This window comes from Streptococcus pacificus (assembly GCF_016481305.1).
Classification (GTDB): domain Bacteria; phylum Bacillota; class Bacilli; order Lactobacillales; family Streptococcaceae; genus Streptococcus; species Streptococcus pacificus.
In genome coordinates, this window is record NZ_JAENBO010000001.1 from 1 (window position 1) to 115,343 (window position 115,343).

Here is a 115,343-nt window from a genome sequence, read left to right on the forward strand (position 1 = left end):
ACTATGTTGTGGTGATGAAAGAAGTCATTATTGATGTGCCAGTTGGCCCAAGCAACCCATCCCAACCTGTTGGTCCAGAAAACCCAATTGTGCCAAGAAATCCAGAAGGTAATCCGATTAAACCGGGCGATCCGATAGATCCTAATAATCCAGATGGCCCAACTTGGACAGACGACCAATTGGAAGAAGTGACGAAGGAGATTTCTAAGGGGATTACTCGCACGATTACTTATGTGAATGATCAAGGGGCAACTGTTTCAGAAACAGTCACAGATAAAGTGACCTTTACCCGTCCATTCAAGATTAATGTGGTGACGAAGGCAGTGACATATGGGGAGTGGAGTGCACTTAATGGTGATGATACCTTTGATGCGGTGACTTCACCAGTCATTACTGGCTACATTGCGTCACAAGGGGTTGTCGCAGTACAAACGGTAACGGTAGATGAGGATGATATTGCGGTTGAGGTTGTTTATCGCCCATTAGGCAGCTATGTGCCACATGTGCCAGCAGGCTTTGAACCAGACCCAGAAAACCCAATTCCTTCTATCCCATACCCTAATGACCCAGCAGACCCAACTAAACCAGGTAAGCCTGTGACACCAATTCCATTTGTCCCAGGGACTACACCAGAAGGGCCAGATGGTCAACCGCTTCAACCGGTTGATCCAACAGACCCAAGTAAAGGCTATGTGCCACCAGTCATCCCAGAAGATCCAAGTGAGGATATACTAATTCCTTATGTGCCTGTTCCTTCTGATTCAGATGATGGTAATGATAATAGCATTCCAATTAAGCCAATGACTACACAAAAACGTCCTCAATTACCTTTAACAGGTGATGAACAATCTTCAGCAGCTTTGATTGGTATTGCAACACTTATTTCAGCTTTAGCACTTGTGAGTGCACGTCGTCGTAAAAAACACTAAAAAGTTGATATAAGTTTATCTAAAAAAACGAGAGGTTATTGTCCTCTCGTTTTTTAAATTATCGCTTCCTAGTCAAAAGTTAAATAAGACAAAAGTCAAGTGCCTTTTGTTTCTTTCTCTTTTCTAGATTTTTTGTCTTAAAATCTTAAATTATGAAAATGACTTTTTCTCGTTTTTTATATCTACCCAGTATGTTGACTTTACCACTTAGGGTCTTGTCAATCATAAAAAGAGCTAACTAGTTAGCTCTTTTTTTCTTGTTTTATTTTTTGATAAGTTTGCCACATTTTCTTTTGCGGTGTTGCAAAGGGATAATTGGAAAATTCTTTTTCTGGCAACCAAATAAGCACTTTCTCGGATGACAGTTCATCTGATAATGCCTTACCTTCTATCAATTCCACTTCCCATTTTTGATGGCTAAAAACATGCTTAACAAGGGGGAACGTTTGCTCACTCCAAGCTATTTGTAAAGGATATTCCTTAAGAAAAGTCTCTTTTTGCGATTTAAAAGCTACCGTTTTAGAGTTTTCCACATCAAATAAGTCAAGTTGTGTGTCAAGGACTTCTTGTTCAAGGATTGGAAAAGACCAAAACCCTCCTAGCAATTTGTCTTGAGTATTTTTTTCAAGAAGGTAGTCTCCTTTTTGGTTTTGAATAATAAAAGCTTGCAAATGAATGGGACGTGGTTTCTTCTTAGGTTTTTTAATGGGATATTTGTCCATCGTTCCATGGAGGTAGGCACCACTAAAAAAACGAATAGGGCTCTCTTCTGGGCGCGGATTTTTTGCTGACTCGATATCAGTCCCTAAATCCATAAAAGCTTGATTGAAATCACCAGGTCGTTCATGATCTATCAATTGAGCCATTATAGCTTGGAATAGTTTAATGTTTTTGGGATCGCCGATATCGTAATTGACTTCAAAAAGGCGGGCCAAGACACGCATGACATTACCATCAACAGCAGGGGTTGGTTTATTAAAGGCAATACTTGCAATAGCACCAGCTGTGTATGGGCCAATTCCTTTCAAACTAAGAATGTCTTGATAGCGACTGGGAAACTGACCAGAAAAATCTGCCTCGATTTGTTGGGCAGCTTTCTGCATATTTTTTACTCGTGAATAATAGCCAAGTCCTTCCCAAGCTTTCAAAATTTTTTCTTCTGGCGCCTTAGCTAAATCTGAAATGGTCGGAAACCATTCTAAAAATCTTGTGTAATAAGGAATGACAGTGACGACTTGTGTTTGCTGAAGCATAATTTCTGACACCCAAATATGATAGGGGTTATCAGTTCTACGCCATGGTAAATCACGCTTGTTTTCATCATACCAAGCTAAAAGTGTTCTTCTAAAAGAAGCTATTTTGGCATCATCCCACATTGTGATGCCATAATCATTTAAATCTAACATAATTTTATTGTAACAAAACCTTTCATTTTTGAAAATTCTGGATTAATACTTAATAAAAAAAGATGATCTGATCATCTTTTTCAGTATTTAAAAGTCAAAATCAGAAAAATAACTTTTTTCCTTGTGACCTAGAATGTGTTTGAAAAATTTAAATGGTAGGAGATTGATGGTGTTATTATAAGACTCTATCGTTTCATTATAAGAAACTTTATAGCGGTAAAGTTTATCCGTCACGTCTTCTAACGCCTCTTTGTCACCTTCTTTTTTTAGCAATCGAATCTGGTCTTCTGTCATCATAATATTGCTATTGTAGGATGCCAATTTTTGCTCAAGTTGAGTGATAGCACCTGCTTGTTCAAAAATAGATAAAATCACTGGTGTTGGTAACGCTAATAAGACACTAAAGGTTTCAGAAAAATTTTCTAGAGTCTCAAAATTGTCTAGTAGCATTTCAAAAAGGATATTAAAAATCAAATAGGCAGCAAAAAATTGCCAAATGTAAGTGATTATATCCAATCGTTTTACTTTTCTTTTTTTATCAGTCATGGCTATCAAATCTTTCCTTTGTTTTGAAACTATTATAACATTTTTCTAAGGAAAGGACTATATTTTACTTGCAAAACAAGCCATTATCATGTATAATAGTGTCTTGTGAGAATCCCTCACTTACTCATGACAAGATCATGAGTCATTAGACCAAAAGGAGGAAAATATCAATGACTAAATACGAAATTCTTTATATCATTCGTCCAAACATTGAAGAAGAAGCAAAAAATGCTTTGGTAGCACGTTTTGACGCTATCTTGACTGACAACGGTGCAACTGTTGTTGAATCAAAAGATTGGGAAAAACGTCGTCTTGCCTACGAAATCCAAGATTTCCGTGAAGGACTTTACCACATTGTTACTGTTGAAGCAGACAACGATGTTGCTATCAAAGAGTTTGACCGTCTTTCAAAAATCAATGGTGACATTCTTCGTCACATGATTGTTAAACTTGAAGCGTAAGAAGGTAGTTTATGATTAATAATGTAGTACTAGTAGGTCGTATGACCAGAGATGCAGAACTTCGATACACACCAAGTAATCAAGCCGTCGCAACATTTACTTTAGCTGTAAACCGTAATTTTAAAAATCAAAATGGTGAGCGTGACGCTGATTTTATCAATGTTGTGATTTGGCGCCAACAAGCTGAAAATTTGGCTAACTGGGCTAAAAAAGGAACGTTACTAGGTGTTACCGGTCGTATTCAAACACGTAACTATGAAAATCAACAAGGTCAACGTGTGTATGTGACTGAAGTTGTCGCTGACAATTTCCAAATCTTGGAAAGTCGTGCTACACGTGAAGGTGCAAGCACTGGTGGTTACAATCCATCACCAGCAAATCCACAACCGACTTCACAAGCTCAAACACCTAACTTTGCAAGAGATGACAATCCGTTTGGTAATGCCAATCCGATTGAAATTTCTGATGATGATTTACCATTCTAAGAGGATGATTAAAAGTATATAAGGAGAAAAATATGGCTCAACAACGTCGTGGCGGTTTCAAACGCCGTAAAAAAGTTGATTATATCGCAGCTAACAAAATTGAATATGTTGATTACAAAGATACTGAACTACTTAGCCGTTTCGTTTCTGAGCGTGGAAAAATTCTTCCACGTCGTGTGACTGGAACATCAGCTAAAAATCAACGTAAAGTAACAACTGCAATTAAACGTGCACGTGTTATGGCTCTTATGCCTTTCGTTACTGAAGATTAATAATAACAAGAGGTGGCTTTATGCCATCTCTTTTTTATGTTATCATTATCTTAAAAAAGTTATACTGCTAATGTTAAAAATTGTTAAGAAAGGTAAGTAGTTTATGAAAGCAAGCCAAAGGCGCGACCAGATTATAAGCATCTTAAAAGAGAGTAGCACACCTATCTCAGCAACTAAACTAGCAAAAGAATTAGGCGTTAGTAGACAAGTCATTGTTGGTGATATTGCCTTATTAAGGGCTAGTAGTATAGATGTTATGGCAACTCATAGAGGCTATCTATTGGTTGATAATCTTCCCAAGCCAAAGCCTCAGTATATTAAAAAAATAGCCTGCCAGCATTCAGAAGAAGAAGTGGCAAAAGAATTAGACATCATTGTCAGTGGTCGTGGACAAGTTTTGGATGTAGAGATTGAACACCCGCTTTATGGCATTCTAACAGCGACATTAAATATTGCCACAAAAGATGATATAAAATACTTTACCCAACAAGTCAAAGAACATCAAGGTGCTTTATTAAGCCATTTGACACACGGCATTCACAACCATACCATTGCTTGTCCGTCAAAAGAAGACTGTGATAAGATTCTTGAACAACTAAAGAAAGAAGGCATTTTATTAATATAGTTGACAGGTGTCAAGACACATGATAAAATACTTGTGATCAACCAAAAGGAGATGACAAGTGAATCGTTCAAGAACTCAAAAAATGGCTCTAAGTGCCTTGTTAACAGCTTTTGCCATTGCTATTCCTATCGTTATGCCAGCCAAAATCATTATTGGTCCAGCGTCATTTACTCTTGCTAGCCATGTGCCGATCTTTATCGCCATGTTCATCTCTCCCAGCATTGCAATTTTCGTCTCACTGGGCAGTACGCTAGGTTTTTTTATGGCAGGTTTTCCCATAGTGATAGTTTTTAGAGCGCTGTCACATGTTATCTTTGCAAGTATAGGGGCAATTTTAATCAAAAAACGCATAGTCATATTTGCCAAACCCTTCACAACTTTCCTGTTTGCCATAATCATTAACCTTATCCATGGCTTAGCAGAATTTTTAGTCGTTATCGTGATGACAACAGGCTCCCAAGTTGAAACCAATTACTGGTTTACCATGCTCTGGTTAGTTGGTTTTGGAACACTCATCCATGGAACGATAGATTTTTACCTGGCAAGAATTTGTTGGCACTTTATGACAAAGAAAAAGATATAAAAAATAGCACCGTATTAAACGGTGCTTTTTTAATTTTATTTAAGATATTACACTTAAAAGGTTATTGAAAATTTCTTCTACTATATTACTATCTTAAAAGAAAAATGAATAGCTTTTGATGATAAATTTTATTTTAATGCTATAATGATATTAGTAGATAACCTAATAATTTTAATAAAGACTATTAAAATTATCTTCATTAGAGAAAAAGAGAAATTGCTTTGTTTAAAAGATTAAAAAGATAAACATCAGAGAAATGGTAGGTGAAACATGATGAAGCTGGGTGAAAAAGCAATTCTAGTAGTTGCATTATTTGGAGCGCTATTAGTCTCAGTGAGTATGTATCTGATTCCTATCATTAAACCAAATGATCAGTTTTTAGAATTGGTTCTGTTTATTTTAGGAGCAGTTTTAATAATCTTTTCAGTGATAAGAATGAAAAAGTTTTAATTTGAGCATCTAAAGAATTTGCTACTAACAAATAGGAGAATTTTTATGACAATTATTCTAGTCTCAATCATTCTTTTATTTATCTATTATAAACTTTCAGAACGTATTCAAAACAGCTATTTTGATTTGGCAGTTTTCCTATCGTTGATTCTTACTCATATGATTTGGAATTATTATTTTTTGCCAATTGAGTTAATAATTGCAGTAAGTGGTGTTAATCTACTATCAATTGTTTGGAAGAAATTACAAAAGAATTAGGTTTTTTAATGATACTATCATGGAGGTATTGGTATAATAGAAGGATACTTTTATAACTATCTTTGACTAAGAAATTGAATGTTACTAACTTTATTATTAGTACGTTTAATAAATAAAGTAATAAGGAGGTTATTTTTATATGAAACATTTTTTTGCTGGAATTGGTGAAATTCATTTTTTGTTATTTTTATTATATCTAATAATGTCTACTAGTCCAATTATTGGACTAGTGATTGGACTTACTAAAATAAATCCAATAAATTCTATTATTATGGCTCTTGGTATGCTATGGGCATTAACTTTGGTATTATCAAGAGTGTATAGAAAATATTTTTATAAAGAATAAAGTGTATTTATTTTTTATTAAAACAAATGAGTATCAAATACTTAAACTAGGTCAAAAGAGTTCATCAAAAAGTATTTTGTCTCATTAATTTTGGAGGTTTCAATGGATTATATCCACTATATTAGAGAAAAAGTAGGACACGACAAGATTATCTTAACCTTTGCTGGCGGTATTTTAGCTGATAGTCATGGTCGAGTTCTTTTGCAACTGCGTGCTGATAAAAAGACATGGGCTATTCCAGGCGGTGCTCAAGAACTTGGTGAGGATACCGTCACAACTTGTAAGCGTGAATTTTTAGAGGAAACAGGCATTATTGTTGAGCCCACACGTTTACTCAATGTCTATACAAACTTTGAAGAGGTTTATCCGAATGGTGACAAAGTTCAAACGGTTGTCTTTTTGTATGCTTTAAGAAGCCTCTCAGAGCCAGATATCACTCATTTTCATAATGAAGAAACTTTATTGCTTCGCTATTTTTCAAAAGACGAAATAATGGCACTTGATTCATTGTCAGCTAAGCACAGATTAATGTTGGATGAGTATTTTAACAATCGTTTTGATATGGGACATTGAGGTTTACCAGATAAACCAAATAAACCATTTTAAATTTAATCAACCAGCACCGTATTAAACGGTGCTTCTTTTGATAATTGATTTAAAAAAATTTCAAAAACGTGCTATAATAAAAACACTACATTTAATGGAGAATACTATGGTATATTACAATCACAAGGCTATTGAAAAGAAATGGCAAGCCTACTGGGCTGAAAATCACACATTTAAAACGGGAACAGATAAAAATAAACCTAGTTTTTATGCTTTAGATATGTTTCCATACCCAAGTGGTGCGGGGCTCCATGTCGGACATCCCGAAGGCTACACGGCTACTGATATTTTGAGCCGTTATAAGAGAGCACAAGGCTATAATGTCTTACACCCAATGGGTTGGGATGCTTTTGGTCTGCCTGCTGAACAATATGCCATCGATACAGGCAATGATCCAGCTGAATTTACAGCAAGAAATATTGCCAATTTCAAACGTCAAATCAACGCTCTTGGTTTTTCTTATGACTGGGATCGTGAAGTTAACACGACTGACCCTAACTACTATAAATGGACGCAGTGGATTTTTACCAAACTCTATGAAAAAGGTTTGGCCTATGAAGCAGAAGTACCTGTTAACTGGGTAGAAGAGCTTGGAACTGCTATTGCCAATGAAGAAGTTTTGCCTGATGGGACTTCAGAGCGTGGTGGTTATCCTGTTGTTCGTAAACCAATGCGTCAATGGATGCTTAAAATTACTGCCTACGCAGAACGTCTCCTTAACGATTTGGATGACCTTGATTGGCCTGAATCGATTAAAGACATGCAACGAAACTGGATTGGTAAATCAACAGGTGCCAATGTTACCTTTAAAGTTAAAGATACTGAGCAAGAATTTACCGTCTTTACTACTCGTCCTGATACCTTGTTTGGTGCCACTTATGCGGTTTTAGCCCCTGAACATGACTTGGTTGATCAGATTACTACTAAAGAACAAAAAGAAGCTGTTCAAGCTTACCAAAAGCAAGCAAGTTTGAAATCGGATTTGGCTAGAACGGATTTGGCTAAAGAAAAAACAGGTGTTTGGACTGGAAGCTACGCTATCAATCCTGTCAACGGGAAAGAAATGCCTGTCTGGATTGCCGATTATGTCCTAAAAAGTTATGGCACAGGTGCTATTATGGCTGTGCCTGCTCACGATCAACGCGACTGGGAGTTCGCCAAACAGTTTGACTTAGACATTATTCCTGTTCTTGAAGGTGGGGATATCACCAAAGAAGCCTTTACAGAAGATGGGCCTCATATCAATTCTGACTTCCTTGACGGTCTTGCTAAAGAAGAGGCTATCACAAAGATGGTGGCTTGGCTTGAAGACAAGAAGATTGGTACTCAAAAAATCAGTTATCGCTTGCGTGACTGGCTCTTTAGCCGTCAACGTTACTGGGGCGAGCCGATTCCAATCATCCACTGGGAAGATGGTACAAGTACTGCTATTCCTGAAAAGGATTTACCCCTTGTTCTCCCTAAAACCAGTGATATTAAACCTAGTGGTACTGGAGAAAGCCCACTTGCCAACTTGACTGATTGGCTCACTGTCACACGTGAAGATGGTGTCAAAGGACGTCGTGAAACCAATACCATGCCACAATGGGCAGGCTCAAGCTGGTATTATCTCCGTTATATTGATCCGCATAATGATAACAAGCTAGCTGATGAAGACTTGTTGAAACAATGGCTACCTGTTGATGTTTATATTGGCGGAGCAGAACATGCTGTGCTCCATCTCCTTTATGCCCGATTCTGGCATAAGTTCCTTTATGATATTGGAGTTGTCCCAACTAAGGAACCCTTCCAAAAACTGTTTAACCAAGGAATGATTTTAGGAACAAGCTATCGAGATAGCAGAGGCGCCCTTGTTGCGACGGATAAGATAGAAGAAAGAGATGGACTTTTCTACCATCTAGAAACAGGAGAAGAACTCGAACAAGGTCCAGCGAAAATGTCGAAGTCACTTAAAAATGTTATCAATCCTGATGATGTGGTTGAAAAATATGGTGCTGACACACTTAGAGTTTATGAGATGTTTATGGGACCACTTGATGCTAGCATTGCTTGGTCAGAAGATGGTCTTGAAGGAAGTCGTAAATTCCTAGACCGTGTTTACCGCTTGTTGACGTCAAAAGAAACAACAACAGAGAACAACGGCCATTTGACCAAGGTTTACCATGAAACCGTTAAAGCAGTAACAGAACAGATTGAGAGTCTGAAATTTAATACTGCTATTGCCCAATTGATGGTCTTTGTCAATGCTGCCAACAAAGAAGAAAAATTCTTCATTGATGATGCGAAAGGCTTTATTCAGCTTCTTGCCCCTTTTGCTCCTCATTTGGCTGAAGAATTATGGCAAAAGATTAACCCAACCGGTCAATCGATTTCTTATGAATCATGGCCAACCTATGACGAAAAACAATTGGTTGAAGATGAGATTGAAATTGTTGTTCAAATCAACGGTAAGGTTCGTTCTAAATTAGTAATTGCTAAAGATACCAGTCGTGAAGAACTGGAATCTCTCGCTAAATCTGATGAAAAAATTGCTGAGTTGATAACAGGTAAAACAATTGTGAAAGTGATTGCTGTTCCAAATAAACTGGTCAACATTGTTGTCAAATAAGATTCAAAAGTCTAATCTATAGGGGTTAGACTTTTTTTAAAAAGGTCTATGCAAGCGCTTGCCTAAACCTTATCAAAAGAGTATACTAATAGGTGTATCACAAAACACATAAAAAGGAGGAAAGACATAATGCCTAATACTTCTAAGCAAGGTAAAACCTACCCTTCTGATAAAAAACAGGTGTTTTCTATCAGAAGTTTAAAAGTTGGAGTTGCTTCAATAGCGATTGCTTCTAGTTTTTTTGTTACTGGAATGGTAAGCAACACACTTGTTTTAGCTGAGGATAAAACAGAAAACACACAGCTAGTGACAACGGAAGTTACTGATAAAACTGATTTACCGGTCAGTGAGGAAGATTTGTCTGTTGACGATCAAGTAAATAAAGACATAGCTGTTTCGGATAATTTGCTTGAGTCAACGACTAGTTTACCATCAAATGATAGTCAAGCACTGCTTGAAGATGGTTCCGATATTATTTCAAAAGATAGCGTTGAAGTCGCTAATCAAGAGGCTGCTGTTCAGGAAAACCGTCTCGACGATACTATCTTACCAGTAGCCGTCGCTCAGACAGAATCTCAAGCGACACCAGCCATTGAAGCAGGACATGTTCGTCTTCATTTTGAAGGACTTGAAGCTGATAATGTTGAACAAAATGCCCTCTGGTTGTGGGGAAGTGTTGAGAAACCTTCAGAAAACTGGCCAAATGGTGCCACTTCATTTTCAGCCAATCAGGTAGATGACTTTGGACACTATGTCGATCTTAAGACATCTGATAATCCGTCAACCATTGGTTATCTCCTTTTAAAAAATGGTGAGAAGGTTGTTGATGCCGACCAAAAAGTTGAATTGTTGACCCCGAATATGACTGAGGCTTGGATAACCAAAAACTTAGACGTTTATCCCTATCAACCTTTAGCTGATGAGAATACCTTGAGAATTAATTATTATCGTAAGGATAATAACTATGATGGCTGGGGTGTTTGGCTATGGGGGGACACAGAAGCTTCCAGCGATTGGCCAAATGGTGCTTTAGATTTTAAAGACACTGGCTCATACGGTCGCTATCTTGATATTCCACTATCAAAAGGCTTATCCTCTCAGATTGGATTTTTATTAGTCAATCAAAATAATCCAGAATTGCCTGGCAATAAAACCAAGGATTTTGCCTTTTCAAATAGAGAAAAACATAGTCAGTTATTCTTAAATGATGCGTCTAGCGATGTTTATACCAATCCCTATTTTATTGCCGATAAACCAATGTTAGACACTGAAAAGGCTGTTCCTGGGACTGCTAACATCACTGTTCAAGCAACAGTGAATCGTTCTTTTAATTACAATGAAAATGCTATAGTTAGTTTAACGGTTACTAACCCAGACCAAGTTGAGATTGCTAAAATGGAAATCGATACCAGCCTTATTGGTGGTAAAAAAATACCAATTTCAACAGAGTTAAACAAAGTAACGATTACTGCTACTAGTGACATCACACCGGGAAATTATGATTTACCAATTAGAGTTTATGATAAAGATAATGGCTATTATGACACAACAGTTTCAGTTGAAGTGACTAAAAGAAATAAGGCAGCCAATGAAAAAGACTGGGATGAGCAAATTATCTATTTCATGCTGACCGACCGTTTCTATAATGGTGATAAAACCAATGATAATCCTAATCAAATTGATACCACTTCTGTCAAAAATCAAGCAGGTCTCTATCAAGGTGGTGATTTTAAAGGGATTACTGAGAAATTAGACTACCTGAAAGATTTAGGAGTTTCTTCTATCTGGATAACACCGATTGTCGAAAATATTGAAACGGATGCTGGCACAAAAGAAGATGGTGAATACTATGCTTATCATGGCTATTGGGCTTCTCGTTTTGAAGCTTTAAATCCTCATCTTGGATCATTAGCAGACTTTCATGAATTAATTGACAAGGCTGCAGAAAAAAATATCAACATTATTGTTGATGTGGTTTTAAATCATGCGGGTTATGGGGCACAGGACAATTTCAAGGGATTGATTCGTAGCCCAGAAGAAACAAAAGACGGTGATGATGAAAGAGGTTCACTCGCAGGACTACCTGATTTTAAAACAGAAGACATGGCTGTTCGTGACCAATTGGTGTCATGGCAATCTTCTTGGTTAGATCGTTCAACAACAGCAAAAGGAAATAGTATTTATGCCTTTCGTGTGGATACCGTTAAACATGTGGATGATACGACTTGGCAACACTTTAAAAATGCTCTTGCTCAAAAAGACGTTGATTTCCATTTGATTGGAGAGAGCTGGGGTGCCAACTATCAGGACACTAAAGGTGATCTTGGTGTAGGAACAATGGATAGCCTCTTAGATTTTGGTTTTAAAGATATTGCTAAATTTTTGGTCAATGGTCATCTAAAAGCGGCCAATAAAGAATTGATGCAAAGAAATGCTACCTTAACTAGTTCTGCCACTCTTGGACAATTTTTAGGAAGCCATGATGAAGATGGTTTCTTATATAGTGTTGGTGGCGACACCAACAAATTAAAATTAGCTGCTACTATGTTGATAACAGCTAAAGGGCAACCTGTCATCTATTACGGTGAAGAATTAGGACAATCAGGTGCTAATAATTGGCCCATTTATGATAACCGTTACCTGTTTGATTGGGAAAACACTAAAAATAATGATGTTTTAGCTCACTATAAAAAAGTGTTAGCCTTTCGAAATGCACACTCAGAAACACTCTCAAGAGGAACAAATGAAGAGTTAGGTGGAAGTGATAGCCAACAATGGCTCTTAACCAAGCGATCTTATAAGGATGATAGTGTCTATGTACTTTATGCAACAGGAGCAGACAATAAAGAGATTAAGCTAGAGGTTTCTGCTGCAGATACTATGATCACCGATGACTACAGTGGTAAAACGCATTCTAGTCTTGCTGAGGATGGCAAATTCTTTGTTTATGTGACAATCCCTTCACTAAAAGAGGGTGGTACCATGCTATTAAGAACAGATAATGGTGAGATTCTATCCTCAAGTGCAGTTACTAAAACACAAGAACCTATTGAGGAAGGTTATTTCAGAGTACATTTTAAAAAATTACCATCAGATAATCTTTCAAGTCTTGGCTTATGGATTTGGGATGATGTGGAAACACCATCAAGTGATAATGGTGCTTGGCCAACAGGAGCTATTAATTTTAGCACTGCAAAAGAAGATGACTATGGCTATTATTTAGACTTGAAAATGAGTTCAGGCAACAGAAATAAAATTAGTCTTTTAATCAATAATACAGCTGGTGATAACATTACAGGTGATAAAACAATTGAACTCATTGCCTCAAAAATGAATGAAGCGTGGTTTGATGATGATTACAATTATCAACTGTATGAACCACTTCAAGAAGGCTATTTACGTATTAATTATTTCCGAACTGACGGCCAATATGATCAAAAATCTCTTTGGATTTGGGGTGATGTCGAAACAAAACCGGGAGAAATTACACAATGGCCTGATGGTATTGATTTTGAACAAACAGGCAATTATGGTAGATATATTGATATCAAATTAACTGATTTACCTAAAGAACTAGGATTCTTGTTGATTGATGAGAGTAAATCGGGTGATGATGTTAAAATTCAACCAAATGATTACAAATTATCATTAATGAAAGGGCAAACGCAGATTTTTGTAAAAGATAGTGACCCTACCATTTACACAAATCCTTATTTTGTAAATAATACTCGTATGATTGGAGCACAACACACAGGCTTAAACACCATTGAAACCATTTTTAACACTTTAGATGGTGTGACAAAAGAAGATTTAATGAAAGACATTACCGTTTCAGATGCGTCAAATCAAACGGTATCATTGTCAGATATTCTGATTGATGAAAAGACAAAAATTGTGACCTTGATGGGAGAATTTCCACAAACAAGCGCACCTTATACCATTCATTTTGGTGATGATGATTTTAAAACAGCAATGAACTGGCAATTAAAAGATAGTATTTATCGCTATGATGGGCCTCTAGGTGCACAAGTTAAGGAAGACGGACGAGTTATTGAAATGACTTTCTGGTCACCAAGTGCTGATGCAGTTGATGTGGTGGTCTATGATAAGGACAATCAAGCCAAAATAGTCGGAAAAGTGGCTATGACTAAGGGGGATCTTGGTCAGTGGCATACACAGCTAAAAGCAGACACAGAACTTAATATTAGTGATTATCGTGGCTACTATTACCACTATGAAATCACTAGAGGACAAGAGAAAGTTCTAGTGCTTGACCCTTATGCCAAGTCATTGGCGGCTTGGAATAGTGAGTTAGCAGACACAGATCCATCTTATAGAGTGGCGAAAGCTGCCTTTGTTGATCCTTCTCAAGTAGGACCAAAGGAATTGACGTTTGCTCAAATTGATGGCTTCAAAACAAGAGAAGATGCTATCATTTATGAAGCGCATGTCCGTGATTTCACTTCTGATGAGTCAATTGCCAAAGGATTAAAGCATCAATTTGGAACCTTCTCAGCCTTTATTGAAAAATTAGACTACCTTAAAGATCTTGGTGTTACTCATGTCCAACTATTACCTGTTATGAGCTATTATTTCGCTAATGAATCAGAAAATGGGAAACGTTTAACAAACTATGCCTCAAGTGATACCAACTATAATTGGGGTTATGACCCACAAAGCTATTTTGCTTTGACAGGTATGTATTCAGAAACACCAACTAATCCACTTGCTAGAATTGCTGAATTTAAAGAACTCGTCAATGAAATTCACAAGCGTGGCATGGGCGTGATTTTAGATGTGGTTTATAACCATACGGCTAAAATCTTTATTTTTGAAGATTTAGAACCAAATTATTATCACTTCATGGATGCTAATGGCACACCTAGAACTAGCTTTGGTGGTGGACGTTTAGGAACGACTCACCATATGAGCCAACGTGTATTGGTAGATTCTATCAAATACCTCGTTGATGAGTTTAAGATAGATGGTTTCCGTTTTGATATGATGGGTGACCATGATGCAGAGTCTATTGAAAAAGCTTATTTGGAAGCTAAGAAAATAAATCCTAATATTATCATGTTGGGAGAGGGCTGGTTGACTTTTGTTGGTGATGAAAACAAAGCTCAGCAAGCAGCTGACCAAACTTGGATGAATCAAACAGATACAGTGGCAGTCTTTTCAGATGATATCAGAAATCTCTTGAAATCTGGTTTCCCAAGTGAAGGACAACCTGCCTTTATCACAAATGGTGCTAAAAATATTGAACAACTCTTTAACAATATCAAAGCACTACCAGGTAATTTCACAGCAGATTCACCAGGAGATGTCATTCAATACATTGCTGCCCATGATAATTTAACCTTATTTGATATTATTGCCCAATCTATTAAGAAAGACCCAGCTATTGCAGAGAATTTACAAGAAATCCATAAACGTTTGCGTATTGGAAATCTTTTGGTACTAACCTCACAAGGAACACCATTTATTCACTCTGGTCAAGAATATGGTCGTACGAAACAATTCTTAGGAGTAGGATATGAAAAACCAGTAGCAGATGATAAGGTACCAAGTAAAGCCCATCTCTTAGTGGATGAGCAGGGTAATCCTTTCAAATACCCTTATTTCATTCATGATTCTTATGATTCAACAGATGCCATTAATCGATTTGATTGGCAAAAAGCAACTGATAAAGAGGCTTATCCTGAACACACACTGAGCCAAGCCTATACCAAAGGATTAATTGCTCTAAGACGTTCAACGGATGCCTTTAATCTCAAAACCATGGCTGAAATCAACAAAAATGTCAGCCTCATCTCTCAACCTAATCAAAATGGAATCAACACAGATGATTTGGTTATTGCTTATCAAACCATTGCTTCAAACGGTGAAGTTTATGCGGTCTTTATCAATGCAGATACAAAAGAGCGCCAGTTTGTCTTATCAGATGCCTATAAGCCTTTACTAGAAGCTGATATTATTGTGGATGGTCAAATGGCAGGTATTACGCCAATTAGTCAACCATTTGGTGTCAATAAAACAGCTGATGCCGTTCATTTGGCACCACTAACAGCTACTGTATTTAGACTAAAAGCGACTCCTCAAGCTGAACAAGAGTTGACGATCGAATTGACTTATGAAGATGGCACACCTTTTGTCAAAGAACTTATCAAAGGGCGATCTCATAGTCCGATTGAAAAAAGAGTTTATGAGGCACCAACTGGTTATCATTTTGACAATGTTTTTGTTGATCCAGTAGAGTATCACCTCTCTCTCGATAAAAAAGTATTGACGGTTTATGGTAGCTTTGATGCTAATGATTTAGCAGGAGGCGTTGATAATGAGCCACAATTATTGAGAGCTAACTTGGTGAAAGACGAAATGGTTACGATGCCAAACAATCAAACTAAAGAAGTACCAGCTAGTCAATCCAGTCACCAAGAAAAAACAGATAAGACAGTTCAAACTAAGGCACACCACCAATTGCCTAATACAGGTGAAAACCATTCTCTATTAGGTTTAGTGGGTCTAGGTTTACTTGCAATTGCTTCTAAATTTGGTTATTCACGTCAAAAAAGATTAAATGACGAATAGTTTTTTAGTCAAACCATCAGACCCCACCCTAGCTTTCTAGAGTGGGGTTTTTAGCGAAAGGATAAGAAAACGTTTACTTTTAATATATTAAGTTGTAAAATAAGAATAGTTAAATTGTTTGAAGGAGATTACTATGGAAATTCTAACAAAAGTGATTGAAACAATCGCTGATAAAGAGGTCACTCAAATTCGTCTTATTAATGATAATGGGATTGAAGCTCATCTGATAACATTAGGAGCTACTTGGCAAGCTTTTTTAGTACCTCAAGCAGATGGTTCTAAGAAAAATATTGTTTTAGGATTTGACACACCAAGTCATTACAACCAAAACGGTATAGCTGCCGGCCAGTCTATTGGTCGTGTGGCAGGACGTATTCATAAAGGTCAATTTACAATTTCAGGAAAAGACTATCAGGTGGCACAAAACAATAATGGCAATGCTTTACATGGTGGTCCAAATGGTTTTAATCGCCAGCACTGGGATTATGAGTTAGTTCAAAACAATGATACAATTGGGGTCAAATTTACCTACCATGCCAAGGAAACCGTTGATGGCTTTCCAGGGGACATGACAGTCACTGCTTTTTATCAATTAGACAATAAAAATAAATTAACAGTTTCTTACACAGCGTCAGACGTCACTAAAGATACCCTCTTTAATCCAACAAACCATGTTTATTTCAACCTTAGTGATAAGCAAGATTTATCAAGTCATGAATTACAAATCCAGGCAGACCAAGTCCTAGAATCAGATGACACTCTCATTCCAACAGGGATCAAAAAAGAAGTGGTAAACACACCTTATGATTTTAGAAACTTTAAGCCAATCATTCCGGCCATTGAAGCAACAGGTGGGATAGATGATGCCTTTCTTGTCAGCTCAAAAGACAATCAGCCGATTGCTGTTTTAAGAGATAAAGAAAGCCGTGACACCGTCTCTATTTATTCAGATAGAAACGCTCTTGTTGTTTATACCTTTAACTTCCCTGAGGATAATGTTTATTTTGCCAGAGATAATGGTCTTGAAAATAAAAAACATGAGGGTGTCGCAATGGAAGCACAAACACTTCCTGATGCCATTAATCATCCAGACTTTGGTGATACTATTATCAAAAAAGGAGATACACAGACACATACGATAACATTTGCGTACACAAAAGCGTAATTTAAAAACCACGATTTTATTATCGTGGTTTTTTATTAGAGGCAACTATCTCTGATGGTTAACTTTGTGGCCAATCTAACCATTGAAGCAATTTTTGGAGGATTAGGAGATAATAGTTGTGTCATCAAATCCACTGCAATTTTCCCCATTTCTTCAGTATAGACAGTGACACTTGATAAAGTAGGATAAACTTGTTTAGTAATTGGTGTGTCATTAAAAGCAATAAGACTCACTCTTTCAGGGACAGGAATTTTAGCTTCTTGCAATGCTTTTAAAGCCCCAACTGCTAAGGTATCATTAGCAATGAAGAAGGCTTTGGGAAGTTCCTTGCCTAATTCTTTAATAGCTTTTTGCATCAATTCATAGCCTGATTGGGTTGAAAATGGTCCTACATAAACTGATTTTGCTTTGTAGATGCCTAATTCACTCATGTAATTTTTGAAGGTTCGAAAACGTTGATCAATCAAATGGTCTAAACCATCACTTGTAGATTCTTCACCAGCTATCATTCCGATATCAGATAGATTTTGATTTAAAAAATAATCAATGGTATTGATGACTGAACTATCAAAATCCGTTGTCACACAAGAATAGCCACTATTAAGCGTATCACTATCAACAAAAATGAGTGTTGAAGTGATTTTTTCCAGTTTTTTAATCTGTTTTTGACTGAATTTACCGATGGCAATAATCCCTGTAATGTCAGTATCAATCGAAAAAATAGCATTGTTGAAAAAGCGTAGGATATCATATCCTAGCTCTTGAGCTCTCTTTTCAATACCAATCCGAATGGCGTAGTAGTAGAGGTCGTTTAGCTCTTCTTGTTCACTGTACCATTGCAAAATGGCTATTGTTTTTTTGGGACCAACTTTTTTGGTATTTTTTTGATGTTTGGTGTAGTTGAGTCTTTCGGCAGCACTGATTATTTTTTTTCTGGTCTCAGGACTGACTGAAAGGGTGTCATCTTGGCTGAGAACCCTTGATACTGTTGCTATTGAAACATTTGCTGACTTAGCAATATCTTTAATTGTTGCCATAACCATTCTCCTTTAATCGTTTTTATTATATCATAACAATTAAAAAATTAGTAAAATTTTACTAAAATAATTGACTTTAGTTTTTCTAAAGCGTAAAATAATAGTGAAACATTATCAAATAGTTTAAAAGGAGATTCTCATGGAGATTCAAGAATTACAACAAGCTTTTTCAGCGATTTTTAATGCTGACGCCGACGCTACTTTCTTCTCGCCAGGACGTATTAATTTGATAGGTGAGCATACCGACTATAATGGTGGTCATGTCTTTCCAGCAGCTATCACCATTGGAACATATGGAGCAGCAAGAAAACGTGACGATCAAACCTTACGTTTTTATTCAGCCAACTTTGAAGAGTTAGGTATTATCGAAGTGGATTTGAATAATCTTGTGTTTGATAAGAAAGACAATTGGACAAACTATGCTAAAGGTGTTCTTAAATTCTTGCAAGAAGCAGGTCATACTATTGACAAGGGTATGGATATCTATGTTTATGGTAATATTCCAAATGGTGCTGGGTTATCATCATCAGCATCATTAGAACTGTTGATTGGTATTATTGCAGAAGAATTATTTGATCTTAAATTAGAACGTCTTGACCTTGTCAAAATTGGTAAACAAACTGAAAATAATTTTATCGGGGTTAACTCAGGCATTATGGATCAGTTTGCTATTGGTATGGGAGCAGATAATCGTGCTATCTACCTGGATACTAATACCTTAGAGTATGATTTAGTACCGCTTGACTTGGGCAATAACGTTATTGTGATTATGAATACCAACAAACGCCGTGAATTGGCAGATTCAAAATATAATGAACGTCGCAGTGAATGTGAAATGGCTGTTGAAGAATTAAACGCTGTTTTAACTATTAAAACGCTTGGTGAGTTGGATGCCAAAACCTTTGATGAGTACGCTTATCTCATCAAGGATGAAAATCGTATCAAACGCGCTCGTCATGCTGTCCTTGAAAATCAAAGAACTTTAGAAGCGCGTGAAGCTTTAGCAGCTGGTGACTTGGAAAAATTCGGTCGCTTGGTTAATGCTTCTCACGTGTCTTTAGAGCATGACTATGAAGTAACAGGTATTGAACTTGATACCTTAGCACACACTGCTTGGGAACAAGAAGGCGTGCTTGGTGCACGTATGACAGGTGCTGGATTTGGTGGCTGTGGTATCGCCATTGTCGCTAAAGACAAAGTTGAGCAATTCACCAAAAACGTTGGCGACATCTACACAGAAAAAATCGGCTATGCCCCAGACTTCTACATTGCTGAAGTAGCAGGTGGTTCACGTGTCCTATCAAGAAAATAAAACTATGAAAACAATAATAGACGTCTTTGTTGAAAAAGTGATTGAGAATTCTCACTACACGGCTTTAGATGCCATTTATCTCAGAAATCGTATTTTAGCTTTAGTGGGTGAAGAGAATAGCCAAAAAGAAACAGACCTTAATGAGTTGATTGCTTTGAAAGATGAACTGGTTGAATTAGCTGTTTTAAATGGTAAAGTTGGTTCTCTCCAAGAAGAAAAAGATACCTTGGGAGCAGAATTGATGAATTTTATCACTCCAACTCCTAGCCAGCTTAATCATGACTTTTGGCAAACGTACGATAAGGATAAACAAAAAGCCATTGCTGATTTTTACCAACTTAGTCAAAAAAATGACTACATCAAATTAAAAGCGATTGCTAAAAATATTTATTACCAAGTAGCCACTGATTATGGCAATTTAGAGATTACGATTAATCTGTCTAAGCCTGAAAAAGATCCTAAGTCGATTGCTATGGCTAAGCAAATGAAAAGCACTAGCTACCCTATGTGCCAACTTTGTGTTGAAAACGAAGGCTATCAAGGTAGGATTAATCATCCTGCTAGAGCCAATCATCGCATTATTAGACTTGATTTAGGGGATGAAAAATGGGGGTTCCAATATTCACCTTATGCCTACTTTAATGAGCATAGTATTGTGTTAAACACTGAACATGTTCCCATGGTGATTAGTCAAAAAACCTTTGAACAGTTACTAGACATCGTTGATATTTTTCCAACCTATTTTGTTGGTAGCAATGCCGATTTACCAATCGTTGGTGGCTCTATTTTGACACATAATCATTACCAAGCAGGGAAACATACCTTTCCTATGGAAGTGGCTCCACTTGATACAACCTTTACTTTTAAAGGCTATGAGACTATACAAGCGGGAATTGTGAAATGGCCAATGTCTGTTCTGCGCCTAAGAAGTGACAATAAAAAAGAGTTGATTGATTTGGCAGAAAAAATTCGGCTAGCTTGGAAAGATTATTCTGATCAGAGCCAAGATATTATTGCTAAAACTGGTAGTGAAGAACACCATACAGTGACTCCTATTGCTAGAAAAAATAATGGCTCATATGAGCTTGATCTTGTTTTAAGAGATAATCATACGTCGGAAGAATTTCCAGATGGGATTTATCATCCACATCCAGATGTGCAACACATCAAAAAAGAAAATATTGGCCTCATTGAAGTGATGGGACTGGCTATTTTACCTCCTCGTCTGAAAGATGAGCTTTTAGAAGTTGAACATTATTTGTTGGAAGAAGAAAATGAATTAAAAGACTATCATAAGGACTGGGCAGATGCCATCAAGGCCAAGTATGGTCAGTTTGACCGAGACACGGTATCAACTATCGTCAAACAAGAGATGGGCCTTGTTTTTGCTCGCGTGCTTGAGGATGCCGGTGTCTACAAACGCACACAAGCAGGTCAAGACGCCTTTATGGCTTTTGTTAGAAGTGTTGGGATTAAAGAAGGAGAATAAAATGACTGTTTTAGTACTTGGTGGAGCAGGTTATATAGGCTCACACATGGTTGATCGTTTGATTGAAAAAGGTGATGAACAAGTAGTCGTGGTAGACAATTTGGTGACAGGTCACCGTTCTTCTGTCCATTCTGATGCTGTTTTTTATGAAGGCGACTTGGCAGATAAACCTTTCATGCGACAAGTTTTTACAAAACATCCTGATATTGATGCAGTGATTCATTTTGCAGCCTTCTCACTGGTGGCAGAGTCTATGAGTGATCCTTTAAAGTATTTTGATAACAATACTTCTGGAATGATTTCATTACTTGAGGTGATGAGAGAGTTTGAAATCAAAAACATTGTTTTTTCATCAACAGCAGCAACTTATGGTATTCCAGAAAAAATGCCAATTCAAGAAGAAGATAAACAAAACCCAATCAATCCATATGGTGAAAGTAAACTGATGATGGAAAAAATTATGAGATGGGCTGATAGTGCTTATGGATTAAAATCTGTGGCATTGCGTTATTTTAATGTCGCAGGTGCTAAACCAGATGGTTCTATTGGTGAAGATCACGGTCCTGAAACCCACATTTTACCAATTATCTTACAAGTCGTTCAAGGTAAGCGTGATAAAATGATGATTTTTGGTGATGATTACAACACACCAGATGGAACTAATATCAGAGACTATGTCCATCCATTTGATTTGGCTGATGCTCATATTTTGGCGGTCGATTATTTACGAAAAGGTCATCCATCAACAGCCTTCAATTTAGGCTCATCAACTGGTTTTTCCAATTTAGAAATTTTAGAAGCAGCAAGAGAAGTAACAGGCCATCCTATTCCATCAGAGATTGGCGAGAGAAGACCTGGAGATCCTGATACACTCATTGCTGACTCAACAAAAGCAAGAGAAATTTTAGGCTGGAAACCTCAGTTTGATAACATTAAAAAAATCATTGAGACAGCTTGGGCTTGGCATTCTAGTCATCCTAAGGGTTACGATGATAGAGATTAGACCTTTTTCATAAGATTTAAAATAATATGCTTGTCTGTCTTATTTTTGACAGCAGGCATTTTTTGTAAGTTTAGATATAGTTAAAAACTATAACAAATCCTATCAAATAACAATTTGATTCTTATAATGACTTATGAGAGAATAAGACCAGTTATTTATTAAAAGAAAAAGAGGAATTACTATGTCATTAAAAAAAATAGTTTCATTACTGACGATTACATTATTAGCAGGCTTTATTTTAGCAGCATGCGGTGCTAAGAGTGACGACGATGATGCTAAAACATTAAAAATCGGTGTGATGTCAATGACAGAGTCTGATGAAGCACGTTGGGATAAAATTGAAGACTTATTAGAGTCTGAAGATATCGATCTTGATTTTGTAGAATTCACTGAGTACTCTCAACCAAACAAAGCTTTGGCAAACGGTGAAGTGGATATTAATGCTTTTCAACATTACAACTTTTTAAACAATTGGAATGATGAAAATAATGGTGATTTAGTAACTATCGCTGAAACCTATATCAGTCCAGTTCATCTCTTTTCAGGCACGGATACTTCTGGTAAAGCCAAATATAAAACTGTTTCTGAATTACCAGATGGCGCTCAAATTGCAGTGCCAAATGATGCCACAAATGAAAGTCGTGCACTTTATGTTTTACAAACAGCTGGTTTGATTGAGTTAGACGTTTCAGGTGATGAACTTGCAACCATTGCTAATATCAAATCAAATCCTAAAAACTTAGACATTAAAGAACTTGAAGCTAGTCAAACAGCTCGTTCACTCATTTCAGCAGATGCAGCTATCGTTAACAACAGTTATGCTGTGCCAGCAGATATTGATTATGAAACATCACTCTTTAAAGAAGAGATTAATGATGATTCAAAACAATGGATTAACATTATTGTCGGTCAAAAAGATTGGGAAAAATCTAAAAAAGCAGACTTGATTAAAAAAGTTGTAGAAGCTTATCAAACAGATGATGTTAAGAAAATCATCGAAGAGACTTCAGATGGCATTGACTTACCAGTTTGGTAATTTAAAGACAATTAAGCGTGTGAATAACACGCTTAATTGTCTTATAGGCTCTAACCAATTACTATTAAAAGGAAAAAAGAAAGGGAACAACTATGGCTCAAACCATTATCTCCTTAGACAACATTGACATTACCTTTCGTCAAAAAAATAAAATGATTGAAGCCGTTAAAAATGTTAGTCTAACAATTGATAAGGGACAAATTTACGGTATTGTAGGCTACTCAGGAGCAGGAAAATCAACACTCGTGCGCGTGATAAATCTTTTACAAGTGCCAACAGCAGGAAAAATTATTGTTGATGGTGACGTGATGTTCGATCAAGATAAGGTTCAAATTAGCACTAAGGAGCTGCGTGAAAAACGTCGTGATATCGGGATGATTTTCCAGCATTTCAATCTAATGGCACAAAAAACAGCAAGAGAAAATATTGCCTTTGCCTTAAAACATTCGCCACTTAGTAAAGAAGAAAAGGAAGAAAAAGTCCAAGAGTTACTAGATTTGGTAGGATTGGCTGATCGCTCCGAAAGCTATCCAGCTCAGTTGTCTGGTGGTCAAAAGCAACGTGTAGCGATTGCTCGTGCTCTAGCCAATGACCCTAAAATTTTAATTTCCGATGAATCAACTTCTGCCCTGGACCCAAAAACAACGCAACAAATTTTAGCTCTGCTACAAGAACTTAATCAAAAATTAGGCTTAACCATTGTTCTCATTACTCACGAGATGCAAATCGTAAAAGACATTTGTCACCGTGTTGCGGTCATGCAAAATGGTCAATTAATTGAAGAGGGTTCTATTTTAGAGATATTTTCACATCCAAAAGAAGCTTTAACAAAAGACTTTATCAATGTGGCAACGGGTATTGATGAGGCGTTACCAAAAATAGAAAGACAAGAAATCGTCCAACAATTACCTGAAAATGCGGTCTTAGTAAAATTAAATTATGTCGGTTCATCAACAGATGAGCCTATCCTTAATCGCATTTATAAGCAATTTAACATTAGTGCTAATATTTTATACGGTAATATTGAAATTTTGGATAATACACCTGTTGGTGAAATGATTGCTATTTTAGAAGGCAACGAGGAGAGTCTCGAAAAAGCTCTAGTAGCTATCAATGCCTCCAACGTCACCGTAGATATTTTAAAGAGAGGACGTTAAATGATTGAGTTAATTCAAACCTATTTACCCAATGTTTATCAGCTAGGTTGGTCTGGTGATAATGGATGGGGAACTGCAATTTATTACACACTCTACATGACCATTATTCCCTTTATTGTGGGAGGTAGTGCTGGCTTGGGTATTGGTTTATTATTAGTCATGACAGGTCCTCAAGGTGTTCTAGAAAACAAATATATCCACTGGATTCTTGATAAAATCATCTCTATTTTTAGGGCTATCCCTTTTATCATCTTACTTGCAATTATGTATCCTTTAGCCTTATTATTAGTGAATTCCGTGATTGGGCCAGATGTTGCTAATATATCGCTTTCAGTGGCGGTCTTTGCCTTTTTTGTTAGACAAGTCCAAGTGGTCATGTCAGAATTGGATAAAGGCGTCATTGAAGCTGCAAAAGCCTCGGGAGCCACAACTTGGGACATTGCCGTCATCTATATTACAGAAGGCCTACCTGATATCATTCGTGTGGCAACTGTCACCATCATCTCTTTGGTTGGTGAAACAGCAATGGCCGGTGCCATTGGTGCAGGAGGACTTGGGCATGTGGCCATATCTTACGGTTATAACCGATATAATAATGATGTTACCTGGGTTGCTACTCTTTGTATTCTTCTTATTATCTTTGGCGTTCAATTTTTGGGAGATTTTCTCACTAAAAAAATAAGTCATAAATAAAATAAGTATCACTAGGTATGTTTATATCAACAAAAAACGTCTTCTTACAACTGTAAGAAGACGTTTTTTTATATTATTTGATCGAATTACAATGATTGTGCTTTTCTTTTGATAAAGGAAATAATAAAGCCAATAACAAACCCAACGACTGCAAAACTAATCCATCCCATTGAATATTGTCCAAGAGGAATTGTAATAGTAAAGAAATCTGTTAATGCCTGAGGAACAGAAAAGAAATCTGTCATTACACCTAATGTTGAAATCGCATCATATAGTGCTGGGATAAGTGTGAAACCTGTTGTTATCTGATAAACCAGACGATCCCCTTTAAACCATCCTTTTGTGAGTGATAGAAAAATCAAGGTAATGGTTAGAGGGTAAAGTAAAAAGAGCACAGGCACTGACCAATTGATTATTTCAGCAAGACCACCAAAATAGAACATTGTTGCAATGATTGTAAACAACGTTACCCAAATAAAGTAAGAAACTTTAGGGACCAATTCATTGAAGTATTCTGCACAGGAAGTAATCAGACCAGTTGAAGTGGTTAAACAGGCCAGAAAGATAATGACTGATAAAATGATTTGACCAATTTGACCTAAGTAGAAGTTTGCTGATTGAGATAAGATATGCCCACCATCAATGGCAGAGTTATCCATCATGAATTGCCCATCAGTAAAGGTAAAGAGTCCTTGGGAAGTAGCTCCAATGCGTGTAATAAAAATATAGATGAGAGCTAGTAAAACTGTTGCAATCACACCAGAAGACATCGTTGTTTTAGCCAGTTCTTTGTTTGACTTGTCGCCAAAACTTTTGGCTGCATTAATAACCAAGATAGAAAAAGCTAATGATGCCAAAGCATCCATCGTTCCGTAACCTTGAATGATTCCAGCAACAAAAGGTAGCCTAGAAAAAGCTTCATTGACATTTGAACCAATATCAATTGGTGTTCCTAAGCTGCCAGCCGGTTTGATAAATGAAAAGATAACCAAGATAGCAATGACAACTAAAAGAGAAGGTGTTAAGTACTTACCAATACGTTCAGCAATTTTATTCGGTTTAATCGCTAGCCAGTATGAAATCCCAAAAAAGACAAGAGCATAGAGCGCCTTTGTTAATAAACTATCGCCAAAGATTGGAGCGATACCAACAGAGTAAGAAGTGGCACCTGTTCTTGGAATGGCAAAAAAAGGACCAATAGAAAGATAAAGTGCTACTGAAAAAAAGATAGCATAGGGCTTAGCAATTGGTCTTGCTAATTCTTCAGGGTTAGAGGCTCCTGTATAGGAAATGGCAATAACACCAAGGAGAGGGAGTGTGACCGCAGTTAAGAGAAAACCAATCACGGCTGGCCAAATGTTACTACCAGAATAAATGCCTAAAAAGGCGGGGAAAATTAAGTTACCTGCTCCAAAAAAGAGAGCAAATAGCATAAAACCAATGATGAGAAATTTATTTTTTTGTGACGTTTGATTCAATAGACAGCCCTTTCTGTGATGACAATGGTAATAGCTAACTATTACAGGAAAAAAGTATATTATTAGGATTATATTATAATGCTAGAGGTCTGTCAATATGACTTTTGAATAATCCTTTAGTTAAAATAGCCCAAATAATCGTATTTTTCAAAGGTTCTTGAATTAGCAATGGCAACGATAATAGCATTTTCATCAAAGGGTTCATTAACAGGAATAGAGGTATCAAGTGGTGATGATTTGCTAATTCTTGTACCAATCAAGTTGAGGTCATATTTACGACGAACATCTAATTCTTGTACTGTTTTTCCTATCCATTCTTTAGGTAGTTTAAACTCAACAATAGAAACATCTCCTTCAAAATGGTAGATTCCAGCGATGGTATGTCTTAAAATATCGGAAGCAACAACTTTACCAGACTCTCTTTCAGGAGAAATGACTAAATCGGCTCCAATTTCATAAAGCACTTCTTCATAGTGGCTACTTCTTGCTTTAGCAATAATTCTTGGAACTCCTAGTTTTTTACAGTGCATAACTGCTAAAACGGAACTTTCCAAGTTGTTTCCTGTTGCAATAATAACGACATCGCATTGATCAATCCCTGTATTCTTTAAGATTTCGATATCAGAAATATCACCAATAGCTGCCTTGCTAACAATATCTGCCACTTCTTGGATATGTTGTTCTTTACTATCAATGGCAATAACTTCTTGACCAAACTCACTGAGTTCAGTAGCGATAGTGCGTCCAAAAATACCCAATCCTAATACACCTACAATTTTTTGTTTCATATTTGTTTTCCTTTTCTATCCAATAAAGACGTCTGTTTTGGCATAATGTATCGTTTTTTCATGGCGTTGTCTTAGACTCAGTAAGACAGTTACCGGCCCTACACGACCAATAAACATTAAAGACATAATGATTAATCTACCAATATCTGACAATTCTGGGGTCAAATTCATGGATACCCCAACCGTTGCTAAGGCACTTATTGTCTCAAATAAGAGTGCAAAAGGGCTAAGCGATTTTTCAAATTCTAAGAGCAAGAGATAACCTGTGATTAAAACGATTAAATAGAAGATTAAAACGGTTAATGTTTGCTTGATTAAACGCTGTGAGAAACTCCTATGATGAAAAGTAACTTCACTTCTTCCTCTTAATTCTGCCTTAAATAAGAGGAATAAAATAGCGGCTATGGTTATCTTAACCCCACCGGCAGTTCCACCTGGGGCACCGCCAATAATCATTTGTATCATATAGACGAAATCTGTTGCAAAATTAGTTTGTGTGAAATCGATTGTAGAAAAACCAGCGGTACGCATGGTAACAGTTTGAAAAAAGCTAACCATGATTTGTTGGAAAAGATTATAATTGCCAATGGTTGCAGGGTTATCATGCTCAAACAACCAAGACAAAAATGTTCCAAGGGTTAAAATGATAATGGTTGCTGACAGAACTAATTTGGTTTGAATACTTAATTTTCTAATGGTCAATTTAATATTTCTTGGTCGATTAAAAAGAAATTGTTGTAAGCGATGAATAATATCTCGCCAATTACCAAATCCTAAACCCCCAGAAATGATTAAAAACGCAACCGCAAAGTTAACAATAGGATTAAGGGTAAACGTTCCTAAACTATTTGAGCCGAGATTATCAAAGCCAGCATTACAAAAAGCTGAAACAGCTAAGAAGATACTATTAAAAATACCATTTTTAAGTCCATAGTGTGGAATAAATTCAATCATTAAAATGAGAGCAAAAACGGCTTCTACAAAAAAAGTTAATTTATAAACTGAGTAGAGGTAGCGTTTTAAATCCTTAGAGGAATCCTTACTTAAAGAGGATTGCAGAATGGTTTGATCAGTGATGGATATTTTTTTCCTCAAGGTATAGTAGCTAAAAGCAATCAAGGAAACCAATCCTAAACCACCAATTTGCATTAAAATAATGGCAATGGTTTGTCCTAAGCCATTATAGACATCACCAATAGGAAAGACGGCTAAACCTGTCACAGAAACCATAGATGCAGAAGTGAACAGGTGTTCGAGATAAGTGGTTTTAGGGGCATTAGGATAATGCATGATTGGCAAAGATAATAAAAAACTACCAATCATAATAACGATGAGAAAACTAGCGCTTAATCGTTGTGTGATAGATAAAGGGGCTAGTTTGAAAAATTTTTTCATTGAGTGATTCTCCTATAAGAGTTATCAAAAGTCATTAGCACTCTTAAGTTAGAGTGGTTTTTTGTTTGGGACACCTGCTTTTCTTGGGAACTTGTTAGGTGTTTCTTTTGTTTTAGTTAAAACGGTAATATTTCTTGGGTCACCGTTTGGTAATTGGTAATCAAATGATTCTGTTACTTTTGCAAAAAGTGTTGTTAACGCTTTTTTAGCATCGTCTAATTCTTCTTCAATAGCACTGGCTTTTAAAGCAATGACTTGCCCATTGATTTTCAAAAATGGTAAGGTCAACTCGGATAAGACTGACATGCGAGCCACTGCACGAGCAGTCACAACATCAAACTGTCCTCGAAAAGCTTTGTCTTGACCAAAATCTTCTGCGCGGCCATGATAGAAGGCAACATCAGATAAGCCTAGTTTTTCAGCTAATAACGTTAAGAATTGAATTCTTTTATTTAAAGAGTCAATAATTGTTACCTGAATATTAGGGAAAAGAATTTTGATAGGAAGGCTAGGAAACCCTGCTCCCGCACCAATATCAAGCAATCTTATTGGTTTGTTTGAAAGAAAATCAAAAAGAATGGGAGCAATTGAATCAAAAAAATGCTTTAGATAGACATCTTCTTTGTCAGTAATGGTGGTTAAATTGATTTTTTCATTCCATTCTATTAAAAAGTGAAAATAATCCTCAAATTGTTGTTTTTGAAACTGAGAAAGAGTAATATTCTTTTCTGCCAAAGCCTCATAAAATTCTTCAGGTGTCATTAGTTATTCCTTACTAAAATAATGTTCGTCTATCATTTTAACATAAAATAACCGTTTATGATAGAAGAGAAAGCGTCTCTTTATAAAGAAAAAACTGGAGATTATAAACAGATTTTTAATTAATAATTTGTTATAATGGTCTAAAAGAATTAAAGGAGACTTATATGTTTTTTATTATATTAGGAATCGTCATTGTTCTAGTCTTGTATGTTATCAGTGTCTATAATGGACTAATCAAAGCTAGAATGCAGACTCAAGAATCGTGGAGTCAAATTGATGTTCAACTTAAACGTCGTAACGATCTTATCCCTAACCTCATTGAAACGGTTAAAGGATATAGTCAATATGAAGGTAAAACCTTAGAAAAAGTGACGGAACTTCGCTCTCGTGTGGCTGCTGCTAAAACACCAGGAGAGGCAATGAAAGCAAGTGATGCACTGACACGTCAGGTGGCAAGCATTTTTGCTGTTGCTGAAAACTATCCTGATCTAAAAGCTAATGCTAATTTTTTGAAATTGCAAGAAGAATTGACCAATACTGAAAATAAAATTTCTTATTCACGTCAGCTTTACAATACAACAACGGCTAATTACAATGTTAGATTAGAAACCTTCCCTACCAACTTTATTGCAGGCCTTTTTGGTTTTAAACCAAAAGAATTTCTTGAAGTTCCTGAGTCAGAAAAATCAGTTCCTCAAGTTAAATTTGACTTTTAAGGTAGGAGAAGATTATGCTATTTGATCAAATTGCCAGTAATAAAAGACGAACAATAGTATTATTATTGGTCTTTTTTGCCCTTCTTGGTATTATTGGTGCTGCTATTGGCTATCTGATGTTTGATAACTATTTGGGTGGTCTTGCGATTGCTTTTGTGATTGGTTTTATCTATGCTTTTAGCATGATTTTTCAATCAACTAACGTTGTCATGTCAATGAATAATGCAAGGGAAGTTACTGCTCAAGAAGCACCAGATCTTTACCATGTGGTGGAAGATATGGCAATGGTTGGACAAATTCCAATGCCCCGTGTTTTTATTATTGACGATCCTGCCTTAAATGCTTTTGCAACAGGCTCTAAACCGGAAAATGCTGCAGTCGCAGCGACAACAGGTCTTTTAGCAGTCATGAATCGTGAGGAATTAGAAGCGGTAATGGGGCATGAAGTTAGTCATATTAGAAACTATGACATTAGAATTTCGACTATTGCAGTGGCTTTAGCCAGTGCCATTACCATGCTATCTTCCATGGGCAGTCGCATGTTGTTTTATGGTGGTGGTAGAAGACGAAGCAATAAAAATAGTGGTGGCGCGCAAATAATCATTTTGATTTTTGCACTGGTTGCTCTTTTATTAGCGCCTCTAGCTGCAACTCTGGTACAATTGGCGATCTCTAGACAAAGAGAATTTCTAGCAGATGCAAGTAGCGTCGAGTTGACCAGAAACCCACAAGGCATGATTAATGCGTTACAAAAGCTTGATCAATCAGCACCAATGTCTCAACCAGTTGATAGTGCTAGTGCTGCTTTATACATCAATGATCCAAAGAAAAAAGGTGGCATTAAATCACTCTTTTATACCCACCCCCCAATTGCTGAGCGAATTGCTCGCTTAAGAAAGATGTAACCGTATTACAAAAAGAAAAAACACCAAAGGCTTTGATTAATCAAGGCCTTTAGTGTTTTTAGTGCAACCATTTATTCGACAGATTTTAAGGCTGTTAACATATCAATTTTTCTAATATGTTTATTCATGATCAACATGACAATTAATGTAAAACTTAAGACAGCACCTGTTGCAATAGCAATATTATGCCAGGTTAGTCCTTGAATAGCTAGGAGTCTAGCAGGAGGTAAGACAGTCATGACAAAACGGTGGAGAACATAGCCAAGACCAATTCCAAATAAAATCCCAATAAGCGTTAGTAAAATAGTTTCTTTAAAAATATAGAAAAGAACTTCTTTTTGATAAAATCCCAATACTTTAATCGTCGCTAATTCTTTCTCCCGTTCTGAAATGTTAATGCTTGTTAAGGTAAATAAGACAATTAACACAAGAAGCATAGAAATGGCGACAATAATCATAAGAATACCGTCTAAACCTTTTAGAAAGTCTTTAACGTTTTGCTTTAAGACCTGATTTTGAATGATGCCGACACTAGCTTCATATTGAGATATTTTCTTTAAAAAAGGATCGAAAGCTTTTTGGCTTTTAATGAGATAAGCATTTTCTTGATAAGCTTCGTTAAAAACACTCTCATAGTAATCAGGTGTCATGTAAATCATGTGACCAACATGATTATTAGTTGTGCCAATAACTGTTAGTGTTTTTGAATACCCTTCAAGGTCTCTAACGCTAAGACTGTCACCATTTTTTAAACCAAGAGAAGTAGCTAATTTTTGAGTCACTACAACCCCTTTTTCAGTTGGTTTCTTATCAAGAGTAATAAAATTAGTCAAGTCGTTAGCGACCAATAGTTGAACCGATTGTGGCTCTAAAAAATTATTATCATGAATACTTAGATTTTTAAAAAGAATCTTCTTTTTTTGGTTAGCATAGTCAGCTATTGTTTTTTGGTAATCTTCTAAATCAAGAGAGTGAGGATTGAAGATTGTCATCATATCATAGGTGGTAATTTCCTGGTATTGAGTGGGGACTAAAAGGGATAAACTGTCTTTAATACCGATTCCAAGAATGAGAAGACTGGTTGATAACATAACTCCTAAGATTGTCATCAAAAGTCTTGACTTATACCGAAAGCTATTTCTTAGTGTCAACTTATTTGAAAAAGAAATGGCACGCCATACTCTTGGGAAAGATTCTAAGAAAATAGAGTTCTTTTTTTGTGGCGCTTTTGTGTGCATTAATTGACTCGGAAATTCTTTCAATTCTTTTTTTGCGGCAAAATAAACAGCTAATAAAGTACTAAAAAACGATAGGATAAAAGAGAGACTAATTAAGGGCCATTGATAAACAACTATCATGTCATCTAAGATATAACTACCATTTGAAAAAATATTGAAAATCATTTTAGGAAGGAGAAAAATACCTAAACTAGTGCCAATTAAGCTCCCTAAGAGAGCTGTTATACCACTAAAGATAATGAATTCCCTCATCACTTCATTTTTAGTGAAACCGAGTGATCGTAAGGCCCCCATTTCAATTCGTTTTTCGGTTACCATCCGTTTCATGGTAGTGATACTAACCATGAGTGAAATGATAAAGAAAATGACAGGTAATATGGTGGCTAGAATATCAATTCTAGTTGCGGTATTACCGTAGTCGGAATAACCAACCGAGAATTCTGTTCGATTGTCAACAGTAAGCATTAAAAAACTAAGCTGTTTTTTCTTATTTTCTAAAGTCATTTTCTGCTCGTTTAGTTTGTTTTCCTGTTTTTTAATCTCTTCTAAGTGGGCGAGTAGTTGTTTTTTTTCTTGCTGAAATTGTTCGTCAGTTCCAGCAACATTACTATCTCCAGTTTCAAATTGTTCAATGGTTGCTATTTGCTTTTCAATGGCTTCTTTACTACTTATTAATTGGTCACTGGCAAGTTCAATGTTTTCCAGTGCCTTATTAATTTCTTCTAAAGCTAGTTCTCTATGTTTGCTGGTTAAGCGTTGCGTTATCTTTTCGAGTGAGGCGATGTTTTCTTCAACAGCATCATTGTATGTCTTGCTATAAACTTCTTTGTTCTCAGTGTCTTTAAAGATAATTTTCGCTATATTATCAGCTTTTTGAAAGGTGTTTTTTGTTAAAACACCAAAATAGTGAATGGTCCCATCCCCTAAAGACGTTACTCCCAAGCTTCTTTTGGACATAAATTCTGAAGATTTTACAATGCCAACTACTTTAAAATGGCTCGAAGTTAAGTCATTTGAAGTGATTGTTATCGTATCACCAACTTTATGCTGAGATTGCTCGCCTATAGCAATTTCATCTTCTTTTTTTGGCAAACGTCCTTGTGTGAGGTCAAGTTTTGAAATTTTTTCAGGTAAGCTAATGAGACGAATCACCTTATCATTTAATTTGGCGTCAATGACAGTCTGATATTCAATTGCTTTAATAAAAGGTGCTTTTGAGAGTTCAGTCTTATCATCCTCACTAATCAAATCTGTTGAGACGATGTGTGCATCTGCTAAGTTTTCTCTTTGATAAGTTTTTGCAATAGTCTCTCTCATATTAGGACCTGTGCTAAATAACCCAATCAAAACAAAATTGGATAAAGCGATTAAAATAGTGATTGATAAGAGTCGTGTCCAATTTCTTTTTATGGTTCTAAGACTGTTAAGCGCTAGTTTTTTCATTTTTACCACTCCAAATCAAAAACATCAAGAGGCTCTTTATTATAATAATCTTGCCTAATACGTCCGTCAGAAAGTTCAATAACGTGATCTGCCATCGCTTTTAAGGCTGAATTATGGGTGACAATAATCACATTTTTCCCAGTTTTCTTAGGATAATCTTGAAAAAGTTTTAAAATTAGCTTACTTGTTTTATAATCAAGTGCCCCAGTAGGCTCGTCAGCCAGTAATAATTTTGGGTTTTTAACCATTGCTCTAGCAATTGCAACCCGTTGTTGCTCACCACCAGAGAGTTGACCAGGAAAATGATTGCTTCTATTTTTAAGTCCAACATCGAGTAACATTTGCTTAGGGTCAAGAGGTTTCTTAACGATTTCACTTGCCAATTCAACATTTTCAAGAGCTGTCAGATTTGGGATAAGGTTGTAAAATTGAAAAACAAAACCAATATCTTGTCTACGATAACTGGTGAGCATTTTTTCGGAAAAATCAGAAGTTTTCTCATCATCAACGATTATTTCCCCTGAACTAATTTGATCCATTCCTCCAAGAATATTTAGAAGCGTTGATTTACCAGCACCACTATTTCCTAAAATAATTGTTAATTCTCCTTTTTTTAAGGTTAAACTAATATCATCAATGGCTCTGACTTCATCACCTTGTCCCTCATGATAAATTTTTTGGATATTTTTCAATTGGATAATATTTGACATAGCTTTCTCCTTTGTGGTACCTTATACTTATATTATACTACATAATTGACTGATAACGATGGACACAAAAAAGACAATGTGTTCATTTGGTTTGAGAGGAAGAAAATGTCAGAATATGATACTAAAAAAGAACAAACGAAAGTCTATTTGACAAATGCCTTTATTTCTCTACTTAAAACAACCCCTATTCATAGAATTAATGTGTCTCAATTGACTAAGAAAGCTGGCATCTCTCGCGGAACTTTTTATTTACACTATATAGATATGGATGATTTCATTAAAACAACGAGAGAAAATTTGATAGGACATATCAAAAATCAATTATCCCAGGAGTTACTGACTTCGCCGATTAATGATAAGACTGTTCAACTTATCTACTATGTTGAAGAGCATTTTGAGTTGTTTCAATCATTGTTAGGGTATCATGGAGATAGACAATTTGAGGCTGAATTAACCAACCTCATTAGAAATTTTATTTTCGACCATCAAAAAGATAAACTAGAAAAAGCTAGTATACCCAATAGCTATATTGTTAATTTAACGGTTGGGAGTGTTTTAGACATCTTTTTAACATGGTTGAATGAGAAAAAACCACGCTCTAGTGACGAAATTATTGATATTTCATTTAAAATACGCCACGCTACCCCTTTTGAATTAATAAACGGAGAAGTTTAATGTTTCATATTACAGAAATTAAGAAAAATCAATCCCCTATTACTTTTGATAAAAAATTAGACATTAAAGAATTATTGTTAAACAGAGACGACAGTATTATTGATGTTAAAGATGTCAGAGCTAAAGGACAAATTAGCTATGAAGATAACTTGTTCCTACTGAACTACGATTTAGACTATCTCATAGTTCTACCATCAAGTCGTTCGATGGAACCTGTTGAATTGACAGAACATATTTTAGTCTCAGAAGTCTTTTCAGAAGATAAGGAAGTATCTTCTGACGAAGCCATTTCTGAAGAATTGGTACTACCAATAGAATCTGATACTATAAGCCTAGAAGACAGTGTAGTTGATAACATCCTCTTAAACATCCCTTTAAAAGTTTTAACTAAAAAAGAAGAAGAAACAGATGAATTGCCAAGTGGAGAGAGCTGGTCAGTTTTGACTGAAGAACAGTATCAATCTCAAAAACTACAAAAAAAGAAAGACACCAATCCTTTCAATGCTCTTGAAGGTTTATTTGACGACAATTAATGATGGGTTGTCTTTTAAAAATAAGTAGGCACATAGAAAATCTGTGTGCTTTTGTTATTGTCTAAAATATGGTAAAATGAAGTATTAAATAGTTATTAAAGTATTAAGAGATGAGGTGATTTTGTGCGTTGTCCAAAATGTCATTATACTAAGTCCAGTGTTGTTGATAGTCGTCAGGCTGAAGAAGGCAATACTATTCGTCGACGTCGTGAATGTGAACAGTGTCAAAACCGATTTACAACATTTGAAAGAATTGAAGAATCACCGCTTTTGGTGGTTAAAAAAGATGGTACTAGAGAACAGTTTTCTCGTGATAAGATTTTTAAAGGCATCGTTCATAGTGCTCAAAAACGTCCCGTATCCAGTTCGTCAATTGAAAAAATTGTGAGTGATATAGAGCAACAATTACGTAGTGAATATGATAGTGAAGTGGCAAGTTCCGTCATAGGAAACTTGGTAATGGATAGATTAGCAGAATTAGATGAAATTACCTATATTCGTTTTGCTAGTGTTTATCGTAGCTTTAAAGATGTTGACGAAATTGAAGCTTTATTAAAACAAATCACAAAACGAGTGAGAAGCAATAAGAAAAGTAAGATAACAGATGAAACCAATTGAACCATTTTATTTTCTCAAGCATAATAATGTTACCTATAATGCAACTAGTTTAATGCAATCTTATTTTCCTATCATTGGAAGTGACGCCCTTGCTGTTTATGATTATTTTGTTGCTTTTTATGATAATGGTCAAAAACAGCATAAGTTTAGCGATATTTTAAATCATTTACAGTTTGGCATGCATCGTCTTGAGGTTGCCTTAGACATTTTAACTGCGCTTGATTTAATTGTTTTCTACGAAACTGACAGTGCCTACTTGATCAAACTTCATTCCGCTTTACCAACAGAACTGTTTTTGGAAAATCCTGTTTATCGTAAATTATTGGAGAAAAAAATTGGTGAAGTGGCTGTAGAACAACTAATTTGTCAACTTCCCTTCAATGCTAAGAATATCTCTAAATCATTTTCAGAGGTCTTTTCTGAAGTAGGAGAGCTTAAAAAAACGCCAAAAAAAGCCAAAAACTTTTTTGACCTTGCTAATTTTAAACAATTAATGTCAAAAGATGGTCTCAGTTTTAACAACGAGACAGATGATGTTATTGGTCTTTATCATTTTGCAGAGCAGTTTGGATATAACTGGTTTGAAACTTATCAAATAGCCAAAGAAACGGCTGTCAACTATAAGATTTCTTTGAAACGCATGCAGACTAAAAAGCAGTCATCACCAAAAGTGGAGAATAAACCAGACTTTTCAAAAGAGGAGCAGGTTGTCATAAAAGAAGCCAAGGCAGATAATGCAGAAGTCTTTTTAGCCAAGATTAAGAAAATGCGACATGCAACTATCACAGCAACTGAAAGAAAGATTTTATCAGAACTCGCTGACATGGGCTTTTTAGATGAAGTGATTAACGTCATGGTTCTTTATACCATGTCAAAAACAAATTCTGCTAATCTTAATAAGACTTATATCATGATGATTGCTAATGATTTTTCCTATCAGAACATTTCGTCGGTTGAACAAGCTGTTATTAAAATGCGTTCTTTTGCCGAGAAGAAAAATCATACCCAAAAAGAAAAAACAAAACAACAAAAGAGCAATGTTCCAAAGTGGAGCAATGATAGCTATAAAAATGAAACCACTGAGGATGAGCAAGCTAAGTTGGAAGAAATGAAGCGTCGTCACTTAGAGAAATTGAGAAAGAAGGAAGATTAGATGGAAAAAGTTGGACAAACGATGAAAAACAGTCATCATCAAAGCCATATGGTATCTGATGAGTTGATAAAGACCATTTTGACAAATCCCGTCATTTCAGATTTCATTACTTCTCATCAATTGAGTCAAGAGATGATTAAATTGAGTTTACCTAAATTCAACCAATTTTTAATTGAAAAAGAAAAATTTGAAACTAAAGATTCTAGCTATATTGCTAAAGGGTATGAGCCTATTTTAATCATGAATGAGGGTTATGCAGATGTTTCATACAAAGAAACACGTGCTTTAAAAGAAAGACAACAGCAAAACGAGATTACTAATCGTATTAATGTTGTTAGCTTGCCAAAGTCATACAAAAATATTAATTTTGATGATATCATTTTGGATGATGTCAAACGCCTACCAATTTTTGAAGCTGTTGTTGATTTTGTAACAAACTACCCAAATATTAATCAAAAAGGTCTTTATCTCTATGGCGATATGGGTGTTGGTAAATCCTATCTCATGGCTGCCATGGCAAGAGAACTATCCGAACAAAAGCAAGTGTCAACCACATTGATTCACTTTCCAAGCTTTACCATTGATGTTAAAAATGCAATTAACACAGGGACCGTTAAAGAGGAAATTGACACCGTTAAAAAAGCTGAAGTGCTTATCCTTGATGATATTGGAGCTGAACAAAGCACCTCTTGGATAAGAGATGAAGTCTTACAAGTGATTTTGCAGTACCGGATGTTAGAAGAATTACCCACTTTTTTCACCTCAAACTATAGTTTAGAAGATTTAGAAAAGAAATTAGCTAAAATGAAAACGGGGGATGAAACTTGGCAGGCTAAAAGAGTGATGGAGAGAATTCGCTTTCTCGCCAAAGAAGTTCATCTTGAAGGTGAAAACAGACGTTAAGAAATAAAGGAGAATGAATGGCTTTACCAACAGTTGCTATTGTCGGGCGACCGAATGTAGGAAAATCGACACTATTTAACCGTATTGCTGGGGAAAGAATTTCCATCGTTGAAGATGTGGAAGGTGTAACACGTGATCGTATCTACACTAATGCAGAATGGCTAAATCGCAAATTCAGTATTATTGATACAGGTGGAATTGATGATGTTGATGCCCCATTCATGGAACAAATCAAACACCAAGCAGAAATTGCCATGACCGAGGCTGATGTGATTGTTTTTGTGGTTAGTGGGAAAGAAGGTGTCACAGATGCTGATGAGTATGTGTCAAAAATGTTATACCGAACCCACAAACCAGTTATTCTTGCTGTCAACAAGGTAGATAATCCTGAGATGAGAAATGATATCTATGATTTTTATTCATTGGGATTAGGGGACCCTTATCCTGTTTCTTCTGTCCATGGGATTGGTACGGGTGATATTCTTGATGCTATTGTTGAAAACCTTCCTGAAGAGCTTGGTGAAGAAAATCCAAACATTATTCGCTTTAGTTTAATTGGTCGACCAAATGTCGGTAAGTCTAGTTTAATCAATGCTATTCTTGGAGAGGAGCGCGTGATAGCAAGTCCTATAGCTGGAACAACGCGTGATGCTATTGATACTCATTTTGTTGATAGTGATGGTCAAGAATTTACAATGATTGATACGGCAGGAATGAGAAAATCAGGCAAGGTCTACGAAAATACTGAAAAATATTCTGTCATGCGAGCCATGCGTGCCATTGATCGCAGTGATGTTGTTTTAATGGTTATTAATGCTGAAGAAGGCATTAGAGAGTATGACAAACGGATTGCTGGTTTTGCTCATGAAGCAGGAAAAGGCATTATTATCGTTGTTAATAAATGGGATACTATTAAAAAAGACAATCATACTGTTTCAAAATGGGAAGATGATATTAGAAATCATTTTCAATACTTGTCCTATGCCCCTATTATTTTTGTCTCAGCTGTTAGCAAACAAAGGCTGAATAAATTACCTAATATGATTAAATCTATCTCACAAAGTCAAAATACACGTATCCCTTCGGCTGTTTTAAATGATGTAATTATGGATGCTATTGCGATTAATCCAACACCAACTGACAAAGGAAAACGATTGAAGATTTTTTATGCGACACAAGTAGCTGTTAAACCTCCAACTTTTGTTGTCTTTGTTAATGAAGAAGAATTAATGCATTTTTCTTACCTACGATTCTTGGAAAATCAAATTCGTCAAGCCTTTGTCTTTGAAGGCACTCCAATCCATCTTATCGCTAGAAAACGCAAATAAAAAGTAGAAAGTTTTTCTTTCTACTTTTTTAATTTCATCTAGTTTGGTTTGATAATGTCGATATTTCCCATGTAAGGTTGTAATACTTTAGGAATGGTGACTGACCCATCTTCATTTTGATAATTTTCCAGAATAGCAGCAACGGTACGACCAACAGCTAGTCCAGAGCCATTAAGCGTATGAAGCAGTTTGACTTTGCCATCTGTTTCATCACGGTAGCGTATTTGCGCACGACGGGCTTGGAAATCTTCTGTGTTTGAGCAACTGGAGATTTCACGATAGGTATTTTGAGCAGGAATCCATACTTCTAAGTCATAAGTTTTGGCTGCTGAAAAGCCCATATCTCCTGTACAGAGAGCTAAAACACGGTAAGGTAATTCTAATTTTTGCAGAATATTTTCGGCATTTGCAGTCATTTTTTCTAATTCTTCATAAGATTGCTCTGGCGTTGCAAATTTAACCATTTCAACCTTATGGAATTGATGTAAGCGAATCAATCCACGAGTGTCACGGCCTGCAGATCCAGCTTCTGAACGAAAAGAAGGGCTCATCGCCGTAAAGTTGATAGGTAACTCTTTCTCATCAATAATTTCATTGCGATAAAAATTGGTTAATGGGACTTCAGCAGTAGGAATCAGAACATAAGGGCTATCAGACAACTCAAAGGTGTCCTCTTTAAATTTTGGGTACTGACCAGTCCCAAACATTGAGTCATGGTTTACCATATAAGGTGTAATCATTTCCTCATAGCCTTCTTTAATGTGTTCATCTAACATAAAATTGTAGATGGCACGCTCGAGTCTTGCACCAAGTTTTTTGTAAAATAGGAAGCGAGCGCCGGTAACTTTAGCGCCACGTTCCCAATCAAGAATATCAAGTTCTTCTCCTAAGTCCCAATGAGCTTTGGGTTCAAAAGTGAATTCTCTAGGAGTCCCCCAACGTCTAATTTCAACATTATCATTTTCATCGGCACCAATAGGAACAGAGTCATGAGGAAGATTTGGTAATCTTGTTAGAATAACATTTAATTTTTCATCAATTTCTGCTAGTTTTGCATCAGTAGCCTTGATTTCTTGAGATAATGTTTGCATGGCACTAATTTGTTCACTAGCATCTTCTTTGAGGCGTTTCGCTTTTGCGATAGCTGCAGAAGAAACATTACGTTCTGCTTTTAACTCTTCTGTCCTCACTAGAAGTTCGCGACGTTTAACGTCAAGGTCTTTCAATTCTATGAGTGTTTCTTTTTCGACTCCCCGGTTAGCTAGCTTTTCAGCGACTAAATCAAAGTCTGTCCGAATACGTTTTAGATCTAACATAATTTCCTCCAATAAAAAACACAAAATATGACTACTGGAGCGACTTTATCGCGGTTCCATCCAGCTTCACACTTTGTGCCTTAATTTTTTTATTTAATTGATAAGAACGGTAGAATTTCACATTAACTTAATATCTACTCACAACAAACGTAGACTCTCTGGAAATAAATTAATCTTACTTATCCGTTTTAGCTATTATACTAATTTTTCTTCTTTTTCGCAAATAGAGATCCCATTTTTTGTAATAATGTTGGTAGCTTAACTATCTTATCATTACCAATTTGTTCTCTTGCTAATTTTAAAATTTTACCTGAATCCTTAGAAGCAAAGAGAAATTTCCCCTTATCTGTAAAGATTTCAAAGTGACGACTTATTTTCTTCCCTGAAACATTAGCCCCAATTGTTTCAATGTTTTCCCAAGGAATTTGGATATAATCAGCAACATTGTTGTCATTGTAAAATTCAATAGCCTTATCACCGATAAGAAACTTTCCAACTTTGCCACCGAGTCCTAGGTAAGAAACCCCTGTGCTTTTTAAAAAAACAGTTTTATTTAACGATTGTACCATTTGTTAGTCCTTTATTTCTAATATTACTTTAACTTTATTATATCACAAGATAAAAAGAAGTGGTTTCCCACTTCTTTTTTATCAGTAATAGTGAAATAAATTACATTAATCCTGCTAAGTGAGCTAAAATACCAACCGCGAATAATCCAAGAATCATAACGATAGGTGATACTTTTTTCTTAAGTAACCACATACAGATAAGTGTTAAGATAAGACCCATAAATCCAGGAATAAGTGAATCTAAGTTTTGTTGGAAACTTGTTACTTTTTCAGGAGATTGTGACAATCCTTGACCTACTTGAGCAAAGGCTTCTTTGATACCTTCACTACCTTCTGGTAATTGATCCCAGTGGATATAAGCTTTTTCATCTAATTGCACTTTAGCAACATCAAAGGCAAACTTAATTGATACCCAACGTTGAACAAGTACAGCTAGGATGAACATCCCTAAGATAGATGCCCCTTTAGTAATATCTTGAAGGATACCACCTGACATATCTTTTGTAATTTCTGAACCAGCTTTGTAGCCCATTTCTTGTGTGTACCATAAGAATCCCATACGAATAGCATTCCAAGCAACGAAGAAAATGATTGGTCCCATAAGGTTACCAGAGACAGCTAATGAAGCACCAAGTGCTCCTAAAATTGGACGAACAGTAAACCAGAAGACTGGGTCACCAATACCTGCAAGAGGTCCCATCATACCAATTTTAACCCCTTGAATAGCAGCATCATCGATAGGTGCACCATTTGCTTTTTCTTCTTCAAGCGCAAGTGTCACACCAATAATTGGAGCTGCAACATAAGGATGGGTGTTAAAGAATTCCAAATGACGCTCAAGAGCAGCAGATTGATCTTCTTTATTAGGATATAGTTTTTTAATAGCTGGAATTAATGAATATGCCCAACCTAAGTTTTGCATACGTTCATAGTTCCATGAACCTTGAAGGAAAGTCGAGCGCCACCAAACTTTCTGACGGTCTAATTTTGAAAGTTGTAATTTTTCTGACATGTTAGTTCTCCCTTCTCTTAGTAATTTTCTAGAATGTCGCCGATTGGGTCATTTGAGCCAGCACCGCCATTTGAGTTACCACCTTTTTTAGAAAGGTTAAGGTAAATAAGAGCGATAGCAACACCGATAACACCAAGTGCGATAAGAGTAAGGTTACTAATGGCAGCAAAAGCAAAACCAAGAGCGAAGAATGGCCAAACTTCACGAGTAGCCATCATGTTGATAACCATAGCATAACCTACGGCAACAACCATACCACCACCGATAGCCATACCATCTTTCAACCAATCAGGCATTGCTGCAAGCACAGCTTGAACAGATTCTGTTGGGATTGCAAGAAGTAGGGCAGCTGGAACAGCAATACGTAACCCTTGAAGAACAAGAGCAAATAAGTGATAACGCTCTACAGACCCGATATTGCCTTTTTTAGCGGCAGCATCAGCACCATGGACGAGACCAACTGAGATAGTACGTACAATCATAGTTAAGAATAAACCAGCAACGGCCAAAGGAATAGCAGTCGTTTGTGCTACTGAAATAGCTTGACTTGAGAAATCGCCACCTTTAACAAGGATGATAGCTGCAGCTACAGAAGCAAGAGCAGCATCCGGTGCTACAGCAGCACCAATGTTAGCCCAGCCAAGTGCGATAAGTTGAAGTGAACCACCAAGCATAACACCTGCAGTGAGGTGACCAGTTACAAGACCGATTAAAGTACAGGCAACAATTGGTTGATGGAATTGAAATTGGTCGAGGATACCTTCAAGACCAGCTAGGAAGGCAACGACGACAACTAAAATAATAGAAATAATTGACATCTTATAAATCCTTTCGTTTTATAAATAAGATTATTGAACGTTTGCTTTATTGATTAAGTCAAACAAGTTCTTTTTAGAATCATTTGGAACCTTACGAACGTCGAAGTCAACGCCTAATTGACGTAATTTTTCAAATGTGGCAACATCTTCTTTATCCATTGATAAAACGTTGTTAATCATTGTTTTACCGGTTGAGTGAGCCATAGAACCAATGTTTAATTCTTTGATTTCTACACCACCTTCAATCGCTTTCAAAGCATCTTGAGGTGTTTCAAATAAGATAAGTGCTTGAGTGTTTCCAAAACGTGGATCTTTAGCAACCTCAATCAATTTACTAATTGGAACAACGTTAGCTTTTACACCACCAGGAGCAGCTTGTTTAATAAGTTGTTTACGAAGATCATCTTTAGCAACTGCATCTGAAGCTACGATAATACGATTAGCTTTTGATTCAGGTGTCCAAGCTGTGGCAACTTGACCATGTAGAAGACGAGTGTCAATACGGGCAAGGTTAATTTTTAATTTACCATCTCCAATAACTGTTCCTTCTGGGATAGCTCCTTGTGCTACCGCTGTAGCAGCAGGTGTAGTTGTTTCTTGAGGTTGAAGTTCCTCAGGTAAAACTCTTACGCCTTCTTTTGCTTCCTTAATAATATTTGCTGCAACTTCTTCCACCCCTGCACTTGCATTCATCATGCGTTCTGTGTAGGCTTGGATAAGCATTGGCAAGTTGAGACCAGTGATAATAGCAAATTTACGATCTGGGTTTTCCCCCATGATACGACTAGCTTGATTAAATGGAGACCCACTCCACAAGTCAGCTAAAACAAGCACTTCATCATTAGTATCAAATTTTGCGATAGCATTGCTGAAATGATTGTATAAATCATCAGGTCCTTCATTTGGCATAAAAGTAACAACTTGAACGTTTTCTTGTTCACCAAATATCATTGCACCTGACTGATGTATGCCTTCAGCAAATTTGCCATGACTGGCAATAATAATACCGATACCCATTCTTGACTTTCCTCCTTTTTTTATATTTTTCATTGAGATGAATAAGAGTAATCTCCGATCTAAATAAATAGAAGGCGACTCTTATTTATCCCAAAGAAATTCAAGAACATATACATTGTAAAACGTTTACAACTAAAAAGCAAGAGACTTGAATTGGCAAAAAGAAGCGTATTTTATAAGTTATCAAATACAATCAAAATAAAAGCAAAACGAACAGAAATATCTATTTTCATTATTTTCATAGCCATAAATGCTGTTCTATAAAGGTTTATATAAAAAAAGCAGTTCCACAAAAAAATAAACTTTTAGAATAATTATTAAAAATATGACGATTTCCATGGAAATTTCAGAATTGAAAGGATAATGAAATGGTTGAAATTGGTTTAAAATGTTTTTAATCGTTTAGAAAAGAACTTTTAGAAACATTTTTGATAAAGTTAGCAAAATAAAAAAGTATCTGTCAATAAAGGCTACAGATACTTTTATGGTGCTAGTCAACTATAGGAATAGTTTTGCTAATTGTTTAGCAACACCATCTTCATCATTAGTTACACTCAACTGCTCACCAGCATAAGGTAAAAGCAGATGAGATGCATTTTTCATAGCATAGCTTGTTGGTGCAAATTTTAACATTTCAATATCATTGTGTTCATCTCCAAAAGCAATGAGGTGTTCCTTAGAGATATTTAAAACACTGAGCAGATATTTTAAAGCATAAGCTTTATTAATCCCTTTTGGAGCAAATTCAAGAATCTGATAGGAACCTCCCCAAGAATCTACTTCTAATTCATCGTTGAAATATTGTTTAATGTCTTTTGCCAATTGAAAACGGTCTTTTACACGAGTTTGCATCAAAAGAGCATTGGGATCTTTGGTTATTTTATCAGGTTTCAACAGCATTTGTTCTGAAAATTCTTTAACACCAAAGAGTTCCGGATTAACATTTTTATCATTATTTAGTGAAATATAGAAGTTTTTACGATATTGACTAGCAATAAAATCGGCTTCAAAGTCATCTTGACAGTTTAAAACATCTAAAAGATATTTTTTATCAAGGCGAATGATGTGTTCATATTCCCATTTTTGATTAGGAATATAAGTCATAGAACCATTGAAATTAATCATTGGAGTGTCTAGTTCTAATAATCGATAGTAGTCAATAGACATAAATGAAGGTCTTCCTGTTGTAATCACAACATAGTGACCCAACGCTTTAATTTTTTGAATGACTTGGATGGTATATTCAGAGATAGTATTGTCACTACGTAAAAGGGTACCATCCAAATCTATAGCAATTACTTTTTTAATCATGTGAGTATTATACCAAATAAATATTAGAATAGGAAGAATGAGCTTTATGATTTAAAGATGTTCAGTTTGTGCATTGAAGAAGAAGTTATTGAAATAATTTTGAAAAAGTATTGAAAAATGAACTATTTTATTATATTATATATCTATCGTTCGTAAATAAAGGAGATTTTACAAAAAATGGAAAAGTTTTTTAAGCTAAAAGAGAACAATACTACTGTACGCACAGAGATTGTTGCTGGTTTAACAACCTTCTTTGCAATGAGTTATATTTTATTTGTCAATCCAGCAATGCTTAGCCAAACAGGGATGCCTGCTCAAGGGGTGTTTCTTGCAACTATTATTGGAGCTGTTGCAGGAACCTTAATGATGGCTCTTTATGCCAACCTACCATATGCTCAAGCGCCTGGTATGGGATTAAATGCCTTTTTTACCTATACAATTGTTTTTTCACTAGGCTATTCTTGGCAAGAAGCTTTGGCCATGGTATTTCTTTGTGGGATTATCTCAGTCATCATTACTCTAACTAAAATTAGAAAAGCTATTATTAATTCTATCCCTCAAAGCTTAAAATATGCGATTTCTGGGGGGATTGGTATCTTTTTAGCTTACGTGGGTATTAAAAATGCTGGTTTATTAACTTTTACAACTGATCCAGGGAACTACATCGCTATTGGTGAAGGCGCACAAGAAGGTGGTGCGACTATTGTTTCAAATTCTTCAATTGTTCCAAGTTTAGTTTTATTTACTGATCCTAAAGTTATTGTTGCAATCATTGGTGTTTTTATTACAGCCTTTTTCGTCATTAAAAACGTTAAAGGTGGTGTTATGCTATCTATTATCTTAACAACTATCATTGCTATCTTTGCAGGTGTTGTTGATCTTTCACATGTAGACTTTGCTTCAAATAACATCGGAGCTGCTTTTGCTGACCTTAAAGTTGTTTTTGGTTCTGCGCTAGGTAGCCAAGGGTTGGGATCACTTTTTGCAGATGCTGCAAGAATTCCTGAAGTACTTTTAGCGATCTTAGCCTTCTCATTAACAGATATTTTTGATACAATTGGTACTCTTATTGGAACTGGTGAAAAAGTGGGTATTGTTGTTTCTGATGATGAAGCTGGTGTGACTCATGAATTAGATAAAGCCCTCTTTTCAGACCTTGTTGGTACAACCGTTGGTGCCATTGCAGGTACTTCAAATGTAACCACTTATATTGAAAGCGCAGCAGGTATTGGTGCAGGTGGTCGTACTGGTCTTACCGCTTTGGTTGTAGCTGTTTTGTTTAGTATTTCAAGTTTATTTAGCCCATTACTAGCGATTGTTCCTTCAGCTGCGACAGCACCAATTTTAATTATTGTTGGGATTATGATGCTTGCTAGCATGAAAAAAATTAAATGGGATGATATGAGTGAAGCTATTCCAGCATTCTTCACCTCAATTTTTATGGGCTTTACTTACAGTATCACTCAAGGGATTGCTGCTGGATTCATCTTTTATACTGTCGCTAAAATTTTTAAAGGTCAAGCTAAAGATGTTCATCTAATCATTTGGATTTTAGATTTCCTCTTTATTTTAAACTTCATCAGTTTGACTATATTATAGAAGAAAGTAGTAAAAGCATTTACTTTTCAACTTTGGTTGATGAGTAAATGCTTTTTATATGTGATAAAATCACAAGTGCTGATATTCTTTTTTAGATCGATTAATTTTCTTTTGTATTAAGGATGGTTGTTCTTTTAAAATTTTGATATAATGTCTTTATGTTTGATACAAAAAATGAAGAAGAACTAATTGCTATTGGTCAACAAATTGGCCAACAACTGCAAAAAAATGACTTGATAATCTTAACAGGTGATCTAGGTGCTGGTAAAACAACTTTAACAAAAGGAATTGCAAAGGGTCTAGGGATTACCCAAATGATTAAAAGTCCGACCTACACTATTGTTAGAGAATATGAGGGTCGCCTTACTTTATATCACCTTGATGTCTATCGTATTGGCGGTGATTCTGAATCCATTGATTTAGATGATTTTGTTTATGGAGATGGCGTTACCGTTATTGAGTGGGGAGAGCTGATTTTAGAAGATTTACCCAGTGATTACTTAACCATTACAATTAGAAAAACAAAAGAAGGTAGACACTTAGAGTTAATTCCTAATGGACCTATAGCCAATAAGCGATTGGAGGCCATTTTAAATGCCAGCAGTTGAGATTGATTTTTCTGTTGCAGAAATAACTGATGGTCCCTCACTCATTGCTTTTTTAAATAGTGTTGGTAAGCAAACTGACTATATGACACTCGATGAGACAGGCATTAAGATGTCCTTGTCTGAAATGACTACCTTTATTGAGGAGAGTCAGGCTGCTCAAAATAGATTGTATTTACTAGCTAAAGCTAATCAAGATGTTGTTGGACTATTGAATATTAGCAATGATTCTCATGACAGGGTTGCTCATATTGGCGAATTGTTCATAGTGGTTGACAAAGATTACCAGGGTTATGGATTAGGTCAACTTTTAATGGCAGAAGCCATGGATTGGGCTAAAAATGACAGTCAACTGAGAAGGTTAGAATTAACTGTTCAAAAAAGAAATCTAGTTGCAATTCATTTGTATCAAAAATATGGTTTTATAATAGAAGGCACCAAACAAAGAGGTGCTAAAACAAAGAATGGAGAATTTCTTGATGTTTATCTGATGGGTAAACTAATAGATTAAACAATACAATGACAATTGGAAAAAAAATCTTTTTAATGCTAAGTGCTATTATCGTAACGAGTGTGATTGCGATTGGTGTTTATACGACTTCAGCTTTTAATTTTTCAACAGATGCCTTATCAAAAACCTTTAAACAATATAAAACTTCTGAAGAAACTAGCCAAGCCATAAAGCAAACAAAACCCTTTTCTATCTTGCTAATGGGAGTAGATACAGGTTCTGCCAGTCGTACCTCTAAATGGGAAGGAAATAGTGATACCATGATTCTCGTCACTGTTAATCCTAATACCAATAAAACAACCATTACCAGTTTAGAACGTGATATTCTTATTGCACTTAGTGGCCCAGAAGACAACCCTCAAACAGGTGTTGAGGCTAAATTAAATGCTGCCTACGCTTCAGGGGAAGCTCCTATGGCCATTATGACAGTACAAGACATGCTTGGTATTACAATTGATAATTATATGCAAATTAATATGGAGGGTCTTGTTCAATTGGTTGATGTTGTTGATGGAATTACGGTCACCAACTCATTTGATTTTCCTATTTCGATTGAAGAACAAGAACCTGAGTTCACCTCATCTGTTGAACCAGGCACACACAAGATAAATGGCGATCAAGCGCTTGTTTATGCGAGAATGCGTTACGATGATCCAGAAGGTGACTATGGTCGACAAAAACGACAAAGAGAAGTGATTCAAAAGGTAATCAAAAAAATACTAGCCTTAGATGGTATTAGTAGTTATCGTAAAATCTTGTCTGCCGTTAGTGATAATGTCCAAACAGATATAGAAATTAGTCCTAGCACAATCCCTAGTCTTCTTGGTTACAAAGATGCTATTAAAAACATTGAGACCTATCAGTTACGCGGAGAAGATGCCATGATAAATGGGATTAGTTACCAGATTGTAACTGCTGATCACTTGCTTGAAATTCAAAATAACATAAGAAGAGAGCTAGAGTTAGACGAGGTAACAGAATTAAACACGACAGCTGTATTGTATGAAAATATAAATCAATTTGATACTGGAGCTGTCTATGGGAATGAAGATTATGCACCAGCATATGATGAAACGCTTCCTGTAGAAAGTTATTAAGGCTAGCTAAAAAACCGACAGAAATGTCGGTTTTTATAATCTCTTCTGTTTTATATCCTCAATATGTGTTTCAGCCTCTTGTTTGAAGTTATCTATTTTATGTTTTAAGTCTTGAGTAACCTTATTTAGTTGGTCTTTTTCAACTATTACTGAGTCAATTTGGTGTTTGATTTTTTCAAGACTTTTTTCACCATTTGACCATAACTCTTCCATTTCGTTAGCTTCTTGTTTGATTTGATCACGATTTTGATAGACAGTGTAGGCATAAAATCCAAGAGCTGCACTCATTAAAAATGTTCTTATTTTCATTTGTTTACCTCTTTTTGAATGGTTTTGGCTAATTCTGCTAATTTAGCAAAATCAGGTTCATGTTGGACAAATTGAAAGTCGAATTCGTCTCCTTCTTGATAACGTGGTAGAAGGTGGATGTGGGCATGAAAAACTGTCTGTCCGGCGGCTTTTTCATTGTTATTAATAATATTTAAGCCTTGAGCACCCATTGCTGTTTTGATGGCACGTGCTAATTTAGGAACCCTAGAAAAAACGGTCTCAGCAGTTTCTTCGTCCATTTCAAGTACATTTCTAACATGTTTTTTAGGAATTACTAATGTGTGGCCATCTGTTGCTTGAGTGATGTCTAAAAAAGCAAGCACGTCATCATCTTCATAAACTTTACTTGAAGGAATGTCTCCAGAAACAATTTTACAAAAAATACAATCTTCCATATCATATCTCCTAATAATAGAATTTACTAATAGTATACCAAAATTTTTCTAAAATCATGATGATTAAGATTATAATGAAAGGTTTAAATAAGCAATGGGTTATAACCCATTGCTTTATTTTTAGTCATAAATACCTTGAAGGTCTTGCTGTTTTAATTCACGTTCAATTTTTAAGCGTTGTACTTTCATCGTTGCAGTACGAGGGATATCTTCAAAAGCCATGAAAATGGGTTTGTTTAACAAAGGAAGGTCGTTGACTGCTTGCCACCAAGCATCCCAATCCATCTCTTCGTTAACAGCAAGCGCTAAAATAGGTTGAGGGCGGTTTTCTTTATCTCGCACAATAATGACCTCATCTAAAAAAGAGAGTTGGTCTAATAGAAAATCTTCAATGGCTAGATTACTGTCAATTGTTTTGATAAGGTCAACTTGACGATCTTTTAATAATAAAGTACCTTCAGGGGTTAAGCAGCCATAATCACCACTGTCCCACCAATCCCCATAAACATTTTCTTTAAAGCGGTCATCTTCTTTGTAGTAAGTGAGAGCACGACCTTTAGAATTCAACTGAATGTGCCCATTTTCTCCTTGAGGTAGGACATTGCCTTTTTCGTCAGTAATACGAGCAGAAGTATACCCCTCTAGCCCAATGCCCATATCACGACCATTTGTGTGGTGAATGGTTTCTAGTCTATGGTATCTTAAAATCATTGGACCACATTCACTTTGTCCATAGACTTGCATGAAGACAGGATTTTGTGAGTGTGAAGCTTCTAAAAAGGTCTCCAAAGTCCCTAGATTAATCGCGTCAAATGTTGAATGATAGTAACGGATAGAACTAAAGAGTTCGGGCTCTTTTTTAGCAAGTCTAGCCCATTGGATGAAATTGTTGGGATGTGTTTCCAATGCCATCGGTTGATATTTTTTTAACATCACACTAATACTATCTGTTTTAGCGCGGGATAACGGCATAACAGGAAAACCTAATTCCATGGCTGAGCTAAAACCAATGTTATATCTTGAATGAACAGGTGAAATGTGAAAGGCCAAAAGATTTCTTTTAGCCATTTTTTCAAAAATGGTTTCTTGCCAAGCGACACGCCACCCCATCGATTGTCCAGAGTGACAAATTAATTTTGGCACACCAGTCGTACCAGAAGTGTGTGTGATGTATTGAATGACATCCTCAGCTAAAAGTTTTGCTGGAATAGGATCGCTAGATGCTAACACTAACTCTTTAGTTGATAACTTATGAACAGGAGCTGTTGTGATCATTTCAAAAACACGTTCTTTAGTATCATCATCGTATAATAACCATGACTTTTCAAGACGTTCAGCAAAAACATCAAGGACTTTTGCGGATAAATGATGAGAGACCATGACAGGAATTGCACCAAGATAGGTTGCTGCTACAGCCAAAAAATAGGTATCTACAGCAGAACTTTTATAAATAATGATGAAATCTTCTTTTTTGAACCCTAACTGTCCTAGTTGATAGGCACGTTTTAAAATTGCTTCATGAACAGACTTGTAGGTGTTTTCTTCGGTTAATTCAGGAAAACTATCAAAAGATTTATCCAAAATGATAGGAACATCAGGTGTTTTATCTGCTGCATTTTTAAATTGAGTGTATAGGTTTAAAGGATGATAAGTAATAGTAGAGGCCATTAGATACTCACTTTCTTTCTTTTTTATTTTTAGTATATCAAAATGCTGAAGAGAAAGAGTGATATTTATAACAAATATAAACATTATTATAAACTAAAAAATGATTTAAACTATTGCCATTTATTATATAATTTAATATAATAAATTATATTGTTTTTATTGTCACAATATAATGAGGAGAGGAAATAATGAAATTTTTAGGTAAATTTATAGCCAATAAATTATTAACTATTGCAATTGTACTCGTATTAGTAGGAGGATTATTCTTTGCATTTAGAAATTCTATAATGAATATGTTCAAAGGAACAAGTAACGCTGAATATGAATTTGTTATTGAACGTTTTTCAAGACAAACAAAATTAGTTGTCGCTGATGCTGATGTCAAAACGACTAGAAATCAAAAATTTGAAAATGATAATTTAAAAGATTGGCCAGATTGGACTAAACCAATTACGAAAGTATTTGTCGGTAGAAATTTGGTTGTTGATGTTCCTGTCAAAACAGAATTTAAAATTGACTTGAATAATGTTACTTCTAGTAATATCAACATTGAAAATAATGAATTAACCTTCAATAAAAAATTGGTTATTGAAGTGGATTCTCAACAAGAGGGTGATATTACAATTTCTAAACAGAGTAATGGTGTGGTAGATAAAGTTGTAGATGCCTTTACATCAGGTACAAAAGCTCAAGAATTCCTAAGTGAAAAAACTAAAGAGACTGTTTATAAAACTTCTGAATATGTACTAGATGAAAAGAAAAAAAATGTAATAGAGCATGCTGAAGAGTCTTTAGAACAAGTTATTAATTTAGACTCTGAACGAAATATTGATGTTGTTTTAAATGAAGATGATATTGAATTCAAAATAGTTGATAAAGAATAATATCTATGTTGATGATCAATTATGCCATCTATAAAGAGGGTCCATAGGAAAGAATTCTTTCCTATGGGGACTATTTTCTTTAAAATCACCCCCTATTGAATTTCTTCAATAGGGGGTGATTATTTACAACTTATCGTTTTTTTCTATGTTATAATAAATAAGATAGTAATCTTTTATATTAAAGTGTCATACTTGATCGGATAAAAGCAAAAATATTAGAATGGAAAAACTTATGTTAAAGGTTGAAAATGTCACTGGTGGTTATTTAAACTTGCCAGTATTAAAACAAATCAGTTTTGAAGTGAATGATGGTGAAATGGTAGGCTTGATTGGTTTAAACGGGGCTGGGAAATCAACAACTATTAATGAGATAATTGGATTTTTAAGACCTTATGAGGGCACGATTAGTATTGATGGCCTAACCCTAGCCAAGGATCAAAAAAATTATCGTCAAAAAATAGGATTCATTCCTGAGACACCAAGCTTGTATGAGGAATTAACCTTAAAAGAACATATTGAAACAGTTGCCATGGCTTATGATATCGAGCTTGATCTTGCCTTTAAGCGTGCAGAAAAATTATTAAAACAGTTTCGACTAAAGGATAAATTAGACTGGTTTCCAACCAATTTTTCTAAAGGGATGAAACAAAAAGTCATGATTATTTGTGCCTTTATTGTTGACCCTAGCCTCTTTATTATCGATGAACCCTTTTTAGGTCTTGACCCTCAAGCAATTGAAGATTTAACGCAACTAATGGCTGAAGAAAAGGCTAAAGGGAAAGCTATTTTAATGACAACCCATGTCTTAGATGCGGCTGAGAAAATGTGTGATCGTTTTGTGATTTTGCATCAAGGGAAAGTTCATGCCTTTGGCAGTTTGATTGATTTACAAGAACAATTTGCCATGCCAAATGCACACCTAAACGATATTTATATGGCTCTTACTAAAGAGGGATAATATGGAACAATTATTTAACAACCGTCGAAAAGACTTTTTAGAAAAAACTAGTAAATATCTTCGTTACGTCTTAAATGATCATTTTGTGTTGGTGCTTCTTGTTTTATTGGGGTTTATGCTGGTACAATACCGCTACTTGCTTGATCATTTTCCGGACAATCCAATCGGTATTTGGATAGTAGTTGCTCTTATTCTTAGTTTAACGCTTGGACTAGGCAGTATTGCAAGTTATGTGGAGCCCGCAGACAAACACTTTTTAATTGTAAAAGAAGAAGAAATAAGACTTATCATTCATCAAGCAACCACTCGGGCATTTATTTTTTGGGGAGTAATTCAACTACTAGTTCTTTTTCTTTTGTTGCCTATTTTTCTAGCTTTAGGGCTTACATACCTTCACCTTGGGATAATAGGACTTGGCTTACTAGGTATTAAATATGTCATTTTTCAGAAAAAAGCCTCTCAGTTTTTTAAACAAGGACAACTAGATTGGGACCAATTGATCACTTATGAATTAAAACGTAAACAAAGTATTTTGAAGTTTTATTCCTTATTTACTACGGTTAAAGGACTAACCACAAGTGTGAAACGCCGTGCTTATCTTGATGTCTTGCTCAACAAGCTATCAAAACATCACAAGAAGGTTTGGTTCCATTTAATGGTGAGAGCTTTTTTAAGAAGTGGCGATTATTTTGGTTTAACTGTACGACTCGTTGTTTTGAGTTTGATGAGTCTTTTATTTGTTTCTAATCCAACTATTGGTGTTGGGTTAGCGATATTATTTAATTATCTACTATTATTTCAATTATTGACACTTTTTCATCATTTTGATTATCATTATCTCACGAAGATTTATCCGGTTGAGAGTTCTTTGAAAGCTCAAAACATGATTGTCTTTTTAAGAAGGCTTTCCCTTATTATACTAGTGATCGAACTACCGTTTTCATCTACTCTTTTGGGAGCTTCTTTACTAATTGGTAGCAGTTTGTTGATTAGTGAGTTATATTTACGTTACAAAGTCAAACAGATGATTGACTAAGCGTCTTAAAACAAGTAAAATAGTAAAGACAATGACATTAAAGGAGGGGGAAAAGTGACTTCAATAGATAAAGAGTTAACGTTAAAACCTTTATTAGGAAAAAGCGGACAAGCTTTTTTAGGGATTTATCCAAATGGCGATCGCATTTTTGTTAAAAAAAATACTACCCCTATTTTGGCGGCACTTGCTAAGGAACAAATTACACCACCATTACTTTGGGCTAAACGTTTAAGTAATGGTGATATGATGAGTGCTCAGGAATGGTTAAATGGTAGATTACTGACGAAAAAAGACATGACCAGTAAACAGGTTTGTCAAATTTTGCAAAGAATGCACCGTTCAAAACCTTTGGTTAATCAATTATTACAATTGAATTTTCAAATTGAAAATCCCTATGATTTATTAATAGATTGGGAAAAGCAAGCACCGCTTCAATTACAGAAAAACACTTATTTAAAATCGGTTGTTGAAGAGTTGAAACAACATTTGCCAGAATTTCGTGCAGAAGTAGCAACGATTGTCCACGGGGATGTCAGACATAGCAACTGGGTCATCACAACAAGTGGTTTAATTTACCTTGTTGATTGGGATTCTGTGCGTTTAACCGATCGCATGTATGATGTTGCTCATGTGCTAAGTCATTATGTTCCTAGAGTTCGTTGGCAAGAATGGCTAACTTATTATGGGTATAAGTATAATGAAAAAGTCTTGAGCAAGATTAAATGGTATGGGCAGTATGCTTTCTTATCACAAATTTTGAAGTTTTTCAATATGAGAGATATGGAACATGTCAATCAAGAAATTTACGAACTTCGTAATTTTCAAGCATTGTTTTAGAAAGGTCACATGAGAGTCAGAAGAAGAAAAGGGGCACAAGAACATTTAGAAAACCACCCCAACTATGTAGTTTTAAAGCCTGAAGATAGTAAAGGCCAGTGGGCAAAGGTTTTTGGCAATAATAATCCCATTCATGTTGAGGTTGGTAGTGGTAAAGGCCGTTTCATTACAGGAATGGCTGAGAAGAATCCAGATATCAACTATATCGGCATTGATATTCAAATGTCTGTTTTAAGTTATGCACTTGATAAGGTGTTGGCATCACAGTTACCCAATATTAAACTATTGTGGGTGGATGGCTCTGAGTTGACCAATTATTTTAATAAAGGTGAGATTTCACTCCTTTATCTTAATTTTAGTGATCCTTGGCCTAAAACTAGACATGAAAAGCGTCGCCTGACTTACAAATCTTTTTTAAAAACGTATGAGATGATTCTGCCAGAGCATGGTGAAATTCATTTTAAAACAGATAATCGAGGTTTGTTCGAGTATAGTTTAGCTAGTTTTTCACAGTATGGAATGATTTTGAAACAGGTTTGGTTAGATTTACATGCCAGTGATTATGAGCAAAACGTGATGACCGAATACGAAGAAAAATTTTCTAATAAAGGTCAAGTGATCTACCGGGTTGAGGCTCAATTTTAGTTAGTTATTAATTGGTGGGAAAACCACCTTATGGAGAGGTCGCATAGTGGCTGAGTGCGCTGGCTTGGAAAGCCAGTAGTGTCTGTATGGGCACTCGTGGGTTCGAATCCCATTCTCTCCTTATAAAGTGTTGATATGACAGGGTTTTGGGGCTATTCACCCACCAAACACCCACCAATAACATTATTCTTGAAATTGTCTTTTGTTTTACAAAAAATAGATAAGAGATTAGAGACATTTATTGGATTAACTTGGTTAAAGGCTTTAATCCTTGCAATTTCTAAGGATTGGTGTTATAATGAACTAAATAATACAAGAAGGGGCGAGGGTAGAACTTCGCCTCTTATCTGTGTAAGGAGGTAAATAACATCGCAACTATTGTTGAATTGGTAACAGACGTTATCAGCCCTGCTATTAAAGAACCTTTTGAATTAGTTGATGTTGAATATGAGAAGATGAGAACAGACTATGTTCTTCGCATTTTAATTGATAAACCTGGAGGGATTACGGTTGAGGATACCTCTCTTTTATCAGAAATGATTAGTCCACTTCTTGATGAGATAAAGCCTGATCCTTTTCCAGCTCAGTATATGCTTGAAGTATCAAGTCCTGGATTAGAACGCCCTTTGAAAACTAAGGACAGTCTTTCAAAAGCCATTGATCACTATATTAATGTTAGTTTGTACCAAGCTATCGATAAAATGAAGGTCATAGAGGGTGTTTTGACAGCTTTTGATGGAGAAACACTAACATTAACCTACATGGATAAGACGCGCGAAAAAACAATAACTATCCCTTACAAGGCAGTTGCTAAAGCACGCCTTGCCGTAAAACTTTAAGAAAGGAATTCTCTTTGCCTGGCAAAGAAAAAATAGATATGAGCAAAGAAATGCTAGAAGCTTTCCGAATTTTGGAAGAAGAAAAACATATTAACAAAGAAGACATCATTGACGCTGTTAAGGAATCCTTAAAAGCAGCCTATCGTCGTCGTTATGGTCAATCAGAAAGTGCTGTCATTGAATTTAATGAAAAAACAGGAGATTTTAACGTCTTTACTGTTCGTGAGGTTGTTGAAGAAGTCTTTGATAGCCGCTTAGAAATTAGCTTAAAAGATGCTTTAGCCATTAATTCAGCCTATGAATTAGGTGATAAGATTCGTTTTGAAGAATCACCAAAAGAGTTTGGTCGTGTGGCTGCCCAAAACGCTAAACAAACCATCATGGAAAAGATGCGTTATCAGTTTAGAGAAGTGACTTATAATGAATTTAAGCAACATGAAAATGAAATCATGACAGGGACAGTTGAGCGATTTGACAATCGTTTCATCTATGTTAATTTGGGTAGTATTGAGGCACAACTATCAAAACAAGACCAAATTCCTGGGGAAACCTTTAAATCACATGATCGTATTGAAGTCTTTGTCTACAAAGTTGAAAACAATCCAAAAGGGGTTAATGTTTTTGTAAGTAGAAGTCACCCAGAATTCATTAAACGTATTATGGAACAAGAAATTCCAGAAGTGTTTGATGGAACAGTTGAGATTATGAGTGTAGCGCGTGAAGCGGGTGACAGAACTAAGGTTGCTGTTAGAAGCCATAATCCTAATGTTGATGCGATTGGAACAATTGTTGGTCGAAAAGGAGCCAATATTCAAAAAGTCATCAGTAAATTCCATCCTAAGCGTCTTGATAATCGAACAGGTGCAGTTGTGCCAGTAGAAGAAAATATTGATGTTATTCAATGGGTTGATGATCCAGCAGAATTTATCTATAATGCTATTGCTCCGGCAGAAGTTGACCAAGTTATTTTTGATGAAGTTGATCCTAGACGTGCTTTAGTTGTCGTTCCAGATGACAAGTTATCACTTGCTATTGGACGTCGTGGTCAAAACGTTCGTCTGGCTGCACATTTAACAGGCTACCGTATTGATATCAAATCTGCTAGTGAATTTGAAGCACTAGAAGCAGAAGGATTAATCAACAATGAGGAGTTGGATTTACCAGAAACTCCTCTTGAAGAGACTGAGTAAAAGAAACGAGGTGTCTCATGCCAAAAACTAAGAAAGTACCTTTAAGAAAATCAGTTGTTTCCGGTGAAGTTATCGATAAAAGAAACTTGCTTAGAATTGTTAAAACGAAAGAGGGCGAGATAGCAATTGATCCAACCGGTAAAAAAAATGGTAGAGGGGCCTATATTAAACTAGATAACCAAGAAGCCTTGGTTGCAAAGAAAAAGAAGATTTTCAACCATAGCTTTTCAATGGAAGTCCCAGAAAGCTTTTATGATGAACTAATCGCTTATGTTGATCACAAAGTTAAAAGAAGAGAGTTAGGTCTTGAATAATAACAAACAAATATCCAACTTGTTAGGCTTGGCACAAAGAGCGGGAAAACTTATTTCAGGAGAAGAATTAGTGATTGGTGCTATTCAATCACAAAAAGCCTCTCTTATTTTTCTTGCAAATGACGCTGCTACAAATTTGGTGAAGAAAATAAATGATAAAAGTCATTATTACAACGTAGAAGTCTCCACAGTGTTTTCAACACTGGAATTAAGCGCTGCAATCGGTAAACCAAGGAAGGTTATTGCTGTTTGTGACGCTGGATTTTCAAAGAAAATGAGGACTCTTATGAGATAAAGGATAGGAGGACAAGATTTGTCTAAGAAAAGATTACATGAAATTGCAAAAGAGATAGGGAAAACAAGCAAAGAAGTTGTTGAACAAGCCAAATCACTTGGTTTTGCAGTCAAAACACACTCAAGTACCCTTGATGAAACAGATGTTAAAACCTTGGTAGCAAGTTTTTCTAAATCATCTGATAAACCATCAGCTAAAAAAGAAGCAGCGACTTCAGAAACAAAACAAAAAGCAAATGAAGGACAACCAGTAAAAGCTAAAGAAACAGATAAAACGGTTGCTAAAGAAACAACTGGTCAAGATCAAAATGCTGATAAAAAGGAAGTTGTGCAACCAGAAGCAACTCAAATAAAGCCTAAAAGCAGGAACTTCAAAGCTGAACGTGAAGCAAAGGCTAAGGCTGAAGCTGAACGTCGTCGTAAAGCAAAAGAAAATGCTACCTCCTCAGACTCTGTTAATGTGTCTAATCGTCCGAAAGAAAGAACGCAAAATAAAGCTAAATCTAATAATAGACGTTTTGATAATCAACGTCCTGGACGAAAAGATAATTATCAGAAAAAACAAGACACAAGAGTTGAAAAAGCACCAACTCCTAAGATTGATTTTAAAGCACGTGCTGCTGCTTTAAAAGCTGAACAAAATGCCGAATATTCTCGTCAAAGTGAAAGTCGTTTTAGACAAGAACAACAATCAAAAATTGAGAAAACAAAGCGTGAAAAAGAAGCAAGAGAGAAACGTTTAAACGCTGTCAAAACGGAAGCTAAAAAGGTCCAAGAAGTAGAACCCGTGATAGAGGCAAAAAGCATTGTAGGAGATGTTGTTGCACCTCCAAAACAAAGTGTTGATACTAGACGTAAAAAACAAGCTCGTCAAGAAAAACTTCGTCATGAAGCCGCTAACCTTGAAGATGGACCAAAACAAGGTAAAAATAAGAAAAATTGGAATAATCATAATCAAGTGAGAAATCAAAGAAATAGTAACTGGAATACGAAAAAGAAATCTAAAAAAGGTAGAAATAACAAAGATGTTACTCCAAAACCAGTAACAGAGCGTAAATTTCATGAATTACCTAAAGAATTTGAATATACTGCAGGAATGACAATTGTTGACATTGCTAAGAGAATTAAACGTGAACCTGCTGAAATTGTTAAAAAACTCTTTATGATGGGGGTTATGGCAACTCAAAATCAATCTCTTGATGCTGATACCATTGAATTATTGATGGTTGACTATGGTATTGAAGCCCATCAAAAAATTGAAGTTGACAATGCAGATATAGAGCGTTTCTTCACAGAAGAGGGCTATCTTAACCCTGAAAACATGGTTGAAAGAGCACCTGTTGTTACGATTATGGGTCACGTTGACCATGGTAAAACAACCCTCTTAGATACTCTACGTCATTCGAGAGTAGCAACTGGTGAGGCCGGAGGAATCACTCAACATATTGGTGCCTATCAAATTGAAGAAAATGGCAAGAAAATTACCTTCCTTGATACACCAGGACATGCTGCTTTTACTAGTATGCGCGCACGTGGTGCCTCTGTTACCGACATCACTATCTTAATTGTTGCTGCTGATGATGGCGTTATGCCACAAACGATTGAAGCTATTAATCACTCAAAAGCTGCTGGGGTTCCAATTATTGTTGCTATCAATAAAATTGATAAACCAGATGCTAATCCAGAACGTGTTATTGGTGAATTAGCCGAACATGGAGTAATGTCAACGGCTTGGGGTGGTGATTCTGAATTTGTTGAAATCTCAGCAAAATTTGGTAAAAATCTTGATGAACTTTTAGAAACAGTTTTACTTGTTGCTGAAATTCAAGAATTAAAAGCTGACCCTAAAGTTCGTGCCATTGGTACAGTTATTGAAGCTCGTCTTGACAAAGGAAAAGGGGCGATTGCAACTTTACTTGTGCAACAAGGAACACTTCACGTGCAAGACCCAATTGTTGTTGGTAATACTTTTGGACGTGTGCGTGCCATGACAAACGATCTAGGTCGTCGTGTGAAAATTGCTCCACCTTCAACACCTGTTTCCATTACTGGTCTCAATGAGACACCAATGGCTGGTGATCACTTTGCTGTTTATGAAGATGAAAAAGCAGCGCGTGCAGCTGGTGAAGAACGTGCCAAACGTGCATTGATGAAACAACGTCAAAATACTCACCGTGTCAGTCTTGAAAATCTTTTTGATACACTTAAAGAAGGCCAAGTGAAATCAGTCAATGTTATCATAAAAGCTGATGTCCAAGGTTCTGTTGAGGCCCTTGCTGCATCTCTTGTCAAAATTGATGTAGAAGGTGTTAAAGTAACAGTTGTTCATGCTGCTGTTGGTGCCATCAATGAATCAGATATCACGCTTGCAGCTGCAAGTAATGCTTTAATCATTGGCTTTAACGTTCGTCCAACCCCACAAGCGCGTCAACAAGCAGAAACTGATGAAGTGGATATTCGTCTTCACAGTATTATCTACAAAGTCATTGAAGAAGTTGAAGATGCCATGAAAGGGATGCTTGATCCAGAATACAAAGAAAAAATTGTTGGAGAAGCTGTCATCCGTGAAACCTTTGCAGTTTCTAAAGTTGGTACCATTGGAGGCTTCATGGTGACAAGTGGTAAGATTACTAGAGATTCTAGTGTTCGTGTTATCCGTGACAATGTTGTTGTTTATGATGGTCAATTAGCTAGTTTGAAACACTTCAAAGACGATGTGAAAGAAGTGACAAATGGTCGTGAAGGTGGTCTTATGATTGAAAAATATAATGACTTAAAAGTAGACGACTTAATTGAAGCATATGTGATGGAAGAGATTAAACGTTAATAGAATAGAAACGAGGTCATAAATGGGAAAATCATTTCGTATTGATCGAGTAGGAATGGAAGTAAAACGTGAGATTAATGACATTCTTCAAAAGAAGGTTCGCGATCCACGTGTTAATGGCGTTACCATTACCGATGTAAAAATGCTTGGGGACTTATCTGTTGCCAAAGTATATTACACCATTTTATCTAGTTTAGCGTCTGATAATCAAAAAGCTCAAGAAGGATTAACAAAGGCTAAAGGAACCATTAAACGTGAGTTGGGTCATAAACTCACTATGTACAAAATTCCTGATTTAGTTTTTATTAAAGACGAATCCATTGAATATGGTAATAAAATTGATCAGATGCTTAGAGAACTTGATCAAAAAGATTAGAAGAACTGTTATAAACAGTTCTTTTTTTATTGACATTAGCGAACAATTCACTTATAATATCTACAGATGTAGACAAACAAGGAGTAAACTATGAAATCTATTTCAGATGCTGAATGGGAAGTCATGCGTGTTATTTGGACTTTTAAGGAAACAACGAGTAAGGAAATTATTGCTGTCTTAAGTCCCAAAAAAGAATGGTCAACGTCCACCATTAAAACGCTTCTGGCACGATTAGTGGAAAAAGGACTTGTTACAAGCTACCGTCAGGGCAAACACTATATTTATTCTCCTCTTATTTCTGAAGAAGAAGCACAGTATAGTGAGTTAAAAAAATCATTTGCTCGTATTTGCCAAAAAAAACATGCAGGTTTATTATTGCAATTGCTTGATGAGACCTTAATGACAAATGATGATCTCCAAACATTTAGTAAAAAATTAGCTCAAAAAAAACAAAATACTGTCGAAGAAGTTTATTGCAATTGTGTTCCCGGGCAATGTTTATGCATGCATCATAGAAAGGAAAGCTAATGGCAAAAGATGTTTTTTTAATTGATGGGATGACTTGTGCATCGTGTGTGGCTAATGTTGAAAATAGTATTAAAAAAATAGAATCTGTAGATAATGTTGTTGTCAATTTAACCACTGAAAAAATGACTGTTAATTATAATGAAACAGAATTATCTAAAGATGACATTATTAGTGCTGTTCAAAGAGCAGGGTATGATGCTAAACTTTTTAGTGGTGATAAGAGTGACTCTCTAGAAAATAGAGAAGAAAACAAGTTACAAGCCATGAAAAAAAGACTCATAGGCTCTACTATTTTCACAATCCCATTATTTTATCTCTCAATGGGAAGTATGATAGGCATGCCAGTTCCTGCCATTTTATCCCCTGAAACAAACACTTTAGTCTTCTCAGTTGTTTTATTACTCTTAACTCTTCCTGTCATTTTTTTAAACTATCATTTTTATGCTAATGGTTACAAAGCGCTTTTTGCTCTAAGAGCCAACATGGATTCTTTGGTTGCTTTAGCGACAACCGCAGCATTTTTATATAGTCTATATAGCACTATCGCTATTTATCAAGGCCATAGTCATAGTCATCTTTATTATGAATCTGTTGCTGTTATTTTAACCTTGATTACTCTAGGAAAATATCTTGAGTTACTCTCTCGGGGTAAAACCTCTCAAGCGATTAAAAAGTTATTGGCTTTATCTGCTAAAGAAGCTACTATTTTACAAGATGGTAAAGAAATAAAACTGGCTGTTGATGATGTCTTTGTCGGTCAACAAGTCATTGTTAAACCAGGGGAGCGAATTCCTCTTGATGGTGTTATTGTTAAGGGTCACTCCACTATAGATGAGTCAATGCTGACTGGCGAGAGTTTACCGATTGAAAAAGCACAAGGCCATAAGGTTTATGCTGGTACTATGAATGGCAAAGGGAGACTCATTTATCAGGTTGAAAAAGTATCAAAAGATAGTTTTCTTTCTCAAATCATTAAACTGGTTGAAGATGCGCAACAAACCAAAGCGCCGATTGCTAAAATTGCCGATCAAGTGTCAGGCATTTTTGTTCCAGTAGTCATTGCTCTTGCTCTTATCAGTGGTTTCTTTTGGTTCTTTGTTATTGGAGAAAGTTTTCAATTTGCAATGACTGTCGCTGTTAGTGTTCTAGTAATTGCTTGTCCTTGTGCTCTGGGCCTTGCAACCCCTACAGCTATTATGGTTGGTACAGGAATGGCTGCTGAAAAAGGCATTTTATTTAAAAGAGGAGATGCTTTAGAGCTAGCTCATCAAGCTGATACTATTGTTTTTGATAAGACAGGCACTATTACCCAAGGAAAACCAGAAGTGACTAGTCTTTTTGCCTATGAATTAGAAGAAAAAGAGTTGCTTCGCTATCTCGCTTCTTTTGAAGCTATGTCAGAACACCCATTAGCTCAAGCAATTGTTAAAAAAGCAGAAAAAGAACAACTGACGTTATTAGAAGTTGACCATTTTGAATCTCTAACCGGATTTGGTATTAAGGGGAAGATTGACTCTTCAGAATTTTTAATTGGAAATGACAGCTTAATGGCAATGGAAGGTATTTCTCTAGAACAAGCAAAATTAGATTTTGAAGCGATGACATCATCTGGTCAGACCCCTATTTTTATTAGTAAAGATAATCAACTTATTGGACTAGTTGGTGTGGCTGATAAGATTAAAAAAGATAGCAAAGAAACCATTGAGCGTTTGCAGAAAATGGGAAAAGAGGTTGTGATGCTTACTGGTGATCACCATCAAACAGCACAAGCTATTGCTAAAGAATTGAATATCAAAACAATCTTTAGTCAAGTGTTACCAAATGAAAAACAAGAAGTTGTGTTGACTTTAAAAGAAAAGGGTAAAAAAGTCGCAATGGTTGGTGATGGTATTAATGATGCACCAGCGCTTGTTACGGCAGATATTGGCATTGCCTTAGGTTCTGGGACTGATATTGCGATTGAATCTGCTGATATCATTTTAGTACGTCCTGATATGCTTGACTTAATCACTTTATTAAGTATTAGTCGGTTGACAATTAAGACAATTAAAGAAAATCTTTTTTGGGCTTTTATCTATAATGTTTTAATGATTCCAATAGCTATGGGGATTCTTTATGGTATAAATGGTCTTTTGTTAGATCCCATGTTAGCAGGATTAGCAATGAGCTTTAGTTCAGTATCAGTTGTTTTAAATGCTTTAAGGTTAAAAAGAAGAAAACTATAATTATTATTAATAAAGGAGATTAGAATAATGGAAAAAACGTATGAAATGACTGGATTAAAATGTCAAGGCTGTGTTGATACAGTTACAGAAAAATTATCAGCTTTAAAAAGTGTAGAAAATGTTTCTGTCAATCTAGATGCTAAGGAAGTGACCATTACTGGAAGTCCTTTAAAATGGTCTTTACAACGTGCACTCAAAGGCACAAAGTTTGAAATTGGTAAAGAAGTTAAAAAATAATCAGAGTTTATAAATCAAAAAAAGTATAACAAAAGGTACCTGTTTTCCTCAATTCATGGTAAACTAGTAAGGACAAATGAGTTAGGTGACGGTATGGAAAATACAATTTGGGATATCTTAAATATTATCGGAACGGTGGCATTTGCTTTTTCAGGTGCCATCGTTGCTATGGAAGAGGATTTTGACATTCTAGGCGTTTTTATCCTTGGTTTTTTAACAGCGTTTGGTGGTGGGACCATTAGAAATCTAATGATCGGTCTACCAATGAGTGCCTTATGGAGTCAGGGAACTGCTTTTAACTATGCCTTAGGTGCCATTATTCTCATTCTTTTTTTCCCAAATCTTATTTCAATGCACTGGAAGAGAGCTGGTGTTTTCACCGATGCCGTTGGCTTAGCAGCCTTTAGTATTCAAGGGGCTTTATTTGCTAAAGATTTAGGACAACCACTTAGCGCTGTCATTGTTGCGGCTGTTTTAACAGGGGCCGGTGGTGGGGTTGTTCGCGATGTCTTAGCAGGTAGAAAACCTGGTGTACTAAGAAGTGAAATTTATGCTGGTTGGTCTATTTTAGCAGCCGTTATGATTCATTTTAAGATTGTTAATAATGATTCAGGTTACTATGCATTAGTGCTACTAATTATTATTTTAAGAATGGTTGGGTACAAGAAAAACTGGCATCTACCAAAAGTGAATTGGAATAATACAAAGGAGTAAGAAAGATGATTAAACTAATCGCTATCGATTTGGATGGCACGTTATTAACAGATGATCATGAGATACCAAAAGAAAACATTGAAGCGATTCATGCAGCTGTCAAAAAAGGGGTTAAAATTGTTATTTCAACAGGGAGACCAATGTCTGGGGTTCGTCCTATTTTTGAAAAATTACAGTTAAGTGAAAAAGAATTTGTTATCATTAATAACGGGTCTTCAACCTATGAAACAAGTCGGTGGCAATTGATTGACTATTTTAATTTGACAGATAAAGACGTGACTTCTCTTTACCAATTAGTTGAAAAAGAAACAGATATTCAATTAACGATTTTTGATGAAGATGGTTATTATTTTGTTTTGGCTGAAAATCCTTTACCGGTCGTAACGTTTGATGCAAATATCGTCTTTGTTAAGCCGACACCGATTACTTTGGAGCAATTATTAGAGCGTCATAAAATTAATTTTCAAGGGATGTATTTGGCGGAACCTGCTGTATTAGATAATTTCCAAAAAAAATATGAAGCTGAGTTATCGTCTCGCTATAGTACCGTTAGAAGTCAAAATTATATTTTTGAAACCTTACCAAAAGGAGCTACAAAAGCCTCAGCTTTAATGAAACTGATTGAGGAATTAAATATTTCTAAAGAAGAAGTGATGGCTATTGGTGATGGCAATAACGATATTGAAATGCTTGAAATGGCAGGAATCAGTGTCGCCATGGGTAATGCTGGTGAAGCGGTTAAAAAGGCTGCTAAATACCAAACAGATTCAAATAATAATAACGGTTTAGCTAAAGCAATTAATAAGTATATTTTGAAGTAAACATGTCTGTGTTTACTTTTTTAATTTAAAAACCTATTTGACAATATTGTCAAATAGGTTGAAAATGTTTTAGAAATTATGGCATTAAAGGCAGGCCAATAGCAGCCATTTCTTCTACAGGGGTAATCATACCATCGTTAATCCAGTTAGCTAGAACGGAAATGATGGCTGTGCTAAAAAAAGAAGTTGAATAAGTCGAGATTTTTTTACGACGATATTTTTGATACGCTCGAAAACGTCTAGCAACTAAATCTGTTAAAAAAGAATGTAGGTGGTGTTTTAAAGCAATTTTTAAGACGTAAGCTTCTTTTTTTGCTTCAGTAAATAGATAGAGCCAAGCTTGATAGGTTTGTGTTTTTAGATTAAATGATTTTATACCACGAAAAATTTTTCGAACAGTTCGTGTAATGAGATTTTTTAAAATATCTTCTTTTGAGTTGAAATGTCGATAAAAAGCATTTCTAGAAACGCCCGCTTTTGCTACTAACTCAGAAATAGTAATTTGTTTGATGGTTTTGTTTTCAAGAAGAGTAAGTAAAGCGATCTCAATTGACTCTTTAGTGATTTTTTTAGATTCTTGGTTGGCTATTTCTAAATTTTTAATAGAAATGGGAGAAACCTCTTTTTTTGCCATAACAACTCCTTTTAAAATGTGACATCTGATAAAAAAACAGTCCTATTATTACCGCTTTCATGTTATAATTTTATGTGAAGATAGGTATTTTGTCAACTAACTAAATACAATGATGACTGGAGAAATGATATGACTTGGAAAATTGTAACAGACTCAGGAAGTGATTTTAGAAGCTTACCAGATCTTGCCGAAGGCACTAGTTTTGAACTAGTCCCATTAAGTATAACAATAGGAGACCGTGTTTTTGTTGACTCAGAAGACCTTGATATTAATGAGATGATGACAACCATGTATTCTGAAAATTCAGCAGCAAGGTCAGCTTGTCCAAGTCCAGAAGCCTTTAAAAATTCTTATGAGGGGTCTGATAATATCATAGTCATTACATTGACAGGTACTCTCTCAGGTAGCAACAATAGTGCTCAAGTGGCAAAAAAAATGTTGTTAGAAGAAAATCCTAATGCTAATATCCATGTTTTTGATTCTTTATCTGCTGGTGGTGAAATGGATTTGTTTTTGCTTGAAGCTAATAGACTAATAAAAGAAGGTTTGTCATTTGAAGATGTTATTAGCCAATTAGAGACATATCTTTCAAAAACTCGCCTATTGTTTATCCTATCTAAAGTAGATAATTTAGTGAAAAATGGTCGTCTTAGTAAATTAATCGGAACAGTGGTTGGCTTGTTGAATATTCGAATGGTTGGTAAAGCCAGTGAGGAAGGCAAACTAGAATTGCTACACAAATCTAGAGGTCAAAAAAAAGCCATAACTGCTGCCTTTGAAGAAATGCTGAAGTCAGGTTATAATGGTGGCCGTGTCATGATTGCTCACGCTAACAATTTAAAAATCTGTCAACAATTGGAAGAAAAAATTAAAAATAAGTTTCCTCAAGCAGATATTAATACCATTCCAACGTCTGGTTTGTGTAGTTTTTATGCAGAAGAAGGCGGTATTTTGTTGGGTTATGAACTAGCATAAAAAAGTTCTCTCTCTTTGATGAACTAAAGAGAGAGAACTTTTTTATTGTTCTGTTGCAGCAGGTGTATTTAACGATTGATTATAGGCATTAATATTAGCGATTACAATATCTAATCGCGCTTGCAATTCAGCTTTTTTGGTAGGATCTGTTAAGGCATTAATAGCATTTTGTGCTATATCAACATTAGATTGCACTTGATACCCTTCAGCATTAACAAGAGCGGTTTCAGCGTTGGCCTGATTGTTAAGTTCATTAGTGATGGCATCAATACTAGTCTGTAATTCTTGTTTTTTGGTGTCATCGTTTATCATATCAATGGCTATTTGAGCAGTATTTCTTGTATCATCAGTTGGATTTTGTTGGTAGTTAGTTATCCTTGACTGAGCAATTGCAATTAGTTCATCATCTTTATTTACTTCAGTTGTTGTGGTTTCAGTACTTGTTTCCACCTGAACAGTTTTACTGTTATTAGTACTTGCAACTGAATGAGTTTTACCAAAGACTACATAAATAAAACCAGCAAAAGCAATGACAATAATACTAAGAATCAAATAAACCAATTCACTTTTCGATGTTTTCATAATTTATCCTTCTAAAATCAATATATCTATTCTATTATAGTTCAATTTTTATAAAAAACCAAGTGTTTTCAACATATTTCTGCTAAATTAAAAAAAAATAAAAAAGACTTGTTTGTTTGCTAACATTGTTTTAAAATGGAAGTATCGGTTATTCGATAATTTATAGTTAATGAGGACAAACATGTGTCAGTAAATTGGCAAACTATTGCATTTGATTTTTTTGGAGGATTAGGGCTATTCCTATTTAGCATTAAATACATGGGAGATGGTCTGCAACAAGCTGCGGGAGATAGACTTCGTGATTATATTGATAGATACACTAGTAATCCATTTTTAGGTGTTTTAATCGGTATTGTGTTCACAGGTCTTATCCAATCGAGTTCTGGTGTTACTGCCATTACAGTAGGTCTAGTTTCTGCAGGTCTATTAACGCTCAGACAAGCTATTGGTATTGTTATGGGTGCTAATATTGGAACAACTGTTACCTCCTTTTTAATAGGTTTTAAACTAGGAGATTATGGGCTACCAATTTTATTTGTTGGAGCTGTTTTATTCTTATTTATTAAAAATCGTAAAATCAATAATCTTGGGAAAATTCTCTTTGGTTTGGGTGGCTTATTCTTTGCTCTTCACTTGATGGGCGATGCTATGACACCATTGAGAGAAATCCAAGCCTTTCGTGATTATATGGTGACTTTAGGAAACAATCCATTTCAAGGGGTTCTTTTAGGAACAGGTCTAACTGTTTTAATCCAATCATCATCAGCGACCATTGGTATCTTACAAAGCCTTTATGCCGGAGGCCTATTAGACTTGAGTGGGGCATTACCTATTTTATTTGGTGATAATATTGGGACAACAATCACTGCTGTTTTAGCAGCCTTAGGTGGCAATATATCAGCTAAACGTGTGGCTGGAGCACATGTTATGTTTAATGTGATAGGAACTCTGGTCTGTGTGATGTTACTAGCACCATTCACTTCTCTTGTCGAATGGTTTCAATCAAGCCTTCATTTAACACCTGAGATGACTATCGCTTTCGCTCATGGAACCTTTAACATTACAAACACTGTCGTTCAATTTCCTTTCATTGGTTTACTAGCCTATGTCGTGACTAAAATTATTCCAGGTGAAGATGAAACGATTCGGTATGAGGCTATCTATCTTGATAAGCTATTAATTACGCAATCACCTTCTATTGCATTAGGAAATGCTAGAAAAGAATTGGTGCACTTGAGTGCTTATGCTATTCAATCTTTTGAAGCAGCTTTTAGATATATAATGACGGCAGATGAAAAATTTGTTGAAAAAGTTAATAAGTATGAGACAGTTGTTAATGCTATTGATGAAGAATTGACGCATTATTTGATTCAACTGTCAAATGAAACCTTAAGTGAAAATGAAAATGAAATTTTAGCAAGTATTCTGGATTCGTCGAGAGATTTAGAAAGAATTGGAGACCATGCGGTCAACCTAACCAATTTATCTAGCTACAATTTTTCAAAACATATTGTCTTTTCAGCAGAAGCGATTCAAGAATTAGAAGATCTTTATAAAATGACACATCGCATGATTTTGGATGCCTCTCGTGTGATTGCTGATCATGATGTGGAACTAGCAAAAGAGCTTCAAGAACGTCATAAGGAAGTCCAACGTTTTGAACGTCAAATTAGAAAAGCGCATGTTAAACGAATGAATAAGGGGATATGTACACCTTTAGCAGGCATTAATTTTATTGATTTAATCACACCATGTACTAGAATTACGGATCATGCTTTAAACCTTTCTGATAAAGTGTTAGAAAATCAATTGTAATCATATTAAAAAGAAGGGAGACCTTCTTTTTTTGTGAAATAAATCGTTTTTTTGGTATATACCGTTTACAAAAATCATAAGAAGGAGTATAATGTAAGCAAAGAAGGAAAGGTGATTTTAAAATGACAAAATATTTTAAGGCAGATAGTTTCTTTTACCCTTATGAGGAAAAAAAAGGAGGCTATTTGACGATTGTTGATGGCAAATTTGGTGATTGGGTAGCTGATGTTCCTGCTAATGCAGAAGTGGTTGATTATTCAGGCTATAGCATCGCTCCAGGACTTTTTGATTCTCATGTTCATGGTTATCACGGTTCAGATGTGATGGATAATACTCCTGAAAGCATTGAAACCATTAGTAAAGGGTTGTTATCAACTGGTGTGACAAGCTTTTTACCAACTACATTAACAGCCTCTTTTGAAGAATTAGATGATGTGTGTAAAACCATCGCTTCTGTTAAAAATAAGGTTTCAGGTAGTAAAATTAGAGGGATTTATTTTGAAGGGCCTTTCTTTACTGAAAAATTCAAAGGCGCTCAAAACCCATCTTATATGAGAGACCCTAAAATCGAAGAATTTGATCAATGGTATGAAAGTTCAGAAGGTCTCTTACATAAAATTGCGATTGCACCAGAAAGAGATGGTGTTGAGGAGTTTGTTTCCCATGTTGTTTCAAAAGGAGCTATTGTTTCTTTAGGGCATTCTGATGCTACTTATGAAGATGCGCTTCACGCTGTTCAAGCAGGTGCTAGCGTTTGGGTTCATGCTTACAATGGTATGAGAGCTTTAAATCATCGTGAACCTGGTATGGTAGGTGCAGTTTATGGTATTCCAAATACTTATGCTGAGCTAATCTGTGATGGTTATCATGTCTCTCCAGAAGCTTGTCGTATTTTACTAGACCAAAAGGGTCCTGATCACGTTGCACTTATAACAGATTGTATGCGTGCTGGTGGTATGCCTGATGGTGACTATGTTTTGGGTGAATTCCCAGTTATTGTTGAAAATGGAACAGCAAGATTAAAAGATAGTGGTAGTCTAGCTGGTTCAATTTTGAAACTTGATGATGGTGTCAAAAATGTTGTGGATTGGGGTCTCGCTAACCGTTTAGAAGCCATTCGTATGGCAACCTTTATTCCAGCTGTGTCATGTCATCTAGAAGACAAATGTGGTCAAATCAAAAAAGGTCATGATGCTGACTTTATCATTTTAAATCAAGACATGACTTTAAAAGCAACTTTCCTTGATGGTGAAAAAGTATTTGAAAACTAAGAAGAGAATGCAATCCTCTTAAAGTCCTTTAAAGGATAGACAAGCCTAGGGAATTGTGTTAAAATGAGCATTAGAGAAAGCAAATACCAAGTTCTTTTTCAAGCGAATCTGGGAGGGTGTAAGCCAGATAAAAAGTAATGGTTGAGGCACTTTCTTGTTAAATACAGCTAAAATATATTAATGAAGTCAAAAATAGGGTGGAACCGCGTTTCTAACGCCCCTTTACAGTAATGTAAGGGATTAGAAAAGTGGTTTTGCTCTATTTTTATAATATAAAGGAGAAAAGATGGTCAAAAAATTAACATTTCAAGAAATTATTTTAACACTACAACAGTTCTGGCATCAACAAGGGTGTCTATTAATGCAAGCTTATGATAATGAAAAGGGTGCTGGAACCATGAGTCCGTATACTTTTTTACGTGCCATTGGTCCGGAGCCTTGGAATGCTGCTTATGTAGAACCAAGTAGACGCCCTGCTGATGGTCGTTATGGTGAAAATCCCAATCGTCTTTATCAACATCATCAATTTCAAGTGGTTATGAAACCAAGCCCAAGTAATATTCAAGAACTATACCTTCAAAGTTTAGAACTTTTAGGGATTAATCCTCTTGAACATGATATTCGTTTTGTTGAGGATAACTGGGAAAACCCATCAACTGGTTCAGCTGGACTTGGTTGGGAAGTTTGGTTAGATGGGATGGAAATCACTCAGTTTACTTATTTCCAACAAGTCGGTGGATTAGCTACCAATCCTGTGACAGCTGAAGTCACCTATGGTTTAGAACGTTTAGCGTCATATATCCAGGAAGTCACTTCTGTCTATGATATTGAGTGGGCTGATGGGGTTAAATACGGCGAAATTTTCAAACAACCAGAATATGAACACTCAAAATATAGTTTTGAAGTGAGTGATCAAGACCTACTGCTTACAAACTTTGATAAATTTGAAAGAGAAGCTAAACGTTGTATAGCAGATTCTTTAGTTCATCCTGCTTATGATTATGTTTTAAAATGTTCTCATACGTTTAATCTCTTAGATGCTAGAGGAGCAGTTTCTGTTACTGAGAGAGCTGGCTATATTGCACGTATCAGAAATTTAGCGCGTGAAGTAGCAAAAGCATTTGTTGCAGAGCGTAAGCGTCTAGGTTACCCTCTTTTAGATGATGAAACAAGACAGGAATTACTTGAAAAGGAGGATAAATAAGGATGACTAAAAATCTATTAATTGAACTAGGGTTAGAAGAAATGCCCGCTTATGTTGTCACACCAAGTATGAAACAACTTCGAGATAAAATGGGGCAATTCTTAAAAGAAGAACGCTTAAGTTTTGATAAAATTGAAATGTTTTCAACGCCAAGACGTTTAGCGATTAGAGTGGTTAATCTGGCAGACCAACAAACGGATTTGGTAGAGGAATTTAAAGGGCCTGCTAAACGAATTGCACTGGATGACAATGGTGAATTTACTAAAGCGGCACAAGGTTTTGTCAAAGGAAAAGGTTTGACCGTTGATGATATTACATTTCGCGACATTAAAGGCACTGAATATGTTTATGTCACCAAAAAAGAAGAGGGAAAACCAGTCAAAGAGGTTTTAAAAGCTATTCCAGACCTTCTTAAAAGCTTAACTTTTCCAGTGAGCATGCATTGGGCAGCTAACCGTTTTGAATTTATTCGTCCTGTTCATACCTTGATTGTCTTATTAAATGATGACATGCTAGAGATGGATTTTCTTGATATTACAAGTGACAGAATTAGTCGAGGACATCGTTTTCTTGGTAAAGAAGTGGCCATTACATCAGCAAACAGTTATGAAGATGATTTAAGAAACGAATTTGTGATAACCAACAGCGTTGAACGTGAAAGCATGATTGTTGAGCAAATCAGAGCGATTGAAAACGAAAAAAATGTTGTGGTTGAGATTGATGAAAAATTACTCAATGAAGTTCTTAATCTGGTAGAATACCCAACGGCTTTTATGGGAAGCTTTGATGAAAAATACCTTGATATCCCTGAAGAAGTACTGATCACTTCAATGAAATCTCATCAACGTTATTTTGTTGTGAGAAATCAAGAGGGACAATTACTACCTCACTTCATCTCGGTTCGTAACGGTAATGACAAGGGCCTTCAAAATGTTATTCAAGGAAATGAAAAAGTCTTGTTAGCACGTTTAGAAGATGGTGAGTTTTTCTGGCGTGAAGACCAAAAATTAAAGATTGATGACTTGGTGGAAAAATTAAAACAAGTGACCTTCCATGAAAAAATTGGTTCTCTTTATGATCACATGCAAAGAGTTGAGAAAATTTCGCAATTGATTGGAGAGCAATTAAATCTGACAAGTGATGACTTAAAAGAACTTAATCGTGCTAGCAAAATCTACAAGTTTGACCTACTAACAGGCATGGTTGGTGAATTTGATGAATTACAAGGTATTATGGGTGAAAAGTATGCCCTTCTTGCTGGTGAAAGCCCAGTTGTGGCAACAGCCATTAGAGAACACTATATGCCAATTAGTGCAGAAGGTGAATTGCCTGATAGCGTAGTAGGGGCAGTTCTTGCTATTGCTGATAAACTAGATACTCTTTTATCCTTTTTCAGTGTTGGACTTATTCCAAGTGGTTCTAACGATCCCTACGCTCTTAGACGAGCAACGCAAGGTATCGTTCGTATCTTAGATAAATTTGGTTGGTCTATCTCAGTAGAAGACTTGATAGCAAGCCTTTATCGTTTGGATATGACATCTCTTACTTATGACAATCAATCAGAAGTTATGACTTTTATCTCTGCTAGAATTGAGAAAATGATGGGGTCTGATATTTCTAAGGATATCATAGAGGCAGTTTTATCAAGCTCTAACTCAGTGGTACGTACACTTCTAGAAACTAGTCTTGCTCTTTCTGAAAAAGCAAGAGAAGATAATTTTAAAGCATCAGTCGAAAGTTTGACTCGTGTCTTTAATCTAGCAGATAAGGCTAAGACTGATCAGGTTGATGAATCCTTATTTGAAAATCCTTTTGAAGAAACATTATATCAAGCAACACAAACACTAGATTTAGCCAGTGAGGTGTCAGATAATTTGGATAGTTTATTTGCTTTAAGTCCAGTGATTGATGCTTTCTTTGATAACACTATGGTTATGGTAGATAATCAAGCATTAAAAGCAAATCGTTTGGCTATTTTAGCTCAATTAAGAAATAAAGCCAATCAGGTAGCAGCCTTCAATAAAATTAATACCAAATAAGGAGGTCTTATGAAACAAGAAAAAATTAACCGTATCAATGAATTGGCAAAAAAGAAAAAAACACAAGGCTTAACTCCAGAAGAAAAAGTAGAACAAGCCGATCTTAGAAAAGAGTACATTGAAGGGTATCGTCGCTCGATTAGACATCATATTGAGGGTTTAAAATTAGTTGATGAACAAGGAAATGACGTGACACCAGAAAAGCTAAAAGCTATTCAACGAAAAAAAGGCTTACATGGCCGGAAGTAAGATGGATATGAATGATTGAAAGCCACTAAAATAAGTGGCTTTTTATTATTAACTTAAATGATAGATTTATGCTATAATGTAAGTGATTAAAAAAAAGAGAGGTCACAACATGACATTTGACAATATCGATCAGTTAGCAGTGAATACGATTCGTACCCTATCAATTGACGCTATCCAAAAAGCTAACTCTGGTCATCCAGGTCTTCCAATGGGAGCAGCTCCGATGGCTTATGTGCTTTGGAATCATTTTTTAAAGGTTAATCCTAAAACTAGTCGCAAATGGACAAACCGAGATCGTTTTGTTTTATCTGCAGGCCATGGCAGTGCTTTATTATACAGCTTGTTACATTTGGCCGGCTATCAATTGAGCATTGACGATCTTAAAAACTTCCGTCAATGGGGCTCAAAAACGCCAGGACATCCAGAAGTTACTCACACTGATGGTGTTGAAGCAACAACTGGTCCACTAGGACAAGGTATTGCAAATGCTGTTGGGATGGCGATGGCAGAAGCTCACTTAGCTGCTAAATTCAATAGACCAGGGTTTGATATTGTTGATCACTATACCTATGCTCTTAACGGAGATGGTGATTTGATGGAAGGTGTCAGCCAAGAAGCAGCTAGTTTAGCTGGACACTTAAAATTAGGAAAACTAATTCTTTTATACGATTCAAATGATATCTCCCTTGATGGACCAACTTCTAAAGCATTTACAGAGGATGTTAAAGGACGCTTTGAAGCTTATGGTTGGCAACATCTGCTTGTCACAGATGGTAATGATATGAAAGCTATCAGTGAAGCCATTAAGATGGCACAAGCTGAAACCGATAAACCAACTATCATTGAAGTGAAAACAGTGATTGGTTATGGGGCTCAAAAACAAGGGACAAGCGCTGTTCATGGTGCTCCTCTTGGTAAAGATGGTGTCAGTTATGCAAAATCAACTTACGAGTGGGAATATCCAGAATTTACAGTTCCTGAAGAAGTAACAGAACGTTTCCAAACTGGTTTAGGACAAAGAGGAGAAGACGCAGAAACCTCATGGAATGATCTTTTTGCACGTTATGAAAAAGAATACCCAGAATTGGCTAAAGAATATGAAAAAGCCTTTTCAGATGAACCAATTGACATCTCTTTAGAAGATTATGATTTAGAGACTAACCTTGCTAGTCGTGTCACTAGCCAAAAAGCTATTCAACAGATTGCTGAACAAGTGCCGTCATTATGGGGCGGTTCTGCTGACCTGTCAGCGTCTAATAACACAATGATTGCTAATGACACAGACTTCCAAGCAGGTAACTATCAAGGACGCAACATTTGGTTTGGTGTTCGTGAATTTGCCATGGCAGCAGCTATGAACGGAATCGCTCTTCATGGTGGAACACGTGTTTATGGCGGTACTTTCTTTGTTTTTGCTAACTACCTTCTACCGGCAGTTCGTATGGCTGCTTTACAAGAATTACCAACTGTTTATGTGATGACTCATGATTCTATAGCTGTTGGTGAAGACGGACCAACACACGAACCTATTGAGCAGTTGGCAAGTGTTCGTTCAACGCCTAATCTTAATGTTATTCGTCCAGCTGATGGTAATGAAGTCAATGCTGCATGGGCGCGTGCTTTAACAGAAACGAAGCGTCCAACAATGCTTGTTTTGACACGTCAAAATTTACCGACGCTTGAAGGTACAAAAGAATTGGCGAAAGCTGGTGTTGATAAAGGTGCTTATATCTTATCTAAGGAAAAAGGCGATCTTGATGGTATTTTAATTGCAACTGGTAGTGAAGTGGCTTTAGCACTTGCTGCTCAAAAAGAACTAGAAGAAAAAGGTACCTATGTTCGAGTGGTTTCAATGCCATCGCAAAATATTTTTGACGAGCAAGACAAAGACTATCAAGAAAGTGTTTTACCAGCACATATTACTAAACGCTTAGCTATTGAAGCTGCAACCAGCTATGGTTGGGGCAAATATGTTGGATTATCAGGAAAAACATTGACCATTGATACCTGGGGAGCTTCCGCACCAGGAAATCTCGTCTTGGAAGAATATGGCTTTACTGTTGAGAATGTTTTAAATCATTATCATAGCTTGTAAAATTAATAAAAACACTAAAACCTTCATTATTTTCAATAGAAATGGTGAAGGTTTTTACATTTTTAATGACTAGTAAAAAGCGCTTTATAATCGATTCGCTACAAATGGCTGGTTTTTTCTGTTATAATCAAGCATATGAAAAGAAATTTTAAACATGTTAGGCGGCTCGTTATTAAAATAGGGACAAGCTCTCTCGTTTTATCTAACGGTAGTATTGATTTGCAAAAAATAGATGAATTGGCATTTGTGATTTCCTCTTTGATGGCAAAAAAAATGGAAGTTATTCTCGTTTCTTCTGGTGCAATGGGATTTGGTTTAGATGTTTTAAAAATGTCTAAAAGACCAAGTGATATTGCTAAACAACAAGCAATATCAAGCATAGGTCAAGTAGCGATGATGAGTCTTTATTCGCAAATATTTTCGCACTATCAAAATAAGGTGTCCCAAATTCTTCTTACCAGAGATGTTATTGAGTACCCTGAGAGTCTTTTAAATGTAACAAATGCTTTTGAGAGTTTATTACAGTTGAATATCTTGCCTATTGTTAATGAAAATGATGCTATCAGTGTTGAAGAAATGGATCACAGTACAAAATTTGGTGATAATGATCGCTTGTCTGCAACTGTTGCTTCGATTACTAAGGCAGATTTGTTAATTATGCTCTCAGATGTTGATGGTCTTTTTGACAAAAATCCAACGATTTATGAAGATGCCATTTTAAGGAAAAAAGTCACTGCCATTACAAAAGATATTTTAAAAACAGCTGGAGGTGTTGGGAGCAAATTTGGAACTGGTGGTATGTTAAGTAAACTTCAAAGTGCAGAAATGATTTTTGAAGAAAATAGGCAAATGGTTTTAATGAACGGTAAAAATCCAAGAGATATTTTACGTGTGTTGGAAGGGGAAGTTATTGGTACCCTTTTTAGTAAGGAGTAGTTATGTCAGTTATTGATACTTTAGGAAAAAAAGCAAAGATGGCCGAAAGAGATTTATTACGACTATCAACCAGTGATAAAAATAAAGCTCTTTCTCAAATTGCTGATTCTCTCATATCACAAGCCTCTTTTTTATTATCAGAGAATTTAAAAGATGTCGAAAATGCTAAAATAAATGGTGTTTCAGACATCATGATTGATAGGCTTTCACTTAATATTGACAGTCTTAAAGCCATCTCAGATGGTGTGAGACAGGTCATTCATTTAGCAGATCCGATAGGCCAAGTGGTCAAGGGTTACACAAATAAAGATGGCTTGAAAATCATGCAAAAACGTGTCCCATTGGGCGTTATCGGAATGATTTTTGAAAGTCGCCCCAATGTTACCGTAGATGCTTTTTGCCTTGCTTTTAAAACAAATAATGCCATTATTCTACGTGGTGGTAAAGAGGCCATTCATTCTAACAAAGCCTTGGTTAAAGTCATTCAAAATAGTTTAGAAGCCATTGGTGTTAATAAGTATGTTCTACAACTAGTGGAAGATACTAGTCATGAAGTTGCAAAAGAAATGATGCAAGCTTCTGGTATTTTAGATGTCTTAATTCCTAGAGGTGGTGCTGGTCTAATCAATCGTGTCAAAGAACTAGCCAGAGTACCAGTGATTGAAACAGGTGTTGGTAATGTTCATATTTACGTTGATGATTCTGCTGACATTGATATGGCGATTAATATCGTTAGTAATGCTAAAACACAAAGGCCAAGTGTATGTAATGCTGCTGAGAGTTTAGTCGTTCATAAAGATATTGCCTCAGAGTTTTTGCCACGATTAGAAAAAGCTATTCACAAGATTCATCCAGTGGAATTTAGAAGTGATACTGTTGCTCATCAAATATTAGACAACTCAGTTCTTGCAACAAACGATGACTATGGAAAAGAATTTTTAGATTATATCCTATCAGTTAAAGTAGTGTCTTCCATAGAAGAGGCAGTTGACTGGATTAATACCTATTCAACGCATCATTCTGAAAGCATCATTACTCAAAGTTTAGCTCATGCTGAGTATTTTCAAGAGACCGTAGATGCTGCTGCTGTTTATGTTAATGCTTCAACTCGATTCACCGATGGTTTTGTTTTTGGTTTAGGAGCAGAGATAGGTATTTCAACACAAAAGATGCATGTGAGAGGACCGATGGGATTAGAGGCGCTAACCAGTACTAAATATTACATTAATGGTTCAGGTCAGATTAGACAATAACAAAGATTTTAGGAATTGTTTAAGCTTTATTGGCTAGTCTAGATAGTAAGCAGACTCTTAATGAAAAACTGTTTATAAAAGAGTAAAAATATGTTAAAATAAAGGTTATGACTAATGATTTTAATCACACAACGGTTCTTTTAGAAGAAACTGTTGATATGTTACATATTAAACCAGATGGCATCTATGTTGATGCTACTTTGGGTGGTGCTGGGCATAGCAAGTACTTGCTAAAAAAGCTTAGCCTTAAGGGACATTTGTACTGTTTTGACCAAGATCAAACAGCTATTGATAATGCTCAAAAAGAGCTTCAACCTTTTATTCAAAATGGTCAAGTGACCTTCATTAAGGATAATTTTAGAAATTTAAAACAGGCCTTAGCTGCCTACCATGTCACAGAAATAGACGGTATTCTCTATGATTTAGGAGTATCAAGTCCTCAACTTGATCAGCGTGAACGTGGTTTTTCTTACAAAAAAGATGCTCCTCTTGATATGCGAATGAATCAAGAGGCTAAGTTAACTGCTTATCATGTGATCAATCATTATGATTATCATGACCTAGTTCGTCTTTTTTTTAAATATGGTGAGGATAAATTTTCTAAACAAGTGGCTAGAAATATTGAAAAGATGAGACAAATTCAGCCGATTAAAACAACTACTGAATTAGTCGATATCATTAAAGCCAGTAAACCTGCTAAAGAATTAAAGAAAAAAGGTCATCCAGCCAAACAACTTTTTCAAGCGATTCGTATCGAAGTTAATGATGAGTTAGGAGCAGCGGATGAATCTCTCCAACAAGCCATGGAAATGTTAGCTGTTGATGGTTATATTTCTGTTATTACCTTTCATTCTTTAGAGGATCGATTAGTCAAACAATTATTTAAGGAAGCAAGCACTGTTGATGTGCCAAAAGGCCTCCCTTTTATTCCTGAGGAAATGAAACCTCAGTTTGAGTTGGTTAATAAAAAACCAATTTTACCCCAATCAATTGAATTAGAAAACAATAACCGTGCTCACTCAGCTAAATTACGGGTGGCCAGAAGAATTTGGAAATAAAAGCTTATGAATGAAAATAAGAATGAAGTCATTATTAATGTGATTCAAAAAAGAATTAAAACATTTACAAGAATTGAAAAGGCTTTTTATAGTGCTCTAATTGTTACAGCAATTATTTTGTCTGTTGGTATTGTTTATATTCAAAGTCGTAATTTTCAACTCCAACAAGAAATCTCGCAATTGAATAAAAAAATCAACAATCAAAAAGATGAATTTGACAATGCTAAACAAGAAGTTAATGAATTGACACGATATGATCGTATTTCTGAAATTGCTGAAGAGGCTGGCTTGACCATTCAAGGTGGAAATAGTCAGAAGGTGGAGTGACATGAAAAATTTGAAAAAAAGATTTTTACGGTATGTTACTAAAAACAGAAAGACACCTGCTGCTAACAGAGAACATGTTGGACAAAACATGATGATTCTAACCATTTTTATCTTTTTGGTCTTTATGATTAACTTTATTATCATCATTGGAACAGACAGTAAATTTGGAGTGGATCTATCAGAAAAAGCAAAAAGTGTTTATCAAACCACTCAAAAAGTTCAGGCTAAAAGAGGGTCAATTTTTGATAGAGTAGGTGAGGTAATCGCAGAAGACTCAACAACCTATTCTATTTACGCTGTTATTGATAAGAATTATGTCTCTGTCAATGATGAAAAGTTATATATTCAATCATCTCAATATGATAAGGTAGGAGATATTTTAAAAGAATATCTTGATATTGATAAAGATTATGTGATTGAACAACTAAAACGTGATGCTTCTCAGGTGTTATTTGGGCCTAAAGGAGATAATATTTCTTATGGCGTGATGACAGAGATTACTAAAGCTATGGAAGATGCCGGTATCCAAGGGATTGGTTTTACCACAAGTCCGGGAAGAATGTACCCCAATGGTGTCTTTGCTTCACAACTTATTGGTTATACAACTATAAAAGAAGATAAAAACGGAAGCAAAACCTTGACTGGCTCAGGTGGGCTGGAATATGCCTTAAATGATATTTTATCTGGAACAGACGGTGTTGTGACCTATCAAAAAGATAAAAACGGTAATACACTTTTAGGAACGGCAACAACTGTCAAAAAGGCATTAGATGGTAAAGACGTCTACACCACTTTATATGCGCCTCTTCAAACCTATCTAGAAGCGCATATGAACGTCTTCCAAGAAAAGGCAAATGGTGTTAATGCGAGTGCGACGGTTGTTAATGCTAAAACTGGCGAAATTCTGGCCACTACTCAAAGACCTACATATGATTCTGATACTAAAGAAGGATTTGGTGTTGAAGGATTTGAGTGGCAAAACTTACTCTATCAAACCAGTTATGAACCAGGATCAACTTTAAAAGTAATGACAGTTGCTTCTGCTATTGATAATAAAACTTTTAATCCAAATGCAACCATTGATAACAGTAATGGTATCACTGTAGCTGATACAACTATCCAAGACTGGGATATCAACGACGGCAGTTCTCAAGGGACAGTAAGAAATTTTGTTCAAGGATTTGCCCACTCTAGTAATGTTGCTATGACGCAACTAGAACTTAATATGGGGCATGATACCTGGTTAAATTATTTAGAAAAGTTCCGATTCGGTCTTAGAACACGTTTTGGTATGGGTTATGGGAATGTACAAGAAAACCCAGGAAAAGTTAACTCGGATAATGTTGTGACAACAGCGATGAGTTCATTTGGACAAGGGATAAATGTTTCTCAAATTCAAATGTTAAGAGCCTTTACCGCTATTTCCAACGATGGTGTGATGCTACAACCTAAATTTATCAGTCAAATCTATGATCCAAACACTGATTCATCTCGTGTTGGGAAAACCGAAGTTGTCGGGAATCCTGTTTCTGCTGAAGCAGCTTCTCAAACACGTGAGTATATGGTAACGGTTGGAACCGATCCTATTCACGGAACTCTTTATAGTCAAGAGTATGGACCAGTCATCCAAGTTGGTAATGAGTCAGTTGCAGTAAAATCAGGAACAGCACAAATTGCTAAAGAAAATGGAGCTGGTTATTTAGATGGTGAATTAAACAACCTTTTCTCTGTAGTTGCCATGGTCCCTTCTGATGACCCTGATTTTATTATGTATGTTACCTTACAACAGCCAGAGCATTGGTCATTTCTTTTCTGGCAAGATTTGGTTAACCCTGTTTTAGAAGAAGCGATGTCAATGAAACCTATTTTAATGGAACCAGTCGTTTCTGTTTCAAATAAAAAAATGGTTTATAAGCTTCCAAAAGTTATTGGTGAAGACCCAGGCAATATTTCTGATGAGTTACACCGCAACCTTGTTAGTCCTATTATTTTAGGATTGGGAGATAAAATTGAAAAAGCCTCTGTTAAAAAAGGAACAGAACTCAAAGAAAATCAACAAATTCTATTGTTGACTAATAGTATAGATACCTTACCAGATATGTATGGTTGGACCAAAAAGAATGTTGAACAATTTGCTAAATGGCTTGATATTGAAATCACTTTTAAAGGAAGTGAAGAAGGAACAGTTGTCAAACAAAGCAAAGATGTCGGAACCAGTTTGAAAAAACTCAAAAAATTAACAATTACACTAGGAGATTAGTATGATACTAAGTCTAGCAGCGGGAGTGCTCGCCTTTCTAGCAACAGCTTTATTAATACCACACTTTATTCGTTTTTATCAGTTGAAAAAAATTGAAGGCCAACAAATGCATGAAGATGTGAAACAGCATTTAGAAAAAGCAGGTACTCCAACTATGGGAGGTACAGTATTTTTAGCTGTCTCTTTCATCATTTCAACGCTTATGACCTTATTATTTTTTAGAGGTGATCGGATAGATACTAATGCTGTTCTAGGTATTTTATTAGTCATATTAATCTATGGCGCTATTGGTTTTTTTGATGACTTTTTAAAAATTTTCAAAAAAAGAAATGAAGGATTAACCGCTCGTCAAAAATTACTTCTCCAAATTTTAGGAGGCGTTATCTTCTATATTTTGTATATGCAAGGTAATGGCAATAATTCTTTAAATGTTTTGGGGATTTCTATTCCTCTAGGTATTTTTTATGTGGCTTTTGTCCTGTTTTGGTTGGTTGGTTTTTCAAATGCGGTTAATCTAACTGACGGTATCGACGGCTTGGCTTCTATTTCTGTTGTTATTAGCTTGTTAACCTACGCAGTTATTGCTTTTAAACAAGAACAATTTGGAATTTTAATGGTCATTCTAACCATGATAGGCTCTTTACTGGCTTTCTTTATTTTCAATAAAAAACCAGCTAAAGTTTTCATGGGAGATGTAGGGAGTTTGGCTCTTGGTGCTATGCTTGCTGCCATCTCAATCGCTCTGCACCAAGAATGGACACTCTTACTAATTGGTATTGTTTATGTTTTTGAGACTAGTTCAGTCATGCTTCAAGTCACCTATTTTAGATGGACTAAAAAAAGAACTGGTCAAGGGAAAAGAATTTTTCGCATGACACCTCTACACCATCATTTTGAACTTGGAGGCTTTACAGGTAAAGGAAACTCATGGTCAGAATGGCGTGTTGATATTGTGTTTTGGGGAATAGGTCTATTGGCAGGTCTTATTACCTTAGCGATTTTATATGTTTAAAACCAAACAGCAGTGTTCTGCTGTTTAATTTGTTATCGTATAGGTAATAAGAAGAAAGGGAAATATGTTATTCAAAGATTTTAAATTTAAAGATTATATTAATGAAGCCCTAACTGATTTAGGGTTTAAAGAGCCAACAGAAGTTCAAAAAAAGTTGATACCAATTGTTAAATCGGGGAAAGATTTGGTAGGTGAATCAAAAACAGGTTCAGGAAAAACACACACATTCTTACTACCTATATTTGAAAAAATTGATGAAGATGCTGACGCTGTTCAAGTAGTTATTACAGCACCAAGTAGAGAACTAGCAACGCAAATCTATAATGCTACGCGTCAAATTGCTCAGTTTTCTCAAAAACCGATTCGTGTGTCTAACTATGTAGGTGGCACAGATAAATTAAGGCAAATGGATAAGTTGCAAAACAATCAACCGCATATTGTTATTGGAACTCCAGGCCGTGTTTACGATTTGATTAAATCTGGTGGTTTGGATATTCATCTGGCTCATACTATGGTAATTGATGAAGCTGATATGACTTTAGATATGGGATTTTTAGAGACAGTAGACCGTATTGCTAGTCGTCTGCCTAAATCAGTTCAAATGTTAGTCTTTTCGGCAACAATACCTGAGAAATTAAAACCTTTCTTAAAAAAATATTTAACGCAACCAGTCATTGAAAAAATTAAAACGAGGACTATTATTGCTGATACCATTGATAATTGGTTGATTTCAACCAAAGGACGTGAGAAAAACAATCAATTGTTAACAATGGTTCAAGCTCTCCAACCCTACATGGCAATGATTTTTGTGAATACCAAAGAACGTGCGGATGAATTACATGCCTTTTTATCTGCTAATGGCTTAAAAGTTGCAAAAATTCATGGAGGGATTCCGCCTCGCGAGCGTAAACGCCTAATGGCACAAATCAAAAAATTGGATTTTGAGTATATTGTTGCCACAGATCTTGCAGCAAGAGGTATTGATATTGAAGGAGTTAGTCATGTGATTAATGATGCGATTCCTCAAGACTTATCCTTCTTTGTTCATCGTGTTGGACGGACAGGGCGAAATGGTCTAAAGGGAATTGCTATTACCTTATATCAACCGAGCGATGATTCTGACATTCGTGAGCTTGAAAAAATGGGAATTCGTTTTGTTCCTAAAGTGATTAAAAATGGTGCTTTCGAAGACACTTATGATCGTGATCGACGTCTTAATCGTGAAAAAAAACATGAAAAACTAGACATTGAAATGATTGGTCTTGTAAAAAAGAAAAAGAAAAAAATTAAACCTGGCTATAAAAAGAAAATCAAATGGGCCGTTGATGAAAAGCGTCGTAAAGAAAGACGAGTTGAGGCGCGTGCCAAGAATAGAAAAGCAAGAAAAGCAAAAAAACAAAGCTTTTAGTCAGGTCTATTTGATTAATTAAAATTAACTAGTTAAAGGATAAATAATCAAGGGCAGATTAATAGCAAAAGCTATAAATATCTGCTATAATTTGACTATTGTATGAGAATTGAATTTAGGTGGGAATATGCTAATAGAAGTATTTAGTCTGTATTTACAAGGCTTGGTAGCAGCAATCATAATTGTTTGTTTATTGTTGGGCGTTTGGATGCTTATTAGGGTTTTGAAACGAAAAGATAAGACAGCAATTGAACGACAAGCTGCTTTATATGATGCTTTTTTGATAGCTATTATTACTATTCCAATCTTATCATTTGCTTTTATGGCAGTGATTTTGATGCTTAAGGCTTAAACGTTCTCACATATAAATAATAAGAAAATGATAGAAAGAGATATAGGTAACAACATGTTTGATACAATTGTTATTGGCGCAGGACCTGCTGGAATCACTGCAGCACTTTATGCAGCTAGAAGTAATTTAAAGGTAGCAACCATTGAACAAGGGGCACCAGGCGGTCAGATGAATAATACTGCCGATATTGAAAATTATCCTGGATTTGAATTGATTTCAGGACCAGAATTATCAATGAAGATGTATGAACCACTTGATAAAATGGGAGTTGAAAATATCTATGGTATTGTGACTGATATTGAAGATAAGGGTGACTATAAAATTGTCAAAACAGAAGATAAATCCTATGAAACTAAGACAGTCATTATAGCAACTGGTGCTAAACACCGTTTATTAGGTGTTCCAGGAGAAGATACCTTTAGTAGTCGTGGTGTTTCTTACTGTGCTATTTGTGATGGGGCCTTCTTTAGAGATCAAGATCTTTTAGTTGTTGGTGGTGGTGATTCTGCTGTTGAAGAGTCTGTCTTTTTAGCCAGACTAGCTAAAAGTGTGACGATTGTTCATCGTCGTGATGAACTTCGTGCTCAAAAGGTGCTTCAAGACAGAGCTTTTGCAAATGATAAAATTAAATTTATCTGGGATACTGTTGTCAAAGAAATTAAAGGAAACGATGTTAAAGTCAAAAGTGTTGTTTTTGAAAATGTGAAGACAAAAGAAATCACGGAACAAGAATTTGGTGGCATCTTTATCTATGTTGGACTTAATCCAGTATCAAACATGGTTTCTAATCTAGGTATTACTGATGAAGCTGGTTGGATTATTACTGATGACAATATGAAGACAAGTATTCCTGGTATTTTTGCTGTTGGAGATGTGCGTCAAAAGACCTTCCGTCAAATAACGACTTCTGTTGCTGACGGTGCAGTGGCAGCACAAAATGTTTACCAATATGTAACAGAAAATAGTTGATTTTCTAAAAACAAATGAAACTATATTTTTCTGCTGACTGATAGTGTTATTTATCACTAAAAAATCTAATAAGGAATAAAAACACGGAGTTGCCGTGTTTTTTTATTCTTATGTTATAATAGTAACAAGATAAAAGAGGAGAAAATAGATGTATTCAGATGATAGTTTAACCTTACATACCGATTTGTATCAGATTAATATGATGCAAGTATACTTTGAGAGAGGGATTCAAGATAAAAAAGCCATTTTTGAACTGTTTTTTAGAAAACAACCCTTTAATAATGGTTATGCCATTTTTGCCGGACTTGAGCGAATTGTCAATTACCTAAAAAATCTCAATTTTTCAGAGAGTGATTTGGCTTATTTAAAAGAATTGGGCTATTCTCAAGACTTTTTGGATTACCTTGCTGATTTTGAATTACAATTAACTGTTAGATCTGCAAAAGAAGGTGATTTGGTGTTTGCTAATGAGCCTATTGTACAAATAGAAGGTCCTCTTGCACAGTGTCAACTCGTTGAGACAGCTCTTTTAAATATTGTTAATTTTCAAACACTCATTGCTACTAAAGCTGCACGCATTAAATCAGTGATTGAAGATGAACCACTCCTTGAATTCGGTAGTCGTCGTGCTCAAGAAATGGATGCTGCTATTTGGGGAACCAGAGCAGCGGTTATTGGAGGGGCAGATGCAACAAGTAATGTTCGAGCAGGTAAAATTTTTAATATTCCTGTATCAGGAACTCATGCCCATTCACTTGTTCAAGCTTATGGCAATGACTATGATGCTTTCATGGCTTATGCTAAAACACATAAGGATTGTGTCTTTTTAGTTGATACTTATGATACGCTTCGTTTAGGAGTTCCTTCAGCTATCAGAGTTGCTAAAGAACTTGGTTCTAAAATTAACTTTAAAGGAGTTCGTATCGATTCAGGCGATATGGCCTATCTTTCTAAAAAAGTCAGACAGCAATTAGATGAAGCAGGCTTCCCTGATGCTAAAATTTATGCCTCCAACGATTTGGATGAAAATACTATTTTGAACTTAAAAATGCAAAAAGCTAAAATTGATGTCTGGGGTGTGGGGACAAAACTAATTACTGCTTATGATCAACCGGCTTTAGGGGCTGTTTATAAAATTGTTGCTATTGAAGATGATAATGGTCAATTGCAAGATACTATTAAGCTATCAAATAATGCTGAAAAAGTATCAACCCCAGGGAAAAAACAAGTTTGGCGTATTACAAGTAGAGCTAAAGGAAAATCAGAAGGGGACTATATTACTTTTGCTGAAACAGAAGTAAATCATTTAGATAAAATTGAAATGTTCCATCCCGTTTATACTTATATTAGAAAAACGGTTGAAGATTTTGAAGCAGTGCCATTATTGGTTGATATCTTCAAGGAAGGACAACTGGTTTATGATTTACCAAGTTTAGCAGACATTAAAAACTATGCTAGAAAAGAATTCGAGCAACTCTGGGATGAGTATAAACGTGTGCTCAATCCTCAAGATTATCCAGTTGATTTAGCACTTGATGTGTGGCAAAACAAAATGGATTTAATCGATCGCGTGAGAAAAGAAGCCTTTTCCAAAGGAGAGGATAAATGATGCTACAAGAAGAGATTATTAAAAAACTTGGTGTTAAACCACAAATAGATCCTCAAGTCGAAATAAGAACATCAATTGATTTTTTAAAAGATTATCTAAAAAAGCATTCTTTTTTAAAAACCTATGTTTTAGGCATTTCTGGCGGTCAAGATTCAACGCTAGCAGGGCGTTTAGCCCAAATGGCAATGGAAGAATTAAGACAAGAAACAGGTGATTCAAGCTATCAATTTATCGCGGTCAGATTACCCTATGCGACTCAAATTGATGAAGCAGATGCTCAAATGGCACTTGAATTTATCAAGCCCGATAAACTCATCACAGTTAACATAAAAGAAGCAGTGGATGCTCAAGTTAGTGTTTTAAAAGAAGCAGGTATTGGTATTTCTGATTTTAATAAAGGGAATATTAAAGCCCGTCAGCGAATGATCACACAGTACGCTATTGCTGGGGAAACCTCAGGAGTTGTTATTGGGACAGATCATGCTGCAGAAAATATCACTGGCTTTTTCACTAAGTTTGGGGATGGTGGTTCAGATATTTTACCACTTTTTCGTCTTAATAAAAGGCAAGGCAGAAGTCTTCTAAAAGCCCTAGGAGCAAATCCCGCCTTATACGAAAAGGTGCCAACTGCTGATTTAGAAGATAATAAACCAGGACTCTCAGATGAAGTGGCTTTAGGTGTTACCTATGATAATATTGATGATTACCTTGAAGGTAAAACGATTAATCAAGAGGCTCAAAATAAAATTGAAGCTTGGTGGCAAAAAACACAACACAAGAGACATTTGCCAATCACTATTTTTGATGATTTCTGGAAATAACAGAATAAAAGGGATTAGAACAGTTGTTCTAATTCTTTTTTTGTGACTTATAAATTTGAAAGCAGTACTGGTCACTACTAATAAGTTATTCATTTGGTTTTGTTTGCTAACTAAATACAAATCCTTATTTTAATTCAGTCATTTATAACTAGTTATTATCTTTTCTATTTAATGCTTATTTGTTATAATATACTTTGAAGTTTTATTTATTAAGGGGTTCATACAAGTGAAGAAATTTTTTCAACTCATTACACTTTTAACGCTTTTATTTTCAACAACAGTCTCTATTTTTGCAGATGAGACGACAGAAGATCTGGTAACACTTACAAGACAAGCTGGCTATGAGGTCGATGAGATCAATAAGCCGAAAGCCTCGATTACAATGGATGCTGATACTGGTGAGATTTTATGGGCAGAAAATGCTGATGTTCAAAGAGATCCAGCTAGTATGTCCAAGATGATGACTCTTTATTTATTATTTGAAGAACTAGAAAAAGGTAACTTGACCCTTGATTCTACCATCGTTGCTACAGAAACTGATCAAGCTATTAGTCAGATTTATGAAATCAGCAACAATAATATTGTTGCTGGTGTTGCCTATCCAATTAGGGATTTGATTACCATGACCGTTGTCCCTTCATCAAATGTTGCAACAGTAATGATTGCTAATTATCTCTCGCAAAATAATGCTTCTGATTTTATAGACAAAATGAATGCTAAAGCGAAAGAATTGGGAATGACAAACACTCAATTTAATAATGCTAGTGGTGCTGTAGCATCTTCTTTCAATGGTTACTATAGTCCTGAGAGATATGATAATAACGCAACCAACCTAACGACTGTAAGAGATTTTGCAACGTTAGCTTATCATTTTCTGAAAAAGTTTCCTGAGATTGTAAACTATACTAATCAAACGACTGTAACGGTTATGGCTGGCACACCTTACGAAGATCAATTTACTTCTTATAATCATTCCTTACCTGGTGGTGCTTATCCTTTTGAAGGCGTTGATGGTCTTAAAACAGGCTCAAGTCCTTCTGCAGGGTTTAATGCGATGACTACTGCCAAACAAGGCGACAAACGTCTAATTGTTGTTGTTATGGGGGTTGGAGATTGGTCAGATCAAAACGGTGAGTTTTATCGTCACCCCTTTATAAACACCCTGTTTCAAATGGGGTTTATTGAGGCACAAAAAAGACAAGAAATGGCCGCACAAACAACAGAAGAAGTTACTGAAGACATTCAAGTAGATCAAGCTAATACATCCTACGAACAATCATTTATGACACGTCTCTTACCAGTGTTTCTAATTGTAGGAACGGCGATTGTGTCATTAATAGCATTATTGGTTTTTCTTTTACTAAAAAAAAGAAACAAAAGAAGAATTAGATAATAAAAAAAGTCATTTTAAATGACTTTTTTTATTGTGTATTTGTGACTGTTTCTTCACTGACAATGGTTGTTTCTTCAGTTGTAGTCTCTTGTGTCGTTGTTTCTTGCGTCGTTTCTTCGGTTGTAGTCTCTTGCGTCGTTGTTTCTTCGGTTGTTGTAAAAGTGTTAGTATTAAAACTTCCTCTTAGGTATAGAAAATCACCACTACGATAGAGACCTGTCGGTATTTGCCAATCTTCATTACCATCTTGAGTGAGATAAATCATCATTTGACGATAAACTCTAGCAGCAATATTTAAACCATCCCCATAAACTGGCGTTAAACGATCCTTATAACCTGTCCAAACAGCCATAGCATATTGAGGTGTATAGCCAACAAAGTTTTCATCAGGAGCCATTGTACCTACTGAGTATGGGTTGATTCCCAGTCTTTCTTCAATAACAGACAATTCTTGATCTGTATAGTTTGATGTTCCTGTTTTACCAGCTTGGTAAATACCTGAAATAGCAGCTTCAGTTCCTGTCCCATAGGTCATAACTTTTTTCATCATATCGGTCATCATGTAAGCAGTGGTTTCTTCCATTGCTTTGCTACCACTATCTTCATAAGTTTTTACAGTACCATCGTTAAATTCAATTTTATTAATGTATTGTGGTTTGTAATAAATGCCGCCATTCGAGAAGGCTGCATAGGCTGCGGCCATTTTCTCACTGCTGGCTCCGTATTTAGCTTCCCCACTACTGGTATTACTAGAAATAGCATTAGAATAAAGCATTTGAGGGTAGTTAATGTTAAGTTTTTCTAAAAAGTCTTGAGCTTTTTTCAAACCAGTTGCTTCTAATGTTTTAACGGCTGGAATATTACGTGATTGAACAATGGCAGTTTGCATTGTCATCCAGCCATAATACTGTCTATCCCAGTTATATAAGGGATCAGAAGTTCCAGGCCAATAATAAGGAGAGTCATTAAGCGATTGCGCTGTTGAAGTATAGACTCTATTGTCGAGAGCTGGGGCATAAGCAGAGATAGGTTTCATGGTTGAACCCCAGTCTCTATCTGTTAAAACAGCTTGATTTGTCCCAAAGGAGACATTAGGATCTTGATTACGTGCCCCTAATTGAGCGATAACTTTACCATTGGTGACATCTATGACTGTCGATGCTACTTGAAAATCTGCATCCGGATAATTAATGTAGGTATCTGAATTATAAATATCCCAGAGATAACGTTGGGCATCTATATCGACATTAGTATAGACTTTTAGACCTGCTGAAAAAATATCTTGATCAGTTTCTTTTTCAACTTCTGAAATAACTTCTTTTAAGTAATTATCTAGGTATTTAGGATAACTATTATTTTCTTTTAACTCTTGTAACCCATCAGTAACAGGTGTTGCAAGAGCTTCTTCATATTCTTCTTTGGTAATATGTTTTAATTCATACATCTGTCCTAAAACAATATCTCTTCTTGCTTGAGCGGCTTCAGGATTGCCGTAAGGATCATATTGACTAGGAGCTTGAGGAATTCCTGCTAAGAGAGCTAATTGTGCAACACTTAATTCCGTTAAATCTTTGCCAAAATAAGATTTAGCAGCAGTTAACATACCATAGTTACCATTTCCCATATAAACTTTATTGATGTAAAAGGTTAGGATTTCTTCCTTGGTATATTGTCTTTCCATTTGAAGCGCAAGCCAAGCTTCCTGAGCCTTTCTTTTTAAGGTCTGATCAGCTTCACTAGTTGAAAAATAAGCTAATTTAATCAACTGTTGATCAAGCGTTGAACCTCCTTGAGTTGTTGAACTCGTTAGATTATGGAGGGCAGATCCGACAATACGATAAACATCAATTCCTCTATGATTAAAGAAACGATGGTCCTCAATAGCAGTAATAGCATTCACAAGACCAATAGGAATATTATCAGAAGAAACAGTTTCTCTTTTTTCTGACCCTAAGTCAGCAATAAGATTGTCATTTTTGTCAAAAACTAGACTAGAACTTGTTGCATTGAGCTTTTCTTCTGATAGCGTTGGCGCACTACTAACATAGTATGCAAATAATAAACCACCAGCAATAATAGCTAAAATAATCAGACTAACACCGATACTGATAGCGTACTTTAAAAATTTAATAACTTTTTTCTTATTAATGGGAATCACCACCTAAAATAAAATGTTCAATAATATCCAAATAAGGAATTTGAGGGAAAGCTTTTGTTTCAATCTTAAAACCATTTTTTTTGATATAATCAAGAGGCATAGATTTACTACCATTATCAATCTGATAAAAATCAATAAGGTAGGCTGCCGGTAGGTAATAAGTTTCCTTAAGGGATGAGAAATGAAGAAGGACAAAACAAATACCATCTTGTTCAATCACATCTTTCATATGTAATATCTGATGCTTGTGAAAATTCTTCATAGGCATGGCAGTTTTCTGCCGAGTTTCTTTGGCTTCAAAATCAATATAATGTCCCTTGTAGACACCAGAGTAGTCAGTCGTTGAGGCTTGTCTGAAATAAGCTTCAACAATTTTAGCTCTACTTCTTTTAGGATAATCCACCTTTACAATCTGAACTGGTGTTGGTTTTTTATGTACCACAGCCAGATGATGTGCTAGGTAGTAATTGTTCGTGCTGTTAATTGCTGCTTCAAAAGACATCCCTCTGTTGGCAAAATCAACAGTTTTAATGGTCTGTTTTTTTGCGGTTGCCTTACGAATAAGCTTATGAGGATAGTTAACCATAAAACTCCTATGCCTAGATATACTTATATGATAACATAAAGTACTAATATTATAACATATTTTTAAATAAGGAGACAAATGATGACTGTGATTCTTGTGACCGGCTATGGCTCGGCAGAATTAGGGGTTTTTAAAGATAATGATATTCGAATAAATATCATCAAAAAAGTCATTAAAAAAGACTTTATTGATTTTTTAGAAGAAGGTGCCGATTGGTTTGTATTTACTGGACGTTTGGGTTTTGAATATTGGGCTTTAGAGGTGGCTAAGGAGTTACAAAAAGAATACGATATTAAGTTGGCAACACTTTTTCCATTTGAAAATCATGGTAGCAAGTGGAATACTTCTAACCAAGAAAAATTAAAAAAGTTTAAGTCAGTTGATTTTATAAAGTATAGTTTTCCTTATTATGAGAATCCTCAACAATTGACTTACTTTAATCGGTATTTGATTGATCACACTTCCTCAGCCTACCTTTTTTATGATGAAGAGAAAAAAACAAACATAGATTATCTTTACCAAATGATGATAGCAGAAAAAGACTATATCATCCGCCAATTAAGCTTTGAAAGACTTAACAATATTGTCGAAGACTTAAAGTAAATGCTTGATTTTTTATCATTATTTAGGTATTATTGAAGTGACAGAGAATTTATTAATTCTTATAAATATAGAAATGTTTGGAGAAAGATATGGCAGGTATAAAGTTAAGTCCTAAAGATATATTTGAACAAGAATTCAAAACAAGTATGCGTGGGTATGATAAGGATGAAGTCAATGAATTCTTAGATGACATTATTAAAGATTATGAAAATTTCATGGCTCAAATTCAAGCCTTACATAAAGAAAATGAAAAATTGAGAGAACAAGTAACTCAAAACAAAATTGCTGAGGCATCTTCAGCTCATTCTGAGTTATCTCGAGTGTCAACTTCTGCCACTAATTTTGATATTTTAAAACGAATTAGTCGCCTAGAAAAAGAAGTTTTCGGAAAACAAATTATCGAATAATTTGGACATTAAAATGTACAAATACTGTACAATTCTTTGCAATTTTTGGATAATCGCATGATTTTATATCATGAGGAAAGTCCATGCTAGCACCGGCTGTGATGCCGGTAGTGTTTGTGCTAGGTGAAACAATAAGCCTAGGGATGTAGTGATGCATTACGGCGACCCAAATAGCTAAGTCTAAGATATGCTAGAGTAGGTCTGAAAGTGCCACAGTGACGTAGTTTTTGTGGAAACGCAAAAAATGGAACGCGGTAAACCCCTCAAGCTAGCAACCCAAACTTTGGTCGGGGCACGAGATAGATGGAAACAGAACGTACTATCTTGACTGTTTAACAGTAGACAGATGATTATCGAAAAAGACAAGACCTAGTTGTCTTTGGAACAAAACATGGCTTATAGAAAATTGCATAATAGGTTAGACTAGCTTATGCTAGTCTTTTATTTAATATTAAAAGAGGAACTATGAAAAAACAATTTGAATTAATTGCAACTTGTGCAGCTGGAATAGAAGCAGTTGTCGGAAAAGAAATTAGAAATCTAGGCATTGATTGCCAAGTTGAAAATGGTCGAGTGCGCTTTAATGGAAACATTAAAACCATTATTGAAACAAATCTTTGGTTAAGAGCGGCAGATCGTATCAAAATTATTGTAGGTGAATTCCCTGCCAAAACCTTTGAAGAACTTTTTCAAGGGGTTTATGCTTTAGATTGGGAAAATTATTTACCTTTGGGGGCACGCTTTCCTATTTCCAAGGCTAAGGCTGTTAAATCAAAGTTACATAATGAACCGAGTATTCAAGCCATTTCAAAAAAAGCTGTTGTTAAAAAACTACAGAAACATTTTCACAGACCAGAGAATATCCCTTTGATGGAGACGGGTGCAGAATTTAAAATTGAAGTGTCTCTTTTAAAAGATAAAGCGACAATTATGATAGATACAACGGGTTCCAGTCTTTTTAAAAGGGGCTACCGTGTTGATAAGGGTGGTGCCCCTATTAAAGAAAATATGGCAGCAGCGATTATTATGCTTAGTAATTGGTACCCAGATAAACCTTTTATAGATCCGACATGTGGCTCTGGGACATTTTGTATTGAAGCTGCCATGATTGGAATGAATATTGCACCAGGTTTTAATCGCGATTTTGCTTTTGAGTCTTGGGATTGGGTTGATAAAGATTTAATCCAATCGGTGCGTGATGAAGCTGATTTAAAGGCAAATTATGAGATAGAACTTGATATTTCAGGTTTTGACATTGATCATCGTATGATTGACATCGCTAAGCAAAATGTGATTGAGGCTGGTTTTGCAGATGTCATTAAATTGAAACAAATGCGTCTCCAAGACCTATATACCAATAAATTAAACGGTGTTATCATCTCAAATCCACCTTATGGAGAGAGATTGATGGATGACGAATTAGTGACAAAATTGTATAATGATATGGGGAAAACGTTTCATCCATTGAAAACATGGAGTAAATTTATCCTCACTAGTGATGAAAATTTTGAAAAAAAATATGGCAGTCAAGCAGATAAAAAACGTAAACTATATAATGGTACCCTAAAAGTTGATTTATACCAATTTTTTGGAGAGCGTGTTAAGCGGGCTGTAAAATAGAAGAGGTGATTTTTTTGTCGAATAAAAATGATGATATCAAAGATGATAAGAATTTAGAATTTGATGATGCCAAAAATATGACAGTGGAAGAAGCGCTCCGCAAGGATTCAGAAATTAAAGCTGGCATAGATGAAAATGATAATATTTTAGATAAATATATCAAACAACACCGTGAAGAAGTTGGAAAACATAAATTTGAAAGTAAAATTCAAGCGTCTCAAGAAGATCCAAAAGAAATTGATGATTTTATTCAAGAAAAAAGAGAAGAGGTTAATCAAATAAAAGAGAGTGAAACCTCTCAAGAAAAACTTACTTTTGACCATTTAGAAGCGCAAGAATTACCAGAAAACCAAGACTCAACAGACGATATTATTCTTGGTGAGACAAAGGAATCTTCTAGTAAGAAAGGACTTATCATTGGTAGTCTCATCGCTTTATTGATAGCTGTTTTTGCTTTTGGCTATGTTTTAAACAATTTAAACAGCCCAACAACTAATGAAAAAGAGGCAACTGTCACTAAAGAAAAAGATACAAAGGCTAATGATGAAGATATTAAAGCCTTTGAAGACATGTATACAAGTTATTTTGTTGACAAGGAGTTGACAAAGCCTAAAAATAGTGAGTTTGAACGTTTATCTGAATTAGAAGTTGCTTTAAATAAACTAAAAGGAACACCAGCTTATACTGAAGCAAAAGAAAAATATGATTCTTTGAAAAAAGCCATTGATGCCATTAAAGTCGTTAATGAGCAATTCACTGAACCTGTTATCGTAGATGGTGAAAAGGTTTCAGGCACTATTAAAGAGTCTGCTAATTTTGATGCTTTATCTGCTACTATGTTAAATACTGGAAAAGCAACTCTTGATAATTTATTGCAAAGTGCTGTTTCTGAAGGTCGTCAACAACTAACGGATAAAGTAGAAAAAGAAAAAGTGGCATCCTCAAGTCAAGAGGCTCCTGCTTTGCAACCTTCAAACAATGAAGAAAATAGCGCCCCGACAGCTCCAGCTGCACCTGCTACAAATAATGCTACAGTTATTAATAATGCGGGCTCAATGTATGGTATTACTAATTATGACCCAGCTAGTTTGCAACGTCATTTGAGTAGAGTACCTTATAATAATGATATTATTGCCGATGTTAATAATCCTGGTTGGGTCTTTAATGAAGGTATTTTAGAAAGAATTGTTGCAGTAGCACAAGAAAGAGGTCATATCTCGGGTAACAATTATATTTTAGAACGTGTTAATATTATTAATGGTAATGGTTACTACAATATGTTTAAACCAGACGGTACTTACCTATTCTCAATTAATGCTAAAACGGGTTACTTTGTAGGTAATGCGCCAGGTAGAGCAGATGATCTTGATTATTAAATAAGGAAAAACACTTCAACAACGTTGAAGTGTTTTCTATATGAGTAAACAATTTTAAAATGTTTTTAATGTTGTCTGTCTAGCCAATCTTTGGCTTTTTTTAATGACTCTAGATTAATTTCATGGCTATTGACCCAGAAAGTATCGACATTAGCACCACGCTTTTCAAACTGTTCCACCACATTACGACTATCTTCTAAGGAACAGATAGGATCTTCTTCTCCCATAGAAATGAAGACATGTGTCTTGTCTTTTAACTGTGTTAAATGATCAGTATCTACAGGATACATTGGCGCAAATAAGATACCCTTATGAAATGGTGTGTGATCAGCCAATAAAAGATTAATAGCCATATTAGAACCATTTGAAAAACCAACTAAAACAACATCTTTTAAATCAAATTGATAGTTTTCTGCCATTTCTTCAATGAATTTTCGAATGACACCACCACGATAATTAAGGTCATCAACATCATAGAGACCTTCTTCTAAACGTTTAAAGAATCTTAGTGCACCATACTCATTAACCTCACCACGTAAACTCAAAACAGAAGCTTCGGGATTAAGAAATTCTGCGATAGATAATAAGCTGCGTTCATCGCCACCAGTGCCGTGTAATAAAACGAGTACTGGTGCGTTTTTTAACCCTTTTTTAAAAATATGTTCCATTGATTTCTCCTAAGGTCTTTTTAAGTCAGTAAACTTACCAAGTTCAGCATAGGTTATTCCAGCTAAACGACTCATCGGTTGTAAGTTTTCAGGAATGATATAAGTATTTTGATAAACCTTTTCATCCAAATGATAATGAAGCACTTTTAATAAGATTAAATCAGAAATCACTTCATTATCTTCATTTTTAATTTCAATATGATCATAAAGAGTTGTTTCAAATCTTGTTTTAGCTTCATTGACCCCTGGTGTTTTAATAGCTGTTGAAGGAGCAAGCGTCATACCTGTAGCTTCTAATTCACTTTCTTCATAAGGAAGTTGGATAGCTGCTTGATTGACCATTGATAGATTATCAAGGCTGACACTATGAATGACAGCTTCTTTTTGCTCAACAATGTTTCTTGCAGTATCCTTCATTTGTCCATTAACGCGTTGAATACTGACTGATAAAATAGCTGGTCGATGAGAAACTATATTATAAAAACTAAAAGGTGCTAGGTTAATATTACCTTTTTTTGATAGGGTTGATATAAAGGCAATTGGTCTTGGGATAACACTGCCAATCAAAATCTTATATTGTTCTTTGTCTGTTAATGCTTCTTTGGCAATAGAAATCATTCCATCTCGTCCTTAAATTCTAGAGGTTTTAAATTTGCTGTAATTTCTTCACGGCGTTTTTCATACATATGAGGAAGTTGTAATTCTCTTCCCAAAAATTCAAATTCTTCATCAACAGTCATTCCAGGACCATCAGTGGCAAATTCAAAGATAACTTTACCTGTTTCACGAAGGTAAATTGATTTAAAGTATTTACGATCTCTAACAGAAGTGACATGATAATCTTTTTGAATGAGGAAGTCGCGCCAAGCTAATTCAGTATCATCATCTGGCAATGACCAAGCAATATGATGAACTGTTCCTGGTCCCCAAACGCCACGTTCATGAGAAATATTTTCGATAACTAAATCATGTTTTTCCATACCAACGGTTTGTAAGCGATAGGCCTTTTCATTTTCTGTTAAATCCTCTAAGCCCATGAAATCTTTGAGGAAATCACGACTACCAATTGGATCATTTGAAAGAAGCATAGCACCATGGAAACCGATAATATCAGGTTTATCATTTGCTTCACCAGATTCAACCATTGCTAAATCTAAACCGTGGATATCTTGGAAGTATAGAGCATTGTATTCAAACCAAGGTTTTTCTTCGACAACAACATTATTGTTAGTAAGACGTTTTTTCCAAAAATCAAGTGAGCCTTTAGGGATTCTAAAAGCAATACGTCCTACTTGACCACTTCCTTTTTTACCAGGTTCAGCATTTTCCCATGGAAAGAAAGTGATCAGTGTGCCTAAGTCATAATTTTGATTTGAAAAATAGAGGTGATAAACGCTAGGATCATCAAAATTGACAGTTTGTTTGACTAATTTTAATTTTAAGAGGTTACGGTAAAAATCTAAATTTTCTTGTGCGCTTCCTACGATAGCAGAAATATGGTGAATACGTTTAATAGCTTCCATGCTAATAATCTCCTTTTTTTTAATGACGTTTTGTGTTGAATGGGCGAATAGTGTTTTCAATCATTTCTCTTTGTGATTCTAAAAATGGTGGTAATGAAAGCATTTCTCCTAATGTTTCATAAGGTTCATCTGTGGCAAATCCAGGACCGTCTGTTGAGATTTCAATAAGAATATGTCCAACTCTTGCATAGAGTGCTTCAAAATAGAAGCGATCGACAAGTCCTGAGTTCATAATGTTAAGGGTTTCATATTTTTTAGCCCAGTGGCGAATTGCCTCACCATCTTTAACACGGAATGAAACGTGGTGAACTTCTCCGTAACCTTGAATTTCTTGATTACTTTCAGTATCTTTTCTAAGAATGACTTGACCACCATGGCCACCTTCACCAACTTCTAAAAGGGTATAATTTTCACCTTCCTCAGCAATCCTCATCTCATAGACTTGCATGAGAAAATCTTTAAAGTCATCATAATAGCTAACAGTGATTTCAATTGGACCCAAGCCATAAATAGCTTTATCTGTCGGAACTGGCCCTTCTTTCCAAGGCTGTCCACCAGCAACACCTTTGTTATGTTCATCAGAAACCAATTGATAACGTTGGCCGTCTTCTTCTTCAAATGGAAGAGCCTTATGTCCTAATAAATCAATAATACCATCGTTTTTAACACCGAATTCTTTAAAGCGTTCTAGGTAGTATTCTAAGGCAGCATCATTTGGGACACGAAAACCAACTCTTGTAATCGAATTTGTTCCTCTAATCCCTTTTGGATTGTCAGGGAAGTCAAAGAAAGTCATATCAGTACCAGCTGATCCTAAATCATCAGCAAAGAAAGTGTGATAAGTTTGAATGTCATCTTGGTTAACTGTTTTTTTAACCAATCGCATCCCTAAAATTTCTGTAAAGAATTTATAATTACGTTCCACATCATCAGTCATTGCGGTCACATGGTGAATTCCAATTAAGTTTGTATCTGTCATAGTTGTCCTCTTTCGTTATTTCAAATTCGAAATATTTGGTAATAGAATAAGTGCTTTTTAGCACTTAACTTTTCTTAGCAATGAGATAATTTTTTTAAAAGATTATTTAAAGTTTTGATTTCTTCATCTTCTAAATTATCAAATAGTTTAGTTAGCATCTCAGCATGCTTTGGAAAAGATGAGGCAATTAGCTCTTCACCTTCAGATAGTAAATAAACTTGGGTAATTCGCTTATCTTTTGGATTAGTTCTACGTTCAACCAATTTCTTTTGACAAAGCTTATCTAAGGTATATGTTGTACTGCTATTAGCCACTAAAATTCTTTCTTTAATTTCTTGCATTGTTTTAGGGCCTTTATGAAATAGCAACTCTAAAACAGCAAATTCACTAGAATTTAGATCGTAAGCTTGTACGTCTTGTTTTACAGCTTGTTCAAATTTATCAGATATTCTTTTTAAACCGATAAATGTTTTCAAAGCTAACTCTTGACGTGTCATATTCCCTCCTTTATTTAAAATTCGAAATAATTTTAACAGAGAAAAAAAGACTTGTCAATCGTTTTGCATCAAAAAAATAAAAATAATTTAAATTCGAAATAAAAAGAAGAATTTCTCTTAAATTAAATCTAAGAGAAAGCCTTCAAGATTAGATAATGTGACGTTCAAAAGGTTCATCAGAAATACCTCTTGATAAAATCAGTTTTGACCATTCTTTTGCTGAAAATAAGCTATGGTCTTTATAATTACCACAAGATTCGATAGTTGTGCCAGGGACATCTTCCCAAGAAATGCTATTAGCGATTTCTTCCAGAGAAGATTTAATCACTTTGGCAATTTCTGTGCTAGTATGTTCACCCCACATTATCATATGAAAACCAGTTCGACAACCAAATGGCGAACAATCAATCATGCCATCGATACGTTTTCTAATGAGTTTAGCTAATAAGTGTTCGATGGTATGTAAACCTGCTGTTGGGATAGCATCCTCATTTGGTTGCACTAGTCTGATATCATAATTACTAATGACATCACCTTTTGGTCCAACCTCAGTAGAAATTAAACGAACATAGGGTGCTTTGACAATAGTATGGTCAAGCTCAAAGCTTTCAACAATAACCTCTTTAGTCATAATTTTTTCTCCTTTAACTCTTCTTTAATCATAACATATTTTTTGAGTTCTGTTGTTTTTTTGGATTGTGAAAACTCTCTTTTTATGGTAAACTAGAATAGGTTTTCATAAGAAAATCGAATAAATAAAATTTAAAAAATTGAGGTAAAAACATGACAAACATTTTTATAATGATTGCTTGTGCCCTCATTGGTTTGGTTATTGGTTATGTAGCAATTTCAGCAAAAATGAAATCTGCTAAAAATGCTGCAGAACTAACTCTTTTAAATGCAGAACAAGATGCTGTCAATTTACGTGGTAAAGCTGAAGAAGAAGCTAACCACATCAGAAAAACAGCAGATCGTGAAAGTAAAGCTTACAAAAAAGAATTACTTATAGAAGCTAAAGAAGAGGCTAGAAAATATCGGGAAGAAATTGAACAAGAGTTTAAATCCGAACGACAAGAGCTTAAACAAATGGAAAATCGTTTGAGTGAACGTGCTTCAACCCTTGATCGTAAGGATGAAAATTTAACAAGTAAAGAAAAAACACTTGATTCGAAAGAGCAAAGTCTTTCTGATAAATCTAGACATATTGATGAGCGTGAGCAAGCAGTTGCTGCATTAGAACTTAAAAAGACTGAGGAATTAGAGAAAGTAGCTTCCTTAAGTCAAGAAGAAGCTAAGGAAATAATCTTAGTAGAGACAGAAAAAAATCTAACACAAGATATTGCTAATCGCATTCGTGAGGCAGATAGAGAAGTTAGAGATCGTGCGGATAAAACCGCTAAAGAATTGCTATCTCAAGCCATGCAACGTCTAGCTGGTGAGTATGTGACAGAACAAACGATTACGTCTGTTTCTCTGCCAGATGATAGCATGAAGGGACGTATTATTGGTCGTGAAGGGCGTAATATTCGAACGCTCGAAAGCTTAACTGGAATTGACGTGATTATTGATGACACGCCAGAAGTGGTTGTGCTATCAGGATTTGATCCAATTCGTCGTGAGATTGCTAGGACAACTCTTGAAGCCTTGATTCAAGATGGGCGAATTCATCCGGCTAGAATTGAAGAGTTGGTTGAGAAAAATCGTTTAGAACTTGATAATCGTATTCGTGAATACGGAGAAGCTGCTGCTTATGAAATTGGCGCGCTTAACATGCATCCTGATTTGATTAAAATTATGGGTCGCTTGCAATTTCGTACCAGCTTTGGGCAAAATGTCCTTCGCCACTCGATTGAAGTTGGTAAGCTGGCTGGACTTCTTGCTAGTGAAATGGGTGAAAATGAAGCACTGGCCCGTCGCGCTGGTTTTATGCATGATATCGGAAAAGCGATTGACCGCGAAGTTGAAGGTAGCCATGTCGAGATTGGTATGGAGCTTGCTCGTAAATATAAAGAGCATCCAGTCGTTGTCAATACTATTGCTAGTCACCACGGAGATGTTGAACCTGAAAGTGTTATTGCTGTTTTAGTAGCAGCTGCTGATGCCTTAAGTTCAGCTCGTCCAGGTGCTCGTAATGAATCAATGGAAAACTACATCAAACGATTACGCGATTTAGAAGAAATTGCAAATGGTTTTGATGGTGTTCACCATAGTTTTGCCCTACAAGCAGGTAGAGAAATTAGAATTATGGTCCAACCAGAAAAGATTTCCGATGATGAAGTGACTATCTTAGCACACAAGGTTCGTCAAAAGATTGAAAATAATTTGGATTACCCTGGAAACATTAAAGTAACGGTTATCCGTGAATTAAGAGCGATAGATTACGCAAAATAACAGACTAAAAAGACTTGGGAATTTCCCAAGTCTTTTTAATTAGTAATATAATAATTCTTTAGGGGTTTTGGTAAAGAGTTCAAAACCATTCTTTGTCACATGGCCACAATCTTCGATACGAACACCAACTTTACCAGGAATATAGATGCCAGGTTCAACAGAGAAACACATGCCTTCAACAATAGTCATATCATTGCCTGCCATAATAGAAGGAAATTCATGAACACTCATGCCAATACCGTGACCAAGACGGTGATTAAAGTATTCACCATAACCAGCTTTTTCAATAATATCACGAGCAGCAGCATCCACTTGACTAGCTGTTACCCCTGGTTTGATGAAATCAATGGCAGCCTGTTGTGCCTCACGACAAAGCTCGTAGATATCTTTTTTAAATTGGTCTGGTTTTCCTACCGCAACTGTTCTTGTCATGTCACTGGTATAACCAAGTGCCTCAACACCAAGGTCAAACAATAATAAAGAATCGTTTTCGATTTTATTTGTCCCAGGAATACCATGAGGATTAGCAGCATTATTACCTGTTAAAACAAGAGTGTCAAAACTCATTTTTTGGATGCCTTGTTTTTTCATACCAAATTCGATCTGACTAATGATATCTGCTTCTGTTGTGTCAAGTGAAATATTATCAAAACCAATTTGCACGGCTTTATCAGCATAATCACCAGCAACAAACATTTTTTCAATTTCATCAGCTGATTTAATTAAACGCATTTGATTGATGGTTGGTGTCAGATCAACAAATTCTCCAGTAAAGACTGTTTCAAAACCTCTTAGTTTTGTAATATTTAAGTTTTCAAATTCCACGGCAATTTGAGGATAGTCTGTTTTTGGAAGGACAGCCTTCATTTTTTGCCATGGTTGCTCAGAATCAACATAACCAACGACTGGAAAATCGAGAACTGCTTCAGCACGTTTGGCGTCCAATTGTGGCAAAAAGAGGAGTGGTTTTTTGTCAGCAAATAAAAATAGGAACATCAAACGCTCATGTGGGTCACTATAAAAGCCTGTTAAATAATTAATAGAAACCGGATCTGAGACAATTGCGACATTAATATTTTTTTGCACTAAAGTATTAGTAAGTTGTTGTATTTTTGTCATTTGGTTCACCTTTCTTTTTCTTATATTTTTTCAAAAAAAAACTAAAAAAGCAAGATAAAATGTCAAAATAAGCCAAAAAAGTGCTGGATTTGATTAAAAAATTATTCTTTATGGTTGAAAGTGTTTTCAAATAATGCTAAAATGTCTATGAAAGCGTCATTTTCAAAAAGAAAGGAAGTACTGTGAATGAATACTGATGATACTATCACGATATATGATGTTGCCCGTGAAGCTGGTGTTTCAATGGCAACTGTGAGCCGTGTTGTAAATGGGAATAAAAATGTAAAAGAAAATACTAGAAAAAAGGTCCTAGAAGTTATAGAACGTCTAGATTATCGTCCCAATGCTGTCGCACGTGGATTGGCCAGTAAAAAAACAACAACTGTTGGAGTCGTTATTCCTAATATTTCAAACAGCTATTTTTCGATTTTGGCTAAAGGGATTGATGATATTGCAACAATGTACAAGTACAATATTGTTTTAACCTCTAGTGATGAAGATGATGATAAAGAAATTAGTGTTGTTAACACACTTTTTTCAAAACAAGTCGATGGAATTATTTTCATGGGGCATCACCTAACAGAAAAAATCCGCGCTGAATTTTCAAGAACCAGAACACCGATAGTTCTTGCAGGTACGGTTGATTTAGAACATCAATTACCAAGCGTTAATATTGATTATCGTAAAGCTGTTCAAGAAGTAACAGACATCTTAGCTGAAAACCATAAAGAGATTGCTTTTATATCAGGACCACTGGTTGATGACATTAATGGTAAGATTCGTTTAAAAGGATACAAGGATAGCTTGAAAAAGAATAACATTCCTTATAAAGAAGGCCTTGTTTTTGAGACAAAATATAGTTATGAAGATGGTTTCCAACTGGCTAAACGAATTATAACATCAGGAGCAACGGCTGCTTATGTTGCAGATGATGAATTAGCTGCTGGTCTTTTAAATGGATTGTTTGAAGCAGGCAAAAATGTTCCTGAGGATTTTGAAATTATTACAAGTAATGACTCTCCGATTACGAAATACACTCGTCCAAACATGAGTTCAATTAGTCAACCAATTTATGATTTAGGAGCAGTTAGTATGAGAATGCTAACAAAAATCATGAATAAAGAAGATCTTGAAGAAAAAGAAATTATTCTTAATCATGGGATTAAAAAACGCCAAACAACAAAATAAAAATAAAAAGCTTCGCTGGTAACTAGTTTTACCAGTGAAGCTTTTTTATTATTGTTCTTTGTTGTAAGTATACATAGCTAAACGATTATTAAACAGGTAAATAATAGGAATCAGTAGTTTTTTGATGCCAGGTACCCACTTTTTAAATTCTTCAGTGAAATTGATATAACCAATTTGTTTTAGTTTGGGATTAAGTTCTGTTATTTCTTTACCATTTGTGATTCCAAAGAAATATTGAGCATTTGTTTTTTTAACAGCCTTGTTCATATGCGCTTTTTTAACAACTGATTTTGGTGTACAGTCAAGATGCAACTCAAACTGTTCAAAATGATCAGTTAAAAGGTTTAAAAAAGACTTAACTTCCTCTGGCTTGAAGTACATGATGACACCTTCAGAGATAATCAATAATTTCTCACCGTTAGTTTTAATCTCTTTCACCCAGCTAGGATCAGTGGCTGATTTTGCAATAAAGGTAACACGATTATTTTCTTCAAAAAACTGTTTGCGAATTGCAATAACATCAGGATAATCAAGGTCGTACCAATGGATTTGACCATTATCTAATCGATCAAAACGAGTGTCTAAACCAGAACCAATGGAAACAATATGGCAGGTAGGATATTTTTTTATGAATTGACGAATTTCATTATCCATGACTTTTGCTCGTGACAGAATGCCATAATAATTTGTCATATTATTATCAAGTTTTGAAAAATCATAATCAATTTTTTCAACCATTTCCGCTGATTTTTTATCGTTTAATATAGAACGATTAGAAAAATAGTCTCTTGCTCTGACATCTAAGGTGATGAGCATGGTTTCCATGACACCAGATAAATTTATTTTCATCAAAACTCTCCTATTAAAATTCTTTATTTAATGTTATTATATCAACAAAAATGGTATTAGAAAAAGGATTATAATCCTTTTTGTGATAAAAAAATATTTTGAAAGCGTTTCTGCGATTGGTTGCAGGATGAAAAATAAAATGAAATAAGCTATAATAGGACTATGAAAGTATTATTGTATTTAGAGGCAGAAAATTACCTGAAAAAATCAGGTATTGGTAGAGCCATTAAGCATCAGCAAAAAGCTTTAGCAACGGTTAATCAATCCTATACAACTGATATCAATGACTCTTATGATTTGATCCACATGAATACTTATGGCTACAAAAGCTGGCAGTTGATGAAAAAAGCTCAAAAACAAGGCAAAAAAGTCATTATGCATGGGCATTCAACCGAAGAAGACTTTAGAAATTCTTTTATTTTTTCCAATCTGATTAGTCCTTTGTTTAGATGGTATCTTTGTCAATTTTATAAGAAAGCAGATGCTATCATCACTCCTACTGAATATTCCAAAAAATTAATTGAGAACTATGGCATAAAAACACCTATTTTTGTATGCTCAAATGGAATAGACTTAAAAAGATATGGCAAAAACCCTCAAAAAGAAGTAGCTTTTAGAGACTATTTTAATATCCAACCAAATGACAAGGTGGTTATGTGTGCGGGTCTTTATTTTAAGCGAAAAGGGATAGAAGATTTTGTCAAAGTGGCTGAAGAGCTTTCTGATGTTCATTTTATTTGGTTTGGTGAAACGAATAAGTGGGTGATTCCCCACTCAGTTAGAAAAATAGTCACTAAAAACCATCCTAAAAATGTAACTTTTGCTGGCTATATCAAAGGAGATGTTTTTGAAGGGGCAATGACAGGAAGTGATGCTTTCTTTTTCCCAAGTAAAGAAGAAACAGAAGGGATTGTTGTTCTAGAGGCTTTAGCCAGTAAACAACAAACGATACTTCGTGATATTCCAGTCTATCAAGGGTGGTTAACTGATAACGAGGTAGAATTTGCGATAGATGTCAAAGGGTTTGTCCAAGCGATTCAAAAAGTCTTGGATGGCAAAAGCCATAAAGAAACACAAGGATATAAGGTGGCTGAAACAAGAAGTATTGAGAAAATAGGCCAAAGACTTGTATCAATTTATGAGAAAGTGATGGCATTATAACAATGAGAATAGGTCTTTTTACAGACACCTACTTTCCTCAAGTGTCAGGTGTTGCAACAAGTATTCATACTCTTAAAACTGAGTTAGAAAAACTAGGACATGATGTTTATATTTTTACAACAACAGATAAAAATGTGAAGCGTTTTGAGGACCCAACTATTATCCGTTTGCCAAGTATTCCCTTTGTTTCTTTTACGGATCGTCGAATTGTTTATCGAGGTCTATTTGCTGCTTACAAAATAGCCAAAAATTATGGAATAGAACTCATTCATACGCAAACAGAGTTTGGTATGGGGTTATTAGGGAAAATGGTTGGAAAAGCTCTAAGAATCCCTGTTGTTCATACTTATCATACACAGTATGAAGATTACGTCGGCTATATTGCAAAGGGAAAAGTGATAAGACCCAGTATGGTTAAATATATAGTACGTGGTTATCTCAATGATCTTGATGGTGTTATTTGTCCAACTCGGATTGTCTATAATATTTTACAAGGCTATGAGATTAAAAGCCCTAAACAAATTATTCCAACAGGCATTAAATTAGATCAATTTGTCAATAGAGAGGTTTCTAGACAATCTATTTCTGAATTGCGTGAAAAACTAGGGATTTTACCAGATGAAACAATGCTGCTTAGCTTATCGCGTGTTTCATATGAGAAAAACATTCAAGCTATTGTTTCTCAGATGCCCCTTGTTCTAGCTGAAAACAATAAGATTAAATTAGTTATTGTGGGTGATGGTCCTTACTTGGATAATTTGAAAGAACTGACATCTCAGCTAGGAATTGACAACCATGTTATTTTTACTGGTATGATTAACCACGAAGAAACGGTTATTTATTATAAATCGTGTGACTTTTTTATCAGTGCCTCAACCAGTGAAACACAAGGCTTAACCTATATCGAAAGTTTAGCTAGTGGTAAGCCAGTTATCGCTCATGGTAATCCTTACCTTGATGATTTAATCAACGATAAAATGTTTGGAACTCTTTATTATCGAGAAACTGATTTAGCGGATGCTATTTTAGATGCTGTTGTTGATACTCCTGAGATGAATCCTAATCGTCTGAAAGATAAACTATGTGAAATTTCAGCAGAGGAGTTTGGGAAGGCTGTGTATACTTTTTATCTTGATGTGATTATCGCTAAAAAGATGGAGGTTAGAGAAAAATTATCTCTATCGGTAGAAGGTAGTAAAGCAGATACCTCTATCAAACTAGTTAAAAATACGATGTCCTTACCAGTTAAAGCGATTAAATTAACGGCAAAAACATCCGTTAAAGTCGTTAAAACTCCAAAAACGATTGTTAATCGTATTAGAGATTTTTTAGATTAGAGGGCTTGAAATATTTAAAAATCATGCTATAATGTCACATAGAGACACGTTTTATCTCATCATTTCTTTCTAGAGAGCGCTTGGTGCTGGAAAAAGCGTAGGAAAAGAGATAGGATACTACTCTATATCATTTTATGAAAACATAAAACGGTGGCTACGATATAGCCAATTAGAGGTGTAGAGTTTTCTACATGAACTAAGGTGGAACCACGTTGCGACGTCCTTTTGGATGTCGCTTTTTGTTTGAGTAAAATCTATTTCATCACTAATATTTAAGGAGAATCAGATGATTAATATTACTTTTCCTGATGGCGCTGTCCGTCAATTTGAATCAGGTGTAACTACTTTTGAGATTGCTCAATCCATTAGCAATTCATTGGCTAAAAAAGCATTAGCTGGTAAGTTTAATGGTAAATTGATCGATACGACAAGAAAAATAGAGGAAGATGGTAGCATTGAAATTGTGACACCAGATCATGAAGATGCTCTTGATGTTTTACGTCACTCAGCAGCTCACTTATTTGCTCAAGCCGCGCGTCGTCTTTTCCCTGAGATTAAATTGGGTGTTGGACCAGCTATCCAAGATGGTTTTTACTATGACACTGATAACGACGAAAGACAAATCTCTAATGAAGATTTGGAAGCCATTGAAGCTGAAATGCGAAAAATCGTTAAGGAAAATTTCCCAAGTATTCGCCAAGAAGTGTCTAAGGATGAAGCGCGTGAGATTTTTAAAAATGACCCTTATAAATTAGAATTGATTGAGGAACATTCAGAAGATGAAGGTGGTCTAACCATCTATACTCAAGGAGAATATGTTGATTTGTGCCGTGGTCCTCATGTTCCTTCAACTGGTCGTATTCAAGTTTTCCAATTATTAAATGTCGCTGGTGCTTACTGGCGTGGTAATAGTGATAATGCGATGATGCAAAGAATTTACGGGACAGCTTGGTTTGATAAAAAAGATTTAAAAGCTTACCTTAAAATGCGTGAAGAAGCTAAAGAAAGAGATCATCGTAAACTAGGTAAGGAGCTAGACCTATTTATGGTTGATCCAGAAGTGGGTCAAGGTCTGCCATTTTGGCTACCTGATGGTGCCACTATTCGCCGTACGATTGAGCGTTATATTACTGATAAAGAAATAGCCTCAGGGTATCAACATGTCTATACACCAGTCATGGCCAATGTCGAGTTTTATAAAACATCAGGTCACTGGGATCACTACCATGAAGACATGTTCCCACCAATGGATATTGGTGAAGGAGAACAATTAGTGCTTCGTCCGATGAACTGTCCACATCATATCCAAGTTTATCGTAACCATGTCCATTCTTACCGTGAATTGCCAATTAGAATTGCTGAGCTTGGCATGATGCACCGCTATGAAAAATCTGGGGCCTTATCAGGCTTACAACGTGTTCGTGAAATGACACTTAATGATGGTCATATCTTTGTGGCGCCAGAACAAATTCAAGAAGAATTTAAGAAAACCTTGCAACTAATCATTGATGTGTATCGTGATTTTAACCTAACTGACTACAGCTTTAGATTATCTTACCGTGACCCTAATGACAAGGAAAAATATTTTGACAATGATGAGATGTGGGAAAAAGCCCAAACCATGCTAAAAGCAGCGATGGATGACTTAGCGCTTGACTACTATGAAGCTGAAGGGGAAGCTGCCTTTTATGGCCCTAAACTTGATATTCAAGTAAAAACAGCGTTGGGTAATGATGAAACCTTATCGACCATCCAATTAGACTTCTTGTTGCCAGAGCGTTTTGATTTGGCCTACACAGGCGCTGATGGCGAAGCTCACCGTCCTGTTATGATTCATAGAGGTGTGGTATCAACCATGGAGCGTTTCACTGCCTACCTTATTGAAACCTATAAGGGAGCCTTTCCAACTTGGTTGGCACCTACTCAAGTGACTGTTATTCCAGTATCAAATGATGCTCACACTGACTATGCTTGGCAAGTCGCTAATCAATTAAAAGAAAAAGGTGTGCGTGTTGTTGTTGATGAACGTAATGAAAAAATGCAATACAAGATTCGTCAAAGCCAAACACAAAAAATTCCTTACCAATTAATTGTAGGTGATAAAGAAGTAGAAGCAAATCTTGTTAATGTGCGTCGTTATGGCAGTAAAGAAACGCACACAGAAGAAGTGGCAACATTTGTAGCTAATATCCAAGCAGATATTGCCAACTATTCTCGTGTTGATTAAGAAAAAATAGGGTCTGGGACTTTTATCCCAGACTTTTTTGGATAATCATTTGCCAAAAAAATGATAATGATATTTAATAGATAGTAGACGATTGATAAAAAATAAAAGGAGAAGAAAGTGCCAGGTCAATTTTTTACTAAGTTAGAAGAACAATTAGTTAAAGACGGTTGGTCTAAAACGCTAGTTCTAAAAATGAAAGAAGATGGTCAAGACTTTTTAGATGTTCGGGTAGGTTCAAAAGCATTTATGTCCTTATGGCAACAAACACTCAAGCACTCTTCTGATAAAACGACTTGTTTAGAGACCTTATTAAATCATATTGGCATGGTAGAAGATGATATCAAAACTGATAGTGAAAGTGTGAGAGCTTTATTTGAACAATTCTCACCACTTTTAAGTCCAGATCATCCATTTTGGAAAAGTCTAGCTCATACGGTTGCAACAGCTTTCCCAGAAAACGAACTACGCCAAAAAACGGCTTTAGCTAGAAAAATCCATCAACTCAGGTATCTCATATCAGGCCAACAAGCCCAGTGGATTAGAGACCATATCAAAACTGATAAAATGACCGACCAAGAGGCTTTGGCAGTCTTTTTAAAGGATAAAAAAGAGCAATCATGGTTGCCATTAGACTATGATTACACTTTGAATGAATCGGCAAGATTACATAATAAGTATTATCTTAAAGATGGGAAAAAAATTTACCCCGATCGAGAAATAACTGCGAATTTTAAAGTCCTTATCCATTTTCACACAGAGTTTATCATTGATAAAAAAGGTCGTTTTGTTAATCTAGTGGATAGTGAAAGACAATCAGAAAATGGCATTATTAATACAGCGAGTTTTAATTATGCCAATGGAAACTTTAAAAGACATAAAGAATTAGATATTAACCCAGTATCAATTCACGATCCTCAGGTGAGAAAGACTTTTTTCCCACGCTTTAAGGCACCGCTCAACCTTAAAAAAGAATGGTTTTTCTTTGAACCAAAGGATTGGCAAAAAAGTTATTTTCACGATGATAATGCATATAAGCATGTTGTACATCAGATAGACCATTTTAGAAAAATCATCAAAAAAGAAAGTTAAAAAGTGTTAGGCCAGAGTGCCTAACACTTTTAATTAGAAATTTTATAAAAAACACTGTGTTCAAAATGACTCCCACCTTCTAGTTGTGCTTTGGTGGCGACCATTCGGTCTCTTTGGCCATCTGAAGTATCACTATCACCAGAAACAAAACTAGAGTTCGGAATAACAGTACCAGAAGGGACAAGAATTAATGAGTAGGCCTCATCATTATTGCCATCAGGAACAATATTTAGTTCGAGATTACTATCTCTTAAAAAGCTCCCCTGAATAGTAAGGCTTTCAGAAACTAAACCCTCTTGGTCAAAAACAAGTGTGTCTCCTAGTTCGTTTTGCCAGGTCCCGGTAACACTAGTATAGTCCCCTTTTTCAATGGCTTTTAAAGACATTCCAGCTTGTTTAGTGTCATCTTCATTATCACTGGTGGTTTGAGTGGTTGTTGTGACTGTCGTTGTTTTTTCTTTTTCTTGATTAGTGGCCTGACAGCCAACTAGTGTAAGCAAAGTAAAAGTCATTGACAGTACTAAGAGTATTTTTTTCATTAGCTATTCCTCACGTTCTGATGTTTTTATTATACCATTTTCTAAAAGAAACATTTAATTTAAAAGAAATATCATCTATTTCCCAAAAATTGATTAAAATTTGATAGAATAAAGGGTAAGCGATGATGAAAGAAGGGAGTTTTATGACTCAGATTAAATTGTTAGCTTTAGATTTGGATGGCACCTTATTTAATAGTCAAAAAGAAGTGCCTTTTTTAAACAAAATCGCCATTACTCAAGCTAAAAATAAAGGTGTAAAGGTTGTCATTACAACAGGTCGTCCCTTAAAAGCTATCGGAAATCTTTTAGAATTCTTGGATTTAAAAAGTCAAGAAGACTATAGCATCACTTTTAATGGAGGCCTCATTCAAAAAAATAATGGGGATAGTCTCTTTCAAAAAACATTGAGTAGAAAAGAAGTGGAAAGGATTACTGAGATGTTATTGTCTTTAGGACTTCCAGTTGATATTCTAAGTGATTCAAAAAGTTATACGCTAGCAGCAGGTAACCATCATTCACTTTATCCATCTGCTAATGTCCTGTTAGATTTTCATAATATTAAGACACTCGATGAACTTCCACATGATATTGTTTATAATAAGGTTGTCAGTGTTTTTGATGCTGATTACTTAGACCAACAACTTCCTAAAATTCCCAAGCAATTTCATGAAGCATTTGAAATTTTTAAATCAAGAGATATCTTACTTGAAATGATGCCAAAAGGTGTTGACAAAGGCAGTGCTCTTGCTATTTTGGGAGAGCATCTAGGCATAAAAAGAGAAGAAATGATGGCTATCGGAGATGAAGAAAATGATCTTTCCATGTTAAGGTGGGTAGGATTTCCAGTGGCCATGAAAAATGCTTCAGAGACTGTTAAAAAAGAAATAACTAGACTGACAAGTCGCACAAATGATGAATCAGGAGTGGCAGAAGCCATTGAAAAATACATACTAAGAGAGGAAAAAGATGGGATTATTTGACCGCCTATTTGGTAGAAATAAAAAAGAGGATGTCAGTGAAGAACTTGTTTCAAATGAGGGCCAAACTGACAAGGAAAATGCGTTAGATTCTAAAGATGATGTTAAAGAGGAAGAACAGGTAGTATCAGATACTCCAATAAGTGATGATATCTTGGTTGAAAATCCTCAAGAAGACACTTTAGCAACTTTGGTAAACGAGCCAACACCAGAAGTATCTGAAAAAGATGAAGTCAAACCAATCTTTGAGGAAAGTTCTAACTCCTATGAAACACAAGAACCTAAAGCTGAACCAGAGAATTCTCTAGAATCTGATGAGGAAAAATACCATAGGACACTTAAAAAAACCCGTACAGGTTTTGGGGCTAGATTGAATGCCTTTTTAGCTAATTTTAGAAGTATTGATGAAGACTTTTTTGAAGAATTAGAAGAGATGTTAATCTTATCAGATGTCGGTGTTTTAGTTGCTTCAAACCTAACTGAAGAACTACGCTATGAAGCAAAACTTGAAAATGCCAAGAAACCTGAAGATCTAAAACAAGTCATCATTGAAAAATTAGTCACTATCTATGAGAAAGATGGTCAATTTAATGAAAAATTAAATCTTCAAAAAGACTTAACTGTGATGTTGTTTGTCGGTGTTAATGGTGTTGGAAAAACGACCTCCATCGGTAAATTAGCCTATAAATACCAACAAGAAGGCAAAAAAGTCATGTTAGTGGCTGCTGATACTTTTAGAGCAGGTGCTGTTGCTCAATTAGTTGAATGGGGTAAAAGAGTCGAAGTACCGGTTGTCACTGGAGTCGAAAAAGCTGATCCAGCTAGTGTGGTTTTTGATGGGGTTGAAAAGGCAGTTAAAGAAGGTGTTGATATTTTATTAATTGATACCGCTGGACGTCTGCAAAATAAAGACAATCTGATGGCAGAATTAGAAAAAATAGGTCGTATTATTAAACGAGTTATTCCAGAAGCACCACATGAAACCTTGTTAGCACTTGATGCATCAACTGGTCAAAATGCTCTTGTTCAAGCGAAAGAATTTTCAAAAATCACGCCTGTTACCGGAATTGTTCTTACCAAGTTAGATGGCACCGCAAAAGGTGGTGTGGTT

General features: G+C 35.6%; 109 protein-coding genes, 1 tRNA gene and 1 other RNA gene (1 of these 111 running past the window's edge). 80 read left to right on the top strand and 31 right to left on the bottom strand.

Annotated features, from left to right (window positions below):
* A partial coding sequence (locus tag JHK62_RS00005) for a mucin-binding protein (protein WP_199574642.1) occupies positions 1–929 on the top strand: 929 nt, incomplete at its 5' end.
* Positions 930–1,171: 242 nt separating this feature from the next.
* Here JHK62_RS00005 and mutY read toward each other — a convergent pair.
* Both mutY and JHK62_RS00015 read right to left on the bottom strand, forming a co-directional pair.
* Entirely contained in the window at positions 1,172–2,335 is a 1,164-nt protein-coding gene (mutY, locus tag JHK62_RS00010) for an A/G-specific adenine glycosylase (RefSeq protein WP_199574643.1), read from the bottom strand.
* 87 nt (positions 2,336–2,422) lie between these two features.
* Positions 2,423–2,881: a LemA family protein gene (locus tag JHK62_RS00015; RefSeq protein WP_199574644.1), complete on the bottom strand. Its 459-nt coding sequence runs from the start codon at positions 2,879–2,881 to the stop codon at positions 2,423–2,425.
* 170 nt (positions 2,882–3,051) lie between these two features.
* Here JHK62_RS00015 and rpsF point away from each other — a divergent pair, with 170 nt between their 5' ends.
* The 12 genes from rpsF (at position 3,052) to JHK62_RS00075 (ending at position 17,331) form a co-directional block, all read left to right on the top strand.
* Complete coding sequence (gene rpsF / locus JHK62_RS00020; protein WP_199574645.1) at positions 3,052–3,342, top strand: 30S ribosomal protein S6; 291 nt, start codon at positions 3,052–3,054, stop codon at positions 3,340–3,342.
* Positions 3,343–3,353: 11 nt separating this feature from the next.
* Complete coding sequence (locus tag JHK62_RS00025) at positions 3,354–3,827, top strand: single-stranded DNA-binding protein (protein ID WP_199574646.1); 474 nt, start codon at positions 3,354–3,356, stop codon at positions 3,825–3,827.
* Between the two features lie 32 nt (positions 3,828–3,859).
* Positions 3,860–4,099 carry a 30S ribosomal protein S18 gene (gene rpsR / locus JHK62_RS00030; RefSeq protein WP_018369272.1) on the top strand — a complete coding sequence of 80 codons (240 nt, stop codon included), beginning with the start codon at positions 3,860–3,862 and terminating at the stop codon, positions 4,097–4,099.
* A 103-nt stretch (positions 4,100–4,202) separates the two neighbouring features.
* Positions 4,203–4,724: a transcription repressor NadR gene (locus JHK62_RS00035; protein ID WP_199574647.1), complete on the top strand. Its 522-nt coding sequence runs from the start codon at positions 4,203–4,205 to the stop codon at positions 4,722–4,724.
* 82 nt (positions 4,725–4,806) lie between these two features.
* Complete coding sequence (locus JHK62_RS00040) at positions 4,807–5,307, top strand: hypothetical protein (RefSeq protein ID WP_199575220.1); 501 nt, start codon at positions 4,807–4,809, stop codon at positions 5,305–5,307.
* A gap of 270 nt (positions 5,308–5,577) precedes the next feature.
* Positions 5,578–5,757 carry a hypothetical protein gene (locus tag JHK62_RS00045; RefSeq protein WP_199575248.1) on the top strand — a complete coding sequence of 60 codons (180 nt, stop codon included), beginning with the start codon at positions 5,578–5,580 and terminating at the stop codon, positions 5,755–5,757.
* A 45-nt stretch (positions 5,758–5,802) separates the two neighbouring features.
* Positions 5,803–6,015 carry a hypothetical protein gene (locus tag JHK62_RS00050; protein ID WP_199574648.1) on the top strand — a complete coding sequence of 71 codons (213 nt, stop codon included), beginning with the start codon at positions 5,803–5,805 and terminating at the stop codon, positions 6,013–6,015.
* Between the two features lie 139 nt (positions 6,016–6,154).
* Positions 6,155–6,361 (top strand): hypothetical protein, encoded by a 207-nt coding sequence (locus JHK62_RS00055; RefSeq protein WP_199574649.1) that lies wholly within the window; start codon positions 6,155–6,157, stop codon positions 6,359–6,361.
* Between the two features lie 102 nt (positions 6,362–6,463).
* Positions 6,464–6,934 (top strand): NUDIX hydrolase, encoded by a 471-nt coding sequence (locus JHK62_RS00060; RefSeq protein ID WP_199574650.1) that lies wholly within the window; start codon positions 6,464–6,466, stop codon positions 6,932–6,934.
* A 139-nt stretch (positions 6,935–7,073) separates the two neighbouring features.
* The gene (gene leuS, locus JHK62_RS00065) at positions 7,074–9,575 is read left to right on the top strand and encodes a leucine--tRNA ligase (RefSeq protein WP_199574651.1); all 2,502 of its coding nucleotides are present in this window, start codon (positions 7,074–7,076) and stop codon (positions 9,573–9,575) included.
* Positions 9,576–9,704: 129 nt separating this feature from the next.
* Positions 9,705–16,166 (top strand): pullulanase, encoded by a 6,462-nt coding sequence (locus tag JHK62_RS00070; RefSeq protein ID WP_199574652.1) that lies wholly within the window; start codon positions 9,705–9,707, stop codon positions 16,164–16,166.
* Between the two features lie 133 nt (positions 16,167–16,299).
* Positions 16,300–17,331: an aldose epimerase family protein gene (locus JHK62_RS00075; protein WP_199574653.1), complete on the top strand. Its 1,032-nt coding sequence runs from the start codon at positions 16,300–16,302 to the stop codon at positions 17,329–17,331.
* Between the two features lie 35 nt (positions 17,332–17,366).
* Here JHK62_RS00075 and JHK62_RS00080 read toward each other — a convergent pair whose 3' ends face one another.
* Entirely contained in the window at positions 17,367–18,368 is a 1,002-nt protein-coding gene (locus tag JHK62_RS00080) for a LacI family DNA-binding transcriptional regulator (RefSeq protein WP_199574654.1), read from the bottom strand.
* 139 nt (positions 18,369–18,507) lie between these two features.
* On the opposite strand from JHK62_RS00080, the gene JHK62_RS00085 reads away from it, so the two are divergent.
* From JHK62_RS00085 to JHK62_RS00110, 6 genes are all read left to right on the top strand, one after another.
* On the top strand, positions 18,508–19,680 hold the full coding sequence (locus JHK62_RS00085) for a galactokinase (protein ID WP_199574655.1): 1,173 nt from the start codon (positions 18,508–18,510) through the stop codon (positions 19,678–19,680).
* A gap of 4 nt (positions 19,681–19,684) precedes the next feature.
* A complete protein-coding gene (gene galT, locus JHK62_RS00090; protein WP_199574656.1) occupies positions 19,685–21,169 on the top strand; it encodes a UDP-glucose--hexose-1-phosphate uridylyltransferase in 1,485 nt (494 codons plus the stop codon).
* 1 nt (position 21,170) lies between these two features.
* Positions 21,171–22,172 carry a UDP-glucose 4-epimerase GalE gene (galE, locus tag JHK62_RS00095; protein WP_199574657.1) on the top strand — a complete coding sequence of 334 codons (1,002 nt, stop codon included), beginning with the start codon at positions 21,171–21,173 and terminating at the stop codon, positions 22,170–22,172.
* Positions 22,173–22,353: 181 nt separating this feature from the next.
* Positions 22,354–23,208 carry a MetQ/NlpA family ABC transporter substrate-binding protein gene (locus tag JHK62_RS00100; RefSeq protein ID WP_199574658.1) on the top strand — a complete coding sequence of 285 codons (855 nt, stop codon included), beginning with the start codon at positions 22,354–22,356 and terminating at the stop codon, positions 23,206–23,208.
* Between the two features lie 92 nt (positions 23,209–23,300).
* Complete coding sequence (locus JHK62_RS00105) at positions 23,301–24,365, top strand: methionine ABC transporter ATP-binding protein (RefSeq protein WP_199574659.1); 1,065 nt, start codon at positions 23,301–23,303, stop codon at positions 24,363–24,365.
* Entirely contained in the window at positions 24,366–25,058 is a 693-nt protein-coding gene (locus JHK62_RS00110) for a methionine ABC transporter permease (protein ID WP_199574660.1), read from the top strand.
* Between the two features lie 86 nt (positions 25,059–25,144).
* On the opposite strand, the gene brnQ is transcribed toward JHK62_RS00110, so the two are convergent.
* The 4 genes from brnQ to rsmG form a co-directional block, all read right to left on the bottom strand.
* A complete protein-coding gene (brnQ, locus tag JHK62_RS00115; RefSeq protein WP_199574661.1) occupies positions 25,145–26,536 on the bottom strand; it encodes a branched-chain amino acid transport system II carrier protein in 1,392 nt (463 codons plus the stop codon).
* A gap of 116 nt (positions 26,537–26,652) precedes the next feature.
* Complete coding sequence (locus JHK62_RS00120; RefSeq protein WP_199574662.1) at positions 26,653–27,324, bottom strand: potassium channel family protein; 672 nt, start codon at positions 27,322–27,324, stop codon at positions 26,653–26,655.
* Between the two features lie 15 nt (positions 27,325–27,339).
* Positions 27,340–28,719: a TrkH family potassium uptake protein gene (locus JHK62_RS00125; protein ID WP_199574663.1), complete on the bottom strand. Its 1,380-nt coding sequence runs from the start codon at positions 28,717–28,719 to the stop codon at positions 27,340–27,342.
* A 48-nt stretch (positions 28,720–28,767) separates the two neighbouring features.
* The gene (rsmG, locus tag JHK62_RS00130) at positions 28,768–29,481 is read right to left on the bottom strand and encodes a 16S rRNA (guanine(527)-N(7))-methyltransferase RsmG (protein ID WP_199574664.1); all 714 of its coding nucleotides are present in this window, start codon (positions 29,479–29,481) and stop codon (positions 28,768–28,770) included.
* A 164-nt stretch (positions 29,482–29,645) separates the two neighbouring features.
* On the opposite strand from rsmG, the gene JHK62_RS00135 reads away from it, so the two are divergent.
* Both JHK62_RS00135 and htpX read left to right on the top strand, forming a co-directional pair.
* Positions 29,646–30,197, top strand: a complete 552-nt coding sequence (locus JHK62_RS00135) for a LemA family protein (protein ID WP_199574665.1) — start codon at positions 29,646–29,648, stop codon at positions 30,195–30,197.
* 14 nt (positions 30,198–30,211) lie between these two features.
* Complete coding sequence (gene htpX / locus JHK62_RS00140) at positions 30,212–31,102, top strand: zinc metalloprotease HtpX (RefSeq protein ID WP_199574666.1); 891 nt, start codon at positions 30,212–30,214, stop codon at positions 31,100–31,102.
* Between the two features lie 71 nt (positions 31,103–31,173).
* Here htpX and JHK62_RS00145 read toward each other — a convergent pair whose 3' ends face one another.
* Entirely contained in the window at positions 31,174–33,783 is a 2,610-nt protein-coding gene (locus JHK62_RS00145) for an ABC transporter permease (protein WP_199574667.1), read from the bottom strand.
* A 2-nt stretch (positions 33,784–33,785) separates the two neighbouring features.
* Positions 33,786–34,493: an ABC transporter ATP-binding protein gene (locus JHK62_RS00150; protein WP_199574668.1), complete on the bottom strand. Its 708-nt coding sequence runs from the start codon at positions 34,491–34,493 to the stop codon at positions 33,786–33,788.
* Positions 34,494–34,598: 105 nt separating this feature from the next.
* Here JHK62_RS00150 and JHK62_RS00155 point away from each other — a divergent pair, with 105 nt between their 5' ends.
* The 6 genes from JHK62_RS00155 (at position 34,599) to der (ending at position 39,703) form a co-directional block, all read left to right on the top strand.
* Positions 34,599–35,168 (top strand): TetR/AcrR family transcriptional regulator, encoded by a 570-nt coding sequence (locus tag JHK62_RS00155; protein WP_199574669.1) that lies wholly within the window; start codon positions 34,599–34,601, stop codon positions 35,166–35,168.
* Positions 35,168–35,701 carry a YceD family protein gene (locus tag JHK62_RS00160; RefSeq protein ID WP_199574670.1) on the top strand — a complete coding sequence of 178 codons (534 nt, stop codon included), beginning with the start codon at positions 35,168–35,170 and terminating at the stop codon, positions 35,699–35,701. Before JHK62_RS00155 ends, JHK62_RS00160 begins: the two co-directional genes overlap by 1 nt.
* A 123-nt stretch (positions 35,702–35,824) precedes the next feature.
* The gene (gene nrdR / locus JHK62_RS00165) at positions 35,825–36,319 is read left to right on the top strand and encodes a transcriptional regulator NrdR (protein WP_199574671.1); all 495 of its coding nucleotides are present in this window, start codon (positions 35,825–35,827) and stop codon (positions 36,317–36,319) included.
* Positions 36,306–37,472, top strand: coding sequence for a DnaD domain protein (locus tag JHK62_RS00170; protein WP_199574672.1), 1,167 nt, complete (start codon positions 36,306–36,308; stop codon positions 37,470–37,472). Before nrdR ends, JHK62_RS00170 begins: the two co-directional genes overlap by 14 nt.
* A complete protein-coding gene (gene dnaI, locus JHK62_RS00175) occupies positions 37,473–38,375 on the top strand; it encodes a primosomal protein DnaI (RefSeq protein WP_199574673.1) in 903 nt (300 codons plus the stop codon). It abuts the gene before it with no gap.
* Positions 38,376–38,392: 17 nt separating this feature from the next.
* Entirely contained in the window at positions 38,393–39,703 is a 1,311-nt protein-coding gene (gene der / locus JHK62_RS00180; RefSeq protein ID WP_199574674.1) for a ribosome biogenesis GTPase Der, read from the top strand.
* 38 nt (positions 39,704–39,741) lie between these two features.
* On the opposite strand, the gene serS is transcribed toward der, so the two are convergent.
* The 6 genes from serS to JHK62_RS00210 all read right to left on the bottom strand — a co-directional run bounded on the left by serS (position 39,742) and on the right by JHK62_RS00210 (position 45,746).
* The gene (gene serS / locus JHK62_RS00185) at positions 39,742–41,019 is read right to left on the bottom strand and encodes a serine--tRNA ligase (RefSeq protein WP_199574675.1); all 1,278 of its coding nucleotides are present in this window, start codon (positions 41,017–41,019) and stop codon (positions 39,742–39,744) included.
* 200 nt (positions 41,020–41,219) lie between these two features.
* Positions 41,220–41,588, bottom strand: coding sequence for a DUF956 family protein (locus tag JHK62_RS00190; protein WP_199574676.1), 369 nt, complete (start codon positions 41,586–41,588; stop codon positions 41,220–41,222).
* Between the two features lie 100 nt (positions 41,589–41,688).
* Positions 41,689–42,600 carry a PTS system mannose/fructose/sorbose family transporter subunit IID gene (locus JHK62_RS00195; RefSeq protein ID WP_199574677.1) on the bottom strand — a complete coding sequence of 304 codons (912 nt, stop codon included), beginning with the start codon at positions 42,598–42,600 and terminating at the stop codon, positions 41,689–41,691.
* A gap of 17 nt (positions 42,601–42,617) precedes the next feature.
* Positions 42,618–43,418 (bottom strand): PTS mannose/fructose/sorbose transporter subunit IIC, encoded by an 801-nt coding sequence (locus tag JHK62_RS00200; RefSeq protein WP_199574678.1) that lies wholly within the window; start codon positions 43,416–43,418, stop codon positions 42,618–42,620.
* Between the two features lie 30 nt (positions 43,419–43,448).
* Positions 43,449–44,435 carry a mannose/fructose/sorbose PTS transporter subunit IIA gene (locus JHK62_RS00205; protein WP_199574679.1) on the bottom strand — a complete coding sequence of 329 codons (987 nt, stop codon included), beginning with the start codon at positions 44,433–44,435 and terminating at the stop codon, positions 43,449–43,451.
* A gap of 498 nt (positions 44,436–44,933) precedes the next feature.
* Positions 44,934–45,746 (bottom strand): HAD family hydrolase, encoded by an 813-nt coding sequence (locus JHK62_RS00210; protein WP_199574680.1) that lies wholly within the window; start codon positions 45,744–45,746, stop codon positions 44,934–44,936.
* Positions 45,747–45,923: 177 nt separating this feature from the next.
* Between JHK62_RS00210 and JHK62_RS00215 the strand changes: the two genes are divergently transcribed.
* From JHK62_RS00215 to lytR, 4 genes are all read left to right on the top strand, one after another.
* Positions 45,924–47,345 (top strand): NCS2 family permease, encoded by a 1,422-nt coding sequence (locus tag JHK62_RS00215; RefSeq protein WP_199574681.1) that lies wholly within the window; start codon positions 45,924–45,926, stop codon positions 47,343–47,345.
* Positions 47,346–47,503: 158 nt separating this feature from the next.
* Positions 47,504–47,953, top strand: coding sequence for a tRNA (adenosine(37)-N6)-threonylcarbamoyltransferase complex ATPase subunit type 1 TsaE (tsaE, locus tag JHK62_RS00220; RefSeq protein ID WP_199574682.1), 450 nt, complete (start codon positions 47,504–47,506; stop codon positions 47,951–47,953).
* A complete protein-coding gene (locus tag JHK62_RS00225) occupies positions 47,940–48,461 on the top strand; it encodes a GNAT family N-acetyltransferase (protein WP_199574683.1) in 522 nt (173 codons plus the stop codon). The genes tsaE and JHK62_RS00225 overlap by 14 nt, the downstream gene beginning before the upstream one ends.
* Positions 48,462–48,469: 8 nt before the next feature.
* The gene (gene lytR / locus JHK62_RS00230; protein ID WP_199574684.1) at positions 48,470–49,558 is read left to right on the top strand and encodes a glycopolymer--peptidoglycan transferase LytR; all 1,089 of its coding nucleotides are present in this window, start codon (positions 48,470–48,472) and stop codon (positions 49,556–49,558) included.
* A gap of 33 nt (positions 49,559–49,591) precedes the next feature.
* Here the strand turns inward: lytR and JHK62_RS00235 are convergent, their stop codons facing one another.
* The 3 genes from JHK62_RS00235 to JHK62_RS00245 all read right to left on the bottom strand — a co-directional run bounded on the left by JHK62_RS00235 (position 49,592) and on the right by JHK62_RS00245 (position 51,951).
* Complete coding sequence (locus tag JHK62_RS00235) at positions 49,592–49,867, bottom strand: hypothetical protein (protein WP_199574685.1); 276 nt, start codon at positions 49,865–49,867, stop codon at positions 49,592–49,594.
* The gene (locus JHK62_RS00240; RefSeq protein ID WP_199574686.1) at positions 49,864–50,283 is read right to left on the bottom strand and encodes an HIT family protein; all 420 of its coding nucleotides are present in this window, start codon (positions 50,281–50,283) and stop codon (positions 49,864–49,866) included. Before JHK62_RS00240 ends, JHK62_RS00235 begins: the two co-directional genes overlap by 4 nt.
* Before the next feature lie 120 nt (positions 50,284–50,403).
* Positions 50,404–51,951: an AMP-binding protein gene (locus JHK62_RS00245; protein WP_199574687.1), complete on the bottom strand. Its 1,548-nt coding sequence runs from the start codon at positions 51,949–51,951 to the stop codon at positions 50,404–50,406.
* A 188-nt stretch (positions 51,952–52,139) separates the two neighbouring features.
* Between JHK62_RS00245 and JHK62_RS00250 the strand changes: the two genes are divergently transcribed.
* The 17 genes from JHK62_RS00250 (at position 52,140) to JHK62_RS00330 (ending at position 66,676) form a co-directional block, all read left to right on the top strand.
* A complete protein-coding gene (locus JHK62_RS00250) occupies positions 52,140–52,835 on the top strand; it encodes a hypothetical protein (RefSeq protein ID WP_199574688.1) in 696 nt (231 codons plus the stop codon).
* Between the two features lie 232 nt (positions 52,836–53,067).
* Positions 53,068–53,793, top strand: a complete 726-nt coding sequence (locus tag JHK62_RS00255; RefSeq protein WP_199574689.1) for an ABC transporter ATP-binding protein — start codon at positions 53,068–53,070, stop codon at positions 53,791–53,793.
* Position 53,794: 1 nt separating this feature from the next.
* On the top strand, positions 53,795–54,829 hold the full coding sequence (locus JHK62_RS00260; protein WP_199574690.1) for an ABC transporter permease: 1,035 nt from the start codon (positions 53,795–53,797) through the stop codon (positions 54,827–54,829).
* A gap of 54 nt (positions 54,830–54,883) precedes the next feature.
* The gene (gene ccrZ / locus JHK62_RS00265) at positions 54,884–55,666 is read left to right on the top strand and encodes a cell cycle regulator CcrZ (protein WP_199574691.1); all 783 of its coding nucleotides are present in this window, start codon (positions 54,884–54,886) and stop codon (positions 55,664–55,666) included.
* 9 nt (positions 55,667–55,675) lie between these two features.
* Positions 55,676–56,311, top strand: coding sequence for a tRNA (guanosine(46)-N7)-methyltransferase TrmB (gene trmB, locus JHK62_RS00270; RefSeq protein ID WP_199574692.1), 636 nt, complete (start codon positions 55,676–55,678; stop codon positions 56,309–56,311).
* 32 nt (positions 56,312–56,343) lie between these two features.
* Positions 56,344–56,432 (top strand) — tRNA-Ser (locus tag JHK62_RS00275).
* A 226-nt stretch (positions 56,433–56,658) separates the two neighbouring features.
* Positions 56,659–57,150: a ribosome maturation factor RimP gene (gene rimP, locus JHK62_RS00280; RefSeq protein ID WP_199575221.1), complete on the top strand. Its 492-nt coding sequence runs from the start codon at positions 56,659–56,661 to the stop codon at positions 57,148–57,150.
* Positions 57,151–57,188: 38 nt separating this feature from the next.
* Complete coding sequence (gene nusA / locus JHK62_RS00285) at positions 57,189–58,340, top strand: transcription termination factor NusA (RefSeq protein WP_199575222.1); 1,152 nt, start codon at positions 57,189–57,191, stop codon at positions 58,338–58,340.
* Between the two features lie 17 nt (positions 58,341–58,357).
* Positions 58,358–58,654, top strand: coding sequence for an RNase P modulator RnpM (rnpM, locus tag JHK62_RS00290; protein WP_199574693.1), 297 nt, complete (start codon positions 58,358–58,360; stop codon positions 58,652–58,654).
* Positions 58,647–58,949, top strand: a complete 303-nt coding sequence (locus JHK62_RS00295) for a YlxQ-related RNA-binding protein (RefSeq protein ID WP_199574694.1) — start codon at positions 58,647–58,649, stop codon at positions 58,947–58,949. Before rnpM ends, JHK62_RS00295 begins: the two co-directional genes overlap by 8 nt.
* An 18-nt stretch (positions 58,950–58,967) precedes the next feature.
* Positions 58,968–61,775, top strand: a complete 2,808-nt coding sequence (gene infB / locus JHK62_RS00300) for a translation initiation factor IF-2 (RefSeq protein ID WP_199574695.1) — start codon at positions 58,968–58,970, stop codon at positions 61,773–61,775.
* Between the two features lie 22 nt (positions 61,776–61,797).
* Positions 61,798–62,151: a 30S ribosome-binding factor RbfA gene (gene rbfA / locus JHK62_RS00305; RefSeq protein ID WP_199574696.1), complete on the top strand. Its 354-nt coding sequence runs from the start codon at positions 61,798–61,800 to the stop codon at positions 62,149–62,151.
* 90 nt (positions 62,152–62,241) lie between these two features.
* On the top strand, positions 62,242–62,679 hold the full coding sequence (locus JHK62_RS00310) for a CopY/TcrY family copper transport repressor (RefSeq protein WP_199574697.1): 438 nt from the start codon (positions 62,242–62,244) through the stop codon (positions 62,677–62,679).
* On the top strand, positions 62,679–64,904 hold the full coding sequence (locus JHK62_RS00315; protein WP_199574698.1) for a heavy metal translocating P-type ATPase: 2,226 nt from the start codon (positions 62,679–62,681) through the stop codon (positions 64,902–64,904). The genes JHK62_RS00310 and JHK62_RS00315 overlap by 1 nt, the downstream gene beginning before the upstream one ends.
* Positions 64,905–64,931: 27 nt before the next feature.
* Positions 64,932–65,141 carry a heavy-metal-associated domain-containing protein gene (locus tag JHK62_RS00320; RefSeq protein ID WP_199574699.1) on the top strand — a complete coding sequence of 70 codons (210 nt, stop codon included), beginning with the start codon at positions 64,932–64,934 and terminating at the stop codon, positions 65,139–65,141.
* Positions 65,142–65,234: 93 nt separating this feature from the next.
* Entirely contained in the window at positions 65,235–65,855 is a 621-nt protein-coding gene (locus JHK62_RS00325) for a trimeric intracellular cation channel family protein (protein WP_199574700.1), read from the top strand.
* Positions 65,856–65,860: 5 nt separating this feature from the next.
* On the top strand, positions 65,861–66,676 hold the full coding sequence (locus tag JHK62_RS00330; RefSeq protein ID WP_199574701.1) for a Cof-type HAD-IIB family hydrolase: 816 nt from the start codon (positions 65,861–65,863) through the stop codon (positions 66,674–66,676).
* 76 nt (positions 66,677–66,752) lie between these two features.
* On the opposite strand, the gene JHK62_RS00335 is transcribed toward JHK62_RS00330, so the two are convergent.
* Positions 66,753–67,310 carry a TetR/AcrR family transcriptional regulator gene (locus JHK62_RS00335; protein WP_199574702.1) on the bottom strand — a complete coding sequence of 186 codons (558 nt, stop codon included), beginning with the start codon at positions 67,308–67,310 and terminating at the stop codon, positions 66,753–66,755.
* A gap of 129 nt (positions 67,311–67,439) precedes the next feature.
* Between JHK62_RS00335 and JHK62_RS00340 the strand changes: the two genes are divergently transcribed.
* Complete coding sequence (locus JHK62_RS00340; RefSeq protein ID WP_199574703.1) at positions 67,440–68,285, top strand: DegV family protein; 846 nt, start codon at positions 67,440–67,442, stop codon at positions 68,283–68,285.
* 42 nt (positions 68,286–68,327) lie between these two features.
* Here the strand turns inward: JHK62_RS00340 and JHK62_RS00345 are convergent, their stop codons facing one another.
* A complete protein-coding gene (locus tag JHK62_RS00345; protein WP_199574704.1) occupies positions 68,328–68,867 on the bottom strand; it encodes a peptidase in 540 nt (179 codons plus the stop codon).
* A gap of 183 nt (positions 68,868–69,050) precedes the next feature.
* On the opposite strand from JHK62_RS00345, the gene JHK62_RS00350 reads away from it, so the two are divergent.
* The 18 genes from JHK62_RS00350 to JHK62_RS00435 all read left to right on the top strand — a co-directional run bounded on the left by JHK62_RS00350 (position 69,051) and on the right by JHK62_RS00435 (position 90,938).
* Complete coding sequence (locus JHK62_RS00350) at positions 69,051–70,682, top strand: Na/Pi symporter (RefSeq protein ID WP_199574705.1); 1,632 nt, start codon at positions 69,051–69,053, stop codon at positions 70,680–70,682.
* Between the two features lie 122 nt (positions 70,683–70,804).
* Positions 70,805–71,953, top strand: a complete 1,149-nt coding sequence (nagA, locus tag JHK62_RS00355; protein WP_199574706.1) for an N-acetylglucosamine-6-phosphate deacetylase — start codon at positions 70,805–70,807, stop codon at positions 71,951–71,953.
* Positions 71,954–72,239: 286 nt separating this feature from the next.
* The gene (glyQ, locus tag JHK62_RS00360) at positions 72,240–73,157 is read left to right on the top strand and encodes a glycine--tRNA ligase subunit alpha (protein WP_199574707.1); all 918 of its coding nucleotides are present in this window, start codon (positions 72,240–72,242) and stop codon (positions 73,155–73,157) included.
* A gap of 2 nt (positions 73,158–73,159) precedes the next feature.
* The gene (glyS, locus tag JHK62_RS00365; RefSeq protein WP_199574708.1) at positions 73,160–75,196 is read left to right on the top strand and encodes a glycine--tRNA ligase subunit beta; all 2,037 of its coding nucleotides are present in this window, start codon (positions 73,160–73,162) and stop codon (positions 75,194–75,196) included.
* A gap of 9 nt (positions 75,197–75,205) precedes the next feature.
* The gene (locus JHK62_RS00370) at positions 75,206–75,445 is read left to right on the top strand and encodes a DUF896 family protein (protein WP_199574709.1); all 240 of its coding nucleotides are present in this window, start codon (positions 75,206–75,208) and stop codon (positions 75,443–75,445) included.
* A 109-nt stretch (positions 75,446–75,554) separates the two neighbouring features.
* Complete coding sequence (gene tkt / locus JHK62_RS00375) at positions 75,555–77,540, top strand: transketolase (protein ID WP_199574710.1); 1,986 nt, start codon at positions 75,555–75,557, stop codon at positions 77,538–77,540.
* A 135-nt stretch (positions 77,541–77,675) separates the two neighbouring features.
* Positions 77,676–78,476: a glutamate 5-kinase gene (proB, locus tag JHK62_RS00380; protein ID WP_199574711.1), complete on the top strand. Its 801-nt coding sequence runs from the start codon at positions 77,676–77,678 to the stop codon at positions 78,474–78,476.
* Between the two features lie 2 nt (positions 78,477–78,478).
* Positions 78,479–79,729: a glutamate-5-semialdehyde dehydrogenase gene (locus tag JHK62_RS00385; RefSeq protein ID WP_199574712.1), complete on the top strand. Its 1,251-nt coding sequence runs from the start codon at positions 78,479–78,481 to the stop codon at positions 79,727–79,729.
* 107 nt (positions 79,730–79,836) lie between these two features.
* Positions 79,837–80,787 carry a 16S rRNA (cytosine(1402)-N(4))-methyltransferase RsmH gene (gene rsmH, locus JHK62_RS00390; protein ID WP_199574713.1) on the top strand — a complete coding sequence of 317 codons (951 nt, stop codon included), beginning with the start codon at positions 79,837–79,839 and terminating at the stop codon, positions 80,785–80,787.
* A gap of 6 nt (positions 80,788–80,793) precedes the next feature.
* Entirely contained in the window at positions 80,794–81,114 is a 321-nt protein-coding gene (ftsL, locus tag JHK62_RS00395; protein ID WP_199574714.1) for a cell division protein FtsL, read from the top strand.
* Between the two features lies 1 nt (position 81,115).
* Complete coding sequence (gene pbp2x / locus JHK62_RS00400) at positions 81,116–83,374, top strand: penicillin-binding protein PBP2X (protein ID WP_199574715.1); 2,259 nt, start codon at positions 81,116–81,118, stop codon at positions 83,372–83,374.
* A 1-nt stretch (position 83,375) separates the two neighbouring features.
* Positions 83,376–84,386 carry a phospho-N-acetylmuramoyl-pentapeptide-transferase gene (mraY, locus tag JHK62_RS00405; RefSeq protein ID WP_199574716.1) on the top strand — a complete coding sequence of 337 codons (1,011 nt, stop codon included), beginning with the start codon at positions 83,376–83,378 and terminating at the stop codon, positions 84,384–84,386.
* A gap of 64 nt (positions 84,387–84,450) precedes the next feature.
* Positions 84,451–85,794 (top strand): DEAD/DEAH box helicase, encoded by a 1,344-nt coding sequence (locus tag JHK62_RS00410; protein WP_199574717.1) that lies wholly within the window; start codon positions 84,451–84,453, stop codon positions 85,792–85,794.
* Between the two features lie 127 nt (positions 85,795–85,921).
* Positions 85,922–86,146 (top strand): DUF4059 family protein, encoded by a 225-nt coding sequence (locus JHK62_RS00415; protein ID WP_199574718.1) that lies wholly within the window; start codon positions 85,922–85,924, stop codon positions 86,144–86,146.
* Positions 86,147–86,200: 54 nt separating this feature from the next.
* A complete protein-coding gene (trxB, locus tag JHK62_RS00420) occupies positions 86,201–87,115 on the top strand; it encodes a thioredoxin-disulfide reductase (protein ID WP_199574719.1) in 915 nt (304 codons plus the stop codon).
* 148 nt (positions 87,116–87,263) lie between these two features.
* Positions 87,264–88,724 (top strand): nicotinate phosphoribosyltransferase, encoded by a 1,461-nt coding sequence (locus JHK62_RS00425; protein WP_199574720.1) that lies wholly within the window; start codon positions 87,264–87,266, stop codon positions 88,722–88,724.
* Positions 88,721–89,545, top strand: coding sequence for an ammonia-dependent NAD(+) synthetase (nadE, locus tag JHK62_RS00430; protein WP_199574721.1), 825 nt, complete (start codon positions 88,721–88,723; stop codon positions 89,543–89,545). Before JHK62_RS00425 ends, nadE begins: the two co-directional genes overlap by 4 nt.
* 226 nt (positions 89,546–89,771) lie before the next feature.
* Positions 89,772–90,938, top strand: coding sequence for a serine hydrolase (locus tag JHK62_RS00435; RefSeq protein ID WP_199574722.1), 1,167 nt, complete (start codon positions 89,772–89,774; stop codon positions 90,936–90,938).
* A gap of 28 nt (positions 90,939–90,966) precedes the next feature.
* Here the strand turns inward: JHK62_RS00435 and pbp1a are convergent, their stop codons facing one another.
* Both pbp1a and recU read right to left on the bottom strand, forming a co-directional pair.
* On the bottom strand, positions 90,967–93,096 hold the full coding sequence (gene pbp1a, locus JHK62_RS00440; protein ID WP_199575223.1) for a penicillin-binding protein PBP1A: 2,130 nt from the start codon (positions 93,094–93,096) through the stop codon (positions 90,967–90,969).
* Positions 93,083–93,682 carry a Holliday junction resolvase RecU gene (gene recU, locus JHK62_RS00445; protein WP_199574723.1) on the bottom strand — a complete coding sequence of 200 codons (600 nt, stop codon included), beginning with the start codon at positions 93,680–93,682 and terminating at the stop codon, positions 93,083–93,085. The genes pbp1a and recU overlap by 14 nt, the downstream gene beginning before the upstream one ends.
* A gap of 81 nt (positions 93,683–93,763) precedes the next feature.
* Here recU and JHK62_RS00450 point away from each other — a divergent pair, with 81 nt between their 5' ends.
* From JHK62_RS00450 to JHK62_RS00470, 5 genes are all read left to right on the top strand, one after another.
* A complete protein-coding gene (locus tag JHK62_RS00450; RefSeq protein ID WP_199575224.1) occupies positions 93,764–94,285 on the top strand; it encodes an SLOG family protein in 522 nt (173 codons plus the stop codon).
* Positions 94,286–94,374: 89 nt separating this feature from the next.
* Positions 94,375–94,692, top strand: a complete 318-nt coding sequence (gene gpsB, locus JHK62_RS00455) for a cell division regulator GpsB (protein ID WP_199574724.1) — start codon at positions 94,375–94,377, stop codon at positions 94,690–94,692.
* A 41-nt stretch (positions 94,693–94,733) separates the two neighbouring features.
* Positions 94,734–95,096: RNase P RNA component class B (rnpB, locus tag JHK62_RS00460), an RNA gene on the top strand.
* A 61-nt stretch (positions 95,097–95,157) separates the two neighbouring features.
* Complete coding sequence (locus JHK62_RS00465; protein WP_199574725.1) at positions 95,158–96,312, top strand: THUMP domain-containing class I SAM-dependent RNA methyltransferase; 1,155 nt, start codon at positions 95,158–95,160, stop codon at positions 96,310–96,312.
* A 5-nt stretch (positions 96,313–96,317) separates the two neighbouring features.
* Complete coding sequence (locus JHK62_RS00470; RefSeq protein ID WP_425507438.1) at positions 96,318–97,688, top strand: cell division site-positioning protein MapZ family protein; 1,371 nt, start codon at positions 96,318–96,320, stop codon at positions 97,686–97,688.
* Positions 97,689–97,753: 65 nt separating this feature from the next.
* On the opposite strand, the gene JHK62_RS00475 is transcribed toward JHK62_RS00470, so the two are convergent.
* The 6 genes from JHK62_RS00475 to JHK62_RS00500 all read right to left on the bottom strand — a co-directional run bounded on the left by JHK62_RS00475 (position 97,754) and on the right by JHK62_RS00500 (position 101,986).
* On the bottom strand, positions 97,754–98,356 hold the full coding sequence (locus JHK62_RS00475; protein WP_199574726.1) for an alpha/beta hydrolase: 603 nt from the start codon (positions 98,354–98,356) through the stop codon (positions 97,754–97,756).
* 9 nt (positions 98,357–98,365) lie between these two features.
* Positions 98,366–98,974, bottom strand: coding sequence for a flavin reductase family protein (locus JHK62_RS00480; RefSeq protein ID WP_199574727.1), 609 nt, complete (start codon positions 98,972–98,974; stop codon positions 98,366–98,368).
* Positions 98,971–99,879 (bottom strand): VOC family protein, encoded by a 909-nt coding sequence (locus JHK62_RS00485; RefSeq protein ID WP_199574728.1) that lies wholly within the window; start codon positions 99,877–99,879, stop codon positions 98,971–98,973. The genes JHK62_RS00480 and JHK62_RS00485 overlap by 4 nt, the downstream gene beginning before the upstream one ends.
* A gap of 19 nt (positions 99,880–99,898) precedes the next feature.
* Positions 99,899–100,858 carry a VOC family protein gene (locus tag JHK62_RS00490; protein WP_199574729.1) on the bottom strand — a complete coding sequence of 320 codons (960 nt, stop codon included), beginning with the start codon at positions 100,856–100,858 and terminating at the stop codon, positions 99,899–99,901.
* A 74-nt stretch (positions 100,859–100,932) separates the two neighbouring features.
* Entirely contained in the window at positions 100,933–101,355 is a 423-nt protein-coding gene (locus tag JHK62_RS00495) for a MarR family winged helix-turn-helix transcriptional regulator (protein ID WP_199574730.1), read from the bottom strand.
* A gap of 148 nt (positions 101,356–101,503) precedes the next feature.
* Positions 101,504–101,986 carry an S-ribosylhomocysteine lyase gene (locus tag JHK62_RS00500; RefSeq protein ID WP_199574731.1) on the bottom strand — a complete coding sequence of 161 codons (483 nt, stop codon included), beginning with the start codon at positions 101,984–101,986 and terminating at the stop codon, positions 101,504–101,506.
* Between the two features lie 152 nt (positions 101,987–102,138).
* On the opposite strand from JHK62_RS00500, the gene JHK62_RS00505 reads away from it, so the two are divergent.
* Entirely contained in the window at positions 102,139–103,746 is a 1,608-nt protein-coding gene (locus JHK62_RS00505) for a ribonuclease Y (protein ID WP_199574732.1), read from the top strand.
* Between the two features lie 39 nt (positions 103,747–103,785).
* On the opposite strand, the gene JHK62_RS00510 is transcribed toward JHK62_RS00505, so the two are convergent.
* Entirely contained in the window at positions 103,786–104,865 is a 1,080-nt protein-coding gene (locus JHK62_RS00510; RefSeq protein WP_199574733.1) for a M24 family metallopeptidase, read from the bottom strand.
* A 186-nt stretch (positions 104,866–105,051) separates the two neighbouring features.
* Here JHK62_RS00510 and ccpA point away from each other — a divergent pair, with 186 nt between their 5' ends.
* The gene (gene ccpA / locus JHK62_RS00515; RefSeq protein WP_199574734.1) at positions 105,052–106,053 is read left to right on the top strand and encodes a catabolite control protein A; all 1,002 of its coding nucleotides are present in this window, start codon (positions 105,052–105,054) and stop codon (positions 106,051–106,053) included.
* A gap of 48 nt (positions 106,054–106,101) precedes the next feature.
* Here the strand turns inward: ccpA and JHK62_RS00520 are convergent, their stop codons facing one another.
* Positions 106,102–106,902: a class I SAM-dependent methyltransferase gene (locus JHK62_RS00520; protein WP_199574735.1), complete on the bottom strand. Its 801-nt coding sequence runs from the start codon at positions 106,900–106,902 to the stop codon at positions 106,102–106,104.
* Positions 106,903–107,064: 162 nt separating this feature from the next.
* Here JHK62_RS00520 and JHK62_RS00525 point away from each other — a divergent pair, with 162 nt between their 5' ends.
* The 4 genes from JHK62_RS00525 to JHK62_RS00540 all read left to right on the top strand — a co-directional run bounded on the left by JHK62_RS00525 (position 107,065) and on the right by JHK62_RS00540 (position 112,716).
* Positions 107,065–108,063: an LTA glycolipid anchor biosynthesis glycosyltransferase, IagA/BgsA family gene (locus JHK62_RS00525; protein WP_199574736.1), complete on the top strand. Its 999-nt coding sequence runs from the start codon at positions 107,065–107,067 to the stop codon at positions 108,061–108,063.
* A 2-nt stretch (positions 108,064–108,065) separates the two neighbouring features.
* A complete protein-coding gene (locus JHK62_RS00530) occupies positions 108,066–109,400 on the top strand; it encodes a glycosyltransferase family 4 protein (protein ID WP_199574737.1) in 1,335 nt (444 codons plus the stop codon).
* A 286-nt stretch (positions 109,401–109,686) separates the two neighbouring features.
* The gene (thrS, locus tag JHK62_RS00535; RefSeq protein WP_199574738.1) at positions 109,687–111,627 is read left to right on the top strand and encodes a threonine--tRNA ligase; all 1,941 of its coding nucleotides are present in this window, start codon (positions 109,687–109,689) and stop codon (positions 111,625–111,627) included.
* 117 nt (positions 111,628–111,744) lie between these two features.
* Positions 111,745–112,716 carry a DUF3114 domain-containing protein gene (locus JHK62_RS00540; protein ID WP_199574739.1) on the top strand — a complete coding sequence of 324 codons (972 nt, stop codon included), beginning with the start codon at positions 111,745–111,747 and terminating at the stop codon, positions 112,714–112,716.
* A 29-nt stretch (positions 112,717–112,745) separates the two neighbouring features.
* Here the strand turns inward: JHK62_RS00540 and JHK62_RS00545 are convergent, their stop codons facing one another.
* Positions 112,746–113,255, bottom strand: coding sequence for a DUF6287 domain-containing protein (locus tag JHK62_RS00545; RefSeq protein ID WP_199574740.1), 510 nt, complete (start codon positions 113,253–113,255; stop codon positions 112,746–112,748).
* Positions 113,256–113,398: 143 nt separating this feature from the next.
* Here JHK62_RS00545 and JHK62_RS00550 point away from each other — a divergent pair, with 143 nt between their 5' ends.
* Positions 113,399–114,235 carry a Cof-type HAD-IIB family hydrolase gene (locus JHK62_RS00550; RefSeq protein ID WP_199574741.1) on the top strand — a complete coding sequence of 279 codons (837 nt, stop codon included), beginning with the start codon at positions 113,399–113,401 and terminating at the stop codon, positions 114,233–114,235.
* On the top strand, positions 114,222–115,343 hold the 5' portion of the coding sequence (gene ftsY, locus JHK62_RS00555; protein WP_199574742.1) for a signal recognition particle-docking protein FtsY. Its footprint extends 123 nt past the window's final position; only the first 1,122 of its 1,245 coding nucleotides appear in the window; the start codon lies at positions 114,222–114,224; its stop codon lies off the right edge, out of view. Before JHK62_RS00550 ends, ftsY begins: the two co-directional genes overlap by 14 nt.

What these genes read in the sequence shown, in the direction of transcription:
- JHK62_RS00310 (WP_199574697.1), top strand. Translation starts at nt 62,242, where the DNA reads ATGAAATCTATTTCAGATGCTGAATGGGAAGTCATGCGTGTTATTTGG.
- JHK62_RS00490 (WP_199574729.1), bottom strand. Translation starts at nt 100,858, where the DNA reads ATGACAGATACAAACTTAATTGGAATTCACCATGTGACCGCAATGACT.
- tsaE (WP_199574682.1), top strand. Translation starts at nt 47,504, where the DNA reads ATGTTTGATACAAAAAATGAAGAAGAACTAATTGCTATTGGTCAACAA.
- proB (WP_199574711.1), top strand. Translation starts at nt 77,676, where the DNA reads ATGAAAAGAAATTTTAAACATGTTAGGCGGCTCGTTATTAAAATAGGG.
- JHK62_RS00080 (WP_199574654.1), bottom strand. Translation starts at nt 18,368, where the DNA reads ATGGCAACAATTAAAGATATTGCTAAGTCAGCAAATGTTTCAATAGCA.
- JHK62_RS00425 (WP_199574720.1), top strand. Translation starts at nt 87,264, where the DNA reads ATGTATTCAGATGATAGTTTAACCTTACATACCGATTTGTATCAGATT.
- trxB (WP_199574719.1), top strand. Translation starts at nt 86,201, where the DNA reads ATGTTTGATACAATTGTTATTGGCGCAGGACCTGCTGGAATCACTGCA.
- JHK62_RS00135 (WP_199574665.1), top strand. Translation starts at nt 29,646, where the DNA reads ATGTTTTTTATTATATTAGGAATCGTCATTGTTCTAGTCTTGTATGTT.
- JHK62_RS00060 (WP_199574650.1), top strand. Translation starts at nt 6,464, where the DNA reads ATGGATTATATCCACTATATTAGAGAAAAAGTAGGACACGACAAGATT.
- nadE (WP_199574721.1), top strand. Translation starts at nt 88,721, where the DNA reads ATGATGCTACAAGAAGAGATTATTAAAAAACTTGGTGTTAAACCACAA.
- JHK62_RS00500 (WP_199574731.1), bottom strand. Translation starts at nt 101,986, where the DNA reads ATGACTAAAGAGGTTATTGTTGAAAGCTTTGAGCTTGACCATACTATT.
- JHK62_RS00370 (WP_199574709.1), top strand. Translation starts at nt 75,206, where the DNA reads ATGAAACAAGAAAAAATTAACCGTATCAATGAATTGGCAAAAAAGAAA.
- thrS (WP_199574738.1), top strand. Translation starts at nt 109,687, where the DNA reads ATGATTAATATTACTTTTCCTGATGGCGCTGTCCGTCAATTTGAATCA.
- JHK62_RS00450 (WP_199575224.1), top strand. Translation starts at nt 93,764, where the DNA reads ATGACTGTGATTCTTGTGACCGGCTATGGCTCGGCAGAATTAGGGGTT.
- mutY (WP_199574643.1), bottom strand. Translation starts at nt 2,335, where the DNA reads ATGTTAGATTTAAATGATTATGGCATCACAATGTGGGATGATGCCAAA.
- JHK62_RS00045 (WP_199575248.1), top strand. Translation starts at nt 5,578, where the DNA reads ATGATGAAGCTGGGTGAAAAAGCAATTCTAGTAGTTGCATTATTTGGA.
- ftsL (WP_199574714.1), top strand. Translation starts at nt 80,794, where the DNA reads ATGAATGAAAATAAGAATGAAGTCATTATTAATGTGATTCAAAAAAGA.
- glyQ (WP_199574707.1), top strand. Translation starts at nt 72,240, where the DNA reads ATGGTCAAAAAATTAACATTTCAAGAAATTATTTTAACACTACAACAG.
- dnaI (WP_199574673.1), top strand. Translation starts at nt 37,473, where the DNA reads ATGGAAAAAGTTGGACAAACGATGAAAAACAGTCATCATCAAAGCCAT.
- JHK62_RS00505 (WP_199574732.1), top strand. Translation starts at nt 102,139, where the DNA reads ATGACAAACATTTTTATAATGATTGCTTGTGCCCTCATTGGTTTGGTT.
- JHK62_RS00525 (WP_199574736.1), top strand. Translation starts at nt 107,065, where the DNA reads ATGAAAGTATTATTGTATTTAGAGGCAGAAAATTACCTGAAAAAATCA.
- JHK62_RS00150 (WP_199574668.1), bottom strand. Translation starts at nt 34,493, where the DNA reads ATGTCAAATATTATCCAATTGAAAAATATCCAAAAAATTTATCATGAG.
- JHK62_RS00245 (WP_199574687.1), bottom strand. Translation starts at nt 51,951, where the DNA reads ATGGCCTCTACTATTACTTATCATCCTTTAAACCTATACACTCAATTT.
- JHK62_RS00205 (WP_199574679.1), bottom strand. Translation starts at nt 44,435, where the DNA reads ATGGGTATCGGTATTATTATTGCCAGTCATGGCAAATTTGCTGAAGGC.
- JHK62_RS00170 (WP_199574672.1), top strand. Translation starts at nt 36,306, where the DNA reads ATGAAACCAATTGAACCATTTTATTTTCTCAAGCATAATAATGTTACC.
- JHK62_RS00200 (WP_199574678.1), bottom strand. Translation starts at nt 43,418, where the DNA reads ATGTCAATTATTTCTATTATTTTAGTTGTCGTCGTTGCCTTCCTAGCT.
- rsmG (WP_199574664.1), bottom strand. Translation starts at nt 29,481, where the DNA reads ATGACACCTGAAGAATTTTATGAGGCTTTGGCAGAAAAGAATATTACT.
- JHK62_RS00315 (WP_199574698.1), top strand. Translation starts at nt 62,679, where the DNA reads ATGGCAAAAGATGTTTTTTTAATTGATGGGATGACTTGTGCATCGTGT.
- JHK62_RS00340 (WP_199574703.1), top strand. Translation starts at nt 67,440, where the DNA reads ATGACTTGGAAAATTGTAACAGACTCAGGAAGTGATTTTAGAAGCTTA.
- leuS (WP_199574651.1), top strand. Translation starts at nt 7,074, where the DNA reads ATGGTATATTACAATCACAAGGCTATTGAAAAGAAATGGCAAGCCTAC.
- JHK62_RS00530 (WP_199574737.1), top strand. Translation starts at nt 108,066, where the DNA reads ATGAGAATAGGTCTTTTTACAGACACCTACTTTCCTCAAGTGTCAGGT.
- glyS (WP_199574708.1), top strand. Translation starts at nt 73,160, where the DNA reads ATGACTAAAAATCTATTAATTGAACTAGGGTTAGAAGAAATGCCCGCT.
- JHK62_RS00250 (WP_199574688.1), top strand. Translation starts at nt 52,140, where the DNA reads ATGAAATTTTTAGGTAAATTTATAGCCAATAAATTATTAACTATTGCA.
- JHK62_RS00035 (WP_199574647.1), top strand. Translation starts at nt 4,203, where the DNA reads ATGAAAGCAAGCCAAAGGCGCGACCAGATTATAAGCATCTTAAAAGAG.
- JHK62_RS00225 (WP_199574683.1), top strand. Translation starts at nt 47,940, where the DNA reads ATGCCAGCAGTTGAGATTGATTTTTCTGTTGCAGAAATAACTGATGGT.
- JHK62_RS00040 (WP_199575220.1), top strand. Translation starts at nt 4,807, where the DNA reads ATGGCTCTAAGTGCCTTGTTAACAGCTTTTGCCATTGCTATTCCTATC.
- JHK62_RS00345 (WP_199574704.1), bottom strand. Translation starts at nt 68,867, where the DNA reads ATGAAAACATCGAAAAGTGAATTGGTTTATTTGATTCTTAGTATTATT.
- JHK62_RS00160 (WP_199574670.1), top strand. Translation starts at nt 35,168, where the DNA reads ATGTTTCATATTACAGAAATTAAGAAAAATCAATCCCCTATTACTTTT.
- mraY (WP_199574716.1), top strand. Translation starts at nt 83,376, where the DNA reads ATGATACTAAGTCTAGCAGCGGGAGTGCTCGCCTTTCTAGCAACAGCT.
- JHK62_RS00550 (WP_199574741.1), top strand. Translation starts at nt 113,399, where the DNA reads ATGACTCAGATTAAATTGTTAGCTTTAGATTTGGATGGCACCTTATTT.
- JHK62_RS00015 (WP_199574644.1), bottom strand. Translation starts at nt 2,881, where the DNA reads ATGACTGATAAAAAAAGAAAAGTAAAACGATTGGATATAATCACTTAC.
- JHK62_RS00110 (WP_199574660.1), top strand. Translation starts at nt 24,366, where the DNA reads ATGATTGAGTTAATTCAAACCTATTTACCCAATGTTTATCAGCTAGGT.
- recU (WP_199574723.1), bottom strand. Translation starts at nt 93,682, where the DNA reads ATGGTTAACTATCCTCATAAGCTTATTCGTAAGGCAACCGCAAAAAAA.
- JHK62_RS00085 (WP_199574655.1), top strand. Translation starts at nt 18,508, where the DNA reads ATGGAGATTCAAGAATTACAACAAGCTTTTTCAGCGATTTTTAATGCT.
- JHK62_RS00480 (WP_199574727.1), bottom strand. Translation starts at nt 98,974, where the DNA reads ATGATTTCTATTGCCAAAGAAGCATTAACAGACAAAGAACAATATAAG.
- JHK62_RS00485 (WP_199574728.1), bottom strand. Translation starts at nt 99,879, where the DNA reads ATGGAAGCTATTAAACGTATTCACCATATTTCTGCTATCGTAGGAAGC.
- JHK62_RS00075 (WP_199574653.1), top strand. Translation starts at nt 16,300, where the DNA reads ATGGAAATTCTAACAAAAGTGATTGAAACAATCGCTGATAAAGAGGTC.
- galT (WP_199574656.1), top strand. Translation starts at nt 19,685, where the DNA reads ATGAAAACAATAATAGACGTCTTTGTTGAAAAAGTGATTGAGAATTCT.
- nusA (WP_199575222.1), top strand. Translation starts at nt 57,189, where the DNA reads ATGAGCAAAGAAATGCTAGAAGCTTTCCGAATTTTGGAAGAAGAAAAA.
- JHK62_RS00215 (WP_199574681.1), top strand. Translation starts at nt 45,924, where the DNA reads ATGGAAAAGTTTTTTAAGCTAAAAGAGAACAATACTACTGTACGCACA.
- JHK62_RS00070 (WP_199574652.1), top strand. Translation starts at nt 9,705, where the DNA reads ATGCCTAATACTTCTAAGCAAGGTAAAACCTACCCTTCTGATAAAAAA.
- JHK62_RS00025 (WP_199574646.1), top strand. Translation starts at nt 3,354, where the DNA reads ATGATTAATAATGTAGTACTAGTAGGTCGTATGACCAGAGATGCAGAA.
- JHK62_RS00330 (WP_199574701.1), top strand. Translation starts at nt 65,861, where the DNA reads ATGATTAAACTAATCGCTATCGATTTGGATGGCACGTTATTAACAGAT.
- rpsR (WP_018369272.1), top strand. Translation starts at nt 3,860, where the DNA reads ATGGCTCAACAACGTCGTGGCGGTTTCAAACGCCGTAAAAAAGTTGAT.
- JHK62_RS00055 (WP_199574649.1), top strand. Translation starts at nt 6,155, where the DNA reads ATGAAACATTTTTTTGCTGGAATTGGTGAAATTCATTTTTTGTTATTT.
- JHK62_RS00495 (WP_199574730.1), bottom strand. Translation starts at nt 101,355, where the DNA reads ATGACACGTCAAGAGTTAGCTTTGAAAACATTTATCGGTTTAAAAAGA.
- rpsF (WP_199574645.1), top strand. Translation starts at nt 3,052, where the DNA reads ATGACTAAATACGAAATTCTTTATATCATTCGTCCAAACATTGAAGAA.
- pbp2x (WP_199574715.1), top strand. Translation starts at nt 81,116, where the DNA reads ATGAAAAATTTGAAAAAAAGATTTTTACGGTATGTTACTAAAAACAGA.
- JHK62_RS00475 (WP_199574726.1), bottom strand. Translation starts at nt 98,356, where the DNA reads ATGGAACATATTTTTAAAAAAGGGTTAAAAAACGCACCAGTACTCGTT.
- JHK62_RS00260 (WP_199574690.1), top strand. Translation starts at nt 53,795, where the DNA reads ATGGAACAATTATTTAACAACCGTCGAAAAGACTTTTTAGAAAAAACT.
- JHK62_RS00255 (WP_199574689.1), top strand. Translation starts at nt 53,068, where the DNA reads ATGTTAAAGGTTGAAAATGTCACTGGTGGTTATTTAAACTTGCCAGTA.
- JHK62_RS00190 (WP_199574676.1), bottom strand. Translation starts at nt 41,588, where the DNA reads ATGGTACAATCGTTAAATAAAACTGTTTTTTTAAAAAGCACAGGGGTT.
- der (WP_199574674.1), top strand. Translation starts at nt 38,393, where the DNA reads ATGGCTTTACCAACAGTTGCTATTGTCGGGCGACCGAATGTAGGAAAA.
- JHK62_RS00320 (WP_199574699.1), top strand. Translation starts at nt 64,932, where the DNA reads ATGGAAAAAACGTATGAAATGACTGGATTAAAATGTCAAGGCTGTGTT.
- JHK62_RS00050 (WP_199574648.1), top strand. Translation starts at nt 5,803, where the DNA reads ATGACAATTATTCTAGTCTCAATCATTCTTTTATTTATCTATTATAAA.
- JHK62_RS00410 (WP_199574717.1), top strand. Translation starts at nt 84,451, where the DNA reads ATGTTATTCAAAGATTTTAAATTTAAAGATTATATTAATGAAGCCCTA.
- trmB (WP_199574692.1), top strand. Translation starts at nt 55,676, where the DNA reads ATGAGAGTCAGAAGAAGAAAAGGGGCACAAGAACATTTAGAAAACCAC.
- JHK62_RS00415 (WP_199574718.1), top strand. Translation starts at nt 85,922, where the DNA reads ATGCTAATAGAAGTATTTAGTCTGTATTTACAAGGCTTGGTAGCAGCA.
- JHK62_RS00195 (WP_199574677.1), bottom strand. Translation starts at nt 42,600, where the DNA reads ATGTCAGAAAAATTACAACTTTCAAAATTAGACCGTCAGAAAGTTTGG.
- JHK62_RS00235 (WP_199574685.1), bottom strand. Translation starts at nt 49,867, where the DNA reads ATGAAAATAAGAACATTTTTAATGAGTGCAGCTCTTGGATTTTATGCC.
- rsmH (WP_199574713.1), top strand. Translation starts at nt 79,837, where the DNA reads ATGACTAATGATTTTAATCACACAACGGTTCTTTTAGAAGAAACTGTT.
- JHK62_RS00210 (WP_199574680.1), bottom strand. Translation starts at nt 45,746, where the DNA reads ATGATTAAAAAAGTAATTGCTATAGATTTGGATGGTACCCTTTTACGT.
- gpsB (WP_199574724.1), top strand. Translation starts at nt 94,375, where the DNA reads ATGGCAGGTATAAAGTTAAGTCCTAAAGATATATTTGAACAAGAATTC.
- JHK62_RS00125 (WP_199574663.1), bottom strand. Translation starts at nt 28,719, where the DNA reads ATGAAAAAATTTTTCAAACTAGCCCCTTTATCTATCACACAACGATTA.
- rnpM (WP_199574693.1), top strand. Translation starts at nt 58,358, where the DNA reads ATGCCAAAAACTAAGAAAGTACCTTTAAGAAAATCAGTTGTTTCCGGT.
- lytR (WP_199574684.1), top strand. Translation starts at nt 48,470, where the DNA reads ATGACAATTGGAAAAAAAATCTTTTTAATGCTAAGTGCTATTATCGTA.
- galE (WP_199574657.1), top strand. Translation starts at nt 21,171, where the DNA reads ATGACTGTTTTAGTACTTGGTGGAGCAGGTTATATAGGCTCACACATG.
- JHK62_RS00105 (WP_199574659.1), top strand. Translation starts at nt 23,301, where the DNA reads ATGGCTCAAACCATTATCTCCTTAGACAACATTGACATTACCTTTCGT.
- JHK62_RS00545 (WP_199574740.1), bottom strand. Translation starts at nt 113,255, where the DNA reads ATGAAAAAAATACTCTTAGTACTGTCAATGACTTTTACTTTGCTTACA.
- JHK62_RS00335 (WP_199574702.1), bottom strand. Translation starts at nt 67,310, where the DNA reads ATGGCAAAAAAAGAGGTTTCTCCCATTTCTATTAAAAATTTAGAAATA.
- JHK62_RS00240 (WP_199574686.1), bottom strand. Translation starts at nt 50,283, where the DNA reads ATGGAAGATTGTATTTTTTGTAAAATTGTTTCTGGAGACATTCCTTCA.
- JHK62_RS00100 (WP_199574658.1), top strand. Translation starts at nt 22,354, where the DNA reads ATGTCATTAAAAAAAATAGTTTCATTACTGACGATTACATTATTAGCA.
- JHK62_RS00510 (WP_199574733.1), bottom strand. Translation starts at nt 104,865, where the DNA reads ATGACAAAAATACAACAACTTACTAATACTTTAGTGCAAAAAAATATT.
- serS (WP_199574675.1), bottom strand. Translation starts at nt 41,019, where the DNA reads ATGTTAGATCTAAAACGTATTCGGACAGACTTTGATTTAGTCGCTGAA.
- JHK62_RS00155 (WP_199574669.1), top strand. Translation starts at nt 34,599, where the DNA reads ATGTCAGAATATGATACTAAAAAAGAACAAACGAAAGTCTATTTGACA.
- rbfA (WP_199574696.1), top strand. Translation starts at nt 61,798, where the DNA reads ATGGGAAAATCATTTCGTATTGATCGAGTAGGAATGGAAGTAAAACGT.
- htpX (WP_199574666.1), top strand. Translation starts at nt 30,212, where the DNA reads ATGCTATTTGATCAAATTGCCAGTAATAAAAGACGAACAATAGTATTA.
- ccpA (WP_199574734.1), top strand. Translation starts at nt 105,052, where the DNA reads ATGAATACTGATGATACTATCACGATATATGATGTTGCCCGTGAAGCT.
- JHK62_RS00120 (WP_199574662.1), bottom strand. Translation starts at nt 27,324, where the DNA reads ATGAAACAAAAAATTGTAGGTGTATTAGGATTGGGTATTTTTGGACGC.
- JHK62_RS00385 (WP_199574712.1), top strand. Translation starts at nt 78,479, where the DNA reads ATGTCAGTTATTGATACTTTAGGAAAAAAAGCAAAGATGGCCGAAAGA.
- JHK62_RS00145 (WP_199574667.1), bottom strand. Translation starts at nt 33,783, where the DNA reads ATGAAAAAACTAGCGCTTAACAGTCTTAGAACCATAAAAAGAAATTGG.
- JHK62_RS00465 (WP_199574725.1), top strand. Translation starts at nt 95,158, where the DNA reads ATGAAAAAACAATTTGAATTAATTGCAACTTGTGCAGCTGGAATAGAA.
- tkt (WP_199574710.1), top strand. Translation starts at nt 75,555, where the DNA reads ATGACATTTGACAATATCGATCAGTTAGCAGTGAATACGATTCGTACC.
- JHK62_RS00325 (WP_199574700.1), top strand. Translation starts at nt 65,235, where the DNA reads ATGGAAAATACAATTTGGGATATCTTAAATATTATCGGAACGGTGGCA.
- JHK62_RS00520 (WP_199574735.1), bottom strand. Translation starts at nt 106,902, where the DNA reads ATGAAAATAAATTTATCTGGTGTCATGGAAACCATGCTCATCACCTTA.
- nagA (WP_199574706.1), top strand. Translation starts at nt 70,805, where the DNA reads ATGACAAAATATTTTAAGGCAGATAGTTTCTTTTACCCTTATGAGGAA.